Annotated in this window: 95 protein-coding genes, 2 tRNA genes, 6 pseudogenes and 1 CRISPR repeat array (1 of these 104 running past the window's edge); of the genes and pseudogenes, 69 read left to right on the top strand and 34 right to left on the bottom strand. The window is 64.4% G+C overall.

The annotated features are described in order from the left end of the window. A protein-coding gene (locus MSIMFI_RS20955; protein ID WP_191499113.1) for an MspA family porin crosses the window boundary here: on the top strand, positions 1–491 show its 3' portion. Its footprint begins 208 nt before the window's first position; the window shows 491 of its 699 coding nt (coding positions 209–699); its start codon lies off the left edge, out of view; the stop codon is at positions 489–491. Between the two features lie 19 nt (positions 492–510). On the opposite strand, the gene MSIMFI_RS20950 is transcribed toward MSIMFI_RS20955, so the two are convergent. Next, positions 511–2778 (bottom strand): carbon starvation CstA family protein, encoded by a 2268-nt coding sequence (locus tag MSIMFI_RS20950; protein WP_191499112.1) that lies wholly within the window; start codon positions 2776–2778, stop codon positions 511–513. Between the two features lie 53 nt (positions 2779–2831). Next, positions 2832–4361: an ATP-dependent DNA ligase gene (locus MSIMFI_RS20945; protein WP_191498953.1), complete on the bottom strand. Its 1530-nt coding sequence runs from the start codon at positions 4359–4361 to the stop codon at positions 2832–2834. Between the two features lie 98 nt (positions 4362–4459). Between MSIMFI_RS20945 and MSIMFI_RS20940 the strand changes: the two genes are divergently transcribed. Together MSIMFI_RS20940 and MSIMFI_RS20935 are read left to right on the top strand one after the other, a co-directional pair. Continuing rightward, positions 4460–5230: an SDR family NAD(P)-dependent oxidoreductase gene (locus tag MSIMFI_RS20940; RefSeq protein ID WP_186242163.1), complete on the top strand. Its 771-nt coding sequence runs from the start codon at positions 4460–4462 to the stop codon at positions 5228–5230. Between the two features lie 67 nt (positions 5231–5297). Continuing rightward, positions 5298–7475 (top strand): acyl-CoA dehydrogenase, encoded by a 2178-nt coding sequence (locus tag MSIMFI_RS20935; protein ID WP_191498952.1) that lies wholly within the window; start codon positions 5298–5300, stop codon positions 7473–7475. A 72-nt stretch (positions 7476–7547) separates the two neighbouring features. On the opposite strand, the gene MSIMFI_RS20930 is transcribed toward MSIMFI_RS20935, so the two are convergent. After that, entirely contained in the window at positions 7548–7892 is a 345-nt protein-coding gene (locus MSIMFI_RS20930; protein ID WP_191498951.1) for a Zn-ribbon domain-containing OB-fold protein, read from the bottom strand. Positions 7893–7950: 58 nt separating this feature from the next. Here MSIMFI_RS20930 and MSIMFI_RS20925 point away from each other — a divergent pair, with 58 nt between their 5' ends. From MSIMFI_RS20925 to MSIMFI_RS20915, 3 genes are all read left to right on the top strand, one after another. Next, positions 7951–9144 (top strand): thiolase family protein, encoded by a 1194-nt coding sequence (locus tag MSIMFI_RS20925; protein WP_191498950.1) that lies wholly within the window; start codon positions 7951–7953, stop codon positions 9142–9144. Positions 9145–9151: 7 nt separating this feature from the next. Then, positions 9152–10630 (top strand): FadR/GntR family transcriptional regulator, encoded by a 1479-nt coding sequence (locus MSIMFI_RS20920; protein WP_191498949.1) that lies wholly within the window; start codon positions 9152–9154, stop codon positions 10628–10630. Between the two features lie 120 nt (positions 10631–10750). Next, positions 10751–11722 carry a sensor histidine kinase gene (locus MSIMFI_RS20915; RefSeq protein WP_191498948.1) on the top strand — a complete coding sequence of 324 codons (972 nt, stop codon included), beginning with the start codon at positions 10751–10753 and terminating at the stop codon, positions 11720–11722. A gap of 212 nt (positions 11723–11934) precedes the next feature. Here MSIMFI_RS20915 and MSIMFI_RS29025 read toward each other — a convergent pair whose 3' ends face one another. The 3 genes from MSIMFI_RS29025 to MSIMFI_RS20910 form a co-directional block, all read right to left on the bottom strand. After that, on the bottom strand, positions 11935–12069 hold the full coding sequence (locus MSIMFI_RS29025) for a hypothetical protein (RefSeq protein WP_260860991.1): 135 nt from the start codon (positions 12067–12069) through the stop codon (positions 11935–11937). Positions 12070–12493: 424 nt separating this feature from the next. Further along, positions 12494–12619: a hypothetical protein gene (locus MSIMFI_RS29020; protein ID WP_260860992.1), complete on the bottom strand. Its 126-nt coding sequence runs from the start codon at positions 12617–12619 to the stop codon at positions 12494–12496. A gap of 303 nt (positions 12620–12922) precedes the next feature. Continuing rightward, positions 12923–13072 carry a hypothetical protein gene (locus tag MSIMFI_RS20910; RefSeq protein WP_186242168.1) on the bottom strand — a complete coding sequence of 50 codons (150 nt, stop codon included), beginning with the start codon at positions 13070–13072 and terminating at the stop codon, positions 12923–12925. A gap of 295 nt (positions 13073–13367) precedes the next feature. Here MSIMFI_RS20910 and MSIMFI_RS20905 point away from each other — a divergent pair, with 295 nt between their 5' ends. Continuing rightward, positions 13368–13883, top strand: coding sequence for a 2-isopropylmalate synthase (locus MSIMFI_RS20905; RefSeq protein WP_191498947.1), 516 nt, complete (start codon positions 13368–13370; stop codon positions 13881–13883). A 78-nt stretch (positions 13884–13961) separates the two neighbouring features. Here MSIMFI_RS20905 and MSIMFI_RS20900 read toward each other — a convergent pair whose 3' ends face one another. Beyond that, entirely contained in the window at positions 13962–15440 is a 1479-nt protein-coding gene (locus MSIMFI_RS20900; RefSeq protein WP_191498946.1) for a cytochrome P450, read from the bottom strand. 183 nt (positions 15441–15623) lie between these two features. Between MSIMFI_RS20900 and MSIMFI_RS20895 the strand changes: the two genes are divergently transcribed. After that, positions 15624–16193, top strand: a complete 570-nt coding sequence (locus tag MSIMFI_RS20895; RefSeq protein ID WP_191499111.1) for a TetR/AcrR family transcriptional regulator — start codon at positions 15624–15626, stop codon at positions 16191–16193. A gap of 32 nt (positions 16194–16225) precedes the next feature. On the opposite strand, the gene MSIMFI_RS20890 is transcribed toward MSIMFI_RS20895, so the two are convergent. Further along, entirely contained in the window at positions 16226–16378 is a 153-nt protein-coding gene (locus MSIMFI_RS20890; protein ID WP_191498945.1) for a hypothetical protein, read from the bottom strand. A 425-nt stretch (positions 16379–16803) separates the two neighbouring features. Between MSIMFI_RS20890 and MSIMFI_RS20885 the strand changes: the two genes are divergently transcribed. Next, a complete protein-coding gene (locus tag MSIMFI_RS20885) occupies positions 16804–17685 on the top strand; it encodes an SDR family oxidoreductase (RefSeq protein WP_191498944.1) in 882 nt (293 codons plus the stop codon). 146 nt (positions 17686–17831) lie between these two features. Here the strand turns inward: MSIMFI_RS20885 and MSIMFI_RS20880 are convergent, their stop codons facing one another. Together MSIMFI_RS20880 and MSIMFI_RS20875 are read right to left on the bottom strand one after the other, a co-directional pair. Continuing rightward, positions 17832–18914 (bottom strand): DNA polymerase IV, encoded by a 1083-nt coding sequence (locus MSIMFI_RS20880; protein WP_191499110.1) that lies wholly within the window; start codon positions 18912–18914, stop codon positions 17832–17834. Beyond that, complete coding sequence (locus MSIMFI_RS20875; protein WP_186242173.1) at positions 18902–19516, bottom strand: TetR/AcrR family transcriptional regulator; 615 nt, start codon at positions 19514–19516, stop codon at positions 18902–18904. The genes MSIMFI_RS20880 and MSIMFI_RS20875 overlap by 13 nt, the downstream gene beginning before the upstream one ends. A 90-nt stretch (positions 19517–19606) precedes the next feature. Between MSIMFI_RS20875 and MSIMFI_RS20870 the strand changes: the two genes are divergently transcribed. Beyond that, positions 19607–20164 (top strand): NAD(P)H-dependent oxidoreductase, encoded by a 558-nt coding sequence (locus MSIMFI_RS20870; protein ID WP_191498943.1) that lies wholly within the window; start codon positions 19607–19609, stop codon positions 20162–20164. Here the strand turns inward: MSIMFI_RS20870 and MSIMFI_RS20865 are convergent. Further along, positions 20157–20726 carry a diacylglycerol-binding protein gene (locus tag MSIMFI_RS20865; protein WP_191498942.1) on the bottom strand — a complete coding sequence of 190 codons (570 nt, stop codon included), beginning with the start codon at positions 20724–20726 and terminating at the stop codon, positions 20157–20159. The two genes, MSIMFI_RS20870 and MSIMFI_RS20865, sit on opposite strands and share 8 nt — an antisense overlap. 454 nt (positions 20727–21180) lie before the next feature. Between MSIMFI_RS20865 and MSIMFI_RS20860 the strand changes: the two genes are divergently transcribed. From MSIMFI_RS20860 to MSIMFI_RS20840, 7 genes and pseudogenes are all read left to right on the top strand, one after another. Next, on the top strand, positions 21181–21420 hold the full coding sequence (locus tag MSIMFI_RS20860) for a redoxin NrdH (RefSeq protein WP_191498941.1): 240 nt from the start codon (positions 21181–21183) through the stop codon (positions 21418–21420). 74 nt (positions 21421–21494) lie between these two features. Further along, a complete protein-coding gene (nrdI, locus tag MSIMFI_RS20855) occupies positions 21495–21989 on the top strand; it encodes a class Ib ribonucleoside-diphosphate reductase assembly flavoprotein NrdI (RefSeq protein ID WP_191498940.1) in 495 nt (164 codons plus the stop codon). Next, positions 21956–22516 (top strand): annotated as a pseudogene (locus tag MSIMFI_RS29370) (ribonucleotide reductase N-terminal alpha domain-containing protein); the annotation flags it as partial. The gene nrdI and the pseudogene MSIMFI_RS29370, both read left to right, overlap by 34 nt. Before the next feature lie 357 nt (positions 22517–22873). Next, positions 22874–23710 (top strand): annotated as a pseudogene (locus MSIMFI_RS29365) (LAGLIDADG family homing endonuclease); the annotation flags it as partial. A gap of 24 nt (positions 23711–23734) precedes the next feature. Then, positions 23735–25351, top strand: a pseudogene (gene nrdE, locus MSIMFI_RS29360) (class 1b ribonucleoside-diphosphate reductase subunit alpha); the annotation flags it as partial. Positions 25352–25794: 443 nt separating this feature from the next. Then, a complete protein-coding gene (locus tag MSIMFI_RS20845) occupies positions 25795–26535 on the top strand; it encodes a TetR/AcrR family transcriptional regulator (RefSeq protein ID WP_390632473.1) in 741 nt (246 codons plus the stop codon). Between the two features lie 235 nt (positions 26536–26770). Further along, entirely contained in the window at positions 26771–28360 is a 1590-nt protein-coding gene (locus MSIMFI_RS20840) for a flavin-containing monooxygenase (RefSeq protein WP_191498938.1), read from the top strand. Here the strand turns inward: MSIMFI_RS20840 and MSIMFI_RS20835 are convergent. Continuing rightward, positions 28328–28888, bottom strand: a complete 561-nt coding sequence (locus MSIMFI_RS20835) for a helix-turn-helix domain-containing protein (RefSeq protein ID WP_191498937.1) — start codon at positions 28886–28888, stop codon at positions 28328–28330. The two genes, MSIMFI_RS20840 and MSIMFI_RS20835, sit on opposite strands and share 33 nt — an antisense overlap. Further along, positions 28872–29318 (bottom strand): SRPBCC family protein, encoded by a 447-nt coding sequence (locus MSIMFI_RS20830; RefSeq protein WP_186242182.1) that lies wholly within the window; start codon positions 29316–29318, stop codon positions 28872–28874. The genes MSIMFI_RS20835 and MSIMFI_RS20830 overlap by 17 nt, the downstream gene beginning before the upstream one ends. A 48-nt stretch (positions 29319–29366) precedes the next feature. On the opposite strand from MSIMFI_RS20830, the gene MSIMFI_RS20825 reads away from it, so the two are divergent. The 3 genes from MSIMFI_RS20825 to MSIMFI_RS20815 all read left to right on the top strand — a co-directional run bounded on the left by MSIMFI_RS20825 (position 29367) and on the right by MSIMFI_RS20815 (position 31599). Beyond that, a complete protein-coding gene (locus MSIMFI_RS20825) occupies positions 29367–30011 on the top strand; it encodes a TIGR03085 family metal-binding protein (RefSeq protein WP_191498936.1) in 645 nt (214 codons plus the stop codon). Positions 30012–30122: 111 nt separating this feature from the next. Beyond that, positions 30123–31097, top strand: coding sequence for a class 1b ribonucleoside-diphosphate reductase subunit beta (gene nrdF / locus MSIMFI_RS20820; protein ID WP_191498935.1), 975 nt, complete (start codon positions 30123–30125; stop codon positions 31095–31097). A gap of 109 nt (positions 31098–31206) precedes the next feature. Next, a complete protein-coding gene (locus MSIMFI_RS20815) occupies positions 31207–31599 on the top strand; it encodes a DUF3349 domain-containing protein (protein ID WP_191499109.1) in 393 nt (130 codons plus the stop codon). Here the strand turns inward: MSIMFI_RS20815 and MSIMFI_RS20810 are convergent. Together MSIMFI_RS20810 and MSIMFI_RS20805 are read right to left on the bottom strand one after the other, a co-directional pair. Continuing rightward, complete coding sequence (locus tag MSIMFI_RS20810; RefSeq protein ID WP_191498934.1) at positions 31588–32628, bottom strand: NAD(P)-dependent alcohol dehydrogenase; 1041 nt, start codon at positions 32626–32628, stop codon at positions 31588–31590. The two genes, MSIMFI_RS20815 and MSIMFI_RS20810, sit on opposite strands and share 12 nt — an antisense overlap. A 27-nt stretch (positions 32629–32655) precedes the next feature. Further along, on the bottom strand, positions 32656–33735 hold the full coding sequence (locus MSIMFI_RS20805) for an iron-siderophore ABC transporter substrate-binding protein (RefSeq protein ID WP_191499108.1): 1080 nt from the start codon (positions 33733–33735) through the stop codon (positions 32656–32658). A gap of 309 nt (positions 33736–34044) precedes the next feature. On the opposite strand from MSIMFI_RS20805, the gene ctaD reads away from it, so the two are divergent. The 8 genes from ctaD to MSIMFI_RS20765 all read left to right on the top strand — a co-directional run bounded on the left by ctaD (position 34045) and on the right by MSIMFI_RS20765 (position 42570). Then, positions 34045–35790 carry an aa3-type cytochrome oxidase subunit I gene (gene ctaD, locus MSIMFI_RS20800; RefSeq protein ID WP_191498933.1) on the top strand — a complete coding sequence of 582 codons (1746 nt, stop codon included), beginning with the start codon at positions 34045–34047 and terminating at the stop codon, positions 35788–35790. 25 nt (positions 35791–35815) lie between these two features. Further along, positions 35816–37051 carry a phosphoserine phosphatase SerB gene (gene serB, locus MSIMFI_RS20795; RefSeq protein WP_186242186.1) on the top strand — a complete coding sequence of 412 codons (1236 nt, stop codon included), beginning with the start codon at positions 35816–35818 and terminating at the stop codon, positions 37049–37051. A gap of 82 nt (positions 37052–37133) precedes the next feature. Continuing rightward, the gene (locus MSIMFI_RS20790) at positions 37134–37994 is read left to right on the top strand and encodes an ABC transporter ATP-binding protein (RefSeq protein WP_191499107.1); all 861 of its coding nucleotides are present in this window, start codon (positions 37134–37136) and stop codon (positions 37992–37994) included. Further along, complete coding sequence (locus tag MSIMFI_RS20785) at positions 37991–38845, top strand: NUDIX hydrolase (RefSeq protein ID WP_186242187.1); 855 nt, start codon at positions 37991–37993, stop codon at positions 38843–38845. Before MSIMFI_RS20790 ends, MSIMFI_RS20785 begins: the two co-directional genes overlap by 4 nt. Positions 38846–38853: 8 nt before the next feature. Then, positions 38854–39606 (top strand): enoyl-CoA hydratase, encoded by a 753-nt coding sequence (locus MSIMFI_RS20780; protein WP_191498932.1) that lies wholly within the window; start codon positions 38854–38856, stop codon positions 39604–39606. Positions 39607–39616: 10 nt separating this feature from the next. Then, a complete protein-coding gene (locus tag MSIMFI_RS20775; RefSeq protein WP_191498931.1) occupies positions 39617–40600 on the top strand; it encodes a class I SAM-dependent methyltransferase in 984 nt (327 codons plus the stop codon). 8 nt (positions 40601–40608) lie between these two features. Next, entirely contained in the window at positions 40609–41832 is a 1224-nt protein-coding gene (locus MSIMFI_RS20770) for a class I SAM-dependent methyltransferase (RefSeq protein ID WP_191499106.1), read from the top strand. 54 nt (positions 41833–41886) lie between these two features. Beyond that, entirely contained in the window at positions 41887–42570 is a 684-nt protein-coding gene (locus MSIMFI_RS20765) for an esterase (RefSeq protein ID WP_191498930.1), read from the top strand. Between the two features lie 239 nt (positions 42571–42809). Here MSIMFI_RS20765 and MSIMFI_RS20760 read toward each other — a convergent pair whose 3' ends face one another. Next, complete coding sequence (locus MSIMFI_RS20760) at positions 42810–44150, bottom strand: outer membrane protein assembly factor BamB family protein (protein ID WP_191498929.1); 1341 nt, start codon at positions 44148–44150, stop codon at positions 42810–42812. A 75-nt stretch (positions 44151–44225) separates the two neighbouring features. On the opposite strand from MSIMFI_RS20760, the gene MSIMFI_RS20755 reads away from it, so the two are divergent. Beyond that, positions 44226–44963: an acyltransferase gene (locus tag MSIMFI_RS20755; RefSeq protein WP_191498928.1), complete on the top strand. Its 738-nt coding sequence runs from the start codon at positions 44226–44228 to the stop codon at positions 44961–44963. Between the two features lie 485 nt (positions 44964–45448). Here MSIMFI_RS20755 and MSIMFI_RS20750 read toward each other — a convergent pair. After that, positions 45449–46144: pseudogene (locus MSIMFI_RS20750) on the bottom strand (DUF899 domain-containing protein); the annotation flags it as partial. A 123-nt stretch (positions 46145–46267) separates the two neighbouring features. Here MSIMFI_RS20750 and MSIMFI_RS20745 point away from each other — a divergent pair. Together MSIMFI_RS20745 and MSIMFI_RS20740 are read left to right on the top strand one after the other, a co-directional pair. After that, the gene (locus tag MSIMFI_RS20745) at positions 46268–47056 is read left to right on the top strand and encodes a TetR/AcrR family transcriptional regulator (RefSeq protein WP_191498927.1); all 789 of its coding nucleotides are present in this window, start codon (positions 46268–46270) and stop codon (positions 47054–47056) included. 4 nt (positions 47057–47060) lie between these two features. Beyond that, positions 47061–47912 carry an SDR family NAD(P)-dependent oxidoreductase gene (locus MSIMFI_RS20740; protein WP_191498926.1) on the top strand — a complete coding sequence of 284 codons (852 nt, stop codon included), beginning with the start codon at positions 47061–47063 and terminating at the stop codon, positions 47910–47912. Between the two features lie 7 nt (positions 47913–47919). Here MSIMFI_RS20740 and MSIMFI_RS20735 read toward each other — a convergent pair whose 3' ends face one another. Beyond that, positions 47920–48468, bottom strand: a complete 549-nt coding sequence (locus MSIMFI_RS20735; RefSeq protein ID WP_191498925.1) for an anti-apoptotic protein — start codon at positions 48466–48468, stop codon at positions 47920–47922. A 142-nt stretch (positions 48469–48610) separates the two neighbouring features. Beyond that, positions 48611–48856, bottom strand: a pseudogene (locus MSIMFI_RS20730) (hypothetical protein); the annotation flags it as partial. A 126-nt stretch (positions 48857–48982) separates the two neighbouring features. Between MSIMFI_RS20730 and MSIMFI_RS20725 the strand changes: the two are divergent. Then, positions 48983–50893: a serine/threonine-protein kinase PknD gene (locus tag MSIMFI_RS20725; protein WP_191498924.1), complete on the top strand. Its 1911-nt coding sequence runs from the start codon at positions 48983–48985 to the stop codon at positions 50891–50893. A gap of 290 nt (positions 50894–51183) precedes the next feature. Here MSIMFI_RS20725 and MSIMFI_RS20720 read toward each other — a convergent pair whose 3' ends face one another. The 4 genes from MSIMFI_RS20720 to MSIMFI_RS20705 form a co-directional block, all read right to left on the bottom strand. Then, on the bottom strand, positions 51184–51582 hold the full coding sequence (locus MSIMFI_RS20720) for a hypothetical protein (RefSeq protein ID WP_191498923.1): 399 nt from the start codon (positions 51580–51582) through the stop codon (positions 51184–51186). Between the two features lie 16 nt (positions 51583–51598). Then, entirely contained in the window at positions 51599–52846 is a 1248-nt protein-coding gene (locus tag MSIMFI_RS20715) for a glycosyltransferase family 4 protein (RefSeq protein ID WP_186242200.1), read from the bottom strand. A 94-nt stretch (positions 52847–52940) separates the two neighbouring features. Beyond that, complete coding sequence (locus MSIMFI_RS20710; protein WP_191499105.1) at positions 52941–54494, bottom strand: 1,4-alpha-glucan branching protein domain-containing protein; 1554 nt, start codon at positions 54492–54494, stop codon at positions 52941–52943. A 38-nt stretch (positions 54495–54532) separates the two neighbouring features. Continuing rightward, positions 54533–55342 carry a class I SAM-dependent methyltransferase gene (locus MSIMFI_RS20705; RefSeq protein ID WP_191498922.1) on the bottom strand — a complete coding sequence of 270 codons (810 nt, stop codon included), beginning with the start codon at positions 55340–55342 and terminating at the stop codon, positions 54533–54535. Positions 55343–55605: 263 nt separating this feature from the next. Between MSIMFI_RS20705 and MSIMFI_RS20700 the strand changes: the two genes are divergently transcribed. The 6 genes from MSIMFI_RS20700 to mnmA all read left to right on the top strand — a co-directional run bounded on the left by MSIMFI_RS20700 (position 55606) and on the right by mnmA (position 61554). Further along, on the top strand, positions 55606–56406 hold the full coding sequence (locus MSIMFI_RS20700; protein WP_186242202.1) for an electron transfer flavoprotein subunit beta/FixA family protein: 801 nt from the start codon (positions 55606–55608) through the stop codon (positions 56404–56406). A 42-nt stretch (positions 56407–56448) separates the two neighbouring features. Then, a complete protein-coding gene (locus tag MSIMFI_RS20695; protein WP_191498921.1) occupies positions 56449–57405 on the top strand; it encodes an electron transfer flavoprotein subunit alpha/FixB family protein in 957 nt (318 codons plus the stop codon). A gap of 148 nt (positions 57406–57553) precedes the next feature. Further along, entirely contained in the window at positions 57554–58402 is an 849-nt protein-coding gene (locus tag MSIMFI_RS20690) for a GNAT family N-acetyltransferase (protein WP_191498920.1), read from the top strand. After that, the gene (locus MSIMFI_RS20685; RefSeq protein WP_191498919.1) at positions 58402–59253 is read left to right on the top strand and encodes a lysophospholipid acyltransferase family protein; all 852 of its coding nucleotides are present in this window, start codon (positions 58402–58404) and stop codon (positions 59251–59253) included. Before MSIMFI_RS20690 ends, MSIMFI_RS20685 begins: the two co-directional genes overlap by 1 nt. A gap of 33 nt (positions 59254–59286) precedes the next feature. Further along, the gene (locus MSIMFI_RS20680) at positions 59287–60465 is read left to right on the top strand and encodes a cysteine desulfurase family protein (protein WP_191498918.1); all 1179 of its coding nucleotides are present in this window, start codon (positions 59287–59289) and stop codon (positions 60463–60465) included. Further along, positions 60466–61554: a tRNA 2-thiouridine(34) synthase MnmA gene (gene mnmA / locus MSIMFI_RS20675; RefSeq protein ID WP_191498917.1), complete on the top strand. Its 1089-nt coding sequence runs from the start codon at positions 60466–60468 to the stop codon at positions 61552–61554. Here the strand turns inward: mnmA and MSIMFI_RS20670 are convergent. Then, positions 61551–62183, bottom strand: a complete 633-nt coding sequence (locus tag MSIMFI_RS20670; RefSeq protein ID WP_191498916.1) for a sensor domain-containing protein — start codon at positions 62181–62183, stop codon at positions 61551–61553. The two genes, mnmA and MSIMFI_RS20670, sit on opposite strands and share 4 nt — an antisense overlap. A 49-nt stretch (positions 62184–62232) precedes the next feature. Between MSIMFI_RS20670 and MSIMFI_RS20665 the strand changes: the two genes are divergently transcribed. From MSIMFI_RS20665 to MSIMFI_RS20600, 14 genes are all read left to right on the top strand, one after another. Next, positions 62233–63246: a uroporphyrinogen decarboxylase/cobalamine-independent methonine synthase family protein gene (locus MSIMFI_RS20665; RefSeq protein ID WP_191498915.1), complete on the top strand. Its 1014-nt coding sequence runs from the start codon at positions 62233–62235 to the stop codon at positions 63244–63246. A gap of 155 nt (positions 63247–63401) precedes the next feature. Next, positions 63402–66251 carry a CRISPR-associated helicase Cas3' gene (gene cas3, locus MSIMFI_RS20660; protein ID WP_224770346.1) on the top strand — a complete coding sequence of 950 codons (2850 nt, stop codon included), beginning with the start codon at positions 63402–63404 and terminating at the stop codon, positions 66249–66251. Next, a complete protein-coding gene (gene casA, locus MSIMFI_RS20655) occupies positions 66248–67897 on the top strand; it encodes a type I-E CRISPR-associated protein Cse1/CasA (RefSeq protein WP_191498914.1) in 1650 nt (549 codons plus the stop codon). Before cas3 ends, casA begins: the two co-directional genes overlap by 4 nt. Then, complete coding sequence (gene casB, locus MSIMFI_RS20650; RefSeq protein WP_191498913.1) at positions 67813–68553, top strand: type I-E CRISPR-associated protein Cse2/CasB; 741 nt, start codon at positions 67813–67815, stop codon at positions 68551–68553. Before casA ends, casB begins: the two co-directional genes overlap by 85 nt. Positions 68554–68559: 6 nt before the next feature. Continuing rightward, positions 68560–69687, top strand: coding sequence for a type I-E CRISPR-associated protein Cas7/Cse4/CasC (cas7e, locus tag MSIMFI_RS20645; RefSeq protein ID WP_191498912.1), 1128 nt, complete (start codon positions 68560–68562; stop codon positions 69685–69687). After that, entirely contained in the window at positions 69684–70409 is a 726-nt protein-coding gene (gene cas5e / locus MSIMFI_RS20640; RefSeq protein ID WP_191498911.1) for a type I-E CRISPR-associated protein Cas5/CasD, read from the top strand. Before cas7e ends, cas5e begins: the two co-directional genes overlap by 4 nt. A 3-nt stretch (positions 70410–70412) precedes the next feature. Next, a complete protein-coding gene (gene cas6e, locus MSIMFI_RS20635) occupies positions 70413–71096 on the top strand; it encodes a type I-E CRISPR-associated protein Cas6/Cse3/CasE (RefSeq protein ID WP_191498910.1) in 684 nt (227 codons plus the stop codon). Next, complete coding sequence (gene cas1e / locus MSIMFI_RS20630) at positions 71093–72043, top strand: type I-E CRISPR-associated endonuclease Cas1e (protein ID WP_191498909.1); 951 nt, start codon at positions 71093–71095, stop codon at positions 72041–72043. Before cas6e ends, cas1e begins: the two co-directional genes overlap by 4 nt. Further along, positions 72040–72459 carry a type I-E CRISPR-associated endoribonuclease Cas2e gene (cas2e, locus tag MSIMFI_RS20625; RefSeq protein WP_191498908.1) on the top strand — a complete coding sequence of 140 codons (420 nt, stop codon included), beginning with the start codon at positions 72040–72042 and terminating at the stop codon, positions 72457–72459. The genes cas1e and cas2e overlap by 4 nt, the downstream gene beginning before the upstream one ends. Before the next feature lie 78 nt (positions 72460–72537). Then, positions 72538–79719: a CRISPR direct-repeat array (repeat unit 29 nt; unit sequence GTTTTCCCCGCGAATGCGGGGATGATCCG). 519 nt (positions 79720–80238) lie between these two features. After that, on the top strand, positions 80239–82308 hold the full coding sequence (ligA, locus tag MSIMFI_RS20620) for an NAD-dependent DNA ligase LigA (RefSeq protein ID WP_191498907.1): 2070 nt from the start codon (positions 80239–80241) through the stop codon (positions 82306–82308). Positions 82309–82314: 6 nt separating this feature from the next. After that, entirely contained in the window at positions 82315–82743 is a 429-nt protein-coding gene (locus MSIMFI_RS20615) for a tautomerase family protein (RefSeq protein WP_191498906.1), read from the top strand. Between the two features lie 19 nt (positions 82744–82762). Then, on the top strand, positions 82763–83371 hold the full coding sequence (locus tag MSIMFI_RS20610) for a TetR/AcrR family transcriptional regulator (protein WP_191499103.1): 609 nt from the start codon (positions 82763–82765) through the stop codon (positions 83369–83371). Positions 83372–83545: 174 nt separating this feature from the next. Further along, on the top strand, positions 83546–83950 hold the full coding sequence (locus MSIMFI_RS20605) for an MmpS family transport accessory protein (RefSeq protein ID WP_191498905.1): 405 nt from the start codon (positions 83546–83548) through the stop codon (positions 83948–83950). Then, positions 83947–86844 (top strand): MMPL/RND family transporter, encoded by a 2898-nt coding sequence (locus MSIMFI_RS20600; protein ID WP_191498904.1) that lies wholly within the window; start codon positions 83947–83949, stop codon positions 86842–86844. Before MSIMFI_RS20605 ends, MSIMFI_RS20600 begins: the two co-directional genes overlap by 4 nt. Here the strand turns inward: MSIMFI_RS20600 and MSIMFI_RS20595 are convergent. Continuing rightward, on the bottom strand, positions 86841–87497 hold the full coding sequence (locus tag MSIMFI_RS20595; RefSeq protein ID WP_186242216.1) for an ACT domain-containing protein: 657 nt from the start codon (positions 87495–87497) through the stop codon (positions 86841–86843). The two genes, MSIMFI_RS20600 and MSIMFI_RS20595, sit on opposite strands and share 4 nt — an antisense overlap. A gap of 154 nt (positions 87498–87651) precedes the next feature. Here MSIMFI_RS20595 and gatC point away from each other — a divergent pair, with 154 nt between their 5' ends. The 3 genes from gatC to MSIMFI_RS20580 all read left to right on the top strand — a co-directional run bounded on the left by gatC (position 87652) and on the right by MSIMFI_RS20580 (position 90567). Continuing rightward, on the top strand, positions 87652–87951 hold the full coding sequence (gatC, locus tag MSIMFI_RS20590; protein ID WP_186245651.1) for an Asp-tRNA(Asn)/Glu-tRNA(Gln) amidotransferase subunit GatC: 300 nt from the start codon (positions 87652–87654) through the stop codon (positions 87949–87951). An 8-nt stretch (positions 87952–87959) separates the two neighbouring features. Next, positions 87960–89441, top strand: a complete 1482-nt coding sequence (gene gatA / locus MSIMFI_RS20585; RefSeq protein WP_191499102.1) for an Asp-tRNA(Asn)/Glu-tRNA(Gln) amidotransferase subunit GatA — start codon at positions 87960–87962, stop codon at positions 89439–89441. Between the two features lie 94 nt (positions 89442–89535). Beyond that, the gene (locus MSIMFI_RS20580; RefSeq protein WP_186242217.1) at positions 89536–90567 is read left to right on the top strand and encodes an ATP-dependent 6-phosphofructokinase; all 1032 of its coding nucleotides are present in this window, start codon (positions 89536–89538) and stop codon (positions 90565–90567) included. Positions 90568–90641: 74 nt separating this feature from the next. On the opposite strand, the gene MSIMFI_RS20575 is transcribed toward MSIMFI_RS20580, so the two are convergent. Genes MSIMFI_RS20575 through MSIMFI_RS20565 form a run of 3 tightly spaced genes read right to left on the bottom strand, consistent with a single transcriptional unit; the run spans position 90642 to position 94615 of the window. Further along, positions 90642–93473 carry an MMPL/RND family transporter gene (locus MSIMFI_RS20575; protein WP_191498903.1) on the bottom strand — a complete coding sequence of 944 codons (2832 nt, stop codon included), beginning with the start codon at positions 93471–93473 and terminating at the stop codon, positions 90642–90644. Then, positions 93470–93904, bottom strand: coding sequence for an MmpS family transport accessory protein (locus tag MSIMFI_RS20570; protein WP_186242219.1), 435 nt, complete (start codon positions 93902–93904; stop codon positions 93470–93472). The genes MSIMFI_RS20575 and MSIMFI_RS20570 overlap by 4 nt, the downstream gene beginning before the upstream one ends. An 18-nt stretch (positions 93905–93922) precedes the next feature. Continuing rightward, positions 93923–94615 carry a TetR/AcrR family transcriptional regulator gene (locus MSIMFI_RS20565; protein ID WP_186242220.1) on the bottom strand — a complete coding sequence of 231 codons (693 nt, stop codon included), beginning with the start codon at positions 94613–94615 and terminating at the stop codon, positions 93923–93925. A gap of 688 nt (positions 94616–95303) precedes the next feature. Here MSIMFI_RS20565 and MSIMFI_RS20560 point away from each other — a divergent pair. From MSIMFI_RS20560 to MSIMFI_RS20545, 4 genes are all read left to right on the top strand, one after another. Beyond that, positions 95304–96098, top strand: coding sequence for a MinD/ParA family ATP-binding protein (locus MSIMFI_RS20560; protein ID WP_224770345.1), 795 nt, complete (start codon positions 95304–95306; stop codon positions 96096–96098). A gap of 324 nt (positions 96099–96422) precedes the next feature. Then, positions 96423–97298 carry a MinD/ParA family ATP-binding protein gene (locus MSIMFI_RS20555; protein WP_224770344.1) on the top strand — a complete coding sequence of 292 codons (876 nt, stop codon included), beginning with the start codon at positions 96423–96425 and terminating at the stop codon, positions 97296–97298. Between the two features lie 82 nt (positions 97299–97380). After that, entirely contained in the window at positions 97381–98892 is a 1512-nt protein-coding gene (gene gatB, locus MSIMFI_RS20550; protein WP_191498902.1) for an Asp-tRNA(Asn)/Glu-tRNA(Gln) amidotransferase subunit GatB, read from the top strand. Between the two features lie 72 nt (positions 98893–98964). After that, positions 98965–99549: a flavin reductase family protein gene (locus MSIMFI_RS20545; protein ID WP_396820486.1), complete on the top strand. Its 585-nt coding sequence runs from the start codon at positions 98965–98967 to the stop codon at positions 99547–99549. Positions 99550–99558: 9 nt separating this feature from the next. Here the strand turns inward: MSIMFI_RS20545 and MSIMFI_RS20540 are convergent, their stop codons facing one another. Continuing rightward, positions 99559–100680 (bottom strand): PQQ-dependent sugar dehydrogenase, encoded by a 1122-nt coding sequence (locus tag MSIMFI_RS20540; RefSeq protein WP_191498900.1) that lies wholly within the window; start codon positions 100678–100680, stop codon positions 99559–99561. 206 nt (positions 100681–100886) lie between these two features. Here MSIMFI_RS20540 and MSIMFI_RS20535 point away from each other — a divergent pair, with 206 nt between their 5' ends. Continuing rightward, positions 100887–101741, top strand: coding sequence for a DoxX family protein (locus MSIMFI_RS20535; protein WP_186242226.1), 855 nt, complete (start codon positions 100887–100889; stop codon positions 101739–101741). 219 nt (positions 101742–101960) lie between these two features. Here MSIMFI_RS20535 and MSIMFI_RS20525 read toward each other — a convergent pair whose 3' ends face one another. Further along, positions 101961–102338: a PH domain-containing protein gene (locus MSIMFI_RS20525; RefSeq protein ID WP_191498899.1), complete on the bottom strand. Its 378-nt coding sequence runs from the start codon at positions 102336–102338 to the stop codon at positions 101961–101963. 334 nt (positions 102339–102672) lie between these two features. On the opposite strand from MSIMFI_RS20525, the gene MSIMFI_RS20520 reads away from it, so the two are divergent. Genes MSIMFI_RS20520 through ilvC form a run of 3 tightly spaced genes read left to right on the top strand, consistent with a single transcriptional unit; the run spans position 102673 to position 106093 of the window. Further along, positions 102673–104529 carry an acetolactate synthase large subunit gene (locus MSIMFI_RS20520; protein WP_191498898.1) on the top strand — a complete coding sequence of 619 codons (1857 nt, stop codon included), beginning with the start codon at positions 102673–102675 and terminating at the stop codon, positions 104527–104529. After that, positions 104529–105047, top strand: a complete 519-nt coding sequence (ilvN, locus tag MSIMFI_RS20515; RefSeq protein WP_191498897.1) for an acetolactate synthase small subunit — start codon at positions 104529–104531, stop codon at positions 105045–105047. The genes MSIMFI_RS20520 and ilvN overlap by 1 nt, the downstream gene beginning before the upstream one ends. 44 nt (positions 105048–105091) lie before the next feature. Further along, positions 105092–106093, top strand: a complete 1002-nt coding sequence (gene ilvC, locus MSIMFI_RS20510) for a ketol-acid reductoisomerase (protein ID WP_191499101.1) — start codon at positions 105092–105094, stop codon at positions 106091–106093. Positions 106094–106159: 66 nt separating this feature from the next. On the opposite strand, the gene wrbA is transcribed toward ilvC, so the two are convergent. Further along, a complete protein-coding gene (gene wrbA, locus MSIMFI_RS20505; protein ID WP_191498896.1) occupies positions 106160–106762 on the bottom strand; it encodes an NAD(P)H:quinone oxidoreductase in 603 nt (200 codons plus the stop codon). Next, a complete protein-coding gene (locus MSIMFI_RS20500; RefSeq protein ID WP_191498895.1) occupies positions 106759–108189 on the bottom strand; it encodes a phytoene desaturase family protein in 1431 nt (476 codons plus the stop codon). The genes wrbA and MSIMFI_RS20500 overlap by 4 nt, the downstream gene beginning before the upstream one ends. Before the next feature lie 111 nt (positions 108190–108300). Between MSIMFI_RS20500 and serA the strand changes: the two genes are divergently transcribed. Both serA and MSIMFI_RS20490 read left to right on the top strand, forming a co-directional pair. Next, on the top strand, positions 108301–109887 hold the full coding sequence (gene serA / locus MSIMFI_RS20495; protein WP_191498894.1) for a phosphoglycerate dehydrogenase: 1587 nt from the start codon (positions 108301–108303) through the stop codon (positions 109885–109887). Between the two features lie 2 nt (positions 109888–109889). Next, positions 109890–110900: a 3-isopropylmalate dehydrogenase gene (locus tag MSIMFI_RS20490; RefSeq protein ID WP_191499100.1), complete on the top strand. Its 1011-nt coding sequence runs from the start codon at positions 109890–109892 to the stop codon at positions 110898–110900. On the opposite strand, the gene MSIMFI_RS20485 is transcribed toward MSIMFI_RS20490, so the two are convergent. Further along, a complete protein-coding gene (locus tag MSIMFI_RS20485; protein WP_224770343.1) occupies positions 110897–112147 on the bottom strand; it encodes an MFS transporter in 1251 nt (416 codons plus the stop codon). The genes MSIMFI_RS20490 and MSIMFI_RS20485 overlap by 4 nt on opposite strands. Before the next feature lie 235 nt (positions 112148–112382). On the opposite strand from MSIMFI_RS20485, the gene MSIMFI_RS20480 reads away from it, so the two are divergent. The 4 genes from MSIMFI_RS20480 (at position 112383) to MSIMFI_RS20465 (ending at position 114933) form a co-directional block, all read left to right on the top strand. Further along, positions 112383–113180, top strand: a complete 798-nt coding sequence (locus tag MSIMFI_RS20480) for a fumarylacetoacetate hydrolase family protein (RefSeq protein WP_191498893.1) — start codon at positions 112383–112385, stop codon at positions 113178–113180. Further along, a complete protein-coding gene (gene gltX, locus MSIMFI_RS20475) occupies positions 113177–114640 on the top strand; it encodes a glutamate--tRNA ligase (protein WP_191498892.1) in 1464 nt (487 codons plus the stop codon). Before MSIMFI_RS20480 ends, gltX begins: the two co-directional genes overlap by 4 nt. Before the next feature lie 75 nt (positions 114641–114715). Continuing rightward, positions 114716–114787: transfer RNA gene (locus MSIMFI_RS20470), tRNA-Gln, on the top strand. Between the two features lie 73 nt (positions 114788–114860). Then, positions 114861–114933, top strand: a tRNA-Glu gene (locus MSIMFI_RS20465). An 88-nt stretch (positions 114934–115021) separates the two neighbouring features. Here the strand turns inward: MSIMFI_RS20465 and MSIMFI_RS20460 are convergent. Then, positions 115022–115343, bottom strand: a pseudogene (locus tag MSIMFI_RS20460) (IS481 family transposase); the annotation flags it as partial.

Raw genomic sequence — 115343 nt, 5'->3', positions numbered from 1 at the left:
GACACGTTGCCGTGCCGCCGCTGACCACCGCGACGTCGTCTCGTGAATACCTCTCCAGCGGAATATTCGGCGCTTCGTTAACCGGGCCGGAATCCCCTCGAGGCTACCTCGAGGCCGGCTATGAGATCGGCTGTGGGATCGACATGAGCACGTCCAACGGCTTCGTCATGGCGAATGGCAGCGGGGTCGCGCCTTCTCTTGGCTCGGAGCTACCGCTAGGACCTGGTCAGCCACCTATTCTCATACCGCTGATCACTGGGTCGTACAACAACGTGATCAGCGTGGGGCTCAAGCCCGGGTTCGTCGTCATCGTGCCGGTGGTCAGGAAAGAGTTCCACAGTCCAAATCCTTGGATCATGATCCACGACTTCCACGTCAAAATCGACGGATGCGTCGGCCAGTCGTTCATTCGCTCTTATTCGACCCTGACCCGCATTACTGATGAATCCGACGTGGTGCTGTCGTATGTCGGCACCACGAAGGCCCTCTGATCGCGGCTGGCTCGGGACGCTACGGCCCGCTCTGCTCGGCGTGCCGAGTCCACTGTCTTTGCAACTGTCGCTCCGCGGCTGTAGAAATCAGGCTCGACGGCGCGAATTTCCTGGACGGCACCGGGCGGTCCTCGGTAAGCGGCCGGCCGTTGCCCCGAATTGCCTTGAGCGCCACGACGACTCCGGCAACGAACACAATGACGACCACCATCGCGAAGACGATCGACAACGTGCCCTGGATGAACGTGTTCCGGATGACGGCGTTGAGCTCGTCGAGGTTCGTCGCCGACCCGAACGCAGTCTTGCCCGCCTGCTTGGCCGCCGCGTACTGGGAATGCTGAGTCCAGTAGCTGACGGCGGGATCGGCGGAGAAGATCTTCTGCCACGATGCGCTCAGCGTGACGGCCAGGTCCCACAGCAGCGGAATCCCTGGTATCCAAGCCCATTTGAGGCGACCCAGCTTGATGACGACGACGGTGATGATCGTCAGCGCGATCGCCGCCAGCAATTGGTTGGCGATGCCGAACAGCGGAAACAGGGTGTTGATACCGCCCAGCGGATCGGTGACACCGAGTAACAGGATGCTGCCCCACGCAACGACCACCACCAGGCTGCAAAGCCACACGCCGGGACGCCAGCTCGGGTTTTGCAGCTTGCGCATCGGACCGCCCAGGTTGCCCAGCGCGTCGGAGATCATGAATCGCGCTGCCCTGGTGCCCGCGTCGACGGTGGTCAAGATGAACAGCGCCTCGAACATGATCGCGAAGTGGTACCAAAACGCCTTGAGCGCCTCGCCACCGAACACTTTGTGCAGCATCTCCGACATGCCGAACGCCAGTGTCGGTGCTCCGCCGGTACGCGACACGATTGACTTTTCGCCCACGCTGGCGGCAGCCCGGTTGAGCTGGTCAGCGGTCACCGGGTTACCCGGCAAGCCGAGCCCGTTGACATAGCGCGCTGCGCCGGCTGCAGTGTCATGGGTCTGGGCGGCGGGTGCGTTCAGGGTGAAATACAGGTGCTGGTCGAGGATCGACGCGGTGATCAGCGCCATGATCGCAACGAACGACTCGGTGATCATGCCGCCATAGCCGATCAGCCGCATCTGGCCTTCCTTCTCCAGCATTTTCGGCGTGGTTCCCGACGAGATCAGTGCATGGAATCCGGAGAGGGCGCCGCACGCGACGGTGATGAACAGGAACGGAAACAGGGAGCCGGCGAACGCGGGTCCGTTGCCTCTGACGGCGAACTGCGAGATCGCCGGCGCCGCGAGCGCCGGGTGGGCCAGACACACGCCGACGGCGAGCAGCGTGATGGTACCGACCTTCATGAAGGTCGACAGGTAGTCGCGCGGCGCGAGCAGCAGCCAAACCGGCAGCACCGATGCAGCGAAGCCGTAACCGATGAGCAGCCAGGACAGCGTGACCGGCGAAAGGCCGAACCACGTTGCGCCCCAAGATGTATTGGCGACCCAGTCGCCGGAGACGACGGCGAGCAGCAGCAGTCCCACGCCGATCACCGATACTTCGGTCACCCGCCCGGGCCGCAGGAACCGCAGGTAGTAGCCCATGAACAGGGCGATGGGGATGGTCATGGCTATCGAGAACACGCCCCACGGGCTCTTTGCCAGTGCCCGCACCACCACCAGCGCCAGCACCGCGATCACGATGGTGATGATGACGGGGATCCCGATCAGTGCCGCCACCCCGGCGCTGTCGCCGAGTTCGTCGCGAACCATCTGGCCCAGCGAACGACCCCGCCGCCGGGTGGAAATCCACAACACCAAGTAATCCTGTACACAGCCGGCGAGCACCGCGCCGATGACGATCCAGATGGCGCTCGGCAAGTAACCCATCTGGGTGGCCAGCACCGGACCGACCAGCGGCCCAGCTCCGGCGATGGCGGCGAAGTGGTGGCCGAACACCACGCGCCGGTCGGTCGGCACGTAGTCGGTGCCATTGTCGAAGACCTCGGCAGGCGTGGCGTGATCGTCGCGGGGGCGCACAATCTTCATCTCGATCAGCCGCGCATAGAACCGAAAGGCGATGACGTAGGTGCAGCTCGCGGCGACCACCAGCCAAACCGCGTTCACCGGCTCGCCGCGGACGAACGCGATGATCGCCCAGGCGAGGGCCCCGAGCGCGGCGATCACGCCGAAGAAGATCCTGTGCCTGACGGTGATCGGGGAGTGGTCGACGATCGCCACAGGCGGCAGGGCGGCGTCGGTGCGGATATAGGTGACATCGCGCTCCACCCGAGCTCCCTCCCAGTGTTGGCAGCGAGTGTGAATCTACCGACGCCTGATCAGCGTGTCGCGTCGTGAGGTTCACGGTCGAGGTGCGTCTAGTACAGCGCGCGCACGGTTTCGATGGTGTCGGCTTCGGCCGGGCCTTTGTCGTCTCGGTAGCGCACCACCCGGGCGAACCGCAGCGCCAGTCCGCCGGGGTAGCGCGAGGACCCTTGGACACCATCGAACGCGATCTCGACGACCTGCTCGGGGCGCACCTTCACCACGTACTCGTCGGTCGCGCCGACGGCCAGTTCGGTGAACCGAGCGGTCTGCCAGTCCAGCATGGCGTCGGTCATGCCCTTGAATGTCTTGCCCAGCATCACAAATCCACCGGTGGCCGGGTCGCGCGCGCCCAGGTGAATATTGGAGAGCTTGCCGCGACGGCGCCCCGAACCCCACTCCACGGCGAGCACCACCAGGTCGAGGGTGTGCACCGGCTTGACCTTCAGCCAGCCCGCTCCGCGACGGCCGGCAAGGTAGGACGCGGTCGGTGACTTGGCCATTACCCCCTCGTGGCCGGCGTCGAGCGTCGCTTGCAGGAAGTCGGCGGCTGCTGCCGCGTCGGAGGTGACCAGCCGGTCGACCCGGTGTTGGGCGGGCACCAAAGCGTCCAGTTCGGCTAGCCGATCGGTGGTTGGCGCGTCGAGCAGGTCGACGCCGTCTCGATGCAGCAGGTCGAAGAAGAACACCGAAAGTGGTTGTGTTGCGTGGGCTGCTGCGACATCGACCGACCGGCCGAACCTCGACGCGGTGACCTGGAAACGGTGGGGGCGGTTGTCCGCGCGCAGCGCGATCGCCTCGCCGTCGGCGATGAAGTCGCGCACCGGTAGTGCCAGCGTCGCCTCCACGACCTCCGGAAGTCGCGCGGTGACATCGTCGAGGCTTCGGGTGTAGACCGTGACCTCGTCGCCGGCCCGGTGGATCTGCACTCGGGCTCCGTCCAGCTTTGCTTCGAAAATGGTTGTGCCGCCATGGCGTTCGAGCGCGTCGCCTACACCGGTCGAGGTCTGTGCGAGCATGGGGCCGACCGGCCGGCCCACCCGTAGCGTGAATGCGTCCAGAGCTGGGGCGCCACCGGATAAACCCGCTGCCGCCACTGCCGGCAGATCCCCGCCAAGCATCGCCGCACGCTGCACCGCGGTGGCGGGGATGCCGGCGGCCTTGGCGACGGCGTCGGCCATGATTCCGGCGAGCGCGCCCTGGCGCAGCTCACCGCCCAGCAGCCGGAGCAGAAAGGTCTGCTCGGATTCGGTTGCCGCGGAAAACAATTGCGCGATCAGCGCCGCGCGCCGTGCCTGTGACCCCTTTCCGGATACCGCGCCGATTTCGGAGAAGGTGGCATCGACACCCGCGACGGTCAGCACCGGATCCGACGCCGGCGGAGGTAGCGACCGCAAGGCCGCCCAGCCAACACCGATCTGGCGTTGCCGTAGTTCCCCGGACAGCCACGACACGATGATCGCGACCACCTCGGCATCGGTTGCGGCGCGCTGCAGCAGCTCGGCGATGCGCGCGACCTTGGTCAGACGCGACGAGGTGCCGCCCACGTTAAGCGATGTGCTTGCTACGTCGACTAGGAGCACTGTGAAAGCTTGGCATGGCTCGCCGACAAACCCGCAGAGCGGACACGCTAGCGTTACAGATTGCATGGATTCTGACAAGCCGCAAAAGGGAGGTCCGGATGGAGATCAACGGGAAGAAGGTCGTCGTCATCGGCGGCGCGTCGGGGATGGGACGTGCCAGCGCCGAACTGTTGGCCGAGCGTGGGGCGCAGGTTGCCGTGCTCGATCGTGAGGGATCCGACGGCAAGGCCGTTGCCGACGGGCTCGGCGGCAAGTTCTATCCGGTCGACGTCACCGACTTCACCGGAACCGAGCAGACGCTACACAATGCGGTCGACGACCTGGGCGGCCTGCACGTCACGGTGACCACCGCGGGCGGCGGCATCGCCAAGCGCACCATGACCAAGTCCGGCCCCCACGATCTCGAATCCTTCCGCGCCGTGGTGGATCTCAACCTCATCGCAACCTTCAACATCAACCGGCTTGCCGCGGCACACATGAGCAAGAACGAACCAGAGGACCCCGAAACAACCGGTGAGCGGGGCGTCATCATCAACACCGCTTCGATCGCTGCGTTCGAAGGGCAGATCGGGCAGGTCGCCTACTCCGCCGCCAAGGCGGGTATTGCGGGCATGTGCCTGACGATGGCGCGAGACCTGGGGTCATTGGGCATCCGCGTGCTGGCCATCGCTCCGAGCTTGTTCTTGACGGGTCTGACCGCGATGGTTCCCGAGGACATGGCGGCCGCCCTGGTCCGCGATGCGGCGTTTCCGAAGCGCATGGGTCGGCCCGAGGAGTACGCCAAGTTGGTGGCGGCCATTGTGGACAACCCGATGCTCAACGGTCAGTGCCTGCGACTGGACGCGGGCCAGCGGTTCGCGCCCAAGTAACCGCGAGAGCCCTCGTCGCATTAAGTACACTCTTTAGCGTGTAGCTCGGCGACGAGGAGGGCCCCTGATGGGTATCGCACTGACCGACGACCATCGCGAACTCGCCGAGGTAGCCCGCGCGTTCTTGACCTCGCAGAAGGCGCGCTGGGCGGCGCGCTCCCTGCTCGATGCGCCCGACGAGGCCCGACCGCCGTTTTGGCCGAACCTGGTCGAGCTCGGCTGGCTTGGTCTGCACATCGACGAGGAGCACGGCGGCTCAGGCTACGGACTTCCCGAACTCGTGGTGGTGATCGAAGAACTCGGCCGCGCGATAGCGCCCGGGCCGTTCGTGCCGACGGTGATCGCATCGGCCGTGATCGCGAAAGAGGGTACGGCCGAGCAAAAAGCTCGGCTGCTGCCAGGACTGATCGACGGAACCGTCACCGCGGGCGTTGGGCTGCGCGGCGGGGTGCAGCTGAAGGACGGTGTTGCCGACGGGGAGGCCGGGGTCGTGCTCGGTGCCGGGTTGGCTGAACTGCTGCTGATTGCCGCCGGTGATGACGTGCTGGTATTGGACCGTGGGCGCGACGGCGTGTCCGTGGATGTTCCGGAGAATTTCGATCCGACCCGGCGTTCCGGACGTGTCCGGCTGCAGAACGTGAGCGTGGTCGCCGCTGACATCCTGCCGGGTGCGCGGGAGTCGGCGCTGGCGCGCGCCCGGACATTGCTGGCCGCCGAGGCGGTCGGCGGCGCGGCTGACTGCGTCGACGCCGCCGTCGACTACGCCAAGGTGCGTCAGCAGTTTGGCCGCACCATTGCGACTTTCCAAGCGGTGAAACATCATTGCGCGAATATGTTGGTTGCCGCCGAGTCGGCGATCGCCGCGGTATGGGACGCCGCGCGCGCGGCAGAAGACGACCCATCAGAGGGCGAGGCACAGTTCCGTCTGATCGCAGCGGTGGCGGCGGCGTTGGCGTTCCCTGCCTACGCGCGCAATGCCGAACTCAACATCCAGGTGCACGGCGGCATCGGCTTCACCTGGGAGCACGATGCGCATCTGCATCTGCGACGCGCGCTGGTGATCGCTGCGTTGTTCGGCGGAGACGCGCCCGCCGCAGACGTTTTCAACGGCACCGCGGCTGGAGTCACCCGCGCCAACAGCCTTGACCTGCCGCCCGAGGCTGAAGAATTGCGCACCCAGATCCGCGCCGACGCGGCCGAGATTGCGGCCTTGGACAAGGAGGCGCAGCTGGACAAGCTGATCGAGACGGGCTATGTGATGCCGCACTGGCCCAAGCCGTGGGGATTGGCGGCCGACGCCGTCAAGCAGTTGGTGATCGAGGAAGAATTTCGCGCGGCGGGCATCAAGCGCCCGGACTACTCGATCACTGGATGGGTGATCCTGACCTTGATCCAACACGGAACCCCTTGGCAAATAGAACGATTCGTTGAGAAGGCGCTGCGTCAGGACGAGGTCTGGTGCCAACTGTTCTCCGAGCCCGAAGCCGGGTCGGATGCCGCCTCGGTCAAGACCCGCGCCACTCGGGTGGACGGCGGTTGGAAGATCAACGGGCAGAAGGTGTGGACCAGTGGGGCGCAGTACTGCGCACGTGGCTTGGCCACCGTGCGCACCGACCCCGATGCGCCCAAGCACGCCGGCATTACAACGGTGATCGTCGACATGAAGGGCGCGGGCGTCGAGGTGCGCCCGCTGCGGCAGATCACCGGCGGCTCGGAATTCAACGAAGTGTTCTTCAACGACCTTTTTGTTCCCGACGAGGACGTCGTCGGCGCGCCCAATTCGGGGTGGACGGTCGCGCGGGCCACGCTGGGCAACGAGCGGGTCAGCATCGGCGGCAGTGGGGGATACTACGAGGGTCTAGGGGCGAAACTGGTGAAGCGGGTACTACAGCGGCCAGATGCCTTGGCGGGTGGGCGAATACGGGTCGGTTCGTTCCTCGCCGATGATCACGCGCTGCGACTGTTGAACCTGCGCCGCGCGGCCCGCAGCGTCGAAGGTGCGGGCCCGGGGCCGGAAGGCAACGTCACCAAGCTCAAGCTGGCCGAGCACATGATCGAGGGCGCGGCGATCTCGGCAGCGCTGCTGGGTCCCGACATCGCGCTGCTCGACGGGCCGGGTGCGCTAGGCGGCCGGATGGTCATGGGTGCCCGCGGCATGGCGATCGCCGGTGGCACCTCGGAGGTCGCCCGCAACCAGATCGCCGAGCGGATCCTCGGCATGCCCCGCGACCCGCTGATCAGCTGAGTTCGCTGGCGAGCAGACGCAGAATCGCCTCAAAATCAAAGATTTTGGGCGATTCTGCGTCTGCTCGCGCCACTAGGCCGGGGCGAACAACGGTGCGCCGCCGGGACCCTTCTCCGGTCGCATCTCGACGGGCATTCCGCACGTCACCGAATCTGGCTGGCAATCAACAATATTGGCTGCTACGCGAAGCCCACTCTGCTCGCTGAGCTCGACGATGGCGATCACATAAGGCGTTGGCACATCCGGGTTATACGGGTGGTAATTGACCGTGTAGGTGAACACCGTGCCATGCCCGGACACCGGGCGCGCGACTAGCGGGCCACCGCAATCCGGGCATTCGCCCGCGGCAGGATGCACCCAGCGGGCGCATCCGTCGCAGTGCTCGATGAGCAGCTGGGAAGTCGGCTCGGCTGGCACGACCAATACAGTACACTCTATTGGTCCGGTGTCCGCCGCACGCCTACGGACGGTGCAGATGAGCTACTTCGAGAAAGACGCGATCTTGTCCGGCATCGGCATTTCGCGAGTCGGTCGTCGTACCGGCATCCCGGGGCTGGAGCTGACCATGGAGGCGGTGCGGGCCGCCATCGATGACGCCGGCCTAGCCGCCGCCGATATCGACGGCATTGCGACCTTGGGCGACACTCCGGCTGGCGAGGTCAACGCCGAACTGCGGGTCGAGGCTGCGGACTGTGGAACCGGATTCGGCACCGGCGGCCTGCTGAGTCCGGTCATGTCGGCGTGCCGCGCGGTCTCGGAACGCCGCGCGCGGCATGTGGTCGTCTACCGGACCATTCAAATGCTCGGCGGTACCGTGCCCGTCAAACCGCAAGAGGACGCGCCCCCGCCGCCGCTTGCGCGGATGCTCGATGTGCCCGAAGGTGCTCCACGGCCGGCTGTGGGTCCGATGGACGACATCACCGATCTGGTTGCGGCCCAGGCTTACTCCGCTGCGAATTGGCTGGCCCTGAACTGCCGACGCCACATGGAATTGTATGGAACCACCAAGGAGCAATTGGGCTGGCTGGCTCTCAACGGCCGGCGCAACGCGGCGCTGAATCCCCTCGCGGTCTATCGCGACCCGATGACGATGGCCGACTATCTGGGCGCCCGATTGGTGTCGACACCGTTCGGGTTGCTGGATTGCGATGTGCCCGTTGACGGCTCCATCGCGGTGGTGGTCTCTGGCGCGGACTACGCCCGCGACTGCCCGCACCGAGTCGTTGCGGTCGAGGCGATCGGCGGGTCCGACGGTGCCGGCGGCTGGTTCCACCGCCATGATTACCCCAAGATGGCGATGTCCGATGCCGCGGCGCAGATGTGGTCGCGGACGGAATTGAGGCCCACCGACCTTGACGTCGCCCAGTTATACGACGGTTTCACGTTTCTCACGATCGCATGGTTGGAAGCCCTTGGAATATGTGCCGACGGCGAGGCCGGCCCGTTCGTCGAGGGCGGTGCGCGAATCGCCCGAGAAGGCGAACTACCCCTCAACACCTATGGTGGCCAACTCTCGGCGGGGCGCATGCACGGTTACTGGGCACTGCACGAAGGATGCTTGCAGCTGCGCGGCGAAGCGGGGGAGCGGCAAGTATCGCAACGACCGGAGGTCGGCGTGGTTTCGGTAGGCGGCGGTCCGGTGGCCGGATGCATGTTGCTCACATGTTGAGCCCTCGATGAGTTCCGACGCCGACATCCCGCGGACGGACAGCCGAGCTTCGAAGATCGCCCGCCGCATCGAGGCGGATATCGTACGCCGCGGTTGGCCCGTCGGAGAATCGCTGGGTTCCGAACAAGCTCTGCAACAACGCTTTTGCGTGAGCCGATCGGTCCTACGCGAAGCCGTTCGCCTCGTCGAGCACCATCAGGTTGCCCGGATGCGGCGCGGACCCAGCGGCGGGCTGCTCGTTTGTGAGCCCGATGCCGGCCCGGCGACCCGCGCCGTCGTCATCTATCTCGAATACCTGGGCACCACGCTCGGCGACCTGCTCAACGCGCGGCTGGTGCTCGAGCCGTTGGCGGCCGCTCTCGCCGCAGAGCACATCGACGAAACCGGCATCGAGGCGTTGCGCGCAGTCCTACGCGCCGAGGAACAGTGGCATCCCGGTATGCCCGCACCACGGGAGGAGTTTCACGTCGCACTCGCTGAGCGCTCGAAAAACCCTGTGTTACAGCTATTTATCGATGTCTTGATGAGGCTGACCAAGCGATATGCATTTGAATCGCAGACCGCGTCGGAAAATGAGGCCATCGAAGCGGTCGACCAGATGCACCATGCGCATTCCGACATCGTCGCAGCGGTCACCGCGGGCGATTCAGCACGCGCCAGGACGCTCACCGAGCGACACGTGCAGGCGGTGACCGCCTGGCTGCAGGAGCACCAGGACGGGGCCGATGCCACGGCACGGGTACGCGGGCCGCGCCGAGCACGACTCGAAATCGATGCCCCCCGAGGCAAACTCGCCGAGGTGTTGGCGGTCACGATTAGCGACGATATCGCCGCCAGCGGCTGGCACGTCGGTTCGGTTTTCGGGACAGAGGCCGCGCTGCTGGAGCGCTACCGAGTGAGTCGGTCGGTGCTGCGCGAAGCCGTGCGGCTGCTCGAATATCACACGATCGCGCGGATGCGCCGGGGACCGGGCGGCGGTCTGATCGTCACACAACCCCAGGCGCAGGCGAGCATTGACACGATCGCACTCTACCTGCAGTACCGCAAACCCAGCCGTGAAGATCTGCGCTGCGTCCGCGATGCCATCGAGATCGACAATGTGGCCAGAGTCGTCAGGCGGCGCTCCGAACCTGAGGTCGCGGCCTTCCTTCAACCGAACCTTCAACCGAATCGACCCGCCCCCACTCAAGCAACAGCACGAGCAACAGACGATCTGCGTAAGGCCGCGGTCGAGGAGTTCCGCTTCCACGTCGGGCTGTCCCAGTTGGCCGGCAATTCTTTGCTCGAGCTATTTCTCCGGATAATCGTCGAATTGTTCCGCCGTCACTGGTCCAGCAGCGGCCAGGCACTGCCGACTTGGAGCGACGTGGTCGCCGTGGAACACGCCCACGAGCGGATTCTCGAGGCAATCAGCATTGGCGACGACAGCCTGGCCCGCTACCGCGTCCGTCGCCATTTGGACGCCGCCGCGTCCTGGTGGTTGTAGTTCGACCCGCCCGAGAATCCGGTGGTGCGCATAGCTAACACATGTCTGGGGTATGTAGATAAACATATCGATCGCCGGTCCAATAGAGGGCCGGCATATTTACGCAAGCGGGAGCGCTAGATGGCTTCGATCACCGAGACGAAGCAGCGAGGCTTCGTCCATTGCGCGCTGTTCTACCACTCCCAAAGGGAATATCTGGATTTCGTGGTGCGCTTCGTTGCCAGCGGGTTCGCGGTCGACGAGCCCGTCCTGGTCGCAGTACCGGGCGACCTGCTGGCGCTATTGCGTCCGGAGTTGAATGCCGCCCGCGCGGGATCGACCGCCGAGTTGCGGATGGTCGATATCACCGAGGTGGCCCGCAATCCGAGCCGATTTTTGGCAACGGAGAGTTCCTTTACCGCCAAGTACGTCGATCAACGCGTTCGGATCATCAGTCAACTTGTCTGGCCCGGTCGCACAACCGATGAATGCCTCGCCTGTGTGCAACACGAGGCGTTGAGCAACGGGGCATTAGAAAGCCAGAACGTGATGGGATTATGCCTTTACGACGCAGAGCGGCTAGACGACGATGTTCTGGCTGACGCCCGCAGCACACACCCGTTGTTCTGGAAATGCGGATCGGCCTACCGCAGCACCGAGTACGCGCCGGATGACGCCCTGGCGCGCTGCAACCAGCCGTTACCGCCCAATCCCGGCGCTGTCACCTACACGGTGCGGCAAAGCACGGACCTGCGTCCGGCTCGGTCGTTCGCGGTCGACTATGCCGGTTGGGTCGGCCTCTCGCAGGAGGGCATCAAGGACCTGCAAATGATCGCCACCGAGTTGGCCACCAACAGCTTGCAATACACCGGAGGAGCGTGCCAGCTCGCTTTCTGGCGGCAGAATGACCATCTCGTTTGTGAGGCGCGCGATGGGGGACGGCTCGATGACCCGCTGGTGGGACGCCAGCATCCGGGCACGGGCGGCACTGCCAGTCGCGGTCTATTCCTGGTCAATGCAGTGGCGGATTTGGTGCGTACCCACACCTCGGCAAATGGGACGACCATCCAGGCCTACCTTCGGCTTAACCCGTCGCAGGGATCGACGGGGTAACCGGCTGCGGCGCAACGATGGCGCCGCTGGTCAGAGTTGCGGTTTGACTCGCCTCGGGGTGACTGATGGCGGTCACCCCGAGGCGAGTGGATACTGTGCCAGCGGAACTGGCCAAATTGGCCGCAGCCAGACCGGCCGACGGCTTGAGAAGGGAGGTAAGCCGTGGGTCATCGGGCGATTCCGTTAGCGCAGCTTTGCTTCTAGATGGCGGCTTACGCTGGCGCTACGACCGCGGTGTCGCCCTGCGCTAGGGGGTGGCCACCGCTGGCACAACCCGCCAAAAGCATCGCCGCCACCGCGGCGAGCACCGCGCCGAGCATCCGTATGCCGTTCTTCCTAGCGCTCATTTTTTGTGCCTTTCGTTTGCTGGATCGGAACCGCGCTGTACAACAACCGCGGCATTCGGATGCTAACGGCGGCATAAGCGGCAGTGAATAGCCTCTTTTCGTCGACACACCGCTCTTTGGAGGTCGGTTGTCGGCGAGTGCAGGGGACGAATGGAGCATACGCTCCACAAGTGAATCCGCAATATCGGTGACGCAGGACCAACGCCCAGGTCAAAGCTACGTTGCCGCAAATATGGGTAGCCGAACTAAAAATCGCGCGGTGACTTGAGGCGACGCGTGATCTGTCACAGGATTTTTATCGATCCGCAAATTTCTCGATTTCGGATACTTGTCGTGCTGCGCCGAGTATTATGCGTCGCTTTGCGTCGATACGGCGGTCTGGCGCGGTTCATCGACCGCGCTATCGGTTTCGACGGTATGGGTCCTACGACGACGGCAGTTCCGGCGCGGGCGGCGCGGTTACCTGCTCCGAGCAGCTCGCCGCGAACACCGCAAACGCGGCGAATAACACTGCCGCTACCACTCGGGAGACCTTGCTCTTGGAGCTCATGGTTCGTGCCTTTCTTTGTTCATGCATCAGCGTGGTTGGTTTGCTATGAACACCGCCTGCGATGCTATCCCCGCATTACGCCCTCTGAGCGTCGTTTCGCCGCATTGCGCAACGAATTGGGTTCCCCTTCGCGAACTTTCACCGACAGTGCGCATACCTCATGCCGAGGATCTGGAATACGTCGAGCCGCCGGGGACCAACCGATTATTCGGCCACCCGATGCGCTTGCCGCGGAATCGCCGGCAGCGCAGTGGTCCCCGGCGGATCCCCCGACGTTGTGGGTGAAACGCCAGCGTGTGCCAGCTAGCCGACGGCAGCCGCGGGCACCGGGTTGGCGGGCACCTCGACGTTGGGTGTCCTTTGTGCCGCGCACCCCGCCGCCAGCAGTGCGAGTACGGTGGCCAGTCCCGCGACCACCATCCGAACCGTTTGCCTGGTCTTCTTTGCGCTCATCGGCCGCGCCTTTCCTTGCTAGACCGCACCCGTCGGCGGCGTCCGCCGCCATCAGATGCTATCGCCACGAGCTACTGTGCCGAGGCGTTTTTGCATCTTGGTCCCAGAGCCGGCAGGACGCTGGAAACGAACTTGCGGCGCCGGAACGCGGCGTCTAATGTCACCGCTCGTGCGTCGTCTTGAGCGTGCCGTAGTAGCCAGCACCCACAGCGGGGTCTGATCCAGACCGACCCCCGCTGTGGGTCGGAAGCTACTGCCGTCGGTCGCCCCTGCTAGCCAGAGAAGACCCGGCGCAATGACAATCCGCTCGCTGAATCTCAATCTCCCCGGCGGTTCGTCGCGCCAGTGCGACGCCAACGCTTGGTTCGGCTATCACTTCGGGACTGCGTTACCGCGTGGGCTGCGAGAGCAGGCCGACGCCATGTCGTGGGAAAACTTCGTTGCGACCTACAGCTACAGCGCCGGCCCCCTGCGGCTAGGGCACTGGGCCTGCACCGACGCGGCTCGGCCCGCCGGGCGGCTCGGTCCGCAAGCCCGCAACTATCGGGCGATGATCGCCGACGGCGATCGCATCAGTACGTCAACCGCCGCCGCCAGCGGACCGATCGCGGCGCTCACCGCGATGTTGCACGACCGTGGGATCAAGTTCGAGACACTGCAGTTCCATCAGATGCAATCGGGTGCGTGCACCGCCACTTTTGTCTGCGGCACCAACGGGCTTCGCGTTGAGTGGTCCATGGGCTCGGCCGACGACCCCACTCAATCTGCCCTTCGTGCAGTGATCGCCTGCGCTAACCGGCTGCTGGGCTAAATCCGCCGACCAGACGCAAAATCGCCCTGGACCGAGCGTTCCAGGGCGATTTTGCGTCTCCTCGCGAGGAGAAGGCGGCTAGAGCCGGCGCAGGACTATCGGCATCCCGTCCATCGGAATCGGCATGCCGCCGTAATCCCAGTGCGCCTGGTAGTCGGGCCTGGAGAGTTCCAGCCGGTACCGGCGTAGCAGCCGATGCAGGATCGTCTTGATCTCCAACTGGCCAAACACCATCCCGATGCACTTGTGCGCACCGCCGCCGAACGGCGTGAACGCATAACGATGCCGCTTGTGCTCGTTGCGCGGCTCGGTGAACCGCTCCGGGTCGAACTTCATTGGGTCCGTCCACAACTCCGGCAGGCGATGATTCATCCCGGGATAGGCGACGACGTTTGTGCCTTTCGGTAGGTAGTAGCCCAGCAGGTCGGTGTCGCGCACCGCCTGGCGCATCGCCCATTGCACGGGCGTCACCAGACGGATCGACTCGTTCATCACCAGATCAAGCGACTCCAGCTTCTCCAGCGATTCGATGTCGAGCGGCCCGTCGCCCAGGCGATCCGATTCGTCGCGGCAGCGGTCCTGCCATTCCGGGTGGGCGGCCAGGTGGTACACCATCGTGGTTGCCGTGGATGTCGACGTGTCGTGGGCGGCCATCATCAAGAAGATCATGTGGTTGACGATGTCCTCGTCGGAGAACCGGTTGCCGTCCTCGTCCTCGGTTTGACACAGCACCGTCAGCAGGTCGTTGCCCTCTTCGCCGCGGCGCTCCTTGACTCGTTCTTCGAAGTAGTTCTCCAGCAGCTCACGCGCCTTGATGCCACGCCACCAGGTGAACGGCGGCACGCTGGTGCGGATGATCGCGTTCCCGGCGCGTGTCGTCGTGGTGAAGGCCTTGTTCACCTTCGTCACCAGCTCGCGGTCGGTACCCGGCTCGTGGCCCATGAACACCATCGAGGCGATGTCGAGCGTGAGCTCCTTCATAGCCGGATAGAGAAGGAAGCGCGGATCGTTTGTCACCCAGTCATCGACAATGACGTGCGACACCACTTGGTCCATGTGCTCGACGTAGCCGGCTAGCCGCGACCGGACAAACGCTTCCTGCATGATCCGCCGGTGAAACATGTGCTCGTCAAAGTCGAGCAGCATCAGCCCGCGGTGAAAAAACGGCCCGATCACCGGGACCCAGCCCTGTTGCGAGTAGTCCTTGTTGCGGTTGGCGTAGATGGTCTGCGCGGCGTCCGGGCCCAGGGCCGCGACGGCCGGCAGGATTGGGGAATCGGCGAATATCACCGGACCCTTGGTTTGGTACATGAACATCAGGTAGTCAGGTCCGCCGCGCAAGATCTCGATGAGATGCCCAATGATCGGCAACCCCGCGTCACCGAGGACCGGTTTGAGGTCGCTGTCCGGCGGCGGGTCCGCCAGCGTCTTCTCCGGGAATTGAGTCTTCCGCAGCGTGCGTTCCAGCAGACCCATGCCGGGGAAGTTGTTGATTGACGGGGTTAACCGACGTTTGGCTTGGTCAACAAGGTATGTTGGGGTGCTAATTGTCGCCATTGACACTCCTTATCGGTTGCAGCAGCCGCCACTATCAATTATGCTTCGGACGACCTTGACGCATGTCAAGTTCCCTTTTTGCGCGACGTGGTGCAAGGTCAGGGGGTGATTACCGGTGCCGACTGGGGAGAGCGGGGCGTTCAGGCATTTCGACGGCGTGGCGACAAGCATCGCCAAGCGATTATGCAGGCGGTGCGCGAACTCCTCCAGGAGAGGCCGTTCGCCGAGTTGTCGGTCAGCATGATCAGCAACCGAGCCGGTGTGGCCCGGTCGGGTTTCTACTTCTACTTCGAGTCCAAGTACTCGGTGCTTGCCCAAATCCTGGCCGAGGTCGCGAGCGATCTCGAAGAACGCACGGAGCACTTCGGCCCTCGGCAACCGGGCGAGTCGCCGGAGCAGTTCGCCAAGCGGATGGTCGCCAGTGCGGCCGCCGTCTATGCGCACGCCAAACCGCTGATGACGGCTTGCAATACCGCCCGCCACAGCGATGCCGAGATAAGCGAGATCCTCGAGCAGCAGTTTGAGGGTGTGCTGCGCGCGCTTGTCGGGATTGTCAAAACCGAGGTGAAGGCCGGGACAGCGCACCCCATCAGCGAGGATCTCCCCACGCTGATCCGCACCCTGGCGGCCACCACCGCACAAATGCTCACCGGTGATCCATTTTTTGTGGGCCGCAACGACGACGTAGAGCGTCGTGTGCAGGTGCTTGAGCAGATGTGGCTAAACGCGTTGTGGGGTGGTAGGCCGCGGTAGCGGCTAAATCGCGACGGCCGTCGCCGCCGCCCTCATCGATCGACCTGTAGCAGCACCTGATCGCTCGCGATGGGAGCCGACTCTCCGTGCGCGTTGGTTGCGCAGCCTGCGGCCATGACTGCGAACGCCGCAGCCAGCGCGGCGATCAGGGCCCGGCCCATCCGATTGTCGCTTTTTGCGCTCATCGAAGCCTCCGTTCATGGATTACTGAGAAGTTTGGGATGTCAAACGCTAACGTGTTCGGCCGGTGCCGTAAATAGGTTCGCTGATGATATTCATGCAGTCATGTCCGGATGAATAATAAATTGCATCTGGCCGGATCTGGGCGGGGCGCTACAACATCGTGGATACGACTAAAACTGTTGGTGCATAACGCTTTTGGTGAGTAGACCGCTACACTGGCTTCGTTTCACGCATGCCGGCATGTATTTGTTCGATAGCACGCGCAGTGTCAAACTGATTTACACCTAAGGTCAATTATTTTGACAAATCCGAACTTTATTGGACATAGCGTTTAATGCGGCGTTCCCTGCGTCGCTAATCTCATGTGCCAGTCCCCGCTGGCCGGGGCGTGATGGGCCACGCCGTTACCGCCGGTATCGTCACCGCCATGTTGCAGACGGCATCCGGGCGGTATTTCGCGGGTAAGCGGTGTTTTGTCACCGGTGCAGCCAGCGGCATCGGGCGCGCCACCGCGTTGCGGCTTGCCGCGCAGGGCGCCGAGCTGTACTTGACCGACCGTGACTTCGACGGTCTGGCGCAAACCGTGTCCGACGCCCGCGCGCTGGGCGCACAAGTGCCCGCCCATCGGGTTCTCGATATCTCTGACTACGACGAGGTCGCCGCGTTCGCGGCCGACATCCACGCCAGTCATCCCAGCATGGACGTCTTATTGAACATCGCCGGTGTGTCGGCCTGGGGGACCGTTGACCAGCTCACCCACGACCAATGGAGCAAGATGGTCGCGATCAACCTCATGGGTCCGATCCACGTGATCGAGACATTCGTCCCGCCGATGGTGGCGGCCGGTCGGGGCGGACATCTGGTCAATGTGTCCTCGGCGGCCGGTCTCGTTGCGCTGCCCTGGCATGCGGCCTATAGCGCCAGCAAGTTCGGGCTGCGCGGGCTTTCTGAAGTGCTGCGCTTCGACCTGGCCCGGCACCGCATCGGGGTCTCCGTCGTGGTGCCGGGTGCGGTGAAGACCCCACTGGTCAACACCGTCGAGATCGCCGGCGTCGACCGCGATGATCCCAGGGTGAACCGGTGGGTCGGACGCTTCAGTGGTCATGCCGTGTCCCCGGAGAAGGCCGCCGAGAAGATCTTGGCCGGCGTCGCAAGGAACAGATACCTGATCTACACGTCGGGCGACATCCGGGCGTTGTATGCGTTCAAGCGCGTGGCTTGGTGGCCCTACAGCTTGGTGATGCGGCGGGTGAATGTGTTCTTCACGCGTGCGCTGCGGCCCGCCCCCTTACGACCCGATGCCTTGTAGGAACAAGCCGGCGATCCTGCTGCCGACGTTTTGTCCTCGGCGTGTGGTTTGTTGGCCCAGCCGAATGTGCCGGACAGGACTTCTGGAATCTTTCGCAAATCATGAAGTGCGCTGGTCAGAGCCGATTGTGGGGCGGGTGCGGTGCGCTACTTCGGCATCTCAAGTTCCAGGCGCACTCCGAGTAATCGGACCGGCCGATCTAGTTCGAACAAGTCCAGAATGCGCAGGGCGGCGGCGGTGATGACGTCGGGATCGGTGGTGGGCGTCTGCAACTTGCGGATCTTGGTGCGGGTGTAAAACGTCGCGGTGCGCACGGTGACCGCGACCCGGGTGACTATCCGCGCCGACGCCACAACGTCGTTCAGCGCCCGCTGCGCGAGTTCCGTTATCGCCACGTCCATGTCGGCTCGGTCAGTGAGATCGCGGGGAAAGGTGGTGACATGGCTGCGCGACCGCGGGACCCACGGCTCGGTGCTGACCTTGGTATCGCCGCCGCCCTTGGCGAGCAACAGCAGCCAGAGTCCGGTTCGCGGGCCGAATGTGGACACCAGCAACTCGGCGTCGCCATGCGCAAGCTGCCAGACTGTCGTTATCCCAAGGGCTGCAAGCTTTTTCATTGTCTTGGGACCTACGCCCCACAGTGCGTCGACCGTGCGCTCGGCCATCAAATCCATCCAGTTCGCGTCGGTGAGCTGAAATATCCCTCCCGGTTTTGCGAACCCGGTGGCGACCTTCGCGCGCTGCTTGTTGTCGCTGATGCCGACCGAGCATGACAGGCCGGTTTCCGCCATGACGACGGTGCGGATTTGTTCGGCGACTTTGGCGGGGTCGACGGGGTTGTCGGCGTCCAGGGCGGTCACCTCGACGTATGCCTCGTCCCAGCCCCAGACCTCCACGGGGTGGCCCAGGTCGCGCAATAACCCCATCACCTCATCGGACGCCGCGTCATAGGCGGCCGGATCCGACGGCAAGAACGTGGCGTCGGGGCAAGTGCGGGCGGCTGTGCGCAGCGGCATGCCCGCCCGGACCCCGAACTTGCGGGCCTCATACGAGGCGCAGGTGACGACTTTGCGCGGTTCCGCCGGATCGCCGTTGCCACCGACGATGACCGGCAGGCCGGTGAGTTCGGGGTGTCGGCGCAGTTCGACCGCCGCCAGAAACTGATCGAGATCCACATGCAGGATCCACCGCTGTGTTCTTAACCTATCGTGATCGGTCACCGGCCGCATAGCTTGCGCGCCAGGCTTTCCCATGCGTCGCCCAGCGATTGCAGCGTATGGCCGCGATGGCTGAGCTGATGCTCGACATAGTCGACGTCGAGCAGTGCCAATAGGGCATCGGTCTGGGCATCGAGATCACCCGTTGCCCGAGCGGACCGCAGCAGCACCCGCACATGGGTGCGGTTTACCGCGGCGGCGGGCCCGTAGCGGGTCTGCGGATCACGGTTGGCCTCCGACAGCAATTCGCGGTGGGTATGCACGAAGCGGATCCGGTCCCGGCCGAACGCGACCAGTCGATCCAGTGGTGGGCCTTCAGGTCCCAGCGGCGGTGGGCCGAACAGAAAAGCCTGCTGACTGGCCCGCTCGTCCTCATCGAGAAGCACCATCATCAGACCGGCTCGGCTGCCGAACCGGCGGAACACGGTGCCCTTGCCGACGCCGGCGGCGGCGGCGACGTCGTCCATGGTGATCGCGTCGGCGCCGCGGTTGGCGACTAGGCGGCGCGCTGCCTCCAAGATGAGGGTGCGATTGCGCGCGGCGTCACCCCGCTCGCGCGGAGGCCGCTGCGGGGCCGACACTGGCAATTCGCTGAATCGCACCGCGTCGCTCACCCTTGCACTGTAACGCGGGTAGGAATAAACCGGACCACGGTCCGGTTTTGTCGTGCGAAGATGTAGACCAAGAGCTGAAGGGAACGGGAAATGTCCGACATCGAAGTCTTGGCGTTGGTAGGAAGTTTGCGTGCGGAGTCCATCAACCGCCGGATCGCCGAACTCGCGGCCGACGTCGCCCCTGACGGGGTAGCCGTCACCGTGTTCGAAGGGCTGGCGGACTTGCCGTTCTACAACGAAGACATTGACGATGCGGTCAACACTGCGGTTGACCATGCGCCGGACCCGGTAGTTGCGTTACGTGCCGCGGCGGGCGATGCGGATGCCGCGTTGGTGGTCACGCCGGAATACAACGGCAGCGTTCCCGCCGTCATCAAGAACGCGATCGACTGGCTCTCCCGACCGTTCGGCAACGGTGCGTTGAAGGACAAGCCGTTGGCCGTGATCGGTGGATCCCTGGGCCGCTTCGGTGGGGTGTGGGCGCACGACGAGACGCGCAAGTCGTTCGGCATTGCCGGCGCTCGGGTGATCGACGTCAAACTCTCGGTGCCGTTCCAAACCCTGGAGGGCAAGGCTCCTGCAGATCACGCAGAGCTTTCGGCGAACGTGCGTGATGTTGTCGGCAAGCTCGTCGCCGAGGTCAGCTGAGTTGTCGCTGTTTGGCGGTGATCTCGGCAAGCAGTGAGGTCACAACGCCGAATGCGAAGTACAGCGCTGGGAGCCACGGCGCGACGTTAAACAATGCGTTCGAGTCGGCGGCGTACCTGAATACGCCGAACTCGGCGAGGACGGCTTCGAAGACTGGACCGCCTACAGCGGCGAGCAGGCCGCAGACCGCGCCGGGACCGTCGCCCAGGGCGCACCAGGTGAGTATCGCGAGTGCATAAATGAGCACGTTCGTCGGGACCGCGGGCGCCGAGTGCGCTAAGGCGGTGATGACGTAGATGCCGAGCACGGCGGCCACTCCGGCGAGTCCATGGCGTGCGCTGACCGTGGTACGCGGCGTGGGCAGGTGCAACCGCAGTTCGGCCAGCACGACGGTCGCGGATCCGACGAGCAGGGGGAACCAGACGGGGCTGCTCCACACATACGGAATTGGGTTGGTGAGGTACTCGGTGGTGCCGGTGACGACATGAGCGTGATCGCCGATCAGTGACGCCAGCATTCCCAGCGCGAACAGCATGACGGCTTGCGGCACGTGCAGCTTCATGAGGCGCACGCTACATCAACCCAGCCGCTGCTGGTCGGTTTGCTGACGGCCGGTAGACCGTGGGTCCAGCGCCCACGTTGTCGGTGGTCGGTGATAAACCAGGCGCATGGACACCTCCCGCGGATGTTGTGATCTGCGACACGCCGAGGTGAGCCCGAAGGCAGGCCTTACGACCAGGGAATTTCAGAAATGTTATTCAGAACATCTTGTATCTCTTCTTCTTGTCACCCCCTAGGTGTAGTGTTTCGGGCACCGGCAGATCCCAAGTTCAGCCGGTCCCACCAGCTCCAAGGGGCCCATGAACTTCCCGGAATCGGCACCGCCAGATCGCGCGTCCTGGCAGCCGCAGGACGGGAATCTCGGGGCCTGACGGATCGCTGAACGTAGCGCAGATGTACCACACGAATAGTTGCCAGTCTTGTTCCCCTAACTTCCGCAAAGGAGCGGTACGCCCATGAGCATCACCGTTTACAGCAAGCCCGCATGCGTGCAGTGCGTCGCGACCTACAAGGCGCTGGACAAGCAGGGCATTGCCTACCAGAAAGTCGACATCAGCCTGGATTCCGAGGCGCGCGACTATGTGATGGCGCTGGGCTACCTGCAGGCTCCCGTCGTGGTGGCGGGAAACGACCACTGGTCGGGCTTTCGGCCCGATCGCATCAAGGCGCTGACCGGTGCGGCGATGACCGCCTAGCGCGCCCAGGATCAGTCGAGGACAGGTAAGGACGCTGCGGTGCAATGGACATCACGGGACGCAACCTAGGTTGGATGAGTGGCGACCCGCTGCGCCCGGCTCGGGATATTGCTGCCGCGTCCGCGGCATCGCCACTGGTCTATTTCTCCTCCGTGTCGGAGAACACCCACCGCTTCGTGGAGAAGCTGGGTGTTCCCGCCACACGGATACCGCTGCATGGCCGCATAGAGGTCGACAAACCGTATGTGCTGGTGCTGCCCACGTACGGCGGTGGCCGGGCCACACCGGACCTCAACGCCGGCGGCTATGTCCCTAAACAGGTCATCGCTTTTTTGAACAACGAGCACAACCGGTCATTGATCCGCGGTGTGATTGCCGCGGGCAACAACAACTTTGGCGCCGAATTCGCTTATGCGGGCGACGTGGTCTCGCGCAAGTGCGGCGTTCCCTATCTCTACCGCTTCGAACTGATGGGTACCGAGGACGACGTCGTCGCCGTCCGCGCGGGACTTGCCGACTTCTGGAAGGAACAGACGTGCCACCAACCGCCACAGCTGCAGAGCCTGTAACCGCCGGCGCGCACGCGCTGCCGGGGGAGACGGACTACCACGCGCTGAACGCGATGCTGAATCTGTACGACGCGGACGGCAAGATTCAGTTCGACAAGGATACGCTGGCCGCGCGTCAATTCTTCCTGCAGCACGTCAACCAGAACACGGTCTTCTTCCACAATCAGGACGAGAAGCTCGACTACCTGATCCGTGAAAACTATTACGAGCGTGAGGTTCTCGATCAGTACTCACGCAACTTCGTCAAGACGCTGCTGGATCGCGCCTACGCCAAGAAGTTCCGCTTCCCGACATTTCTGGGCGCCTTCAAGTACTACACCTCCTACACGCTGAAGACTTTCGACGGAAAGCGTTACCTGGAGCGCTTCGAGGATCGCGTGGTCATGGTCGCGCTCACGCTGGCGGCCGGCGACAACGCGTTGGCCGAGAAACTGGTGGACGAGATCATCGACGGCAGGTTCCAGCCGGCCACCCCGACGTTTTTGAACTCTGGCAAGAAGCAACGCGGCGAGCCAGTGAGTTGTTTTCCAGCCGGGACTCCAGTGGATACCCTCGAAGGGCCGAAGGCGATCGAGACTCTGCAGGCGGGTGACCGCGTGCTCTCGCACAACGGGGCCTATTCCGTAGTGGAGGCTGTCGTCGAGAACCCCAACGAACGAGCACTCATCTCGATCTCACACTTCGGGCACGGGGAACCAATCCTGTGCACTCCCGAGCATCCGATCCTGGTGTGGACCACGCGCGATGTGCAGACACTTATCGACGGTGACGGTGCGGACCCCTTCAACGGATTCGTATGGTTGGCTGCCGAAGACATTTGTCCCTCGGACTTCATCGTGACGGCTGCACCATTGGAGGGACGGCCGCGGCGGGTCTATGACCTGATGGAATACGCCGGCGCGGGCGAATACGAAGAGGTCGACGGGCTTATCCGTAAGGTCACCTCCGATCGGAAGCACCGCAACAAGCAGCGCCACCACATGCGCTTCATATCAGTGAATCGCTACGTTGAAGAGTCGTACGATCTCGGCCTTATCCTCGGCTGGTACGTCGCCGAAGGGCATGTCTCCAAGCGATCGGGATCCGCGGGTCGCAATCCCAACGGCATCCACTTCACGATCGGCACACACGAACTCGACTATCAGCAGGAGTTGGCGGCGGCATTCAAGCGAGTGTTCGCGGCGGATCTCGCCATACACCAGAGCGTGTCGGATCAGTCGGTGCGCATGATCTGCAACAGCAAAGTCGTTGCGTCGCTGTTCCTCTCCATGGTCGGCACAGGATATGGCTCAAAGCGGTTGTCTCACGACGTCTTAACGGCCGACGAAGAGTTTCAGCGTGGATTGCTGGCCGGGTTGTTCCGCGGGGACGGGTGCAGCACCACCGGCGGCATGGTGCTGGACCTTGTGAATCCGGAGCTGGTCGATCAGGTGCAGCTTCTGCTGCGCCGAATCGGGATCGTGTCCAGGATCCGCCAGTACGTCAACCAAGCGGGCAACGTGACGGGGCAGCTATTCGTGCCCGGTCTGCCCGGCGCCAACGAAGAGTTCATCTTCGACGTCGGCAAGAACCTGCACAACTACGTCGGCCAGAAGGGATCGTCGCGCACGACTTATCAGGTCGTGCATGGCCGGCAGGTGTACGGAATCCGCGAAGTGAGGCGCACGCAGGACATCCCAACGAAGGTCTACAACCTCCACGTCGAGGACACGCATACGTACACGATTCGTGGCACGGTCGTGCACAACTGCTTTCTCCTTCGCATCGAGGACAACATGGAGTCGATCGGTCGATCGATCAACTCCGCGCTGCAGCTGTCCAAGCGTGGCGGGGGAGTTGCGTTGCTGCTGACTAACATTCGTGAGCACGGCGCGCCGATCAAGAACATCGAGAACCAGTCCTCGGGTGTCATTCCGATCATGAAGCTGCTCGAGGATTCGTTCTCCTACGCCAACCAACTGGGTGCGCGCCAGGGCGCGGGTGCGGTGTACCTCAACGCCCATCACCCCGACATCTATCGGTTCCTGGACACCAAGCGGGAGAACGCCGACGAGAAGATCCGGATCAAGACCCTGAGCCTGGGGGTGGTGATCCCCGACATCACCTTCGAGTTGGCCAAGCGCAACGACGACATGTACCTGTTCTCGCCCTACGACGTTGAACGGGTGTATGGAGTGGCGTTCGCCGACATTTCGGTGACCGAGAAGTACTACGAGATGGTCGACGACGCGCGGATCCGCAAGACCAAGATCAAGGCCCGGGAGTTCTTCCAGACGCTGGCCGAGCTGCAGTTCGAGTCCGGCTACCCGTACATCATGTTCGAGGACACCGTCAATCGGGCTAATCCTATTGAGGGCAAGATCACGCACTCGAATCTGTGCTCGGAGATCCTGCAGGTGTCCACGCCGTCGTTGTTCAACGAGGACTTGTCGTATGCCAAAGTGGGCAAAGACATTTCGTGCAACCTGGGGTCGCTGAACATCGCCAAGACGATGGACTCCCCGGATTTCGCCCAGACGATCGAGGTGGCGATCCGCGCGCTGACCGCGGTCAGCGACCAGACGCATATCAGGTCGGTGCCTTCAATTGAGCAGGGCAACAACGACTCCCACGCGATCGGGCTGGGGCAGATGAACCTGCACGGCTATCTGGCCCGCGAGCGCATCTTCTACGGTTCCGAAGAGGGCATCGATTTCACCAACATCTACTTCTATACGGTGCTCTATCATGCGCTGCGGGCCTCCAACCGCATCGCGATCGAACGCGGCACGCACTTCAAGGGTTTCGAACGGTCCAAGTACGCGTCGGGGGAGTTCTTCGACAAGTACACCGAGCAGGTTTGGGAGCCGAAGACCGATAAGGTGCGTCAGCTTTTCGCCGATGCAGGGATCCGCATACCGACGCAAGAGGATTGGCAGCGGCTCAAGGAATCGGTGCAGGCGCACGGCATCTACAACCAGAACCTGCAGGCGGTGCCGCCGACCGGATCGATCTCCTACATCAACCACTCGACGTCGTCGATTCACCCGATCGTGTCGAAGGTCGAGATCCGCAAGGAAGGCAAGATCGGTCGGGTCTACTACCCGGCGCCCTACATGACCAACGACAACCTGGAGTACTACCAAGACGCCTACGAGATCGGTTACGAGAAGATCATCGACACCTACGCGGCGGCCACTCAGCATGTGGATCAAGGGCTTTCGCTGACGCTGTTCTTCAAGGACACGGCCACTACGCGTGAGGTCAACAGGGCGCAGATCTATGCCTGGCGCAAGGGGATCAAGACCTTGTACTACATCCGGCTGCGCCAGATGGCGCTAGAAGGAACCGAGGTCGAGGGCTGCGTGTCCTGCATGCTGTAGGAGCCCAGACAGAAATAGAGATATAGGAAGAGTTAGCTCGGTTGCAAGAGGCTGGCTTCAAAGGGGATGTACGACCGCTCAATGCCGTGGGTGCGAACGCACATCGGGATCTCTTGTGAGAGTCTCTACCCTAACGGGGATGCCTCCACAGGAATTGCCACCAGAAATGCTGTCTACCGCGCGGGTATCCCGTCAGATCGGTGGGCACCGGGGCCCGGGCGCAAGACTAGCTAGCGGCGTAGGTCGGCGACAGGGCGTGTCTGACCGATTGAAAGTCCCAACCGACCGTCGTCCGGATTGAGGCGCAAACCACCACGCCGAGTGCGAATCCGGCGACGGCTCCACGGCGTGTCGCGCCGTGAGATGCACACTCGGCACGGCATGGGATAACCAGTTCGCCCAGGTCAGCGGCCGCACGCGGTAAGGTGCTTGACGTGGTGAGAATGCCCCGACCCTCTCGACCCCATCCGAGCGTGAAGCCCGGCGTGAAGGTCGACGCGCGCAGCGAGCGTTGGCGCGAACACCGCAAGAAGGTGCGCAACGACATCGTCGATGCGGCTTTTCGCGCGATCGACCGCCTGGGGCCCGAGCTGAGTGTGCGGGAAATCGCCGAAGAGGCCGGCACGGCTAAGCCGAAGATCTACCGGCATTTCGCTGACAAGTCCGATCTGTTTCAGGCCATCGGCGAACGCTTGCGCGACATGTTGTGGGCGGCCATCTTCCCGTCCGTCGACCTCAAGACCGACTCCGCCCGCGAAGTCATCCGGCGCAGTGTCGACGAGTACGTCACCCTGGTCGACATGCATCCCAACGTGCTGAGGGTCTTCATTCAGGGCCGCACCGGGGCCACTCCCCAGGCGACCGTCCGGATCCTCGACGAAGGTCGCGGGATCACCTTGGCCATGGCCGACATGTTCGACAACGAGCTGCGGGAGATGGAACTGGACCACGCGGCCTTCGAACTCGCCGCACACGCGGCCTTCGGATCGGCGGCGTCGGCCACCGAGTGGTGGTTGGGGCCCCAACCCGACAGCCCACGACGCATGTCGCGTGAGCAGTTCGTCGCGCACCTGACGACGATCATGATGGGAGTCATCGTCGGCACGGCCGAGGCGTTGGGTATCGCGATGGACCCTGACCAGCCGATACACAACGTGGTCCCCAGCAATCCCGCTGTGAGCTGAGCCCGGCGACCATGGAGCCGGCGAAGCCGGGTGAGGTGGGGGTACATCCCGCTTGCGGGGGCGAGCTGGGCATTCCAGCTCTAGACCCGGCGCCGTTGACATCACCGCGGCTATCGGTAACACTCACTCATATCCGATACCCTGGGTACTGGGTATTTACTGGGTATATGCCTAGGCGCCTACCTCCTCAGCGGCGCCGACTCATACAGACCTCAATAGGAAAGACCTACCTACCATGACCAATGTCGTGACCCCGGCTACCGAAGCGGTCGACGAGTCCAAGCCGGACCGGCCGCCGATACATACTCGCGCCGTCATCATTGGGACGGGATTCTCCGGTCTGGGCATGGCCATCGCGCTTCAGCAGCAGGGCTTCTCCGGCCAAGACTTCGTGATCCTGGAGAAGGCCGACGACGTCGGCGGCACCTGGCGCGACAACAGCTATCCCGGCTGCGCCTGCGACATCCCGTCGCACCTCTACTCGTTCTCGTTCGAGCCCAAGCCGGACTGGAAGAACCCGTTCTCCTACCAGCCCGAGATCTGGGACTACCTCAAGGGCGTCACCGAGAAGTACGGGCTGCGCCGCTACATCGAGTTCAACTCCCTGGTCGATCGCGCCTACTGGGACGACGACGAATACCGCTGGCATGTGTTCACCGCCGACGGGCGTGAATACGTCGCGCAGTTCCTGGTGTCGGGGGCCGGCGCGTTGCACATTCCGTCCTTCCCCGACATCGAGGGCCGCAACGAATTCGCGGATGCCGGGGGTCGCGCTTTCCATTCCGCGGAGTGGGACCACAGCGTCGACCTCACCGGCAAGCGCGTGGCGATCATCGGTACCGGCGCCAGCGCGATCCAGATCGTGCCCGAGATCGTCGGGAAAGTCGCCGAACTTCAGCTCTACCAACGCACTCCGCCGTGGGTCGTGCCGCGCTCCAACCCCGAGATCCCGCGGCCGCTGCGGGCGGCGATGGAAACCATCCCCGGGCTGCGCGCGCTGGTGCGCCTGGTGATCTACTGGGCGCAGGAGGCGCTGGCGTTCGGCATGACCAAGCGCCCCAATGCGCTGAAATTTATTGAGGCGTACTGCAAGTGGAACATCTGGCGGTCGGTGCGAGACCGTGAGCTGCGCCGCAAACTAACCCCGAAGTACCGCATTGGTTGCAAGCGAATCTTGAACTCCTCCACCTACTACGGTGCGGTTGCCGACCCCAAGACCGAGCTGATCACGGACGGCATCGCCCGAATCACGCGCGACGGCATCGTCACCGCCGACGGCCAGGGCCGGGAGGCCCAAAGAAAAGTAGACGTCATCGTGTACGCCACCGGCTTCCACGTCACCGATTCCTACACCTACGTCCAGGTCAAGGGGCAGCACGGCGAGGACCTGGTGGACCGGTGGAACCGCGAGGGCATCGCTGCGCATCGCGGGATCACCGTCGCCGATGTGCCCAACCTGTTCTTCCTGCTAGGCCCCAACACCGGGCTGGGCCACAACTCCGTGGTGTTCATGATCGAATCGCAGATCCGCTACGTCGTCGACGCGATCGCGAAATGCGACAAGATGGGCGCGCAGGCACTGGCGCCGACCCGGGAGGCCCAGGACCGGTTCAACGATGAGCTGCAACGCAAGCTTGCCGACTCGGTGTGGAACACCGGCGGCTGCAGCAGCTGGTATCTCGACGAGCACGGCAAGAACACCGTGCTGTGGGGCGGTTACACCTGGCAGTACTGGCGGGAAACCCGCTCGGTCAAGCCGGCGGAGTACCAGTTCTTTGGCCTGGGTAAGAGCTCACGCGCCAAGCGTCGGGCGGTGTCGGCCTAGCAGCTCTGCGAAGGCGTTGGCGGCCGCATCAACGCCGGCCTCGTCGTCGGTGGCGACAAGATCCAGCAACAGGCCGCGGATGACAGCCAGCCCGAGCCTCGCCATGGCGAGGTCGACTGGACCGCCGGCGACGGTCTGGACCTCCGCAAGCCAGCCGTTGACGGCGCCGGGAACCATTGCGACGAAAGGCTTTTCGCCCTGGGCGGCGCGGGCGTAACACTCGAAGAAGAGCCGTTCCAGCTGGCGCAGCTCCCGTCGGCGAACGTCGGCCCACATGACGGAGAAGCTCTCGGCCGGACTCGTGGGCAAATGGGGCAGCAGGGTCATCTGGCGACGCTCGACTTCCGCCACGATCGCCACTAGCAGATCCTCTCGAGACCCGCAGTGGTGCAGCAGCATTCGATGACTGGTGCCGACCGCGGCGGCCACGTCGCGTAGCGACCGGTCACCGACGCCGCCCGCCGCGAACTCGTCGACGAGCGCGTCGAGTAGCTGCCGGCGCCGTTCGGTGTCAGGGGTGCGAGCCATTGGCGCGGCTGAGCTGCTCAGACCGGGCCTTGAGGCCTTGGGCCTCGAGTTTGAGGTAGCGCTTGGTCATCGATCCCATGAGCCGCCCGACAAGCGCGCCAAGTACGCCGTTCTGGTCGAGCCGCTGGCGCACCAAGGTGCGACCGCCCGGTTGGGCGATCACATCGTGGCGAGCGCTCGTCGTTGCGCCGGGAGCGCGCTGCACCCACGTCCAGGACGAGCCCGGGTCGATCTCGGTGACCTGCCACACCAGCTTCGACATGCGGGGCTGCTTGATGGCAAACCGTTTGCCGACCGCGAGGCCGGGTCCGTCCACCGCCGCCAGGGACGTCACCGAGGCCGTCCACTCGGGCCAGCGCTCGACGTCGCTGAAGACCTCCCATACCAGTTGCGGTGGCGCATCGATCTCGACACTGTCCTCGGTAATCATGTACCAAATGGTACATGATTGGTTCGGGCATGGATAGACTCCGGTGGCATGGCCGATGTTTGGCTAGACGCACAAGAGCGCCTTGAGTTTTGTGACCTGCTCGACGAACTCGGCCCGTCCGCTCCCACGCTCCTGGAGGGTTGGACCGCTCACGATCTCGCTGCTCACCTCGTGTTGCGAGAACACGATCCGGTTGCCGGCCCGTGCATCGTGCTGCCCGGCCCCTTCCAACGTTTCGCCGAACGGCGTAGAGCCAGATTGGCCCGGAGCGAGGACTTTTCGTGGCTCGTCGGGCGGATCCGGTCCGGTCCGCCCATCGGGTTCTTCCGGATCGGGTGGGTGCGTGCGCTGGCAAATCTCAACGAGTTCTTTGTTCATCACGAGGACGTTCGTAGGGCCAACGGACGCGAACCCCGCAACCTGACACCAGCAATGGACGGCGCCTTGTGGCGAAACGTTCGTCGCGGCTGTCGCTTCCTGAGTAGGCGGCTGGACGGTTGTGGGCTCGAGATTGAGTGGACCGGAACAGGTGAGCGGGTCACGGCTAAACCGAGCGATCCGACGGCTCGACTCAGCGGCCTTCCGGGCGAACTCCTGCTATACCTCTTCGGACGCCAGTCGGCAGCGCAGGTCGACGTGAGCGGACCACCGGAGGCCGTCGCGGCGGTGCATAGGACGCACTTCGGTATGTAAGGTCGCGACACGCTAAACACAACTTCTTGTGTTGCGTCGGCGTGTCGGCCCCCAGGAGTAGTGTTTGAGGCCTAATACGGCAACTTATCGTCCTGGTGAAGTGGGGCCCTGGTGACTGGAAACGCAAAGCTGATCGATCGAGTCTCGGCGATCAACTGGAACCGGCTGCAAGACGAGAAAGATGCTGAAGTCTGGGACCGGCTGACGGGCAATTTCTGGCTGCCCGAGAAGGTGCCGGTGTCCAACGACATCCCCTCGTGGGGCACGCTGACCGCCGGCGAGAAGCAGCTGACGATGCGGGTCTTCACCGGCCTGACCATGCTGGACACCATCCAGGGCACCGTTGGCGCGGTAAGCCTGATCCCTGATGCGCTGACCCCGCATGAGGAGGCGGTGTACACAAACATCGCGTTCATGGAGTCGGTGCACGCGAAGAGCTACAGCCAGATCTTTTCCCCCCTGTGCTCGACCGCCGAGATCGACGACGCGTTCCGCTGGTCGGAGGAGAACCCCAACCTGCAGCGCAAGGCCGAGATCGTGCTCGAGTACTACCGGGGCGACGAACCGCTCAAGCGCAAGGTGGCCTCCACGCTGCTGGAAAGCTTCCTGTTCTACTCGGGCTTCTACCTGCCGATGTACTGGTCGAGCCGGGCCAAGCTGACCAACACCGCCGACATGATCCGGCTGATCATCCGCGACGAGGCCGTTCACGGTTACTACATCGGCTACAAGTTCCAGCGCGGCCTGGCGCTGGTCGACGAGGTCAAGCGCGCCGAGCTCAAGGACTACACCTACGAGCTGCTTTTCGAGCTGTACGACAACGAGGTTGAGTACACCCAGGACCTCTACGACGAGGTCGGGCTGACCGAGGACGTCAAGAAGTTCTTGCGCTACAACGCAAACAAGGCGTTGATGAATCTCGGCTACGAGGCGCTGTTCCCCCGGGACGAGACCGACGTGAACCCGGCGATCCTTTCGGCGCTGTCACCCAACGCCGACGAGAACCACGACTTCTTCTCCGGCTCCGGCTCGTCGTACGTCATCGGCAAGGCCGTCGTCACCGAGGACGAGGACTGGGACTTCTAGAAACGCGTGCACATGTTCGGGCCATGAACGGCTCATGAATTGTCCGTTTTGCGTGCTCCCGCGGTGGCGTAGGTGACGCGACTGCAATGACACTGGTGGCGTGGCGAAACTGGCGAAACCGACGTTCTCTCCGACCGCTTTTCTCCGTGCAGTGGTGCGCTGGCTGCAGATCGGTTACCCCGAAGGCGTTCCGGGGCCCGACCGAGTCGCGCTGCTGGCCCTGCTGCGCAGCACCCCGTTAACGGAGGACCAAATCAGGGAGGTCGTTCACAACATCACCGCGAACGGTTCACCGGCCACCGCCGATGGTGTGATCGACCGCGATGAGATTGCCGAATTCATCTCGGAGGTAACGCATTACAACGCCGGACCGGAGAACATCACCCGAGTGGCCAGCACCCTGGCGGCTGCCGGCTGGCCGCTGGCCGGTGTTGATGTCAGTGAGGTTGAGCCCGGCGATGAGCATGGGGAAGCGGCCGAGGCCGCTGCCTCACAAGCTTGAGGTGTCGATCACGAAGCGGTAGCGCACGTCGCTGGCAAGCACGCGCTCGTAGGCTTCGTTGATGTAATCCGCTGTGATGACTTCGATTTCGGGCATCACGCCGTGTTCGGCGCAGAAATTCAGCATCTCCTGCGTCTCGGCGATCCCACCGATGTTGGAGCCGGATAGGCTGCGGCGCATCAACGCCAGCGCGAACGCCGGAACCGGCATGGGATGCTCGGGAATGCCCAGTTCGACCAGTGTGCCGTCGACATCAAGCAGGTTCAGGTACTGGCCGAGATCGAGGTTCGCTGAGACCGTGTTCAGGATCAGGTCGAAGCTGCCGCGCAACTTGCGGAAGGTCTCGGGGTCGGCGGTCGCATAGTACTTGCTGGCCCCCAGGCGCAGGCCGTCTTCCATCTTCTTCAGCGACTGCGACAGCACCGTCACGTCGGCGCCCAGCGCCGCGCCGAGCTTGACGCCCATGTGCCCGAGTCCGCCCAAGCCAATGATCGCCACGCGGGTGTCCTGCCCGGCGTTCCAGTGGCGCAGTGGCGAATACAACGTGATGCCCGCACACAGCAGCGGCGCCGCGGCGTCCAGCGGCAGCGAGTCTGGTATGCGCAGTACGTAGTTCTCGTCGACGACAATCGCTTCGCTGTAGCCACCCTGGGTCGGCTGGCCGTCTTTGCCAATCGAGTTGTAGGTGAAGTTCGCGCCCGGTTTGCAGTACTGCTCGATCCCACGAAGACAGCTGCTGCATTCACGGCAGGAGTCCACGAAGCAGCCCACGCCGACATGATCGCCCACCTTGTACTTGCTCACCTCGGAACCCACGGCGCTCACCACGCCGGCGATCTCATGGCCGGGCACCACTGGGTAAATCGGTTGGCCCCACTCGGCTTTCACGGTATGGATGTCGGAGTGGCAGATTCCGGCGAACTTGATGTCGATCGCGACATCGGGCGGTCCTGGGTCGCGGCGGGTGATCGTGATCCTGGTTAACGGCTCGGTTGCTGAGGTGGCGGCGTATGCGGAAACCGTACTCATGGCAAAAAGCCTAGCTCGCCGTCGGAATCAGTTGATGGGGGCGTTGATCCAGCGCAGGTCGTCGACGATGCCACGCGCGGCGACCAGGCCCTCACCGGTCTGCCAGATCTCGTCGTTTACCACGAAGACCCTGTTATCGCGGTTGGCCGACAACTTGCGCCAGGGGTCGCTATCGAGGACGGCTGCCGCGCGCTCGGCGGCTGCGGCGGACGCGCAGGACACGTAGACAATGTCGGCGTCGGCTGCCGAGAAATCGGGTGTGTTCGCGAGATCGGCGTCCGTGGTGCCGAATTCGATGTAGGGCTTGTCGGTGAATCGCTGCGACGCGGGCCGGTCCACCCCGACCGCCGAGACCACGCTGGCTGGAAAGTTGTTGGCGCCGTAGACACGCAGGGTGTTCGTGGTCAGTTGCACAATCGATGCCTGGAAGTGGGCCGCGTCATGCTTGGCTCCGACGTCGCTGGCCCGTTGAGCGAATCCCTTGAGCAATGCCTCCACAGCGCCGCCACGGGCTGTTGCGGCCCCGACACCACGCAGGTTGTCCTCCCACGCCGCACCCGGCGCCGCCGTGAACACCGTGGGGGCGATCGCCGCCAGCTGCGGGTACAGCTTCGGCGTAAACGCCACCGAGCCCAGGATCAGGTCCGGGTGAGCCGCCGCGATGGCCTTCAGGTCGGGATTGCTGCGGATGCCGACGCCGGGCACGTCGTGCAGGCTTTTGCCCAGGTAGGAGGGTTGGGTCGAGGCGCCGTCCGGCATCGCGGCGGCCACAACCCGAGATTGCAGGCCAAGCGCGCACAACGCGTCGAGCTGATCACTGGAGAGCACCACGATGCGCTGCGGGTCGGCCGGCACTTGGGCGACATCCGGGTTGACTCCCGCCGCGTTATGCGCCGTCCTGGTGGGCGGTCCGGGATCGGCGGCGGCCGCGTCGCGCGCACACGACTGATCCGGCTTGCGGTCGTTTCCCAGCACGCCTGCGCCCGCGATCTGGGTGGTGGGGGTGATCACCGACAGCGACGCCTTGCTGGGCGCGTGATCGGAGCCGCAACCGCTGCACATCGCGATTGCCGCTACTAGCGAGGCGGCCGTAACGATGGGTCGCATCGCGCCGAATTGCACGCGTCCGACGGTAGCATCCGGCCAGTTCACGCCCGGCGACACGGGATGACGCCCGTCGCTGCGCATCGAGTATGTTCAGGCGGCTTTGAGGGTGTATGTGGGGTGGCAAATTTCGCGATTGGCCCGCCCTGGCCGCACAGTCAACGCCCAGTGCGCACAGTCGACGCCATCAGGGCGTCAAGCCAATTACGACAGTTTGTAGGACCAGGCCTGCCGCCAACCTGATCGCGGGCTAAGATCCTCATCATTAATGGGTAGTGCCGCCCGGTCCGGGATGGATGTTTGGAGGAGCTGTTGACAGCCGAAGCGCCCCCGTTGGGACAACTCGAGGCCGTTCGTCCGTACCCGGCCCGCACTGGTCCCAAAGGCAACCTCGTCTACAAGCTGATCACGACCACCGATCACAAGTTGATCGGCATCATGTACTGCGTCGCCTGCTTCATCTTCTTCTTCATCGGCGGGCTGCTGGCGTTACTGATGCGTACCGAGTTGGCCTCGCCTGGCTTGCAGTTCTTGTCCAATGAGCAGTTCAACCAGCTGTTCACCATGCATGGCACGATCATGCTGCTGTTCTATGCCACTCCGATCGTGTTCGGCTTCGCCAACCTGGTGCTGCCGCTGCAGATCGGCGCGCCCGACGTGGCCTTCCCGCGACTGAACGCCTTCTCGTTCTGGTTGTTCGTGTTCGGCGCCACGATGGGGATGGCGGGTTTCATAACCCCGGGCGGGGCCGCCGACTTCGGCTGGACCGCCTACACGCCGTTGACCGACGCCATCCATTCCCCGGGTGCGGGCGGCGACCTGTGGATCATGGGCTTGATCGTCGCGGGTTTGGGCACCATCCTCGGCGCGGTCAACATGATCACCACTGTGGTCTGCATGCGCGCACCCGGGATGACAATGTTCCGGATGCCGATCTTCACCTGGAACATCCTGGTGACGTCCATTCTGGTGCTGATCGCGTTCCCGCTGCTGACCGCGGCGCTGTTCGGATTGGCCGCCGACCGCCACCTCGGTGCCCACATCTACGACTCCGCCAACGGCGGAGTGCTGTTGTGGCAGCACCTGTTCTGGTTTTTCGGACACCCCGAGGTCTACATCATCGCCCTGCCGTTCTTCGGGATCGTCTCGGAGATTTTCCCGGTGTTCTCCCGCAAGCCGATCTTCGGCTACACCACGCTGGTCTACGCGACGCTGTCGATCGCCGCGTTGTCGGTAGCGGTGTGGGCGCACCACATGTTCGCCACGGGTGCCGTGCTGCTGCCGTTCTTCTCGTTCATGACGTATTTGATCGCGGTGCCGACCGGGATCAAGTTCTTCAACTGGGTCGGCACTATGTGGAAGGGCCAGTTGACTTTTGAGACGCCGATGCTGTTTTCGGTCGGCTTCGCGGTCACCTTCCTGTTGGGCGGTCTGACCGGTGTCCTGCTGGCCAGCCCGCCGCTGGACTTCCACGTCACCGACAGTTACTTCGTCGTCGCCCATTTCCACTACGTGCTGTTCGGCACCATCGTGTTCTCGACCTTCGCCGGCATTTACTTCTGGTTCCCGAAGATGACCGGCCGGCTGCTCGACGAGCGGCTGGGCAAGCTGCACTTCTGGTTGACGTTCATCGGTTTTCACACCACGTTCTTGGTGCAGCACTGGTTGGGCGACGAAGGCATGCCGCGCCGTTATGCCGACTACTTGCCGACCGACGGCTTCCAGGCGCTGAACGTCGTATCCACGATCGGGGCATTCATCCTGGGCGCGTCGATGTTCCCATTCGTATGGAACGTCTTCAAGAGTTGGCGCTACGGCGAGGTGGTCACCGTCGACGACCCCTGGGGCTACGGCAACTCGCTCGAGTGGGCGACCAGCTGCCCGCCGCCGCGGCACAACTTCACCGAGCTGCCGCGCATCCGCTCGGAGCGTCCGGCGTTCGAGTTGCACTACCCGCACATGGTCGAACGGCTTCGCGCCGAAGCACATGTCGGGCGAGCCCACCCCCCGAAGGACGACGACGTCACCAGAGCAGACGACGTCAGCGTCCGCACCTGATGGCCTTAGTAGGCGGTAGTCCCGGGTGAGCACGTCACCCAAGGTCTCGGTGCTCATCACGGTCACCGGAGTAGACCAGCCAGGTGTCACGTCGGCGCTGTTTGAGGTGCTGTCACGGCACGGAGTCGAGCTTCTCAACGTCGAGCAGGTGGTAATCCGGGGCCGGCTCACGCTCGGTGTGCTGGTGTCCTGCGCGCTGGAGGTCGCCGACGGCACCGCACTGCGCGGCGACGTGGAGGCCGCAATCCACGGTAAGGGGCTCGACGTCACGATCGAGCGGAGCAACGACCTGCCGATCATCCGGGAACCGTCGACGCACACCATTTTCGTGCTGGGCCGGCCGATTACCGCCCGCGCCTTCGGCGCGGTGGCCAGGGAAGTTGCCGAGCTGGGCGTAAACATCGACTTCATCCGCGGGATCTCCGATTATCCGGTCACCGGCCTGGAATTACGGGTCTCGGTGCCACCCGGAGTCGACGGGTTATTACAGACCGCCCTGACCAAGGTGGCCGTCGACGAGCATGTCGACGTGGCAGTCGAGGACTACAGCTTGGCCTGGCGCACCAAGCGGCTCATCGTGTTCGACGTCGATTCCACCCTGGTCCAGGGCGAGGTCATCGAGATGCTCGCCGCCCGGGCGGGTGCCCAGGGAGCCGTCGCGGCGATCACCGAGGCCGCGATGCGTGGTGAGCTGGATTTCGCGGAGTCACTGGAGCGCCGTGTTGCCACCCTGGCGGGGCTGCCCGCCACGGTAATCGACGACGTCGCCGCCCAGCTCGAACTGATGCCCGGTGCTCGGACCACGATACGCACGTTGCGGCGCTTGGGTTTTCGCTGCGGTGTGGTCTCCGGCGGCTTCCGGCGGATCATCGAACCGCTCGCGCGGGAGCTGATGCTGGACTTCGTCGCTGCCAACGAACTGGAGATCGTTGATGGCATATTGACCGGCCGGGTCGTCGGAACGATCGTCGATCGGCCCGGCAAAGCCAAGGCCCTACGCGCTTTCGCCGACCAGTACGGGGTGCCGCTGGAGCAGACCGTCGCCGTCGGCGACGGCGCCAATGACATCGACATGCTGACCGCCGCCGGCCTGGGAATCGCGTTCAACGCCAAGCCGGCGTTGCGTGAGGTGGCCGACGCGTCGTTGAGTCATCCGTACCTGGACACGGTGCTGTTCCTGTTGGGCGTCACACGCGGGGAGATCGAGGCCGCGGACGCGGCCGACGGCGTGCTGCGCCGCGTCGAAATCCCGGCCGACTAGTTGGCTGAGTAGGTTGCGCGAGCAGACGCAAAAGCCCCCAATTTTGACCCAAAATGGGGGCTTTTGCGTCTGCTCGCGGGGCATACGGCACGATGGTCGGGTGCCCGAAACCGGCCCCCCCGAAGCCGAACCCGACCTGCTGATCGACTTCAAAAACGTGTCGCTGCGCCGCAACGGGCGGGTTCTGGTAGGCCCGCTGGATTGGGCCGTCGAACTCGACGAACGGTGGGTCGTCATCGGCCCCAACGGTGCCGGCAAGACCACGCTGCTGCGTATCGCCGCGGCAACCGAGCACCCGTCGACGGGCGTCGCCTTCGTGCTCGGCGAACGGCTGGGCCGAGTCGATGTCTCGGAGCTGCGGGCGCGCATCGGGCTGAGTTCCTCGGCCCTGGCGCAACGAGTGCCCAGCGATGAGGTGGTCCGCGACCTCGTCGTATCGGCCGGCTACGCGGTGCTGGGCCGATGGCGGGAGCGCTACGAGGACGTCGACTACCGCCGGGCGATCGACATGCTGGAAAGCCTTGGCGCCGAGCACCTGGCCGATCGCACCTACGGGACGTTGTCCGAAGGTGAGCGCAAACGGGTGCTGATCGCCCGTGCCTTGATGACCGATCCGGAGCTGCTGCTGCTCGACGAACCCGCCGCGGGACTGGATCTGGGCGGACGAGAGGAATTGGTGGCGCGGCTGGGCGATCTTGCGGCCGACCCCGACGCGCCCGCGCTGGTGCTGGTCACCCACCACGTCGAGGAGGTTCCGCCGGGCTTTAGCCACTGCATGCTGCTGTCGGAGGCGCGGGTGGTTGCGGCGGGTCTGTTGCCCGATGTGCTGACCGCCGAAAATCTGTCCACCGCGTTCGGCCAGTCGATCGCGCTGGATGTCGTCGACGGGCGATATTTCGCCCGGCGGGTTCGCACCCGCGCAGCCCATCGGAGGCAGATATGAGTACACCCCGCGAGCCCCTGGCGCCCCGGCCGGCCGCGACCGTCATGCTGGTCCGCGACGCCGAGGCCGGCTCGGGGGCCGGGCTTTCCGTGTTCCTGATGCGCCGGCACTCGGCCATGGACTTCGCCGCCGGCGTAATGGTCTTTCCCGGTGGCGGTGTCGACGACCGCGACCGCAACGCCGACTTGGGGCGGCTGGGGGCCTGGGCCGGCCCGTCGCCGTTGTGGTGGGCGCAGCGTTTCGGCATCGAACCCGACCTGGCTGAGGCGTTGGTCTGCGCCGCGGCCCGCGAGACCTTCGAGGAGTCGGGGGTGCTGTTTGCCGGCCCGGCCGACCAGGCCCATTCGGCATCGAACAGTATTGTCCGCGACGCCTCGGTATACGGCGACGCCCGCGCCGCGCTCGCGGACCGTTCACTGTCCTTCGCGGACTTCTTGCGACGCGAACGTCTGGTGCTGCGATCCGATCTGCTACGGCCGTGGGCCAACTGGGTCACCCCGGAAGCCGAGCTGACCCGCCGCTACGACACCTACTTCTTTGTGGGAGCACTACCGGAAGGTCAGCGGGCCGACGGCGAGAACACCGAGTCCGACCGTGCCGATTGGATATTGCCGCAGCACGCCATCGACGATTTCGCGGCCGGCCGCAATTTCCTGCTGCCGCCGACCTGGACGCAGCTGGACGCGCTGGCCGGCCACACTGTCGCCGAGGTGCTCGCCGTGGAACGCCAAATCGTTCCGGTGCAGCCACACCTGGCGCAAAAGGGCGAAAACTGGGAAATCGAGTTCTTCGACTCCGACCGCTACAACCAGGCTCGGATATCGGGCGGGTCCACCGGTTGGCCGCTATGACGGCTTCGGTGAGTGAGTTTGTCAGCGTCGTGGTCAGCGACGGCACGCAGGATGCCGGCCTGGCGATGTTGCTGTTGTCGCGGCCGCCCACGAACGTGATGACCCGTCAGGTCTACCGCGAAATCGTCGTCGCGGCTGACGAACTGGGGCGCCGCGACGACGTCGCCGCAGTGATCTTGTTCGGTGGTCGCGAGATCTTTTCCGCCGGCGACGATATGCCCGAACTGCGGACGCTGAATGCAGCGGAGGCAGAGATCGCGGCCCGGGTACGGCAGGAAGCCGTCGACGCCGTCGCGGCGATTCCGAAACCGACCGTGGCCGCCATCACCGGATACGCGCTGGGCGCCGGCCTCACCCTGGCGTTGGCAGCCGACTGGCGGATCAGCGGCGACAACGTGAAATTCGGCGCGACTGAGATCCTGGCGGGCCTCATCCCCGGTGGTGGGGGAATGGCCCGGCTGACGCGCGCGGCGGGCGCGAGCAAGGCCAAGGAACTGGTGTTCAGCGGACGCTTTTTCGATGCCGAGGAGGCCATTGCGCTGGGTCTGATCGACGAGATGGTGGCCCCCGACGACGTATACGACGCCGCAGCGGAGTGGGCGCGGCGTTTCCTGGACGGCCCGTCGTACGCGCTGGCCGCCGCCAAGGCCGGCATCGACGATGTCTTTCAATTGGAACCGGCAGAGCGGCTCGCCACCGAGCGTCGCCGGTATGTCGAGGTGTTCCGAGCTGGCGACAGGGGAGATGCGGACGCCGGTTAGGCTGCCCTGCATGACGAGGAGTACGGAAATCCGCGCTGACGCGGCTCCCAACCCGCATGCCACCGCGGAGCAGGTGGAAGCCGCGCGACACGACAGCAAACTCGCCCAGGTGCTCTACCACGACTGGGAAGCCGAAAGCTACGACGAGAAGTGGTCAATCTCGTACGACCAGCGCTGCGTCGACTACGCCCGCGGCCGTTTTGACGCCATAGTGCCCGACGAGGTCATCCGGGAACTGCCTTATGACCGCGCCCTGGAACTCGGCTGCGGCACCGGTTTCTTCCTGCTCAACCTGATCCAGGCCGGGGTGGCGCGTCGTGGCTCGGTCACTGACCTCTCGCCCGGCATGGTCAAGGTCGCTACCCGAAACGGGCAGTCGCTGGGGCTGGACATCGACGGCCGAGTGGCCGACGCCGAAGGCATCCCATATGACGACAACACCTTCGACCTGGTGGTCGGGCATGCCGTGCTGCATCACATTCCCGACGTGGAGCTATCGCTGCGTGAGGTGATCCGGGTACTGAAGCCGGGCGGCCGGTTCGTGTTTGCAGGCGAACCGACCACCGTCGGCGACGGATATGCCCGCACGTTGTCCACGCTGACCTGGCGGGTCGTCACCAACGCCACCAAATTGCCCGGTCTGGGCGGCTGGCGGCGCCCGCAGGCCGAGCTCGACGAGTCCTCGCGCGCCGCGGCGCTGGAGGCACTCGTCGACCTGCATACATTCACACCTGAGGATCTTGAGCGGATGGCGACCAACGCGGGCGCGGCGCAGGTCGAGACCGTCACCGAGGAGTTCACCGCCGCCATGTTCGGCTGGCCAATGCGCACGTTTGAATGTGCGGTGCCGCCCGAACGACTGGGCTGGGGCTGGGCGCGGTTCGCGTTCACCGGCTGGAAGGCGCTGAGCTGGGTGGACGCCAACGTGTGGCGACACCTCACGCCGAAGGGCTGGTTCTACAACGTGATGGTCACCGGGGTTAAGCCCTCCTGAGCGGTGGTCTGCGCTTCACTCTCGATGACGTCGGTTACCTGCGGTCGGAATCGGGTGCCGCGGCGCTTCAGGAGGTCGCTGAGCTACCTCTGACCGACGCCACCCGGGTCGCCGATACGGCAGCGGTGGGTGCCCGATTCGGCGCGCGGGCGGCGATTCTGGTGGAGACGACCCTGCTGCGGCGCCGCGCCGCGGACAAGCTGGCCGGCCTGGGCAACATCTCGGATTGGCTATTCACCGACGAGGCTCTGCAACAAGCCACCGCGGCGTCGGTGGCCCGGCACAGGGCGAGGCGACTCGCCGGTCTTGTCGTGCATGACGTGACCTGTTCTATCGGCACCGAATTGGCTGCACTGCGCTCGACGGTATCCCGTGCTGTTGGCAGTGACATCGATCCCGTGCGGCTGAAGATGGCGCGGCACAACCTGGGCGCCCCTGATGGAGGGGTCGACCTGTGCCGCGCCGACGCCCTGCATCCGGTCACCCGCGACGCCGCCGTTGTCGTCGATCCGGCGCGTCGCAGCAGTGGGCGGCGACGCTTCAATCCGGCCGACTACCAGCCCGGCCTCGGCTCGCTGCTGGACACCTACCGTGGCCGTGATCTGGTCGTAAAGTGTTCTCCCGGAATAGATTTCGATCATTTAGGTCGGCTCGGTTTCGACGGCGAGATCGAGGTGACGTCATACTGCGGTTCGGTCCGGGAGGCGTGTCTGTGGTCTGCGGGATTGGCCGAGCGGGGTGTGCGCCGACGTGCCAGCGTTCTCGATCGCGGGGGCAAGGTCACTCAGATCACCTCAGCGGAGCCCGACGACTGCCAGGTGCGGCCCGCCGGGCGATGGATCCTCGATCCCGACGGAGCCATCGTCCGCGCCGGCCTGGTACGCCACTACGGTGCCCGGCACGGGCTATGGCAACTGGATCCCGAAATCGCCTACTTATCCGGTGACCGATTACCGCCCGGGGAGCGCGGCTTTGAAGTGGTCGAGCAGCTGGCATTCGACGAGCGGCGGCTGCGTCAGGCCCTGACACGTCTGGACTGCGGAGCGCTGGAGATCCTGGTCCGCGGTGTCGGAGTTGATCCTGACATGCTGCGCCGGAGGCTGCGGTTAAGAGGAAGCCGACCGCTGGCGGTGGTCATTGCCCGCATCGGCTCCGGTGCTGCCAGTCGGGCGACGGCATTCGTCTGCCGATCCCTCGGAGTAACGCCCGGGTACGCTGACGGCGATTACTAATGCAACTGACTTGGTGTCACACGCCTTCTTTGGTTTGCGAGGACAATTCGACATATGCGTTATTTCATAGCGGCCGCAGTGCTGGCTCCTGCGGTCCTGGTGGGTTGTCCGGCAGCCGCCGCGCCGCCGTCATGTGCAAGCTTGGGCGCCACCATCGAGGCGTCTCAGATGTGCCATCTGCACGCCTCCGGCGCCACGTACATGCTGGACATGACATTTCCCGTCGACTACCCCGACCAGCAGGCACTGACCGACTACATCACGCAAAACCGCGACGGGTTCGTCAACGTCGCGCAGGGGTCCGGGCGGCGCGACCAGCCCTATCAGATGGAAGCAACCACGGAACAACACAGCGCTGGGCAGCCACCGCACAACACCCGCAGCGTGGTGCTCAAGTTTTTCCAGGACCTCGGTGGGGCACATCCGTCCACCTGGTACAAGGCCTTCAATTACAACCTCGGCTCCAAGCAGCCCATCACCTTCGACAACCTGTTTGCGCCCGGCGCCGCCCCGCTGGACACCATCTTCCCGATCGTGCAGCGGGAGCTGGGACGTCAGACGGGGCTAGCGCTGGCGATTTCGCCTGGCGCCGGTCGGGACCCGTCCAACTACCAGAACTTTGCCATCACTGATGACCAGCTCATTTTCTACTTTGCTCAGGGTGAGCTGCTGCCATCATTTGTCGGGCCTACCCAGGCTCAGGTGCCGCGCAGCGCGATCCCGCCTCTTGCCATCTGAGTCTTAAGGCTGATGGTGCCGACCCGCTGCGCCCGGCGCTAGCGCCGCGCTTGCGATCGGCACTAAGGCTGATGGTGCCGACCCGCTGCGCCCGGCGCTAGCGCCGCGCTTGCGATCGGCACTAAGGCTGATGGTGCCGACCCGCCGCGCCCGGCGCTAGCGCCGCGCTTCCGATCGGCACTAAGGCTGATGGTGCCGACCCGCCGCGCCCGGCGCTAGCGCCGCGCTTGCGATCGGCACTAAGCCGGCGCGAAACTGTACACCTGGCCGTCGCTGGTGGCGGTCACCACGCGGCCGTCGGTGCTTACCGCCACCCCGACGGGATATCCGGTGGCCGCCGGTAGTGGATAGCTGTTCAGCGTATGGCCATTGGCCGGATCGAAGACCAGTAACGACAAGCCGGGCCCGGCTTCGTGGGGCGGTCCGCCGATCACCGTGTAGCCCACGCCGGTGCCGGCCAGGCTCGACGTGGACAGCGGAGTGACGTCATCGCGGCGCCAGGCCGGTTCGGCGTGGTCACCGGCGTCCCGAAACGCCGTCAGCCTGGTGTCGGGCCCGCCGCCGGAGACGATCAGGCCCTCGTGCGTGACCGTCGGTGGTGTCTGCGCCAGAAAGTTAAGTGGCACAGACCATTTCGCTTTCCCGTCGGCGGCATTGAGCGCCCACAGCCGTTGGTCTCGACCATTGACGTAGACGGTCTTTCCATCCGCGGACAGCACCGGACTGGCAATGACACCGCCGGTGACGGCGTCGCTGGCCCACTCGCGGACCAGCAGTGGACTCTGTCCCGGGTGGTACTTCAATCCCACCAACCCGGCGGCGGCAGCGCCGGGCTGCCAGACGCCGATCACCACGGTCTCGCTGGCCGCCGAGAACGCGGGGGCCGCCGCAACCGGGCAGCCCGGTCGAGCCGGCGCGCAATCGGCTAAACCGCGCGTCGCGTCGGTGGGATTGATGCCCTCCACCAGATCAAGCGCGGTGCCGACCGACATGCCGCGGTGCGCGTCGAAAACCAGCACCTGTCCCAGGTGCGTGGTTACCAGCAGTTGGCCGTGTCCCAGGAACCGCGGCGTTGTGGGCATCCCGATCACCGGTTGCCGCCAGCGGGTCCATTGGGTGACCGGGAAGGCGACGATCGCGCCCGGCTGCCCGACGTAGAGGTTGTCGAAGCCATCGAACAGCGGACCGGCGAAGCCCCCGCCCTGGATCAGCCGAACACACCAGCGCTGCCGGCCGTTGTCGTTGTTCTCCCACTCCATCAGCGAGCATCCGGCCGGGGTCTGCGCGTTGAGTGCGAGATAACCGCGTGGAGTCAGAGCTGGGCCGGCCGCCAGGCTTCCCTTGACCGATCGTGTCCATTGCAGGTTGAGCTTGGTGGCACCGGTGGTCGTGGTGTAGCTGCTGTTGGCGGCGTCGCCGTATTGCGCCGGCCAACCTGGCGCGGGTGCGGCGTCAACCCATGAGTCGGTGTTGCCGCAACCAGCGAGCGCCACCGCGAGCGCAGCTGCAAAAACGGCCGCCAGCAGACGTCGGGCAAGCACCTGATCTTGTCGCAGGGTGCTACGTCCTTTCTGGTCCATCTGCTCCTTTCGGGGATCGAGTACAGCTGAGGGTAACCGGAGGCAGTTGCGGGGCTTACCGTAGGCTTTCGGGCCATGACGAGCATGTGGGGCGCGCCGCTGCATCGGCGCTGGCGTGGCTCGCGGCTGCGGGACCCACGCCAAGCCAAGTTCCTCACACTCGCGTCGTTGAAATGGGTGCTGCGCAACCACGCGTACACCCCGTGGTACCTGGTGCGGTACTACCGGTTGCTGAAGTTCAAGCTCGCCAACCCGCACATCATCACTCGCGGCATGGTGTTCCTCGGCAAGGGCGTGGAGATCCACTGCACGCCCGAACTGGCGCAGTTGGAGATCGGCCGTTGGGTGCACATCGGCGACAAGAACACCATCCGCGCGCACGAGGGCTCGCTGCGGTTTGGCGACAAGGTGGTGTTGGGCCGCGACAACGTCATCAACTGCTACCTCGACATCGAGCTCGGGGACTCGGCGTTGATGGCCGACTGGTGCTACGTCTGCGATTTCGACCACCGGATGGACGACATCACGCTGCCGATCAAGGATCAGGGGATCGTCAAGAGCCCGGTGCGGATCGGACCCGACACCTGGGTGGGAGTGAAGGTGACGGTGCTGCGCGGCACGTCGATCGGGCGGGGCTGCGTGCTGGGCTCACACGCCGTGGTCCGCGGCGTCATCCCGGATTATTCGATCGCGGTCGGCGCCCCGGCCAAGGTGATCAAGAACCGGCAACTGTCCTGGGAAACCTCGGCCGCACAGCGCGCCGAACTGGCCGCCGCCCTGGCCGATATCGAACGCAAGAAGGCCGCCCACTAACCAGTAACGGATTGCTCGAGGGTCGCCAGCGACTCGGCGAGGTAGCCCTTCGGAAAAACGGGCATCCCGCCCACCCGCTCGCGGAAATCCTGCGGCGTTCCGCTCCAGTCGTAGGTGAGGGTGACGTCCGTGCGGTCCCCGTTAGGAGCGAGGTCGTAGCGCCAGAACCAACCACCGGGAGAGTGCTTGCCCGTGTCGTCCAGCGTGCCCGGTGCCCATCCGATGGCACGATCCTCGTCGAACACGTTGACCACGTTGTACATGACGTAGTGACCACCGGCCCGGTCGAGGAACATGTTCATCGCGAACATCTGCCCGGTGCCGGTGATGGGTGCGGTGTCCACCGCGTCGCGGACCCAGTCGGTGGGCTCGGTGTCGCGGTGCCGGGTGGGGTTGGCCAGGACGGCGAAAATCTCATGCGGCGTCGCGGCGATGGTGCGGGTGGCCGCGTAGCTCTCGGTGGCTGTGGTCATGCGTTGCTGTCCTTCCTCGTTCCCGGGCCCGTAGGCCGCGGCGATGTCGGGAGAGTCCAGCCATCCCGAGTAGGTAGGCCGCGAGGGCCACCCTTCAGGCGAATCGAGCCATTCCTCCTGGCGGCCCCAGGGCAATATGTCGATTAGGCCGAACGAGTGGCTGAGCTGCTCGGTACCCCGTCCATTCGTGTGCCACGTGCGGTACACGGTGTCACCGTCGCGCAGAAAGACGTTGACCCCGAAGCCCCCGCCGGGCGGCGCGTCCATGTCGGCGCCGAACGAACTCTGCGATGACGAGTACCAATCCATCCGGTTGCCGACCTTGCGCTTGTAGGCCAGGGCCTCGTCGATCGGTCCGTTGGTGACGATGACGAAGCGAGCGTCGTAGTTGTCGAGAAAGTCCAGCCGGGTGAACTGTGACGTGAAGCCGGTGCACCCGCCGCACTGCCACTCCGCGCCGTCGGTCCACATGTGGTGGTAGACGATGAGCTGCGAGCGGCCGTTAAGCACGTCGACGAGGCGAATGGGGCCGTCGGCGCCGATCAGGGTGTAGTCGGGCAACTTGACCATCGGCAGCTGGCGGCGCTGGGCGGCGATCGCGTCCAGCTCGCGGGTGGCGGCTTTTTCGCGCTTGCGTAGGTCTTCAAGCGCTGCGCGCCAGGTTTGGTTATCGACGATTGGCGGCAAGGCCGTGTTGTTGGGGGACATGCGATCCACCTTTACGATCGATTTTCCGTTCTCAACGGTATGACCGGTTGCGCCTGCAGAACTCATCGTTAGAAATCCGCTGACACTTGACGCAAGGCAACATAGTCCATAGTGTCATGAAGTATGGACAGCGCGATCGTCCATGCGGCAATGGCCGAGGCCGAGGAGACCGGGACACCGGTCGCGGAACTGTCGCTGGATCGGATCGCTCGCCGTGCCGGCGTTTCCCGCTCGACGATCTATCGCCGGGTCCGCAGCCGCGACGCCCTGAACGACGCGGTGCGCGCTGCCGGTGGCGATCCGGGCAGCCGCGTCGGCGTCCGTGAGCGGGCAATCGCCGCAGCGACGGAGGTGATCGTCGCCGACGGCGTTGGGGCGCTCACTGTGGAGGGCGTGGCACGCCGGGTGGGCTGTGCGGTGACGTCTTTGTACACGGCATTCGGCGGGCGTGAAGGGATGCTCGATGCGGTTTTCCAGCGGCACGCGCCGCTGCCCGTCGTCGAGCGGTTGCTGTCGACTCAGCCGCAGCGGTTCGCCGACTTGGACACCGGAGTGCGCGCGATCTATACGGCGATCTTCGACGTGGTAGCCGACGATACCGCCGTACTTGAGGCGCTGTTCTCCGAAATCCTCGCCAGGCCCAACGGGATTGGCAGTCACTTCTTTCGCGATCGTGTGTTGCCGCGGATCACCGCGACGGTCGGCGGTTGGCTACAAGAGCAGATCAAGGTCGGCCACTGTGTCGACTTGCCCCTGTCGCTGTTGGTGCCGCTACTGATCGGGCCGATCAGCGTCCACTTGTTGGCGCGGAGCCGGCTTGCCGCCGCGGGTGCGTCGGTGCCGGCGAGGGAGACGGTGATCGATGCGATGGCCTCGGCATTCTGCAACGCCACCAGCACTTCAAGGGAGTGAACAAATGAAGGCAGTCGTCATCACCGGCGCTTCGAGGGGAATCGGGCGCGCCAGCGCACTTGCGCTTGACCGCAACGGGTTTCGGGTCTTTGCAGGGGTTCGTAAGAAAGACGATGGCGAAGTGCTGCGAGCCTCCGCGTCTGAGAATCTGACACCGGTGTTCCTCGATGTGACGGAAGAGAGCTCCATCGGTGCGGCGGCGAAGCTCGTCGCCGATGCGGTCGGTGACGCCGGATTCGCGGGCCTGGTCAATAACGCTGGAACCACGTTGCCGTGTCCGGTGGAGTACCTCGCGTTGGACGCGTTCCGCCGTCAGCTCGAGGTGAATCTTGTTGGGCCGCTCGCTGTTACGAAGGCATTTCTGCCGCTGCTGGTTCGTGGCGGGGGCAGGGTAGTCAACGTCACATCAGGGGCAGGCAAGGCCGGGGTGCCGCTGATGGCCCCGTATGTCGCGGCCAAGCACGGATTGGAAGGTCTGAGCGATGTGCTGCGCCTCGAGTTCGGCCAGCTCGGAGTTGGGGTATCGGTGATCGAACCCGGTTTCGTCGCCACCGATATGCGCGGAAAGCTGGAACGGGATACCGACGACGTGATCCGGTCACTGCCCCAGGAGGGCCGGTCCCGTTACGGTGGGCAGCTCGCCGCGACCGCCGAGGCGATCAGCACGCACGCGGCGCAAGGATCCAAGCCCGATGTCGTGGCCGACGCCGTGCTGCACGCGCTAACGAGCAAGAAACCGCGCACCCGGTACCCCGTTGGGGCCGGTGCGAAGCGAATGCTGTTGCTGCGCCGCGTGTTATCGGATCGGCAATTCGACCGCATCATCCATCGCATGAGCGGCTTGGGCGACGTCTAGTGCCCGTTTATTCGGGATGGTCATCGACCTTGAAGTCGAAGTTGACATCGCCGGCATCGACGCTGGTGACGGTTACATTGATGCCGTACTTCTTGCTGCCGTCGGTGAGCTGGCAGCGCAGGGTCGCACCCTCGACGCCTTTCAAATTGTCGGGGCAGGTCACCGCATCGGGCCGCTGGCCCACCTGCTGGGTCAGCTTGTCGCTGATGATGCTGGCGACCTGGTTCTTGTCGACGGTCTCGACCATGTCGAACTTGACGTCGTTGCCGTTGACGCTGGTCACGGTGACGTTGACGTTATAGGTGGCGTCCTTGACCTTCATCTCGCAGTTCAGCTGTGCGCCGACCTTAGCCGGAAGGTCGCCCGGACACGTCACCGAATCGGGCTTGTTGCCGGCGGCGTCGGTCATCTTGGCGGTGATCTGGCTGGCGACATCGCTCTTGCTTACCGAGTGCGACGACGAGGTTCCGATCGAACATGAGCAGGCGCCGGCGCTGGCCATCAGGCCGACAGCGGCACCTGCGACGACTAACGTCCGAACGATCGAGTGAGCCATATCGCCTCCTGCGCTTCTGACAGCTGTGAATCGGCTGATAATGACACGCCAACCAGCTTGTTCGAAGCCGAATCCGCTAAACGCCAGCGGGTTGGCGGTTCGGAGGCGTGCGACAGGATTGTCCGGCACGCCGGAGCAAGGTCGAAGCTAGGTCGCACCCGTGCGCGCGGCCATCGACCATCGACAATCGAGGGCCTACCGCCGTCCACCATCGGTATTGGCCAGTGATACGTGCGTCGCGCACATGAGACAGTGGGGCCTCGGCGCGAAAGGGCCCATAGCGGGCAACGAAACGGCCGTCGTCGGTCAGCGTCACGCCCTGGCTGGCCGGCCACCGAAACGGCAACCGGAGTGGGACCAGCCGAGGATCGCGGGACACACACCGCACGTGCCGGACCCTCCTACTATCGTCGCTGCTTGGCAGATACCGGGCTTGCCGTCCCGTGGGCCGACCTAAGCTTCTAGGGTTCGAGTTCCGGGCAAATGTCCTCACTCGACCGGGCGGAGGGGCGAAATGGATAGCGACGGCGAGGGAACGCCGTTCGGGCGTTACCGCCTGGTCGAGTTGTTGGGCCGTGGCGGCATGGGTGAGGTCTGGCGGGCCTATGACACATTGATCGGACGGACCGTGGCGCTGAAGGTCCTGCCTGCCAACTATGCGGACGATCCGGAATACCGGGAGCGGTTCCGGCGTGAAGCGCACAAGGCTGCGAGCCTCAACCAACGCCACGTGGTGGCGATATTCGAGATTGGTGAAGTCGACGGGCGGTTGTTCGTGACCATGCCGGTGATCAAGGGACAGGACCTGCAGACTGTGCTGGGCGCCGGGCCGCTACGGCCCCAGCGGGCGGTCGGGATCGTCGAGCAGGTCGCTGAAGCGCTGGCTGCCGCCCATGCGGAAGGATTGGTGCACCGCGACGTCAAACCATCCAACATCTTGCTCACCGAGGACGACTTCACCTACCTGATCGACTTCGGTATCGCGCGGGCTGCCGGGGAGACGGGTCTGACGTCCACCGGCGTTACCGTCGGCACCTGGGCCTACATGGCCCCCGAACGATTCCGCGAGGGCCAAATCGAACCCAGTTCGGATATCTACGCCCTGACCTGCGTGCTGTATCAGTGCCTCACCGGCCAGCCGCCTTTCCCCGGTGAAACTCTCGAACAGGTCGCTCTGGCCCACATGGTGGACGCACCCCCGAAACCTTCCGCGCACGATCCGGCGGGTATACCCGCTGAGATGGACGAGGTCATCGCCATGGGGATGGCAAAAGATCCCTCCGTGCGCTACCACAGCACCGTCGACCTCGCCGCCGCAGCGCGCGCCGCCCTCACCACCGTGCCGCCAGCGGCCCCACCACCGACACTGGCGGGGGCTACCGCTACGGCTCTCGAGCCGCAGCCCACGTTGACGCCCTCACATGGCATCCAGGCCCGCTCCAGCAGCCTGGTGCCCGCCCGGAGTCAGCGCCCGCCGGGCGGCCGGGCCGCCTGGGTGTGGTCTGCACACCGCCGGCACCGCACTGCCGTGGTCCTGACCGCCCTGGCTGTGACGTTGTTTGTGGTGATCGCCATGGTCACCGTCGTCCTGAGCACCCGGCGCCAGCAACCGTCGGCGTCCGGGTCGGTGTCGCAGCCATCGGCTTCCGTGTTGCAGACGGTGCTGCCATTTGTTGGCCTCAGCATCCCCGAGGGTGTCGCGGTCGACGGGACGGGTGCCGTCTATGTCGCGGACTCCGGCAATGATCGGGTGGTCATGCTGACGCCCGGATCCACCCACCAGACGGTATTGCCGTTCTCCGGCTTAAACGGTCCTGGGGATGTCGCGGTCGATGGTCAAGGTGCCGTCTATGTCTCTGACTACGCCGCCATCGGCAGCATCGGCAAGTCTCGGATACTCAAGCTGGCTGCCGGCTCCGGTGAGCAGACGGTGTTGCCGTTCTCCGGCCTGAACGCCCCTGGGGGTGTCGCAGTCGACGATCGGGGGGACGCCTATGTCGCCGACGTCGTGGAGAGGAAGTCTCGGGTGGTTAGGCTGGCTGCCGGATCCAGTGAGCAGACGGTGTTGCCATTCACCGGTCTCAACACTCCTGAAGGTGTCGCGGTCGACCGCGCGGGTGCCGTCTACGCCGCCGACACCGACAACAATCGGATCGTGAAGCTCGACGCCGGATCCACCCAGCAGACCGTGCTGCCGTTCACAGGCCTCGACAGTCCCGAAGGTGTCGCTGTCGACAGCGCGGGTGCGGTCTATGTCGCCGACACCGCCAACAATCGGATCGTGAAGTTCGACGTCAGGTCCAGCCAGCAGACCGTGTTGCCGTTCACCGGGCTCTACAACCCTACCGGTGTCGCCGTCGACAACACGCATGCGGTCTACGTCGCCGACTTCCACAACAACCGGGTCGTCAAACTGCAACAGTGACCGGGTCAACATCCGGGGGGCCGGACCCGGCCGCCAACCGCCGCGAGGCACCACCGTCGGTCCCGCCCAGAACACTATCTGCCGTCGACTCGATGCAGCGACGACGATCGTGATCTGCTGCGGCAGGACTGCGCAGGTGCGATCCGCATCGCCTGACCCGAAGTTGCGCACGGCCAGCGCATTAGGAGGTTGTGGTCCAGCGATCACAGCGCCTATCGAAGCGCGGATGACGCTATTGGCGCCGTCGCAACCCAACGACGTAGGTAGCGTCGACGACGTGTCGTAGCGCGCTACGTCGCACCCTTGAGCGCGGCGACCAGTCCCTCAGTATCTGCGACGGTTACGGTCAGTGCGGAGTGATCCCGCAGGCCGATCACGCGGTGGATACGGGGCTCGAAGTGGACGCAAACCCCCGTGCGTGCATTGGTTCCGAAGGTGAGGCCGTCGTCGACGAACGACAATCGGGGGCCTACCGCCGTCCACCATCGATATGGGCCGGTGATGTGTGCATCGCGTACCTGAGACAGCGGGGCTTCGAGGCGAAAGGGGCCGTAGCGAGCGACGAAACGGCCGTCGTCGGTCAGTGTCACGCCTTGGCTGCCTGGCCACCGAAACGGTAGCCAGAGCGGGGCCAGCCGAGGGTCGTACCGGTACGGGAAGTGGCGGCCATTGCCGTTCTGCGGGTTCATCTCACGGCTCCGATCGTTAACGGTCCGGCAGTGCGTGCTCGACGATGGGCAGTCGTGGCTGCGGTTGCCGTTCGCCGCGCTTGGCGGCCAGGTACACCTGCGCGGTCTCCTCGGCGACCGTCTGCCAAGCGAAGTCGGAAGTGAGGCGCTGCCGGGCGGCGCGGGCGCGTCGCTGCGCGGCCCCCGGATCGTCGAGCACGGTGCGCACCGCCGCGGCCAGGCCCGCCACGTCGCGCGGTGGACACGACGCCCCGGTGACGCCGTTGATCACCGCTTCGCCCAGACCGCCGATGTTCGACGTCACCAGCGGGGTACCGGCCGCGGCGGCTTCCAATGCCACTAGCCCGAACGGTTCGTAGTGGCTGGGCAGTACCGCGGCGTCGGCGCGGTGCAGCGCGGCGAGCAGCTCGTCATGATGCAGGTGCCCGACGAACCGGGTTGCCTTGAGCACCTTGTGTTTACGGGCCTGCTCGATAAGCCACTCCTGCTGGGTACCGTCGCCGGCGATGGTCAGCGTGGTACCGGGGTGGTGGCGTCTGATCCGGGGCAGTGCGGCGATAGCGTCGTGCACGCCCTTCTCGTACTCCAGTCGTCCGACGTAGAGCAGCTCAGGCGGCCCGCTGCGAGGTTGGCGGCGGGCGGCGAATGGCCAGCGCGCCGCGTCAATGCCGTTACGGATCACCGTAATCTCGGCCAGGCCGGGTCCGAACAGTTCGGTGATCTCGTCGCTCATCGACGCCGAACATGTTATGAGCGAATCGGATTCACGCACCAGCCACGACTCGACCGCGTGCACCTGACGGCTGAGCGCCCCCGAGACCCAGCCGGAATGCCGCCCCGCCTCCGTCGCGTGAATCGTGGAAACCATTGGTACGTCGTAGAATTGGGCTAGTGCAATGGCCGGATGGGCAACCAGCCAATCGTGTGCGTGCACTACATCGGGACGCCAGGGGCGGTCGGAGCCGTGTCGCTTGAGGCACAGACCGGCGCGGATCATCGCGTGGCCCATCGCCAGAGTCCAGGCCATCATGTCGGCGCCGAAGGTGAACTCATGCGGGTCCTGTGCCGCCGCGATCACCCGCACACCCTCGCTGACCTCATCAGACGACGGGTGTGTGCGGGGGTCGGTGCCGGTGGGGCGGCGAGACAGCACCACGACGTCGTGGCCCGCCGCCGCGAGCGCGGTCGACAGGTGATGCACATGCCGGCCCAGCCCGCCGATCACCACCGGTGGGTACTCCCACGACACCATCAGGATCTTCATGCGCGTGTCCCTCTCCGGCGCGAGCGTGCACAAAATGCCACGTACACCGGCGTGTCGCCGGGCAGACACGCACGCTCGCGGGACGACAGCGGGCTCACCGGGGCAGCCTACGCGCATCCAAGGCGCCGAACAGGCCGTCGGCGCGGTTCCATCCGTCGGCCAGCCGCTGTGCGCTGTCGCGCCGGCCGGAGGCCAGCGCGCCGGCGATCTCCCGGGTGGCATGTGCGTGCAGGTGAGCACGGTAGCGGGCGTAGTCGGCCGCGGAATCCTTACTCACCATGAACGGCCAGTCACTGGAAACGGTGAGCAGCGTCTCGCGCAGGATCTGATCGGCCACGTGATCGCGGGGCAGTGGTCCGTCCAGCGATGCCGTTTGCGCCCCCAGAGCCTTGTCGACGGTGGAGAGCGCGGTGTCGACCACTTCGGCGTTGAGCTGGACCAAATCGGCCACCTTCTCGCCGTTCCATACCTGCCAGTCCTTGCCGGAACCCCAAGAGCTGGGCGGTAATTCGACGGGCTCGCCGACGAACCCGTCGATAAGGGCATCGCGTAAGGTCCCCACCCGCACGCCGGCGGCGGGCAACGCCCGCAGCACCCGCTGCAGCCACGTCGGTCCCTCGTACCACCAGTGACCGAACAACTCGGTATCGAAGGCCGCCACCACGTGGGCGGGTCGCCCGACGCGCTGGGACTCCGATAGCAGCCGGTTGCGTACCACGTCGACAAAGTCGGCGACGTGGACGTCAACCGCCCGGTCGGCGCGCTCGGGGTCGTAGGGCGCCTTGGCGTCCGACGAAACATTGCGGCCGGTGACCCGGGCCGGCTTGAGACCGGTGAGGTGGTCGTAGGTGTGGAAATCGCGGTAGGCGGCGTGTCCCGGGTAGCCGGATTTTGGCGACCACACCCGGTAGCTGACCTGCAGGTCACGCCCGAACGCGACCACGCCGCTGTCGCAGACCGGCCGGCCTAATGCGGTGTCGCCGTGCAGTGACGGGCCGTCGACCATGAAGTGGGAGACGCCGGCAGCCGTGTACTCGGTTTCCAGGCCCGGGGCATAAGCGCATTCGGGCGCCCAGATCCCGGTTGGGGTGTGGGCCAGCCGGTGTTGGGCGTCGGCCAAGCCTTCGCGCAGCGCGAACTCGCGCAACCGTGGCGCTAGCAGCGGCTGGAATGGGTGGGCCAACGGGCCGCCGAGCAGTTCGACAGTCCCGGCGTCGATCAGGCCGCGCAGCAACGGGCTGCCGCCGTGTCGCCATCGGGTGGCGAAGTCGTTGAGGGCCAGATCGGCTTCCGCGCACTCGCGAATGCCAAAGGCCCGCAATGCCTTCGGTGTGCAGGACAGATAACCGGCCGATTTCGAGCGAGGAGCAGAGCGCACGCTGGCGGCCTCCTCGGCTCGCAGCCGCCAGTTGGCCAGCCAGTGGTGCATCCCGTCGAGGCAGTACGGGTCGTCGAGCTGAGCGTTGACTACCGGCGTCATGCCGAGCGTGATCAGCCCGCGGCGACCCTCGTCGGCCAGCGTCTGCAAAACCCGGAGCAGTGGCAGGTACGCGGCCGCCCACGACTGGTAGAGCCACTCCTCCCCGACCGGCCAGCGGCCGTGATGGGCCAGCCAGGGCAGGTGGGTGTGCAGCACCAGGGTGAACATGCCGGGTACCCGGTCACCGGAAGTCGTCCCGAAATTGGTCACGCCCGCACCGCGATCGCAATGAGGTCCAAGCTGTCAGCGATTTCACGGTCGCCGCGGCCGATCAGGTCGAAGTCGGCGGTGGTGACCGCCGCGACGTCGGCGGCCAGCTCGGGCGGCCAGGGTGCTCCTTCGTCGCAGGCCAGCGCTTGCGCGATCTGGGCGTCGATGATCGAGCCGCCATGACGGGCGTCCATCTCCTGCAGCCGTGGTCCATGAAACAACCCGCACATCTCCACCTCAGCGAAGCCCCCATGGACCAGCAGTTCGGTGAGCTCATCGGCATTCAGCTCGCGGGTGTGAAACGGGTTGATCGGGGTCTCGCGGCCGGGGGAGAAGGTGATCCGATTGGGGGTGGACACCATCAGCAGCCCCGCGGGGCGCAACACCCGGGCGCACTCGCGAACGAACTGGCCCTGGTCCCACAGATGCTCGATGACCTGGAAGTTGACCACCACGTCCACCGACGCGTCGGGCAGCGGCAACTCGGCCAGGTTGGCCTGCATGACTTCCACCCGGGGATAGCGGCGACGGACATGGGCAACGGCCGCCTCGTCGTAATCCACCGCGACCACGCGGCGCGCGACGCCGGCGATCAGGTCGGCGCCGTAACCTTCGCCACATCCGGCCTCGAGCACGTCGCGGCCCGCGCAGCGGGTAGCCAGCCGCTCGTACACCACCTCGTGGCGGCGAAACCAGTAGTTCTCGATGTCCAGATCGGGAATGGTCCGCTCGCCCGTCAGGGTCAACACCGCATCGACCGCCGGGGGCTGGTCGGCGGGGGGCACGCCGGGGACGAATGCGCTCATTGCTAAGGCAGGCTAACCCCTAGCCTCCGATTCGCGAACCGGGCACCGGATGCGGGCGCGGGAACGTGCTGCCCGGCGACGATGCGGTCCGTGTTAGCGGACCGAGGAGGAGCGGGCAATTGGGCAACCGCGACCAGTTATGGTGTGAGGGCAGACCGCGCGAAGTTACCGCCTAGTAACATGCCGGTGCGGTTGCGAATCGCGTGACCAAAGTCCTGCAGTCGACCGCTGTGGGACGCCTTCGAGGAGGACGAGCCACACTCATGACGAACATCGTGGTCCTGATCAAGCAGGTCCCAGACACCTGGTCGGAGCGCAAGCTGACCGACGGCGATTTCACGCTGGACCGCGAGGCCGCCGACGCGGTGCTGGACGAGATCAACGAGCGCGCAGTGGAAGAGGCACTGCAGATCCGGGAGCGGGAGGCCGCCGACGGCATCGAAGGGTCAGTCACCGTGCTGACTGCAGGCCCCGAGCGAGCCACCGAGGCGATCCGCAAGGCTCTGTCGATGGGCGCTGACAAGGCCGTCCACCTCAAGGACGACGGCTTGCACGGTTCGGATGTCATTCAGACCGGGTGGGCGCTGGCGCGTGCGCTGGGCACCATTGAGGGCACCGAGCTGGTCATCGCCGGCAACGAGGCCACCGACGGCGTCGGCGGCGCGGTGCCGGCCATCATCGCTGAGTACCTGGGCCTGCCGCAGCTCACCCACCTGCGCAAATTGTCCATAGATGGCGGCAAGGTCACCGGCGAGCGCGAGACCGACGAGGGCGTGTTCACGCTCGAGGCCACATTGCCCGCGGTGGTCAGCGTCAACGAGAAGATCAACGAGCCACGCTTCCCGTCGTTCAAGGGCATCATGGCCGCCAAGAAGAAAGAAGTTGCCGTCCTGACTTTGGCCGAGATCGGAGTCGAGGGCGACGAGGTCGGGCTGGCCAATGCCGGGTCGACGGTGTTGTCCTCAACACCTAAGCCGCCGAAAACGGCCGGTGAAAAGGTCACCGACGAGGGCGAAGGTGGCAACCAGATTATCCAGTACCTGGTTAGCCAGAAGATCATCTAAGCGGCCCGGAAATTCCCACAGACGAGAAGAGCGATATAACCCATGGCTGAAGTACTGGTGCTCGTCGAGCACGCTGAAGGTGCGTTAAAGAAGGTCAGCGCCGAATTGATCACCGCCGCGCGGGCGCTGGGCGAGCCGGCCGCCGTCGTCGTCGGCGCGCCGGGCACGGCCGCGCCGCTGGTTGACGGGCTGAAGGCGGCTGGGGCCGCCAAGATCTACGTCGCCGAGTCCGAGGTCGTCGACAGCTATCTGATTACGCCCGTCGTCGACGTGCTCGCCTCGCTGGCCGAATCGAACGCTCCGGCCGCAGTGTTGCTGGCCGCCACCGCCGACGGCAAGGAGATCGCCGGCCGGCTTGCGGCCCGCATCGGTTCGGGCCTGCTGGTCGACGTGGTCGAGGTGAAGGAAGGTGGCAAGGCGACCCACTCCATCTTTGGTGGGGCGTTCACCGTCGAGGCGCAGGCCAATGGCGACACCCCGGTGATCACCGTGCGGGCCGGCGCTATCGAAGCCGCGCCGGCCGACGGCGCGGGCGAGCAAGTCAGCGTGGAAGTGCCGGCTCCCGCCGAAAACGCGACCAAGATCACCTCTCGCGAGCCCGCGGTTGCCGGTGACCGGCCGGAGCTGACGGAAGCCACCGTGGTGGTTTCCGGTGGCCGTGGCGTCGGGAGCGCCGAGAACTTCAAGGTGGTCGAGGAGCTGGCCGACTCGCTGGGCGCCGCGGTCGGAGCGTCGCGTGCCGCGGTGGACTCAGGCTATTACCCGGGCCAGTTCCAGGTGGGCCAGACCGGTAAGACGGTGTCGCCGCAGCTCTATATCGCGCTGGGCATCTCCGGCGCGATTCAGCACCGCGCCGGGATGCAGACCAGCAAGACCATCATTGCGGTCAACAAGGACGAAGAGGCACCGATCTTCGAGATCGCCGACTACGGCGTGGTCGGTGACCTGTTCAAGGTTGCGCCCCAATTGACCGAGGGGATCAAGGCCCGCAAGGGCTAATTTCCCTGCGCGAGCAGACGCAAAATTGCCCTGGAACGAGCGTTCCAGGGCAATTTTGCGTCTGCTCGGCCCATTTCGTCATCTGGCGTGCACCGACATGTCAGCGCCCCGATGCCGATTAGCTGACCGGCTGCGCCACGTTGTTGGCATGAGCATTGCTTCAGTCCTCATACCCAGCGACAAGCCGCGTGGTCTGGCGACACGGTCGTCGTCCGGGCCGCACTACTCCCTGTTGCTGTCCACCGACCCTTCGCTCATCGAGGCCGCGCAGCGGCTGCGCTACGACGTCTTTAGCAGCACACCCGGCTTCGCCCTGCCCGCGGCCAGTGACGGCCGAGACGCCGACCGGTTCGACGAGTACTGCGACCACCTCTTGGTACGCGACGACGACACCGGCGAGTTGGTGGGTTGCTACCGAATGTTGCCGCCGTCGGGTGCCATTGCCGCCGGAGGCCTCTATACGGCCACGGAATTCGACGTGCGAGCGCTCGACCCGCTGCGGCCGTCACTGGTGGAGATGGGCCGAGCGGTGGTACGGGAAGGTCACCGCAACGGTGGGGTGGTGCTGCTGATGTGGGCGGGCATCCTGGCTTACCTGGACCGATGCGACTACGACTACGTGACCGGCTGCGTGTCGGTACCGATCGGTGGCGACGACGGTCCGCCGGGGAGCCGGATCCGCGGCGTGCGCGACTTCGTGCTGACCCGTCACGCAGCCCCGTACCAGGTGCACCCCTACCGACCGGTGTGCGTCGATGGCCGTCGCCTCGACGACATTGCGCCGCCAAGACGGCCGGCCCTTCCGCCGCTAATGCGCGGCTACCTGCGCCTGGGCGCCCAGGTCTGCGGCGAGCCGGCGCACGACCCGGACTTCGGGGTGGGCGACTTCTGCGTGCTGCTGGCCAAACAGCACGCCGATACCCGCTATCTACGACGGCTGAGGTCGGTCTCCGCGGCCTCCGAGGTGGCTGGTGCGCTGGCGGGCGGAACGGCCTAATGAACGGTCCGCCCGGACACTCCTGGCTACCCCGCGCATCCTGCGATGTCGGCTGTGTGGGCCTTGATGACGAGGCCCGGGCGCGCCCCGTGCTCGTCGCACTGCGGGTAGCGCTGCGCGTTACCGTGGCGCTGCTGCTGGCGCCGGGGGTGCCGCTGTTGGGCGTGCCACTGCCCGGCCGTACGCACGTGCAGCGCGCATACTGCCGGTTGGTATTGCGCTGTTTCGGCGTGCGAATCACGGTGTCGGGCAGTCCGATTCGCAACTTGCGTGGTGTCCTGGTGGTTAGCAGCCACATTTCCTGGTTGGACGCCTTCGCCATTGGTGCGGTGTTGCCGGGGTCGTTCGTTGCCCGTGCCGACATGTTTACCGGGCGGGCGACCGGGATCGTGGCCCGCATTCTCAAGGTCATCCCGATCGAACGGTCCAGCCTGCGCACGCTGCCCGGGGTGGTCGAGACCGTCGCCCGCCGGTTGCGGGCCGGTCATACGGTAGTTGCCTTTCCGGAAGGCACCACCTGGTGCGGTGTGGCGTCCGGGCCGTTCTACCCGGCGATGTTTCAGGCCGCGATCGATGCCGGTCGCCCCGTGCAGCCGCTTCGGCTGACGTATCACCACGTCAACGGCAGTGTGTCGACCGCTCCGGCCTTCGTCGGTGACGACACCTTGTTGCGGTCGGTGCGACGGATGCTGCGGGTGCGCCGCACCGTCGCATGGGTGCGCGTCGAATCTCTGCAGCTGCCGGCCAACGATCGGCGGGACCTGGCTCGACGCTGCCAGGCCGCGGTGCACCTGAGCCCCCCGCGGGCCTCGATGCGGCACCTTGGCCACCGGCATGCGCTGGTGGCCTGAACCCTCGGGAGGGCCGGTATCCTGGGGCGCGTCATGGTCTACCTGGATCACGCCGCTACCACCCCGATGCACCCCGCCGCCATCGAGGCGATGACGGCTGCTCTCGGCACCGTCGGCAACGCGTCGTCGCTGCACACCACCGGACGTGCGGCCCGTCGGCGGATCGAGGAATCGCGTGAATTGATCGCGGACAAGCTCGGCGCGCGGCCGTCCGAGGTGATCTTCACCGCAGGGGGCACCGAGAGTGACAATCTGGCGGTCAAGGGTATCTACTGGGCACGCCGTGACGCGGAGCCAAGTCGCCGGCGAATCGTCACCACCGAGGTGGAACACCATGCCGTATTGGACTCGGTGAACTGGCTCGTCAAACACGAAGGCGCCCAGGTGACTTGGCTGCCCACCGCTGCTGATGGCTCGGTGTCAGCGGGCGCGCTTCGCGAGGCGCTGCAGAGTCACGACGATGTCTCGCTGGTGTCGGTCATGTGGGCCAACAACGAGGTGGGCACCATCATGCCCACCGCCGAATTAGCAGCCGTCACAGCAGAATTCGGCGTCCCCATGCACAGTGACGCCGTTCAGGCGGTCGGACAGCTTCCGGTCGACTTCGGCGCCAGCGGCCTTTCTGCGATGAGCGTGGCGGCCCACAAGTTCGGGGGGCCGCCGGGGGTAGGTGCGTTGCTGTTGCGACGCGATGTGTCGTGTGTATCGCTATTGCACGGCGGCGGGCAAGAGCGCGATATCCGCTCTGGCACACCAGATGTCGCCAGTGCTGTGGGAATGGCGGCGGCTGCCCAGATCGCGGTGGACGGGTTGGAAGCCAACAGCGCTCGGCTGCGCGTGTTGCGGGACCGCCTGGTCGAGGGTGTGCTCGCCGAGATCGACGATGTTCGCCTCAATGGCGCCATCGACCCGCTGCGGCTTCCGGGTAACGCGCACTTCACCTTCCGCGGCTGCGAAGGTGATGCGTTGTTGATGCTGTTGGACGCCAACGGAATCGAATGCTCCACGGGATCGGCCTGCACCGCGGGTGTAACGCAGCCGTCGCACGTGTTGATCGCGATGGGTGCCGACGCTGCGAGCGCTCGCGGGTCGCTGCGGCTTTCGCTGGGCCACACCAGTGTTGACGCTGATGTCGACGCTGCTCTGCAGGTGTTACCCGGGGCGGTAGCGCGCGCAAGGCGCGCCGCCCTGGCCGCTGCGGGGGCTTCCTAGATGAAGGTTCTCGCCGCAATGAGCGGCGGCGTCGACTCGTCGGTTGCCGCCGCCCGTATGGTCGATGCCGGGCACGATGTGGTCGGTGTGCACCTGGCATTGTCATCAGCGCCCGGTGCACTGCGCACCGGCTCGCGCGGCTGCTGCTCCAAAGAAGACGCAGCGGATGCCCGTCGCGTCGCCGATGTGCTGGGAATCCCGTTCTACGTTTGGGATTTCGCGGAGAAGTTCAAGCAAGATGTGATCGACGATTTCGTGTCGTCCTATGCCCGCGGGGAGACCCCGAATCCCTGCGTGCGGTGCAATCAGCAAATCAAGTTCTCGGCGCTGTCGGCAAGAGCGTTGGCGTTGGGATTCGACACCGTGGCGACCGGCCACTATGCCCGGCTGTCCGATGGGCGGCTGCGCCGCGCCGTTGACCGGGACAAGGATCAGTCCTACGTGCTGGCCGTTTTGACCGCCGAGCAACTGCGCCATGCCGCGTTTCCGATTGGGGACACCCCCAAGCCGGAGATCCGGGCGGAGGCGGCCCGTCGCGGCCTGGCGGTCGCCGACAAGCCGGATAGTCACGACATCTGCTTCATTCCGTCCGGGAACACCAGGGCGTTTCTCGGTGAGCGCATCGGTATTCGCCGAGGGACCGTGGTCAATTCCGACGGTGCCGTGGTTGCCGAACATGATGGTGTGCATGGTTTCACCATCGGTCAGCGCAAAGGCCTGGGCATCGCCGGGCCAGGGCCGGACGGTCGCCCGCGCTACGTGACGGCAATCGACGCCGACACCGCGACCGTCCACGTGGGCGACGTGGCCGACCTCGATGTGCACGCGTTGACCGGACGGGCGCCCGTCTTCACCGCCGGTTGTGCGCCGCGGGGTCCGTTCGAGTGTGCGGTTCAGGTGCGTGCGCATGGTGAAATCGCCAGTGCGGTAGCCGAATTGATCGGCGACGAGCTTTGCCTGCGGTTAGGCGCTCCGCTGCGCGGTGTCGCGCGCGGGCAGACGCTGGTGCTTTACCGGCCCGACCCCGACGGTGACGAGGTGTTGGGCAGCGCCACCATCGCCGGCACTTCGCGACTGGCCCGGGCCTAACTTCCCGGCACGTTAGCGGCGATGTTCGTCATCACGATGTCGGACACCGATTCCGGGAAGCCGCAGTAGGTGACTTCCAGCAGGGCCACCGATAGCAGCCGATAGTCGCGGCCGCAGCCGCCCGGCCGCATGCGCAGCGAGTCACCGTCGGCCTTCCACTTGCTAACCAGCAGCCATCCGCTCGAACTGTCGGCACAATCGCCGACGGTGGCCACCAATGCGTCGAACGCATGCCGGGCGGTGCCGGCGTCGCGGTAGGCGGCAGCGCCTTCGGAGATCAGACTGCCGTCCGGCGGGTCCTGAAAGGTCGTCTTGTGAAACGCCGCAACATCGGGTCCGAAGGTTGCGGTCTCGGCGAAAATGAACCGGCATTCCCGCGGCGCGGTCTCGGCGAGGGACTCGATGTCCACCGGTTGCGTGCCGTCCATCGAGGGGATGATCGTCAGGTCGTCACCGGCGCCGGTGATCGCACGCATTCGCGATTGGTCCAACAGCAGCGCGCCGACATCGAGCACGCCCAACGGCGGAGCGCCGAACGCCGGTAGCGCGGAGCCACCCACCACCCGTGTGCACGCCGCTGTCAGTAACACTGCGGAAAACAACAGCAGCGGCCGCATCAACCTCGCCATCTGCCACCCTTCTCGGTCGAACCTACCCGATGTCGAATACGGTTGCCCGGTGAGTGTTTTCGCAGCGGCCACCGGTATCGGATCGTGGCCCGGTATCGCCGCGCGACCGGCAGCCGAGGTTGTCGTCGGTGAATTGGCCGTTGCGTTGGCTCATCTTGTGGAACTGCCCGGCAGGGGAGTGGGCGCCGACATGCTGGGGCGAGCCGGCGCACTGCTGATCGACGTGGCCATCGACACGGTGCCACGCGGCTACCGCATCGTCGCCCGGCCCGGGGCGGTCACCCGCAAAGCCGTCAGCATGCTCGACGAGGACATGGATGCCCTGGAAGAGGCCTGGGAGACGGCCGGCCTGCGCGGGGGCGGCCGGGTGGTCAAGGTGCAGGCGCCCGGGCCCGTCACGCTGGCCGCGGGATTGGAAATGGCCAACGGCCACCGGGCCATCACCGATCCCGGTGCCGTGCGTGACCTGGCGGCGTCGTTGGCCGAAGGGGTAGCCGCGCACCGCGCGGCGCTGGCCCGCCGGCTCGACACGCCGGTGGTAGTGCAGTTCGACGAGCCGTCGCTGCCGGTGGCATTGGGCGGACGGCTGAGCGGGGTGACCGCGCTGAGCCCGGTGGCCCCGCTGGACGAGTCGGTGGCCGGCGCGCTGCTCGACACCTGCGTCGAAGCGGTGGGTGCGGACGTAATGGTGCATAGCTGCGCAGCCGAATTGCCATGGAACCTGTTGCAGCGCAGCGGCATTAGTGCCATATCGGTGGATGCCGGCACGCTGCGGGCCGCGGATTTGGACGACATCGCGGCATTCGTCGAGTCGGGTCGCAGCATCGTGCTGGGAGTGGTCGCCGGCACCGCGCCGGAGCGGCGGCCATCGGTGGAGGAGGTGGCCGCCGCGGTGGTCGCGGTGACCGATCGGCTCGGCTTTGGTCGCTCGGTGCTGCGCGATCGCGTCGGCGTCGCCCCGGTGTGCGGCCTGGCCGGTGCAACCCAAGAGTGGGCGCGCACCGCGATCGAGCTGGCCCGCAAGACCGCCGAGGCGTTTGCAGACGATCCGGACGCCATTTAGGGGCGCACCCTAGCGCGCCACGGCTTGCCGTGGGGTGACCCGGTCGAGCCGCCTGTTACATCGGGGTATGCCGCTACCCGCGTCCATCGCGGTAGTTGAACCTCATGTGGTTTGTCGGTCCCCTATGCGATGCTGCTCGCGACGGTGTGAGGACCGTGAGGAAGAAGTCAGTGATGGAGCTAAGCAAGGCCGCTCGCTCTGTATGGGCCAAATCGTTGAACGACGAGGGAGCCTGGCTTCCGCTGTGGCAGCACATGGACGATTCTGCCGATGTTGCGGGCGGCCTATTCGACCAGTGGTTATCGCCGCCGGTGATCAACATTCTCGCGGGTTCGTTCAACGGTGACGTAGTTGCCGCACGCACCGCGGTGACCTTCTTGGCAGGTCTGCACGACTTGGGTAAAGCCACACCGGCGTTTGCTGTCCAGAGCGATGCGCTTGCCCAGCGCATGCGTGAGCATGGGCTCTATATGCCGCCGAGAAAGTTTGATCTCGTTGACCGACAAAAAGTCCATCATTCGCTGGCCAGTCATCATTTGTTGCGCTTGTGGCTGCTTGACCGCGGCTGGTCGCCACGGTTGGTAGCGGCATGGGCGGTGGTCTTGGGCGGTCATCACGGCGTCCCGCCTGATTCGGTCAGCCTCGAGGCTAGGCCCGCCGAGTATCCGACCCTGTACGGCCAGGGCCGTTGGTCAGACGTCCAGCGGGAACTGGCCGAGCATGTAGCCGCCAGGACCGGTGCGCAACAGTATCTCGACGATTGGCGCGCCGTGGAATTGTCGGCTTCATTCCAAGTTGTCACTACCGCACTGGTCATCCTGGCCGACTGGATCGCGAGCAATGAATCGCTCTTGCCGTTCTACTCTGCAGTGCTTCCGGATGTCGTCGAAAGCCCGGCTCGCGGAAAACGGGCTCTGCGCAGACTCGCGTTGCCCGCACCCTGGCGGGCGACGGGTCGTCTTAGCACAGTTGACGAACTCTTCGCGTCCCGATTCCGCTTGCCTCACCACGCAAAACCGCGACCGATTCAAACCACAGTGTGCGAAGTGGCCGAGGCCATGAAGGCGCCCGGTTTAGTGGTGATCGAGGCGCCCATGGGCGAAGGGAAGACCGAGGCCGCACTTGCAGCGGCTGAGATCATGGCGCGTCGGTGGAGTGCCGGCGGAGTACATGTCGCACTGCCGACACAAGCGACGACCGACGCGATGTTCGATCGGGTCATCGCGTGGCTCGACGCGGTCGGCGCACACGACCAATCGGTGGGGTCCATAACGCTCAGTCATGGGAAGGCGCGGTTCAACCGGCTTTTCCGGGGGATCGTCGAGGGCCAATTGACTCAGATCGGAAGCGACGAGGGTTGCCGATCCGATTCGCGCGCAGGCGAGCACGCAGTCGTGGCGCACGCGTGGCTGTCCGGCCGGAAGAAGTCACAACTTGCCAACTTTGTCGTGGGAACGATCGATCAGTTGCTCTTTGCCGGCCTCAAGTCGCGTCATTTGATGCTCCGGCATCTGGCGTTGGCCGGCAAGGTCGTCGTCTTGGACGAAGTTCACGCCTACGACGTTTTCATGAACTCCTACTTGACCAAGGTCTTAACGTGGTTGGCCGCATACCGTGTCCCCGTTCTCGCATTGTCGGCGACCCTACCGCCAGAACGTCGAAACGATCTGATGGCGGCCTATCGAAGTGGGCTAGCCGACGGCGAGGATTCACGGGCTTCGTCCAATTGTGCTGACGTGGCGGAAGATCGCGCGTATCCCCTGATTTCATGGACGGAGTCGGGCCAGGTTTATGCTCGCGCGGTACCGCCTTCTGGCCGGCGAACCACGGTGCACATCGACGCACTGGGTGGTGGTGCTGACGACGACCTGACCGCGTTGACGGCCCTGCTTCGGGAGCTGCTGTCGGATGGCGGTTGCGCACTGGTGGTCCGCAACACCGTCCGTCGTGTCCTGCGGTCAGCAGACGCGCTCCAGACCGAGTTCCCCGGTGAGGTAACTGTTGCGCATTCCCGTTTCATCGCAGTGGATAGGCTGCGAAAGGACGCTGGTCTGCTGAGCCGGTTCGGACCGCCGGGAATGGCTGTGACTCGCCCGTACCGACACATCGTCGTGGCTTCGCAGGTCGTTGAACAGTCGCTCGACGTCGATTTCGACGTGCTGATTACCGATCTCGCACCGGTGGATTTGGTGCTCCAACGAATGGGGCGGCTACATCGGCATAGTCGCGGTGATGGGCAGGTTGGCCGACCGCCCAAACTGCGCTCTGCCCATGCTTATGTCGCGGGTATCGATTTCGCACAGGATCCACCTGAGCTGGAATCTGGTGCAGCGAAACACGTTTACCACAGCTATCCGCTGCTACGCGCGGCAGCGACGCTGCGTCCTCGCCTCGGCGGTACCGTCGAACTTCCCGACGATATCGCGCCGCTGGTTCGGACCGCATATGGGCCCGAACCCATCGAGCCGGCGTCGTGGCAGGACGAGATCACGGGTGCACGCGCGAAATGGCTGCACCAGATCGATATGCGGACTGCGCGGGCAAGAGAATTCCAAGTCGCCGATCCATCGTCGCCAGGTACAGCCATCCTCGGCTGGGTTTCGGGCAGCGTGGGTGAAACGGACGACGAGGCTCAGGGCCAAGGTCAGGTGCGTGACGGTGCGCCAACACTTGAGGCAATCGTCATGCAACAGTCCGAGTCCGGCGAATGGCTCACTCCTGCTTGGCTTCCCGATGAGCAGGCTGGCTTGGTGGTGCCACGCGACCAGACGCCTTCTGATGAGCTGGCATTGATTATGGCGTCGTGCTCGCTTCGGCTGCCGCTCGAATTCAGCAATGCGGAGTCAGAAGAAGCCTTGTGGGCGGCAACGCCCGAATCCTGGGAACTTTCCCAACTCATCTACCGTCTGCCGGTTGTCGTCATTGACCGAGACGGGCTGGGAGCCATTACCGGTCGCACCATCAAATACACGCCCGATCGGGGCATGGAGGTACTCGAATCATGACAGACAACGGCAGCTTCAACCTGATCGACGAGCCGTGGATCATCGTGTTGGACAACGCCGGGCGCGAGGCGCTGGTGTCCATCCTCCAACTTTTCCAGTGCGCAAGTGATTTCGCGTCCGTCGGTGGCGAACTGCCGACTCAAGCCTTCGCGATCACTCGTATGCTGTTGGCCTTCCTGCACCGAGCGCTCGAAGGGCCGCGTAGCCGCGAACAGTGGCACGAGTTGTGGACCGCGGACGGACTTCCAATCGAGAAGATCGAGCGCTATGCGGACCGGGTCCGACACCGGTTTGATTTGTTCGATTCTGTCGCACCGTTTTTCCAAGTCGCCGAGCTGCACACTTCAAAAGACGAGGTTTCCGGCCTGGAGAAGATGGTCGGTGATGTGCCCAATGGCGCACCGTTTTTCACCACTCGATCAGCTGCGAGCCTGGAGCGCATCAGTGCGGCTGAGGCCGCGCGCTGGCTCGTGCACACCCACGCTTTCGACCCGTCAGGGATCAAGTCAGGCGCGGTCGGTGATCCGACCGTGAAGGGTGGCAAAGGCTATCCGATCGGGACCGGATGGTCCGGCCAGGTCGGCGCGGTCTTGGCCACAGGTCGCAATCTTCGGGAGACCCTTGTGCTCAACCTGATAGCGCGAGACGTCGAAACCTATGTCCGCGTCGGAACTCCTGACGACCTTCCGCCCTGGGAAAGGGAACCGGACGGGCCTTCATGGGAGGAACGGTCGCCGCATGGTGCGATCGAGCTCTACACCTGGCAGACCCGCCGGGTTCGGCTCACCCGCGATGGAGGCGACGTTGTGGGGGTGGTCTTGGCCAACGGCGACAAGATCGCTTCACAGAATCGCCATGGGCTAGAGCCACACACCGCATGGCGTTATAGCGAGCCGCAGACGAAGAAACTCAAGACCACCGTCTACATGCCGCTGCTGCATGACCCGAACCGATCGGTGTGGCGTGGGATCGCTGCGTTGCTCCCATCTGTCAATGGGCGTCGAGGGAGCACCAGCTCTGAGCCCCAACGTTTCCTGGCGCCGGGAGTGCTGCAATGGATCAGCGACCTTGTCGCGCAAGGCTATCTACCGGACAATTACCGGCCCGCCATCCACGTGTGCGGTGCGCAGTATGGTGATCAGAACGCGACCATCGGTGACGTCATCGACGATGAGTTGCCGCTAGCGATCATGATCTTGCGTGAAGATCAGCCGGCAGCTGGCCGAACAGCCGTCGAAGCCGTAGCGGACGCAGAGCATGCCGCGTCGGAAGTCTGGAAGCTAGCCGAGAACATCGCCCAAGCGGCCGGGGCAGAACCCAAATCGGGTGCTGGTGACTCGGCTCGCGAACTCCTGTACGTCGCGCTTGAAGAACCATATCGACGGTGGGTAGCGGCGTTGATGCCCGGCGTTGACCTTGATGGGGCACGGCGCAGATGGCGTGAGGTTGTCGTCGAGTCGGTGCGTTTGATTGCCGACGACGTCGTATCCGCCGCACCGCCGTCGGCGTGGGTCGGTCGGGAGATACGCAATCGAGCGGTCAACGTCGCGGTCGCCGAGACATGGTTCCATGCCGCGCTTCGCCGTCTACTCCCGACGGTGCACGATCACCCATCGAATCCAAAATTGGAGGAAGCAGCATCGTGACGACGACACCTACCGCGAGTTCTTCACCGGCGGAACCACTTTCCAGGCGGCTTGGTCAGCTCGGAAAGGCGCTAGACTGGAGACTGGATCGGCTGCAATCCGAGTATCTAGCAGGAACACCTCGTGCCCGCGCGGATCTGGCGAAGCTACGCCGCGCTCTGGGCAAAACCGCTGGCAGCGTTCCCGAGATCTGGGAATACACGATCGCAGCGGTTCCTGAGGCATTGCAATCGGTTGGTGACGAACCGAGCCGTGCGGAGCAAGCCGCGCATGCCACGCTCACATTGTTCGCCGTACATCAGCAATCCATGTCGGGCCCGGCGCACGTGCACGGGGTGCCACTCGGTCGTGCGGTCGGTTGTCTAGCTCGCGGAGGAGAGCGGAGTGAGAAGGCGGTGACGCGGCGATTCATGGCAGTCGCGACCGCCTCGTCCATCGACGAGATCCTGGTGCATGTTCGCGGACTAGTGGCGCAATTGCGTGCCGCAAGGCATGGGTTCGACTACGCCCGGTTCGCTGACGATCTGCTGGGGTTGCTGAATCCTCAACGGTCCGAGAGCGTGAGACGCGCGTGGGGCCGCGAGTTCTACCGATTCAAGGCGGTTGAGGGTGATACCACTGCACATTCAGAAACCATCCAACCAACGGAGGAGTGAAATCTCATGAGTCGCACTATTATTGACATCCACATTTTGCAGACCGTCCCGCCGAGCAATCTCAACAGGGACGACACCGGGAGCCCCAAGACCGCGATCTATGGCGGGGTTCGCCGAGCGCGGGTATCCAGCCAGTCTTGGAAGCGCGCGGCTCGCACCGACTTCGAAGCAACATTGGATGGCAACGAGCTCGGAGTCCGGACTCGGCGGGTGATCGGACTGCTGGCTGCTGAGATCGTATCGCTTGCGTCGGAACTCGAAGACCGCGCCGAGGAGTTGGCTACCGCTGTGTTCAAGGAAGTCGGCATCGTCACGAAGGCGGCGAAGAAAGACGAGCCGGCCGAAGCGGGTTATCTCGTATTCCTCGGTCGACATCAGATCCAAGCGTTGGCCAGAGCGGCCGTGGATGCGGCAGCCGCCGGAGATGTGCCAAAGGCGCTCAAGGAAGCAAACGTCAAGAGCCTGGCCGATCGCGACCATTCGGTGGATATCGCGCTTTTCGGGCGAATGGTAGCCGACCAGACCGATTTGAACGTCGATGCCGCTGCTCAGGTTGCACACGCGATCAGCGTTCACCCGGTTGAGACGGAGTTCGACTACTTCACCGCCGTCGACGACGTCATCGAGGTCAAAGGAGAAGAAACCGGTGCCGGCATGATCGGCACGGTCGAGTTCAACTCATCGACTCTGTATCGGTATGCGACTGTCGACGTCAACCGCCTCGCAGACAATCTGGGCGATTCCGCTGCTACACAGCGCGCTGTCGAAGCCTTCATCCGATCGTTTGTCAGGTCGATGCCCAGCGGCAAACAGAACACTTTCGCCAACCGGACCCTACCCGAAGCAGTTGTCGTGCTGGTCCGCGGTACTCAGCCGATCAATCTTGTTGGTGCTTTCGAGACCCCGGTGCGCGAGTCGGAGCGGTTCGGCCGAGTCAAACGGGCTTGCGAGGCACTGCGGAACGAAGCGGTTGAGATCGAGCGCGCCTACGACGAAACGCCGGTTGTTGGCTGGGTGACACGGGTGGGTGAGGACACCGCCAGCCTCGACGACATCGGAACAAACGTCTCGTTTGACGAACTTGTCTCGGCCCTTGGGGGCCTTGTAGCCACAAGGCTTCAGGAACAGCTGTGAGTGTCGTTGCGCTGCGGCTCACGGGCCCGTTGCAATCCTGGGGCTCCCGTAGCCGATTCGTTCGTCGGGGTACCGACACGGCACCTACCAAGAGCGGAGTGTTGGGACTTGTCGCTGCCGCCAAGGGGATCCGACGTTCGGATCCGCTTGAGTCGCTCCTTGGGCTTCGGTGCGGCGTCCGCGTTGATCAGCCGGGCTATCTTATCCGTGATTTCCAAACGGCTCGAAGGCAAGTAAAGGAGCGTGACGGCAGCGTCGGATGGCGGTCCTTGCCCCTCTCGGATCGCTACTACATGTCGGATGCTGTTTATCTTGCGGTGCTCGAAGGCGAACGTGAACTCGTCGCCGGGATCGACGAAGCGATCCGTAGCCCGCAGTTCCCTCTTTACCTTGGGCGGCGCTCGTGCCCACCGGCGGGGCCAATAGCGTTGGGAGTCTTCGATACTGACTTGCTGGGTGCACTGGCCACGTTGCCCTGGCTCGCACATCGCGAGCACCAAACGCGGAAGCGAACCACAGTTGTGCGGCTTGCCACTATCCGTGACGCCGACTCGCCGTCGGAGGGATCGGAGCTGGTCCGTGATGTTCCGCTTAGCTTCGACCCGAACCACAGGCAGTACACGTGGCGGCGAATCGTCCGCGACCAAGTCGAGGTCGCAAACCCACGCGGTGTGAACGAGCCTCGGCCACAGCACGACCCGATCTCTGCGTTAGAGGGGTAAGGAATGTTTCTGACAAAGATGACGATCAACACACGCCGCCGCGGTGCACGACGAATGATGTCGTCGCCACAAGCGATGCACGCCGCCGTCATGGCAGGGTTTGCCGACGCTCGACCTACCGAAGAAGGTCGAGTGCTGTGGCGACTGGACGTCTATGACACACATCGGGTGGTGCTTTACGCCGTGAGCCCGGATCGACCGGACTTCACTCACCTTGTTGAACAAGCGGGTTGGCCAACTACCGAAACCTGGGAAACTCGTTGCTACGATTCGCTGCTGGCGTCGTTACAGCGCGGGCAACGCTGGCAATTTCGGCTTGCCGCTAATCCGGTGCGGCACGGCCGTAGGCAGGGCTGGGAAGACACCAAGCCCTTAGGGCATGTGACCATCAAACAGCAGGAGCGATGGCTCATTGAGCGTGCGAAAGATGCGGGCTTCAATCTCGTGCCACGCGACATCTCCGCGGATGCCGACGGAGACGTCGACCTCGCCGTGGTCCACCGATCGATTCGGCGTTTTCGCAGGAAAGACCAACAGGTTACCATCGCGACTGCGACATTCGAAGGCCATCTAGAGATCTGCGACGTTGCTGCTCTGCGTCGATCATTGACTCGAGGTATCGGGCGGGCCAAGTCGTATGGGTGTGGTCTGTTGACCCTTGCTCGCCCAAGCAGCAGCCTGCGATGAACTCGATCGCACGTCGGCCCACTGAGTCCAAAGAGCTTGTCCGGATATCGGATCGGATCTCGTTTCTATACCTGGAGCGGTGTGTGGTTAATCGCGATAGCAACGCCATCACCGCCACCGACGAGCGTGGCACGGTTCATGTCCCGGCAGCATCGGTGGGTGTACTGCTTCTCGGTCCTGGCACAACCATCACGCATCAGGCGATACTTCTGATGTCTGACAGCGGTTCGACGGTGGTGTGGGTCGGCGAAAGAGGCGTGCGCTACTACGGCCACGGCCAAACTCTCTCGCGTTCTTCACGATTGCTGGATGCGCAAGCTGCGGCAGTGTCGAACACGCGCTCGCGTTTGCAAGTTGCCAGGGCGATGTATCAGATGCGCTTTCCCGACGAAGATGTCTCCGGCCTGACCATGCAACAGCTACGTGGGCGCGAAGGTGCTCGGGTGCGCAGTGTTTACCGCGAACATTCGCGAAGGACGGGCGTGGAATGGACGCGTCGAACATATGACATCGAAGCCTGGGAAGATGATGATGCCGTCAATCAGGCGTTGTCGGCGGCGAATGCGGCGTTGTACGGGATCGTCCACTCCGTCATCGTGGCGCTTGGCTGCTCGCCGGCACTTGGATTCATTCACACCGGCCATCACCGTTCGTTCGTCTACGACATCGCGGATCTGTACAAGGCAGAGTTGAGTATTCCGGTGGCCTTCGACGTCGCCGCCGAGATTGCCGCCGACATTGGCGCCGAGACGCGTCGACGGATGCGAGATCGCTTGCACGACCTAAAACTTCTGGGTCGGTGTGCGGGAGACATTCAGCGGCTGCTGGTGGGGAATTCGGATGATGGTCCGGCGGACTATCTCGACTTCGAGGTCCTCGCGCTCTGGGATGAGCGCGCGGAGACTGTGGCAGGGAGAACGTCGTACGGTTATGGAGACGAGTTTTGACCGTTGTCGTTCTCACCGCCGTTCCCACCGGCTTGCGCGGCCACCTGACCCGGTGGCTCCTCGAGATCAGTCCGGGCGTCTTTGTGGGCCACATATCGGCTCGAGTTAGAGAGCTGATGTGGCAGCGCGTTGTCGAATATGTGAACGACGGTCGCGCCTTGATGGTGTACACCGCGCGCAACGAACAACGGCTCGCGTTCGCGGTTCACGGCCACGACTGGGAACCCGTAGACCACGAAGGTGTTTCCTTGATGCGAAGAAAGACCGTGCCGGACTACGTGCCGGTCGCGCGACCCAGACAAAAAGACACCCGACCGTCCTCGGGTCACGCGAGGAGCCAAGCCGGCGGAGTAGGTTCGGAGACGATTTGGAAGCGACGGGAGGCGAGAAGGAGGTTCAAGAAACCAAAGCAATGAAGGCAACTTCATCACCCCGCAACGCAAGAACCGATTGAAATTTGGGGGCTGGGCACGCGACTAGCCTGGTCAGCAAGGGTTTTCCCCGCGAATGCGGGGATGATCCGGGCGGGAAATCGAGCAAGGAAATCAGTAGCGCGTTTTCCCCGCGAATGCGGGGATGATCCGCCAGGGACTTGCTCATCAAGGCGATCGATGAGGTTTTCCCCGCGAATGCGGGGATGATCCGTTGGGCGAGGCCTTGGCCGCGCACAATATCGGGTTTTCCCCGCGAATGCGGGGATGATCCGCACTTCCGGGAAAAATACCCGCATGTTGACCCGTTTTCCCCGCGAATGCGGGGATGATCCGAAGCGAGAGGCGCCGCCGGTGTCGCCGTATAGGTTTTCCCCGCGAATGCGGGGATGATCCGCACATCACTGAAAACCCCGCCGCCGGCATGGTGTTTTCCCCGCGAATGCGGGGATGATCCGCTTGGCTTTCATCGATGGCCTCTCTTGTGGTGGTTTTCCCCGCGAATGCGGGGATGATCCGTCGGGCGAACTCGCGGGCGATTCGCAGGCGGTGTTTTCCCCGCGAATGCGGGGATGATCCGCCATGACCGCAGCCGCGGTCGGCGAGCTGGTCGTTTTCCCCGCGAATGCGGGGATGATCCGCCACGTCGATCTGGCATGCCGGGGACGCCGAGGTTTTCCCCGCGAATGCGGGGATGATCCAGCGGCTCACCAGCGTTCCGTACCGCATCCAGGGTTTTCCCCGCGAATGCGGGGATGATCCGCCCAGGCGGCCGAGTTACAGGATGCCGCACGCGTTTTCCCCGCGAATGCGGGGATGATCCGGTGATGGCGAACAGAGTCGGGCAGATCCACCTGTTTTCCCCGCGAATGCGGGGATGATCCGTTCCTGAGCGAGCTCATACCGGAGCTTCTCGGGTTTTCCCCGCGAATGCGGGGATGATCCGGCGATCATGCTGCCGCGCAGTAGTGGTGTGACGTTTTCCCCGCGAATGCGGGGATGATCCGGTGGTATTTCGGTCGGCAGACGGTGGTTTCGCGTTTTCCCCGCGAATGCGGGGATGATCCGCGTCCGGCAAGCACTGGACACTACTACTCGGCGTTTTCCCCGCGAATGCGGGGATGATCCGGCGCAGACCCGGCGACGTGCGCACCGGAGTACGTTTTCCCCGCGAATGCGGGGATGATCCCGGAATACCCTTAGCGGTCAGGCGTTTCGTCGTGTTTTCCCCGCGAATGCGGGGATGATCCGGTGATCTCGGGGTCTCGGTAGATGGTGATGCGTTTTCCCCGCGAATGCGGGGATGATCCGGCCAGTCTCAAGTACTGTCATGCACGGGTTGCGTTTTCCCCGCGAATGCGGGGATGATCCGACGAACCGCAGCCGCAGCAACCACAGCAGCCAGTTTTCCCCGCGAATGCGGGGATGATCCGTGCAATGCGTGCGGGAGCTACGACGTGGCCGCGTTTTCCCCGCGAATGCGGGGATGATCCGCCGGATCCCCTGACCCATCTCAGGGTCCGTTGGTTTTCCCCGCGAATGCGGGGATGATCCGCGATTGGAGAGCCAAATCTCATCCTGCCGGGAGTTTTCCCCGCGAATGCGGGGATGATCCGTCTTGCAGAAATCCATCAACATAAGAATGTATGTTTTCCCCGCGAATGCGGGGATGATCCGACGGAGACTAATACTGATTTAACTCACCTTGAGTTTTCCCCGCGAATGCGGGGATGATCCGGATTGCCAATGAAGGCAGGGGATTTCCCGACGGTTTTCCCCGCGAATGCGGGGATGATCCGGTTGCGGGCGCGGGCGACGACATGGGGATCGGGTTTTCCCCGCGAATGCGGGGATGATCCGATGTCGCCGGCGTCGGCGAAGGTGTTTATCCGGTTTTCCCCGCGAATGCGGGGATGATCCGACCAGATCGGCGGTGGAGTCGATGAAGTCGTCGTTTTCCCCGCGAATGCGGGGATGATCCGGGAACGGGGCGAGCAGATTCGACGATTTCGTCGTTTTCCCCGCGAATGCGGGGATGATCCGTTGAGCAACAACCCACGAGAGGCCATGGTGCCGTTTTCCCCGCGAATGCGGGGATGATCCGTCGTCACTATTGAGAAGAGCGCGCATCCGGGCGTTTTCCCCGCGAATGCGGGGATGATCCGTTCAACGTGCTACCCTGCTGATGAACCGCTTTGTTTTCCCCGCGAATGCGGGGATGATCCGTCCACGCCGTTGACCAAATATTGCCGGGCCATGTTTTCCCCGCGAATGCGGGGATGATCCGGTCATGCAAATCCCCGCAACAGCCTGTATCCGGTTTTCCCCGCGAATGCGGGGATGATCCGCGCGGGTAACCGCTGGTATGACACAAGAGGAGGTTTTCCCCGCGAATGCGGGGATGATCCGAGCGACGAAATTCGGGCCACGCGCCTCAAGCCGTTTTCCCCGCGAATGCGGGGATGATCCAGTCGTCAGCGTGGATAGGCACGAAACCTTCCGCGTTTTCCCCGCGAATGCGGGGATGATCCCGCCTCAACAGGGTCTGTGGCGTGCCGTAGCCTGTTTTCCCCGCGAATGCGGGGATGATCCGCACCGTCGCGGTCACGGGCGTGGCCCGGTGTCGTTTTCCCCGCGAATGCGGGGATGATCCGCTGTCGCGGCAGGTGCTCGACGAGTTCGTGGGGTTTTCCCCGCGAATGCGGGGATGATCCGTGAGATTGATCGGCAGCATTACCGCCGCATGGGTTTTCCCCGCGAATGCGGGGATGATCCGCCGCGCAACACCAACAGATACTCGACGAAAACGTTTTCCCCGCGAATGCGGGGATGATCCGGGTGTCTACGGGTTCAGCCGCGATGTCACTGAGTTTTCCCCGCGAATGCGGGGATGATCCGGATGGCACCGTCGCCGATAAGCCCAGCGCGACGTTTTCCCCGCGAATGCGGGGATGATCCGCACTGCACATCTAGCACCGACACCTGCTCCCGGTTTTCCCCGCGAATGCGGGGATGATCCGCCGGTGAGGTACCGCCGGCCCAATGGGCGACGGTTTTCCCCGCGAATGCGGGGATGATCCGCTCGAAGTGACGCTTGAGGCCAGGGACTTGCTGTTTTCCCCGCGAATGCGGGGATGATCCGAGTGGGTGGCCCGCGCCCGAGGTGTGAGCCCGGTTTTCCCCGCGAATGCGGGGATGATCCGCATTTGGTGGAACGCATCATGCCAGTTCGTCCGTTTTCCCCGCGAATGCGGGGATGATCCGTTTGGATTTCGGCCATGTACTTCAGTCCGGCCGTTTTCCCCGCGAATGCGGGGATGATCCGATGGCCATGGTTGTTCACGAGCACCCCGACGCGTTTTCCCCGCGAATGCGGGGATGATCCGTCGCCCGACCCGAACTCGCCGACGTGGGGAGGGTTTTCCCCGCGAATGCGGGGATGATCCGGATGCGATCCGTGAGGGGATGATCACCCGCAAGTTTTCCCCGCGAATGCGGGGATGATCCGTCGCCCGACCCGAACTCGCCGACGTGGGGAGGGTTTTCCCCGCGAATGCGGGGATGATCCGGATGCGATCCGTGAGGGGATGATCACCCGCAAGTTTTCCCCGCGAATGCGGGGATGATCCGTCGCCCGACCCGAACTCGCCGACGTGGGGAGGGTTTTCCCCGCGAATGCGGGGATGATCCGGATGCGATCCGTGAGGGGATGATCACCCGCAAGTTTTCCCCGCGAATGCGGGGATGATCCGCAGGTCACCGTGGCCAGGCCCAGCTGCGTCCAGTTTTCCCCGCGAATGCGGGGATGATCCGTGATCAGGACGCTGCCCCCGACGATCTCAGCCGTTTTCCCCGCGAATGCGGGGATGATCCGTTCGCCCCCTGGCGCACCCGCAACCAGCCACCGTTTTCCCCGCGAATGCGGGGATGATCCGGTGTCCATGGTGGTGCTGGTCTGGGTCACAGCGTTTTCCCCGCGAATGCGGGGATGATCCCGGGTAAGTCAAGGGCCAGGGCCAGGCAATCTCGTTTTCCCCGCGAATGCGGGGATGATCCGGATCAAGCCCAAGGCTTGTGCTGCTCAGTTGCGTTTTCCCCGCGAATGCGGGGATGATCCGTGCTACAGAGCGTCGTTCAGATGATGGAGAAGGTTTTCCCCGCGAATGCGGGGATGATCCGCGTTTCTGTGGATGCTGGTCGCGCTGCCCTACGTTTTCCCCGCGAATGCGGGGATGATCCGCTCGTATATCCAATCGGTTTCGACGCTCACGCGTTTTCCCCGCGAATGCGGGGATGATCCGGCCTTCCCTGCCAGCAAGAAGTTCAACCTGAGGTTTTCCCCGCGAATGCGGGGATGATCCGAGGTCGTCGTAAAGCATCGCCAGCAGATCCTCGTTTTCCCCGCGAATGCGGGGATGATCCGTCAAATCAATCTCGATTGCGGAGACCTGAGACGTTTTCCCCGCGAATGCGGGGATGATCCGGCTTGCGGGTCGCCCTCGAATCCTGTCCATGCGTTTTCCCCGCGAATGCGGGGATGATCCGCCGGGATGGTCGCGCAGGTATCGGATGACGAAGTTTTCCCCGCGAATGCGGGGATGATCCGCTAGTGCTTCTAGTCAACCTTGGCACTGGACCGTTTTCCCCGCGAATGCGGGGATGATCCGCGAGCTACTGGGCCTGGAATGGGACCGTGTACGTTTTCCCCGCGAATGCGGGGATGATCCGTCGCCCAGCCGGGCCGCTGCCTCGACGTACACGTTTTCCCCGCGAATGCGGGGATGATCCGAACCCACTCGTATCTGGCGATGGCGTTGTCGAGTTTTCCCCGCGAATGCGGGGATGATCCGTACCGCCGACACTGGTGATCACCCCGTCTTCGGTTTTCCCCGCGAATGCGGGGATGATCCGCTTCGCCCAGTCAATGTCGTTGCCCTCTTGATGTTTTCCCCGCGAATGCGGGGATGATCCGTTGTCGATCAGCCCGGCTATCGGCGTGAACGTGTTTTCCCCGCGAATGCGGGGATGATCCGTAATTGGGCAGGACTCGACAGCCATCCGGCTAGTTTTCCCCGCGAATGCGGGGATGATCCGGTCATGGGTATCTCACGCACGCAACGCAATGCGTTTTCCCCGCGAATGCGGGGATGATCCGTGGTTACGTCTCACCCGTTGGCGGTGCGCATGGTTTTCCCCGCGAATGCGGGGATGATCCGACATGACCACCCGCAAAGACGAGTACGCCGAGGTTTTCCCCGCGAATGCGGGGATGATCCTGAACAGATCATCAAGCTCAGCCGCCAGCATGTGTTTTCCCCGCGAATGCGGGGATGATCCGCTCTCCAACATCCTGGACACGATGGCCGATGGGTTTTCCCCGCGAATGCGGGGATGATCCGTCATTCGTTACCTCGACGATAGGGCGCCCGTGGTTTTCCCCGCGAATGCGGGGATGATCCGACACCCGCAACGCCGAGCGGTCACGGCCAGCAGTTTTCCCCGCGAATGCGGGGATGATCCGACGACGCCAAAAGCGTGGTCCTGTACTTCCTTGTTTTCCCCGCGAATGCGGGGATGATCCGTAAAGTTCGGTGGCTTGAGTTTCCACAAGTGCGTTTTCCCCGCGAATGCGGGGATGATCCGGAGCACGTGTGGGTGTGGAGAAGGTAGCCGAGGTTTTCCCCGCGAATGCGGGGATGATCCGGGGTGGGAAGCCTTAGAGCGCGTGACTATGGCGTTTTCCCCGCGAATGCGGGGATGATCCGATGTTCGTAGCGATTTCGACTACGTAACCGAAGTTTTCCCCGCGAATGCGGGGATGATCCGGAAATCACGCAATGACGGCAATCACCGAGCGCGTTTTCCCCGCGAATGCGGGGATGATCCGAGCCTCGCGCGTTCGCGGTGAATTTCGAGAGGGTTTTCCCCGCGAATGCGGGGATGATCCGTATCAGCGCTAACCCGCGATGGCATACCGGTGGTTTTCCCCGCGAATGCGGGGATGATCCGCTTTATTGGGTCGAGCCGACCTGGATGGACGAGTTTTCCCCGCGAATGCGGGGATGATCCGCGTGGTGGCGAGGTTGTCGTGTCCCGCCATGGGTTTTCCCCGCGAATGCGGGGATGATCCGCGCCCGTCGTTGAAGACGACCGTGGTGATTGAGTTTTCCCCGCGAATGCGGGGATGATCCTGCCGTTGAGGAATTCCGGGCAATGTCGTTGACCGTTTTCCCCGCGAATGCGGGGATGATCCGTTCGCGGAGAAGGTCGCCGCGCGCACGCCCGAGTTTTCCCCGCGAATGCGGGGATGATCCGGCCATCGTCCAGCTCGCGACACCGCACCCGGCGTTTTCCCCGCGAATGCGGGGATGATCCGTCGTAGGGAGGGGCTTTCTCTTGCGCAATGAGGTTTTCCCCGCGAATGCGGGGATGATCCTGCTGGAACACTCTCCTAAGAAGGTACGAAATGGTTTTCCCCGCGAATGCGGGGATGATCCGTTCACCAAAAAGGTTCCCGAATTCTTCGGCGGGTTTTCCCCGCGAATGCGGGGATGATCCGCGGTCCATCATTTCGGCGCGGTTCTCGAGCGCGTTTTCCCCGCGAATGCGGGGATGATCCTGGTGGGAAGACGTCAAGGACAACTCGTTGACGGTTTTCCCCGCGAATGCGGGGATGATCCGCAACCTGCAAGGCGCATGCAAAAACTGCAACGGTTTTCCCCGCGAATGCGGGGATGATCCGGTCCCGTACCGCGGGCGCCAATCCCCGAGTCCGTTTTCCCCGCGAATGCGGGGATGATCCGATGTCCCGGGACCGGGCGGAGGAATTGCGTGCGTTTTCCCCGCGAATGCGGGGATGATCCGTGTTCGTCGAGCCCGTAGACCCATGGGTGTAGGTTTTCCCCGCGAATGCGGGGATGATCCGCTCATCGAGTAACTGCCGGCCGTAGCGAGAAAGTTTTCCCCGCGAATGCGGGGATGATCCGTTGATTGAATTGTTCCATTCCCGTTATATTTAGTTTTCCCCGCGAATGCGGGGATGATCCCGCCCGGATGATCGGGCGCCGGCTGTTCGTTCGTTTTCAATGGACACGTGTTCCCCGCGAACGCGGGGATGATCCGGCCCAACCCGTGGTGTTGATATCCCACCGGTAGTGTTCCCCGCGAATGCGGGGGTGATCGGTACTTCGAGAAGATCGAGTGGATCCCCCTCGGAGCGTTCCCCGCGGATGCGGGGATGATCTGATCAGGTGGCCGTTGTGCACAAGGATCATGGTGTGGTCCTCCGCGGAAGGCGGGAGGTGATCCCAAGGTCCGCGCCGCTGGGCCTAATGGCACGTCGTGTTACTCGGCGAACGCGGGATTGATCTAGGTGTCGGCTCCGGTCGAAAAGTGAGCAGGTGATTCCGCCCTAGAAACCACCTTGCCGCGCCGGGGTCAGTTTTCAGGTGCCGCCGACATAGAGTAGGCAGACGCCTCGCGGATGCAACATCAGTCTTTGTCGATCCGCCCATTACTATCAACTCAGCAGCAAAGATTCTCCCCGCGCAAGAGGGGATGATCCTGGCCCGTCGAAACGGACGCTGAAACAGCGGCCATGTTCCCCGCGAATGCGGGGGTGACCAGGCGTCCTGTCTTTATTGTGTGCGACCGAAAGTGTGCCTCTTGCTGAGCGCGGCAAGAATTCGTGATGACAAATCTGGTTCCAAGCAACGCGGCCGCGGCACTCGCTGACCTGTCCGGCGACTCCGATAACCTGCCAAGGTGAGCTCACCCGACGTGTTGCGCGAGTGGCAGGAGCTGGCCGAGGAGGTCCGCGAACACCAATTCCGTTACTACGTGCGCGACGCGCCGATCATCACCGACGCGGAATTCGACCAGCTGTTGCGCAGGCTCGAAGCGCTCGAGGAGCAGCATCCTGAGCTACGCACACCCGATTCACCCACCCAGCTGGTCGGCGGGGCCGGCTTCGCGACCGACTTCGAGTCGGTCGAGCACCTCGAACGGATGCTCAGCCTCGACAACGCGTTCAGCGCCGAGGAACTCGGCGCCTGGGCCACCCGCATCCACGCCGAGGTCGGTGACGCCGCACATTTTCTGTGCGAACTCAAAATCGACGGCGTCGCACTGTCATTGGTCTACCGCGGTGGCCGCCTGACCCGGGCAGCGACTCGAGGCGACGGCCGCACGGGCGAGGACGTCACGCTGAACGCCCGCACCATCGATGACATCCCCGAGCGCCTCACCGCCAGTGACGAGTACCCGGTGCCCGAAGTTCTCGAGGTCCGCGGCGAGGTCTTCTTTCAGCTCGAAGACTTCCAGGCGCTCAATGCGAGTCTCGTCGAGGCGGGGAAGGCGCCGTTCGCCAACCCGCGTAACAGCGCGGCGGGATCGCTACGCCAGAAGGACCCCGCGGTCACGGCTCGGCGCAAACTGCGGATGATCTGTCACGGGCTCGGCCACACCGAAGGCTTTCGCCCGGTTACCCAGCACGACGCGTACCTGGCGCTGCGGGACTGGGGGCTCCCGGTTTCCGAGCACACCACCGTGGCGGATGACATGGCCGGCGTGCAGGAGCGCATCGACTACTGGGGCGAGCAACGTCATGAGGTGGCCCACGAAATCGACGGTGTCGTCGTCAAGATTGACGAGGTGGCGCTGCAGCGCCGGCTGGGTTCGACCTCGCGGGCCCCTCGCTGGGCAATTGCCTACAAGTACCCGCCGGAGGAAGCGCAGACCAAGCTGCTCGATATCCGGGTGAACGTCGGCCGCACCGGACGGGTCACGCCGTTCGCGTTCATGACGCCGGTGAAGGTCGCGGGCTCGACGGTGGGTCAGGCCACGTTGCACAACGCCTCGGAGGTCAAGCGCAAAGGCGTGCTGATCGGTGACACGGTGGTTATCCGCAAGGCGGGCGACGTGATCCCCGAGGTCCTTGGGCCCGTGGTCGATCTGCGCGACGGGTCCGAACGCGAATTCGTAATGCCCACAACATGTCCCGAATGCGGAACCACGTTGGCGCCGGAGAAGGAAGGCGACGCCGACATCCGCTGTCCCAATGCCCGCGGTTGCCCGGCGCAATTGCGGGAGCGGGTATTTCACGTCGCCAGCCGAAACGCCTTGGACATCGAAGTGCTGGGCTACGAGGCTGGTGTGGCGCTGCTGCAAGCGCAGGTGATTACCAGCGAAGGCGACCTGTTCGCCCTCACCGAAGATGATCTGTTGCGCACCGAGCTATTCCGGACCAAGGCCGGGGGACTGTCGGCCAACGGCAAACGGCTGCTGGCCAACCTCGACAAAGCCAAGGCCGCCCCGTTGTGGCGGGTGCTGGTGGCGCTGTCGATCCGCCACGTCGGGCCGACGGCTGCGCGGGCGCTGGCCACCGAGTTCGGCTCCCTCGAAGCGATCGTTGCTGCGTCCACCGAGCAGCTGGCGGCGGTCGAGGGTGTGGGCGCGACCATCGCCGCGGCGGTCACCGAATGGTTCACCGTCGACTGGCACCGCGAGATCGTCGACAAGTGGCGGGCGGCCGGGGTGCGGATGGCCGACGAGCGCGACGAGAGTGTGCCGCGCACGCTGGCCGGGTTGACCGTCGTGGTCACCGGCTCGCTGACCGGCTTTTCGCGCGACGACGCCAAGGAGGCGATCGTGGCGCGCGGCGGCAAGGCCGCGGGTTCGGTGTCGAAGAAGACCTCTTTCGTCGTCGCCGGGGACTCGCCGGGATCCAAGTACGACAAGGCGGTTGAGCTCGGCGTGCCCATTCTCGACGAGGATGGGTTCCGCAAACTATTGGCGGAAGGACCCCCTGACACCGAGGCGGCAGAAGTGCCATAGTGGTTGATGCCGTTCTATCAATGCCTCGTCCCAGCGGGATCGCTTAGCGCGGAGAGCCGCTCCGCGTTGGCAGAAGCCATCACCGAAATTCATTGCAACGTAACGGGTGCGCCGCGCGGATTCGTCAACGTCCTGTTCGTGCAATACGACCCGGCCTGCTACTTCACCGCCGGCCGACCCAACACGTGTTCGGTGATCAACGGCAACATTCGCGCCGGCAGAGATCGCGAGACGCGGGCGCGACTGCTCACCGAGCTGTCGCAGGCGTGGGTGTCGATCACCGGCCAGGATGCCCGCTCCCTGTTGATCGGCCTGAACGACGTGGACCCCACCTCGATCATGGAGGCAGGCCTGATCATGCCCGCCCCTGGCGAAGAGGCGGAATGGCTGGAACGCAACCAAGCAGTGCTTGGCGAACTCCTCGCCAGCCAGTAGCGATCACCGGGGTGGATCTATCGTGGGCGCTATGACCCAGATCGCCGACCGGTCCGCGGACGCATCGCCGTGGTCGCCCCGCGAGGCGGAGTTGCTTGCGGTGACTTTGCAGCTGCTGCAGGAGCACGGCTATGACGGGTTGACGGTGGACGCCGTGGCCAACACCGCGCGTGCCAGCAAAGCCACGGTGTACCGACGCTGGCACTCGAAGGCCGAATTGGTGTTGGCCGCATTCACCGAGGGAGTCCGTCAAGTCGCGGTCCCGCCGAACACCGGCACACTACGGGGCGATCTGCTCCAAATCGGTGAGATCATCTGCCAGCAGACCCACCAACAGGCCAGCACGATCCGCGCGGTGCTCGTCGAAGTGTCGCGCCACCCCGCGCTCAACGAGGCCATGCAGCGTCAATTCATCGATCAGCGCAAAGCTCTGATCCAGCACGTGCTTCGACAAGCCTTCGATCGCGGTGAGATCGCCGAGGCCGCCATTACCGACGATCTATGGGACCTGTTGCCCGGATATCTCATCTTCCGGTCGATCGTCCCCAACCGTCCGCCCACCCGCCGCACGGTGCAAGCACTCGTCGACGAGTTCATCATCCCTGGGCTCACCCGATCCGCCGGGTAATGAGCCCCGAAAGTGTACGCTCGCGTCTCTTGTGTAGTACGGTTCAGTACCGTACTGTCATAGGCATCGATCATGCTCGCAGCGCCGCCGTCCGAGGCGTAGGCGTATCGCCCGATCATCGAAAGGTCAACGGGTGAAGGAGATTTCGATTTGAGGTGGGTAAGGCGGGGTTGGATGGCGTTGGTCGCGGTGATCGTCGTGGCAACCGCAGGATTTGCGATCTATCGCATTCACGGAATCTTCGGTTCGCACACCAACGTGTCGGCCAATAGTGGCATCTCCAATGAGATCGTCCCTTTCAACCCGAAGCACGTGGTTCTCGAGGTCTTTGGCGCACCGGGTGCCGTGGCAACCATCAACTACTTGGATGTCAACGCGCAGCCACAGCAAGTCCGGGATGCGCCCCTGCCCTGGTCGTTCACCATCACCACGACCGAGCCGGCGGTGGTCGGCAACGTTGTGGCACAGGGCAATGGCGACACCATCGGCTGCCGCATCACCGTCAACGGTGAAGTCAAAGACGAACGCACCGTCAACACGCCGACCGCCTACACCTTCTGCCTGGACAAGTCCGGATGAGCGACCAGCGACCGCCCCGCATACCGCACACCATCCGCCGGCTCTCGGTGCCGATCCTGTTGTTCTGGATTGCGTTGGCCGCCGTCACCAACGCCGTGGTGCCCCAACTGGAGGAGATTGGCAAGACCCACAACGTGGCGTTGATCATGTCCGATGCGCCGTCGCTGCAGGCGACCAAACGGATCGGTCAGGGGTTCCACGAGTTCGACACCGACAGCACGGCCATGGTTGTCCTGGAAGGTGATCAGCCGCTGGGCGCGGACGCGCACCGTTATTACGACGAGTTGGTCCGCAAGCTCGAACGGGACCGCAAGCATGTCCAGCACGTTCAGGACTTTTGGGGCGACACCCTGACCGCGGCGGGATCACAGAGCGCGGACGGCAAGGCGGCGTACGTGCAGCTGAACCTCACGGGTAATCAAGGGTCGGCGTTGGCCAACGAGTCCGTCGGAGCCGTCCGCGACATTATTGACCACACGCAACCGCCGGCGGGTGTCAAGGTCTACGTCACGGGCGCCGCGCCGCTCATCTCGGATCAGTTTGACGTGGGCAGCAAGGGGACCGCAAAGGTCACCGCGATAACCATCGGCGTGATCGCGGTGATGCTGTTTTTCGTTTACCGCTCCTTCCTCACCACACTTCTGGTGCTCGTCACGGTCCTCATCGAGATGGCCGCCGCCCGCGGACTCGTCGCGGTCCTTGGGCACGCCGGGATCATCGGGCTGTCGACGTACTCGACGAATCTGCTCACATTGCTGGTTATTGCCGCCGGGACGGACTATGCGATATTCCTCGTCGGCCGTTACCAGGAAGCCCGTGGTGCCGGCGAGGATCGAGAAACCGCTTACCACACCATGTTTCGCGGCACGGCCCACATCGTCTTGGGTTCGGGCCTGACCGTCGCCGGCGCCGTATTCTGTCTTAGCTTCACGCGGCTGCCCTATTTCCAAAGCCTGGGAGTTCCTGCCGCACTGGGGATTCTCGTTGCGCTTGCCGCCGCACTCACCTTGGCCCCAGCCGTGATAACCCTTGGCGCTCTGGTGGGCATCTTCGAACCCAAACGCATGATGCGAACACGCGAATGGCGCCGGATCGGCACGGCCATTGTCCGCTGGCCCGGACCTGTGCTGGCGGTGGCGTGCGCGCTGGCCTTCGTGGGCCTGCTCGCCCTGCCCGGATACAAGACGAGTTACGACACGCGTCCCTACATGCCCGCCAGCGCTCCGGCCAATGTCGGATATGCGGCCGCCGAGCGGCACTTTTCCCGGGCCCGGTTGGAACCTGAATTGCTAATGATCGAGACGGATCACGACATGCGGAACCCGGCCGACATGCTCATCCTGGACAAGGTCGCCAAGGCGGTGTTCCACGTACCCGGCATCGCCCAGGTGCAGTCGATTACCCGGCCGTTGGGCACCCCGCTCGACCACAGCTCGCTCGCGTTTCAGATCAGTGCGCAAAGCGCCAACCAGATCGAAAACCTGACCTACCAAAGGGATCGCGCGAACGACGTGCTGAGGCAGGCCGCGGAGCTGTCGAAAACGATCGACATTCTCAAACAGCAGTACGCCCTGCAGCAGGAGCTGGCGGCCACCACGCACAGCGAGGCCGAAAGCTTCCACGACACGATCGCCACCATTAATGACCTGCGAGACAAGATCGCGAATTTCGACGACTTCTTCCGACCGATTCGTAGCTACTTCTATTGGGAAAAGCATTGCTACGACATTCCGGTATGTTTTGCGATCAGGTCGGTGCTAGACGCGCTCGACGGGATCGATCAGCTCGCCGAAAAATTCGAGGACCTTACGGCCACCTTGGACCGACTCGATGCGCTGCAGCCCAAACTGGTCGAGCTGATCCCACCCCAAATCGCCAGCCAGCAGACCAATCACGACTTGACGCTGGCCAACTACGCCACCCTGTCCGGCATCTATGCCCAGACGGCCGCGGCGATCGAAAACGCGACGGCACTCGGTCGCGCTTTCGACGTGGCAAAAAACGACGACACCTTCTACCTGCCACCCGAGGTTTTCACCAACCCCGATTTCAAGCGCGGCCTAAAATTGTTCCTTTCGCCCGACGGCAAGGCCGCTCGCATGATCATCACCCATGACGGCGATCCCGCGACCCCCGAGGGCATCTCGCATATCGAGCCGATCAGAAAGGCCGCGCACGAAGCCGTCAAGGGCACCCCGATGGCCGGCGCCCAGGTCTATCTCGGCGGCACCGCGGCCACCTACAAGGACATCCAGGACGGCGCCAAATACGACCTGATGATCGCCGGAATCGCCGCGCTGGCCCTGATTCTGCTGATCATGATGATCATCACCCGAAGTTTGGTCGCCGCGCTGGTCATCGTGGGGACGGTGGCCCTTTCGCTCGGCGCCTCGTTTGGGCTCTCCTTATTGGTCTGGCAATACATTTTCGGCATCCAGCTGTACTGGGTCGTGCTTGCGCTGGCCGTGATCCTGCTGCTGGCCGTCGGATCCGATTACAACCTGTTGTTGATTTCCCGGTTCAAAGAGGAAATCGGTGCCGGACTCAAGACCGGCATCATCCGTGCGATGGCCGGTTCCGGCTCGGTCGTCACGTCCGCCGGCCTGGTTTTTGCCGTCACGATGTGTGCGTTCGTGTTCAGCGGCTTTCAGGTTCTCGGTCAGATAGGCACCACTATCGGCCTCGGGCTGTTGTTCGACACGCTGATCGTGCGGTCCTTCATGACGCCGTCAATCGCGACCGTGCTCGGTCGCTGGTTCTGGTGGCCCCAGCGGGTACGTCCGCGTCCGGCCAGCACAATGCTGCGCCCGTACGGGCCGCGTCCGGCCGTTCGCCAACTGTTGCTGTGGGAAGACGACGACCCGGCGGTCACTGACGCTGCCCGCGGTAGCTAGCGCAGCATCGTCGCCACGATGCCGGCCAGATAGCCCAACCGAGCCACCTCCGAAGGTCGAAATTCCGGGCCGGGCCGCCCCAGCACCACCGCGGTGTGGGGGTCGCCCAACGGGGCCGCGACCATGGTGGTGTCCATGTCGCGCCAGGCCTGCGGCACCCATTCGGCACCCCCATCCAGCGGCGCCGCATGCTCAATGGGTAGCCAGGGCGCAGAATCCGCCCGGGTCTCCGGCGCGCCCGGGCTGCCGGCGAGGCGCAGCAGCTCTCCGTTAGAACTGCGCAACACCGTGCACCAGCTCACCCGCAGGATTCTCGGTGCTTGGTCGACCAGAACCTGCAGCCTGGATGCATTGTCGCGGGCCGCGGCGACATGGTCGAGGAGCTCAAGCTCGCGGTGTGCCTCCAGCAGCCCGGTATGCGGACGGACGCTGTCCACCTGGACACCGGGCAGCGCCTCGGCGGCGGTGATCAAGGCGTCGGGCATCGCTCCCGGGGGCAACTCGACCACCAGATCGTCGATCGCGTATCCACCGCTGCGCTCGACCACGTCCAGCGACAGGATGTCGGCGCCCACCGAACCGAGCGCGACCGCCAGCGACCCTAGACTGCCTGGTCGGTCGATTAGCTCGATGCGTAACAGATACGACGGCACGACCAACACTGTTGCACAGGGATGTATCCGTGGCATTTCGGCAGGGAACTGGCCGACGAACGTGAAGCCAGCGTCACACTCGGCGACGAACGTGAAGCCAGCGTCACGCTCAGGGCTCGGGTGCGGCGGGGTAGGCTTTTCGCTCGTGTCCCAGATCTCCCGCATCTCCCGTGATGAGGTTGCGCACCTGGCCCGGTTGGCCCGACTGGCATTGACCGATACCGAGCTGGACAGCTTCGCCGGCCAACTCGACGCCATCCTGACGCACGTCAGCCAGATCCAGGCCGTCGACGTCACCGGCGTCGAAGCCACCGACAACCCGCTTAAGGACGTGAACGTCACGCGCCCGGACGAGACCGCGCCGTGCCTGACCCAGCAGGAGGCGCTAGACCAGGCGCCCGTAGCCGTCGATGGACGCTTCGCAGTTCCGCAGATCCTGGGGGAAGTCGAGTGACGGCGCCATTGAATGACATCCTGCGAGCTGACGCCGCTACGCTGGCCGCCAAGGTCGCCGTCAAGGAGCTGTCGTCGGTCGAGCTCACCCAGGCCTGTTTGGACCAGATCGAGGCGACCGATGACCGGTATCACGCCTTCCTGCATGTGGCGGCCGACCAGGCATTGAGCGCGGCGGCCGCAATCGACGCCAAGGTGGCCGCCGGCGAGCAGCTGCCATCGCCGCTGGCGGGGGTGCCGCTGGCGCTCAAGGACGTGTTCACCACCATCGACATGCCGACCACTTGCGGGTCCAGGATCCTCGAGGGCTGGCAGTCTCCTTACGACGCGACCCTCACCATGCGGCTGCGCGCCGCCGGGATCCCAATTCTGGGCAAGACCAACATGGACGAATTCGCGATGGGCTCGTCGACGGAAAACTCGGCCTACGGCCCGACGCGCAACCCGTGGAATGTCGAACGGGTGCCCGGTGGCTCCGGTGGTGGCAGTGCGGCGGCGCTGGCCGCGTTCCAGGCGCCGCTGGCCATCGGGTCCGACACCGGGGGCTCTATCCGCCAGCCAGCGGCGTTGACCGCGACCGTCGGTGTCAAACCCACCTATGGAACGGTGTCGCGCTACGGGCTCGTGGCGTGTGCGTCGTCGCTGGACCAGGGCGGTCCCTGCGCGCGTACCGTGCTGGACACCGCGCTGCTGCATCAGGTGATCGCCGGCCACGACCCCCGCGACTCCACATCTATCGACGTCGAGGTGCCCGACGTCGTGGGCGCCGCGAAGGCAGGTGCGGCTGGTGACTTGCGCGGTGTGCGGATCGGCGTGGTGAAACAACTGCGCGGTGAGGGCTACCAGCCCGGCGTGCACGAGTCCTTCGAGGCCGCGGTTGAGCAACTGACCACACTGGGCGCGGAAGTGAGCGAAGTCGACTGCCCGCATTTCGAATACGCGCTGGCCGCCTATTACCTGATCTTGCCGTCGGAGGTGTCGAGCAATCTGGCGCGCTTCGACGCCATGCGCTACGGGCTGCGGATCGGGGACGACGGCACCCACAGCGCAGAGGAAGTGATGGCGCTGACCCGAGCCGCGGGCTTCGGTCCAGAGGTCAAGCGACGCATCATGATCGGCGCCTACGCATTGTCGGCCGGCTACTACGACGCCTACTACAACCAGGCTCAGAAGGTGCGCACGCTGATCGCCCGCGATCTCGACAAGGCCTACCGGTCCGTGGATGTGTTGGTGTCGCCGGCGACGCCGACGACCGCGTTCGCGCTGGGGGAGAAGGTCGACGATCCGCTGGCGATGTACCTGTTCGACCTGTGCACCTTGCCGCTCAACCTCGCCGGCCACTGCGGTATGTCGGTGCCGTCGGGATTGTCCCCGGACGCCGGGCTGCCGGTGGGCCTGCAGATCATGGCACCCGCCTTGGCAGACGATCGGCTGTACCGGGTGGGGGCGGCCTACGAGGCCGCCCGCGGCCCACTGCCGAGCGCCATCTAACGGCGAGCAGACGCAGAATCGCACTAAAACGTGCCGTTTTAGGCGATTCTGCGTCTGCTCGCGCCACCTAGCGGCCGCGAGGCAAGATGAAGGCATGCGGATCGGAGTTCTCACGGGGGGCGGCGACTGTCCCGGCCTCAACGCCGTCATCCGGGCGGTGGTGCGCACCTGCGACGCGCGGTACGGCTCGTCGGTGGTCGGATTCCAGGACGGGTGGCGCGGGTTGCTGGAGAACCGGCGCATGCAGCTACGCAACGACGACCGCAATGACCGGCTACTGGCCAAGGGCGGAACGATGCTGGGCACCGCCCGGGTGCACCCCGACAAGCTGCGTGCCGGGCTGGACCAGATCAAGCAGACTCTGGATGACAACGGCATCGACGTACTCATCCCGATCGGCGGCGAAGGCACGCTGACCGCCGCGCACTGGCTGTCGGAGGAGAATGTTCCCGTGGTCGGCGTGCCGAAGACCATCGATAACGACATCGATTGCACCGACGTGACTTTCGGCCACGACACCGCGTTGACGGTAGCCACCGAGGCCATAGACCGGTTGCACAGCACCGCCGAATCCCACCAGCGGGTGATGCTGGTGGAGGTGATGGGCAGGCACGCCGGCTGGATCGCGTTGAACGCCGGGCTGGCTTCCGGATCTCATATGACGCTGATCCCCGAACAGCCCTTCGACGTCGAAGAGGTGTGCCGGCTGGTCAAACGGCGTTTCCAGCGTGGCGACTCCCACTTCATATGCGTCGTGGCCGAAGGGGCAAAGCCCATTGCGGGGTCGATGCAGTTGCGCGAGGGCGGAATTGACGAGTTCGGCCATGAGCGATTCACCGGCGTCGCCGCCCAGCTGGGCGTTGAGGTGGAGAAGCGCATCAACAAGGACGTCCGGGTGACCGTGCTGGGCCACGTCCAGCGCGGCGGCACCCCGACGGCCTACGACCGGGTGCTGGCCACGCGGTTCGGGGTCAACGCCGCCGACGCCGCGCATGCCGGGGAATACGGCCAGATGGTGTCGCTGCGCGGGCAGGACATCGGCCGGGTGCCGCTGGCGGACGCGGTGCGCCGGCTCAAACTGGTGCCGGAAAGCCGGTACGACGACGCTGCGGCCTTCTTCGGGTAACGCACGCTGGGGCCTAAGAGGGTGAGCGCAAGCTCGGCGCTGTTTGCCGAGCGCTGCGGGTCGCCCTCATTCAGTCACGAGCCCACCAGTTCTGAGATGTGACGCGGCTGTGCCGGAGTCGGCACCGGCTTGGGTCTCGTGCGTACGTGTTGAGGCCACCAGAACCAGCGACCCAGGAGCGCTGCGATCGACGGTGTCATGAACGAACGCACGACAAGCGTGTCGAACAGCAGGCCCATACCGATGGTGCTGCCCACCTGCGCGAGGATGAGCAGCGCGCTGGCTCCCATGGAGATCATGGTGAACGCGAATACCAGGCCGGCCGAGGTGACGACCGCGCCGGTGCCCGCCATGGATCGGATGATGCCGGTTTTGATGCCTGCGTGGATTTCCTCTTTGAACCGCGATACCAGCAGCAGGTTGTAATCGGATCCCACCGCCAGCAGGATGATCACCGACATGGCAAGGATCATCCAGTGCAGATCGAAGCCCAGGATGTATTGCCAGATGAGCACCGACAGCCCGAACGATGTCCCGAGGGAGAGCACCACCGTCCCGACGATGACCGCTGCGGCGATCACGGCGCGGGTCAAGATCAGCATCACAATGAAGATCAGGATCAGCGCTCCCACTCCGGCGATCAGCAGGTCGTAGGTGGATCCCTCTTTCATGTCTTTGGCGGTGGCCGCGGTGCCGGCGATATAGATGCGGGCGTTCTCCAGCGGGGTGCCCTTGATGGCCTCAAAGGCCGCGTTGCGGATGGAATCGACGTGGGCGATGCCTTCAGGGGTGGCGGGGTCGCCGAGGTGAGAAATGATGAACCGCACCGCTTTACCGTCCGGCGAGATGAACATGTCCATGCCCCGTTTGAAGTCGGGATTGTCGAACACCTCCGGAGGCAGGTAGAACGAGTCGTCATTCTTGGAGGTATCGAAGGCCTGACCCATCGCGTTGCCCTTGCCCTGCATCGCGGCACCCTGGTCCTGTATTCCGGCCATCGTGCTGTGCATCGACAGCATCATCGTGTGCATCGATTTCATCATCGAGACCATCGGGGTCAGCAGTTTCAGCATCTGCGGCATGATCGCGTCCAGTCTGTCCATCTGCGATACCAGTTCTCCGATGGAGTCGCTGAGCGTGTCGATGGTATCCAGGGTGTCGAACACCGACCGCAGTGCCCAGCACACCGGGATGTCGAAACAGTGCTTCTCCCAATAGAAATAGCTGCGGATGGGCCGGAAGAAATCGTCGAACTCCGAAATGCGGTCCCGAACATCGTTGACCTCGGCCACCATGGTTTTCGTTTGCTCAACGAGGTTATGGGTAATGCCGGTGAGCTCTTTCATGATCCCGATCATGGTTTCCATCGTGGTGATCATGGTCTCCATCTGGTTGGCCATGACCAGCATGCCGTCCATCTGGCGCTGCATGTAGTCACGCGTCAATTCCTGCCCGACGGCCTGCATGCCCATCTGATAGGGAATTGACGTGTGGTCGATCGGGGTGCCCAACGGTCGGGTGATGCCCTGCACCCGCGCGATGCCGGGAGTGTGAAATACGTTGCGGGCAATGCGTTCGATGATCAGCATGTTCGCGGAATTACGCAGATCCTGGTCGGCTTGCACCATCAAGACTTCCGGATTCATCCGGGCCTGCGAGAAATGCCGGTCGGCGGCGTCGAATCCTTCCATCGCACTCATGTTTTTCGGCATGAACTTCCGGTCGTTGAAACTCGTCTTGTAGCCGGGAAGCGCGATCAGCCCGACTAGTGCGAGGGCACACGCCGCGGCCAGGATCGGCCCCGGCCAACGGACCACGGCCGTCCCCACTCGTCGCCAACCACGGGTGCGCGCAGCCCGTTTCGGCTCGAAGAGTCTGAACCGGCTGCCGACTACCAACATTGCCGGTGCCATGGTCAGCGATGCCAGCACCGCCACCATGATGCCGATCGCGAGTGGAACACCCAGCGTCTGAAAATAGGGCAGCCGCGTGAAGTGCAGGCAGTACGTCGCGCCGGCGATCGTTAGGCCCGAACCGAGGATGACGGGTGCGGTACCGCGATACATGGTGTAGAACGCGGTTTCGCGATCCTCGCCGGCGTTGCGTGCCTCGTGGTAGCGGCCCAAAACGAAGATCGCGTAGTCGGTGCCCGCCGCGATGCCCAACATGGTCAGGAGGTTCACCGAGAACGTCGACAACCCGATGAGGTCGTAGTGCCCAAGCGCGGCCACAACGCCGCGGGCCGCCGCGATTTCCAGGAACACCATCACCAGGACCAGCACCACCGTGGTAACCGAGCGATACACGATGAACAAGCTGACCAAAATGACCAGCACCGTGATCGCGGTGACCAGTCGCAGGCTGGTATCCCCGACGTGGTGCTGATCGGCTATCAGCGCGGCCCCGCCGGTGACATAGACGTGGAGGCCGGCCGGTAGCGGTGTGCTGTCGACGATTTCGCGGACCGAAGCGATGGACTCGTTGGCCAGCGACTCACCTTGGTTGCCAGCGAGGTTGAGCTGGACATAAGTGGCTTTGCCATCGCTGCTTTGGGCTCCCGCGGCGGTCAGCGGGTCTCCCCAGAAATCCTGAACGTGCTGGACGTGAGCTTTCTCGGCCTTGAGCTTTCTGACCAGATCGGCGTAGTAGCGGTGGGCTTCATCGCCAAGTGGCTGGTCGCTCTCGAGCACGATCATCGCCGAGGCGTCGGAATCGGACTCCTTGAACACTCGTCCGATGTGCTTCATGGCTTGCATCGAGGGAGCATCCGCGGGACTTAGTGACACCGAGTGTTCCTGGCCCACATCTTCCAAGGGCGGTACGGCAACGTTGAGCAGCACGGCCAGTGCTATCCAACCCAATAGGAGTGGCACCGCGAACGTGTGAATGAACCGGGGAATGCTCATGCCGACTTGACCTGGCAGAAGGTGAAAGCGTCGACGCCGTGACTGGACTTCTCGTCTTTGACTTTGCCGTCGACGGTGATGCGGCAGCCGATCGTGTGGGTGTTGCCCTGAGCCAGCAGGATCGGACTGGTTGCCGGGGCCGTCGTCGTCAACGTGAGCGTCCAGGGTAGCGGGGCCTGTTTGATGCTCTGCGGATTCGCCGACAGATCAAGATAGTTGATCGTCGCGAGGGTGCCGGGTGGTCCGAAGACCTCATAGGTCACCTGCTTTGGATTAAACGGCTTCGGGTCTCTTGCGATCCCGGAGCCTTCGCGGGTGATCTCGTTGTCTGAGCCGAAAACCCCGTGCATCCGGTGAATCACGAAACCCCCTAGCGTGAGTGCCACCAAAACCAACAGCGGGAGCCAGTACCGCCGCACCCTCTTCACCATGAGAGCCCTTGCCTTGAGTCATGTTTCGGTCGATGTCTGTCCGAATTGCGTTGCAGCAGAAGGGTGTTTTCGCTTGGCAGTCAGATGCGCCGTGACCATGTCGGTCATTTCGCGGGCCCACTGTTGCCAGGTAAGGCCGTCTGGCAACCAAGGTGATATCGCGGCGCGGTGCGTCCCGGCCGCAATCACGGTGCGAAACGCAATGTTGAGCGCGGTCACGGGATCCGGGTGGCGGATCTGCTGTTGGTGAGCCGCCGCAGCATCGACGAACCGCTGCTGCAATCCGGTGACAGTGCGCAGTCCTTGCTCTGGCGGATCAGCGCTGCGTGCACTGGCCAGAAGCGCGGGAATGAGCCGGCCATTTTGGTTCAGGGTTTCGGCCAGTGCCGTGGTAAAGGCGTCGATGACACCACCCAGTGACGGCTCGGCCGTGTCGAATGCCGCGGCGACGGCCTCTTCGAGTCGCTCCGCGAGCGCCAGTTTTACCGCCTCGATCAACTGCTCTTTGCTCGCGAATCGTCGGTAGACGCCACCAACGGAGACTCCGGCGTGGTTGGCGACGCGGGCGATCGTGAGCTCTTCCAGCCCCTCATTGATCAAGACGTGTTCGGCGGAGGCGAGTAACCGTCGGAGTGCTGCTCGGCTGCGTGCTTGCTGGGGCGGATGGAACCCCGATTGAGCCGACCTGTCAGCGATTGGCGGTGCCGACATTGCCGGGTGTCACGAGGCCGGATCCTTTTGCGAATGCATCACGAAAAGTGTTTTGGTGCATACACCCACCTCTTAACAAGAATGCGAATTACTGTTCGCATATTACGAGCTTGGCCGTTCATGCTCAATACCCCACCTGGGTTGCTGCGCGTTTCTATCTGTACGGCTCACAACAAATCGGCGACAGCCATCGAACCTTAGGGTTTCCAATGAGGAAACACCACGAGGTTTCCGACAAGACAAACCGGGTAACGGACGATTCATGACTAACCGCGGTCAATATCGCGGTGCGGCTCGGCAGCGTCTTCCGGCGCCGGAGCCCCAGGGCCCACCACCACCGCCGCCTCCACGCCCGCCCGCGCGGCGCGATGGCCCTCGATTGGACGTCGCCACCGTGCCACGGCGGGTCCCGCAGCCGGGTAATCCCGGCTACCAACAGCCGCTTGAATGGGGGCGCGTGCCGGCGCCCACGGCTCCGGTCAAACGGGCTCCGGTAAGACGCGTGCGTTCGCGGGCGCTCGCTGCACGGCAGCATGGCTGGGCGCTCGACCTCGACGCAGGGGAAACCGGCAGGACCGGCAGGTTCAATTGGCGCGGTTTGCTATATCGCCTCATTCGGGTCACTCGGCGCCCCGGTAAAAGGGAGATATATCTGCGCTGGCTGCGGGATCGGGCAGCCGGAAGACCAGTGGGGTGCGGCTTTCCCATCGCTGTCCTCAACCTCAAGGGTGGCGTGGGCAAGACCACGGTCGTGGAAGCGCTCGGGTCGACTTTCGCCGACGTCCGCAACGGCAGGGTTATCGCCGTGGACCTCGATTCCGGGGATCTTGCTGAGCGGCACGGTCGCCGATGTCGAGTGAATATGGTCGACATCCTTGCTGACGGATCGATCACCCGGTATCTGGATGAGCGGGCGACCGCATACAAGAACGGTTCAGGGCTCGATGTGTTGGGGCTGCCCGACTATGCGCCCAGTGAGTGGCGAATCGAACATGACGACTTCGTCAAGGCGTTGTCGGCGCTCAAAAAGCACTACTCGGTCATGTTGGTGGATTGCGTCAAGTCGATGAAGTCCACCGTCATGAAGGCAGTCCTTTTGGAGTCCCGAGCCCTGGTAATCGTCAGTGACGCCTCAGTCGACGCCCTGAAAAAGACGAGAGTCACGCTGAATTGGTTGCGCGACAACGGATATCAGAGACTTCTTGAATCGACAGTGCTGGCGGTAAACCATACCGATAGACGCAGGACCAACGCGTCGGTGAGCACGGAACTTGGCCAGCTGGTTGGCCGGGTGCCGTTCGTCGTGATGTTGCCTTTCGATCGGCACTTGCGTGAAGGCACCCAGGTTACCCTCGAGCAGATGAGCCGGAAGAGCAGGCTCCGTTACCTCGAATTAGCCGCTGTGCTGGGCGACATGTCTTCCGGAGCTGCCCTGGAACCAGATCGCCCGGCAGAAATCGGCCCCAATCCGCTGTCAGTCTGACTTTTGCCGGTTTCTGACCGACCCAAACTGGCTATTCCGTCCGGTATGAACGACCGCGGTCGTTTTCATGGAGACCTTCCCAAGAGGCGGCCGTCGTCCAGCTGGCGTGTTCGAGCCAATTGGACGTCGACTACGGTGCCGCAGTTCTATCGCGCGAATGGGGCGGGGTACCGGCTGCCGCCCGAGTCGCGGTCGGTGGCAACGAACCCGTCGGGAATAAGAGCGCCCGAACCAGTTCCGCGCGAACGGATTTCGGGTGGGACGGCGCTTGACGGCCTCGACTCGCGGGACACTCGGGACTCGGCCAGGTCAACCTGGCGCGACGTGATCTATCGCATTACCCGGATCGATCTCGGTCGGGATAAAGGCTCGGCCTACGAACTCGCACTGCGCGACCAGATCCGCGCACCGCTTGGCGGCGCGTTTCCCATCGCAGTGCTCAACCTCAAGGGTGGGGTTGGCAAGACCGCGGTGGTCGAGGCCTTGGGTTCAACATTCGCCGATGTTCGTGACGACCGGGTGATCGCCGTCGATTTCGACGGCGGGGACTTGTCCGATCGGCACGGCCGGCGGAGCCGTCTTACTATGGTCGATCTCGTCAAGGACTATTCGGTCACTCGGTATCCGGATGTGCGGGCGCATACATTCATGAACAGCTCGGGGCTGGAAGTGCTCGGGCTGCCCGAGTATGCGAACACTCATTGGCGATTGGAGCGTCCCGACGTCGTCAAGGTGTTTTCGATGCTGCGGAAGCATTACTCGGTGGTCCTGGTGGACTGCGTGAAGGCACTCAAGTCCAGCGTGATGGAGGCCGTTTTGCCGGAGGCGCAGGCGCTTGTGGTGGTCAGCAGCACCCCGATCGACGCTGTTCGAAAGACCAGAACCACGCTGGAGTGGTTGTGTAACAGCGGATATCAGAAATTGGTCGGGTCGACGGTATTGGCGATAAACCACACCGAACCCGCCCAACTCAGCGTCTTGTCGTGTAAGGAACTTGAGCGACTGTCCGCTCTGGTGGCCGCCACGGTGGTGCTGCCGTTCGATCGGCATGTACACGAGGGCAAAGAGATCGGCCTGGACCGGCTGAGCAGGAAAAGTCGCCGCTGTTACTTGGAGATGGCGGCCGCCCTGGCGGAGATGTTCCCCAGCGGCGGTAGAGAGCGCCTCCAAGCCCCCAGCGCCCATTCACCCTCCCTCTGACCGTCCAGGCGCGGCACCCGGCTTCCCCCGGCTCCGCTCCGCCCCGCTTCGAGCCACCGGCCAAGTCGTTAGGATCGAGCGCATGAGTGTTGCTACAGGCGCTGACCTGCTGGATTACGACGACGTCGTCGCGCGCTTTGATCCGGTGCTCGGCCTTGAGGTCCATGTCGAGCTCTCCACCGTGACCAAGATGTTCTGCGGCTGCGCCACCACATTCGGCGCCGAACCCAACACCCAGGTGTGCCCCGTGTGTCTGGGTCTGCCCGGCTCGCTGCCGGTACTCAACCAGGCGGCGGTGGAGTCAGCGATCCGGATCGGGCTGGCGCTGAACTGCGAGATCGTGCCCTGGTGCCGCTTCGCGCGCAAGAACTACTTCTACCCAGACATGCCGAAGAACTACCAGATATCGCAATACGACGAGCCGATCGCCATCAATGGCTACCTCGATGCGCCTCTGGAGGACGGCACCACCTGGCGGGTGGAGATCGAGCGTGCGCACATGGAGGAAGACACCGGCAAGCTCACCCACATCGGCAGTGAGACGGGCCGGATCGAAGGCGCTACTGGCTCGCTGATCGACTACAACCGCGCCGGCGTGCCACTGATCGAAATCGTCACCAAACCTATCGTGGGAGCCGGAGCCCGAGCGCCGCAGATCGCCCGCGCCTATGTGACGGCGCTGCGAGACCTGTTGCGCGCGTTGGACGTATCCGATGTGCGGATGGACCAGGGTTCCATGCGGTGCGACGCCAATGTGTCGCTAAAGCCTACGGGGGCAACCGAGTTCGGTATCCGTACCGAGACGAAAAACGTCAACTCGCTGAAGAGTGTCGAAGTCGCGGTGCGTTACGAAATGCAACGCCAAGGCGCCGTCTTGGTTGCCGGCGGTCGGATCACTCAGGAGACCAGGCACTTTCACGAGGCCGGGTACACCAGCCCGGGCCGCGCAAAGGAGACCGCCCAGGACTATCGGTATTTCCCGGAGCCGGACCTCGAGCCCGTCGCGCCCAGCCGCGAACTGGTCGAGCGACTGCGCCAGACCATCCCCGAGTTGCCGTGGTTGAGTCGCAAGCGGATTCAGCAGGAGTGGGGTATTTCCGACGAGGTAATGCGCGATCTCGTCAACGCCGGTGCGGTCGAGTTGGTCACCGCCACCATCGAACACGGCGCGCCCAGCAAGGAAGCCCGCTCCTGGTGGGGGAACTTCCTGGTGCAGAAGGCCAACGAGGCCGGCGTGCAACTCGACGAACTGGCGATCACTGCTGCCCAGGTTGCCGCGGTGATCGCACTGGTCGACGAAGGCAGGCTGTCCAACAAGCTGGCCCGCGTAGTCGTGGAAGGTGTGCTAGCCGGCGAAGGCGAACCCGAGCAGGTGATGACCGCTCGCGGCTTGGCGCTGGTGCGCGACGATTCACTCACCCAGGCCGCGGTCGACGACGCCCTGGCAGCCAATCCTGATGTGGCGGAAAAGATCCGCGGCGGCAAGGTGGCCGCTGCCGGTGCGATCGTCGGTGCGGTGATGAAGGCCACCCGCGGGCAGGCCGATGCGGCCCGGGTTCGCGAACTCGTCCTGGCGGCCTGCGGTCAGGGCTGAATACCTAAGAGCTCGCCCAGCGATCGCTGCAAAGGAGTGTGCGAAAACGTCGTGGCGGTTCATGATGGTCGTATGGTCGGTGAAGCGTTCGATGACTTGATGGCGATGCTGGACGGCCCGGGGTTTGTGGTGACCACCCAGGCAGACGGTCACCCTTCGGGTTGTCTCGTCGACTTTGCCACTCAAACGAGCGTGCAGCCCCCGAGTTTCATGGTCGGTCTGCCAAGGAGCGCCGGCACCGCCGAGGTGGCGAGCCGATCCGAGCACCTCGCGGTGCACGTACTTGCGCAGCGCCAGCAGCTGCTGGCCGGACTGTTTGCCAACCAAACCGACGAAGAGATCGACCCATTCGTGCGGTGCAAGTGGCGCGCCGGTCCCTATGGGATGCCGATTCTCGACGATGCGGTCGCCTGGTTCGTGGCTAGGACGGCCAGTCGCAGCGATGTCGGGGATTATGTGGCCTACCTGTTGGAGCCGGTGAGCGTGTCGGCTCCCGAGTCCGAGGAAGATCTGCTCTACCTCTCTGACCTCGACTTCGATGTCGATGACACCGACGACCCCGGCCAGGAGGCCGCACAGCAGCGGTTCTACAACCGCGAGAGGGGCGAAGAGACACGCCGATACGGCGGCGTGAGGTTCACACTCGACGTACCGTGACCGGGCGCGTTAGGTCTTGTCGTCGTTGTTCCGCGGGAAGCCGCCACCCTGCGGGAACAGCGGGAACACCACATCGTCGAGCTTCTCGGCGTCACCGGCGGTCTTGTTGATGGTCGCACCCCAGACGTTGCCGTCCGGTGACATCCGCAAGGCCCAGGCGTGCGCATGCGTGTCCTTGCGAACGACGTCGGGTTCACCCGTAACCGCACCCGTCGAGGGCGCTAACCGGACCGCCACCGTCAGCTTGGTATTGATCAGGTTGACTAGCACGGTGCCGTCCATGGCCGCACACCCGGCGACGCCGGGCTTGTCCGGCCAGGTCCACACCGTGGAAACCTCCGACTTCTTGGTGATGCGCTGCAAGCGGTCCGCGGTCGGGGTGCGGTCGGCGACATACAGCGAGCCGTCGATCGGATCGATGCACAGGCCGCCGCCCGAGCCGACGCCAGACAGCGCCGTCGTCGGCGGCGCCTGGCCAATGGTGGTGGGCTGTTCGATCCGCAGCACCTTGCCGGCCAATGATTTGGGGTCGGCGGCCATCGCCGGGTTGCCCGCATCCCCGGTCAGGACGACCAGCGTGGTGGGGCTGGTGAAAATCAATGCCCCGGTATTTCCGGACGCGCCCTTAGGAATTCCGGTCAGGATGTCCTTAGGGATATCGCCGTCGGCGATCCGGATGACCCGGTTGTCGGTGGGAGTGCTGACGTAGGCGTACATCAGCCGGTCTTGCGAGTAGGTGGGCGACAACACAATGTCCATCAGGCCGCCATCACCGGACGGGTCGACCGGGATGACCATCTTCACCTTCGGCTCGGCGCTGATGGAAATCTCCTTGACCGCACCGGTAGTGCGCTCGGCGACCAGTGCGGTCTTGCTGTCGACACCCATGATCAGTCCGCTGGTGCTTTCCAGGCAGCCCTGCATGACACCTGGCGCCGGACATTCCTTGGGAAAGGGTGTCGGGGGCAGCGGCGGCGGCGGTGGCGGCGTGGAACTAGGCGGGGGCCGCAGGTCCGGATTGGTTGTGAACGGCTGCGACTGGGAGTCGTTGAACCGTGCGCAGCCGCTCGATACCAGGATCGCCGCACACAGCGCAGCGATCCCGCATCGAACCGACCGCGTTATCCGCATGATCGACAGGCTACGGACATTGCGGGCATCGCCGCCACACGACCCATCCGCACGAGCGCGGAGGCCCCCGTTGGGGCTGGGGCAGGCTCATCCGGAGGGCTTTTTGGGCCTCTTGGTGTGCATTTCCCGGATAAAGCGCGGATTTGTCGGGTGAAAGCGCCGCTCAAATCCCCAATTCAGGTCTAAATGCCCTTACCCTGACACGCGTGACCAGTTCGCATGACTCACATTGGCAGCGGCCCGGCGATTCATCCGAGCCATCACCGGGGCGGCCCGTCTCGGCAAGCCTGGTCGACCCCGAAGACGACTTAACCCCCGCCAGGTTCTCCGGCGACTTTGGAACCAGCGGGACCGGAACCACCACCGTCATCCCGCCGTACGACCCGGTTAACTCCACCGCCGCCAGCTCGGTATACAACCTGCTCGACGCGCAGGAGCCGTTGCCATACGTCCAGCCATCGGCGGCTGGTCGGCAGATTCAGGCGGCACCTGCCGCCATCGACATCGATGAGGAGGACGAGCGGGTTCGAGCGGCCTCTCGGCGCGGCACCCAGAATCTCGGTCTGCTGATCCTGCGGCTCGGGCTGGGCGCGGTGCTGATTGCCCACGGGCTGCAGAAGCTGTTCGGCTGGTGGAACGGTCAGGGGTTGACCGGATTCAAAAACTCGCTGTCCGACGTGGGCTACCAGCACGCCGACATCCTGGCCTATGTGAGCGCCGGCGGTGAGATCGTCGCGGGAGTGCTGCTGGTGCTGGGACTGTTCACCCCGCTGGCCGCAGCGGGCGCGCTGGCCTTCTTCATCAACGGCCTACTCGCCAGCATGTCGGCACAGCATTCGCACCCCTTCACCTACTTCCTGCCGAACGGGCACGAGTACCAGATCACCCTGGTCGTGATGGCCGTCGCCGTCATCCTGACCGGTCCCGGCCGCTACGGCTTCGATGGCCGTCGGGGCTGGGCGCACCGGCCGTTTATCGGCTCATTCGTAGCGCTGCTAACCGGCATTGCCGCCGGCATCGCCGTATGGGTATTTCTGAACGGCGTGAATCCGCTCGCCTGACGAGCTGGTGGCGACCCGCTGCGCCCGGCTGCGCCGCGCTTGCGATCGCCACTAGACCAGATGGTGGCGACCCGCTGCGCCCGGCTGCGCCGCGCTTGCGATCGCCACTAGACCAGATGGTGGCGACCCGCTGCGCCCGGCTGCGCCGCGCTTGCGATCGCCACTAGACCAGATGGTGGCGACCCGCTGCGCCCGGCTGCGCCGCGCTTGCGATCGCCACTACCGGTAAGGGTTGGGAACTCGCCCGGAGCTGGCTTCGGTCAACTGCGGCAGGGTTGAGAACGTCACAGCGGGCAATCGCAGTTCCGCACCGCTCTTGAGTTGGGCGCGCGCCCAGGAACCCCGGTGGAACCGCAGCCCATCGATGTCATCCCAACGCACCGTTTGGCTACCGAGTAGCGTCCGTGCCGTCACGCCGTGCTCGTCCGCAACCGTGCGTAGCCGGACGATCAACGCCGACAAGACCAGCGGAATGACCAGCAGCGGCGCGCTCGCCGGCCAGGTCAGCACCGGAACCAGCAGGCCCAGGGTCAGGAATCCGACGGCGAAGTGCGCGATCGGCGACACCTTGATCACTAACGGCGATCTGGTAACCACTCACGCATCATCGCACCGCTGGCCAATCCGGCCGTCGCCGTGTTGAGCGCGACCTCATGGAGCCCGTCCGCGGCGTGTTACCACCCTGGAAGCACACTGAAAGCCCTGAGCGCACTTTCAACGCCGTGCCGTCCGGCGCCGGATTTGACGGCTGAGCTGTGCGAAGGCTACCGTCGGACGCTATGAATACCGCCGGAAACCCCGGAATCGTAGTACTTGGTCGGCGCGTTGGTGCGTGACTAGCCGGTCGAGTACCAACGCGCAACCCTCGTGCAGCAGCTGAGCTGACGGGGGTTTTTTCTTGCCCAACAGGACTAAGAGGACTGGAAGAACAGTGAGCGCACCTACAAAGCCACCCACCGAGCCTGCGGCCAATGGCGCGCCGAACGCGGTGAAGCCCGCCGCCTCGCCCGCGGTTCAACCGAAACGTGTTGCACCGCAGCAACTTACCGGTGCGCAGTCGGTCATCCGGTCGCTGGAGGAACTCGACGTCGACGTCATCTTCGGGATCCCCGGCGGCGCCGTTTTGCCGGTGTATGACCCGCTGTTCGACTCGCAAAAGCTGCGTCACGTGCTGGTCCGCCACGAGCAGGGCGCCGGCCACGCGGCCAGTGGCTACGCGCATGCCACCGGCAGGGTCGGTGTGTGCATGGCGACCTCCGGTCCCGGGGCAACGAACCTGGTGACGCCGCTGGCCGACGCGCAGATGGACTCGATCCCCGTTGTGGCCATCACCGGTCAGGTTGGGCGTGGGCTGATCGGGACCGATGCCTTCCAGGAAGCCGACATCTCGGGCATCACCATGCCGATCACCAAGCACAACTTCCTGGTGCGCTCCGGCGACGAGATTCCGCGGGTGCTGGCCGAAGCCTTCCACATCGCGGCCTCCGGACGCCCGGGCGCCGTGCTCGTCGACATCCCCAAGGACGTGCTGCAGGGCCAATGCACCTTCAGCTGGCCGCCGCGGATGGACCTGCCCGGCTACAAGCCGAACACCAAACCACACAACCGGCAGGTCCGGGAGGCCGCCAAGCTGATCGCGACCGCGCGCAAGCCGGTGCTCTACGTCGGCGGCGGCGTCATCCGCGGGGAGGCGACCGAGCAGCTGCGGAACCTGGCCGAGCTGACCGGCATTCCGGTGGTCACTACGCTGATGGCGCGCGGCGCGTTTCCGGACAGCCACCGTCAGAACCTGGGCATGCCCGGCATGCACGGCACGGTTGCCGCGGTCGCAGCGCTGCAGCGCAGCGATTTGTTGATCGCACTGGGAACCCGGTTCGACGACCGGGTCACTGGAAAGCTCGACTCGTTCGCACCCGAGGCCAAGGTCATCCACGCCGACATCGACCCCGCCGAGATCGGCAAGAACCGGCACGCCGACGTCCCGATCGTGGGCGACGTCAAGGCCGTCATCACCGACCTCATCGCGATGCTGCGCCATTACGAGATTCCGGACAAGCTCGAGATGACCGACTGGTGGTCATATTTGGACGGCGTCCGGGCGACGTATCCGCTGAGCTACGGACCGCAGAGCGACGGCAGCCTGGGCCCGGAGTACGTCATCGAGCAGCTGGGCAAGATCGCCGGCCCGGACGCCATCTACGTCGCCGGCGTTGGCCAGCACCAGATGTGGGCGGCGCAGTTCATCCGGTACGAGAAGCCGCGCACCTGGCTGAACTCTGGCGGGCTGGGCACGATGGGGTTCGCGATCCCGGCGGCCATGGGCGCCAAGATCGCCCTCCCCGACACCGAGGTCTGGGCAATCGACGGCGACGGTTGCTTCCAAATGACGAACCAGGAACTGGCCACCTGCGCGATCGAGGGCATACCGATCAAGGTGGCGCTGATCAACAACGGCAACCTTGGCATGGTGCGGCAGTGGCAGAGCCTGTTCTACGAGGAGCGGTATTCGCAGACCGATCTGGCCACGCACTCACACCGCATCCCCGACTTTGTGAAACTGGCGGAGGCCCTGGGTTGCGTCGGATTGCGTTGCGAGCGTGAAGAAGACGTCATCGACGTCATCAACCAGGCGCGCGCGATCAACGACCAACCGGTGGTGATCGACTTCATCGTCGGCGCCGACGCGCAAGTGTGGCCGATGGTGGCCGCGGGCACCAGCAATGACGAAATTCAGGCCGCGCGCGGCATCCGCCCCCTGTTTGACGACGAGAGTGAAGGGCACGCCTGATGGCCACCGGTTCTGCGCCGAAGTCGCACACGTTGTCGGTGTTGGTCGAGGACAAGCCCGGCGTGCTGGCTCGGGTCGCGGCGCTGTTCTCGCGACGCGGTTTCAACATCGAGTCGTTGGCCGTCGGTGCCACCGAGCAGAAGGACATGTCGCGGATGACGATCGTGGTCTCCTGCGAGGAAACCCCGCTCGAGCAGGTCACCAAGCAGCTCAACAAGTTGATCAACGTGATCAAGATCGTCGAGCAGGATGACGACAACTCGGTGGCCCGGGAATTGGCCCTGATCAAGGTACGAGCCGACGCGGGCACCCGTAGCCAAGTAATCGAAGCGGTGAACCTGTTCCGTGCCAAGGTGATTGACGTATCCGCGGAGTCGCTGACCATTGAGGCCACCGGTAATCACGGCAAGCTGGAGGCGCTGCTGCGAGTACTGGAGCCGTTCGGTATCCGCGAAATCGCCCAATCCGGAATGGTGTCGTTGTCCCGCGGACCCCGCGGTTTCGGCACCGCCAGATAACAGACCCGAAATCAAGAAGGAGTAGTGCAGCAGTGGCATTAGAGATGTTCTACGACGACGATGCTGACCTGTCGATCATCCAGGGCCGCAAGGTCGGCGTCATCGGATACGGCAGCCAGGGGCACGCGCACTCGCTGAGCCTGCGCGATTCCGGTGTGGAAGTGCGCGTCGGTCTGAAGGAGGGCTCGAAGTCCCGGGCGAAGGTCTCCGAGCAAGGCTTGGATGTCGACACCCCCGCCGAGGTCGCGAAGTGGGCCGACGTGATCATGGTGCTCGCTCCTGACACCGCCCAGGCCGAGATCTTCGCCAATGACATTGAGCCCCATCTCAAGTCCGGCGATGCGCTGTTCTTCGGTCACGGCCTCAACGTCCACTTCGACCTGATCAAGCCGCCTGCCGACGTCACCGTCGCGATGGTCGCCCCCAAGGGGCCCGGCCACCTGGTGCGCCGCCAGTTCGTCGACGGCAAGGGCGTGCCGTGCCTGATCGCCGTCGACCAAGATCCGACCGGCAAGGGTGAATCGCTGGCACTGTCCTACGCCAAGGCCATCGGCGGGACTCGCGCCGGTGTCATCAAGACCACCTTCAAGGACGAGACTGAAACCGACCTGTTCGGCGAGCAGGCCGTGTTGTGCGGTGGCACAGAGGAATTGGTGAAGGCTGGATTCGACGTCATGGTCGAGGCTGGCTACCCGCCGGAGATGGCCTACTTTGAGGTGCTGCACGAGCTCAAGCTGATTGTCGACCTGATGTACGAAGGCGGCATCGCTCGGATGAACTACTCCGTCTCCGACACCGCCGAATTCGGCGGCTACCTTTCTGGTCCCCGCGTCATCGATGCGGACACCAAGGAGCGGATGCGCGGCATCCTGCGCGAAATCCAAGACGGCACGTTCGTCAAGAAGCTGGTCGCCAACGTCGAGGGCGGCAATAAGCAACTCGAGCAGCTGCGCAAGGAAAACGCCGAGCATCCCATCGAGGTCACCGGCAAGAAGCTGCGCGACCTGATGAGCTGGGTGGACCGTCCCATCACCGAAACGGCGTAGGGGCCCAACTGGGTTCGTCGAGACGCAAACCACGCACACACTTTTCGGCGTGTCGTGTGCGTCGGTTTAGTGTCGCGTTAGCCGGTCGGCCGTTGACACCACCCGACGCGCCAGGTGGTCCAGCGCAGCCGCCGTGGCGTCGTCGAGATCGTTGATGTTCTCTCGGGTGGCGACCCGGCTCACCCCGTAGGGGTTGCCGTCGACGAACTTCAGCGGATCGGTGTAGCCCGGCGGCACGATGATGCCCCCGAAATGCATCAGCGAGACATATAGGCCCATCAGGGTGGTCTCCTGACCGCCGTGCGGCGATTCTGTCGAGGTCCAGGCCGCGTAGACCTTGTCAGCCAGCTTGCCTTCGGCCCATAGGCGGCCAAGTGAGTCCATGAACGTCTGGAATTGCGATGTGGTGGAACCGAATCGAGTCGGTGAGCCGAAGATCACCGCGTCCGCCCACACGATGTCATCGCCGGTGGCAACGGGCAGATCCCTGGTTGCCTCGTAGTTCGCCGTCCAGGCTGGATTCTGCGCGAACGACTCTGGGTCGCGCGTTTCGGCGATGTGGCGTACCCGGACTTCGGCCCCCGCGGCCTCGGCCGCCGCGGCGACGCGCCTGGCCATCGTGGTGCCGTGACCGGTGGCCGAGTAGTAAATGATCGCGAGTTTCGTCATGGCGCCAGCTTAGGCACTTCGGTGATGCCGAACTCCCGTCGCAACAGGGTGCGCGCCGCGTAGAAACCGGCCATGCCATGCACGCCGGCGCCGGGCGGGGTGGCTGCCGAGCACAGGTACACCTTGGGAAGCGGTGTGCACCAAGGGTATAGCCGCGGGGTGGGCCCGGCCAGCGCGCGCCAGGTCGAGTTGCCGCCCACCCCGATATCGCCGCCGACGTAGTTGGCGTTGTGGTCCGACATCCGTGCGGCGGGCACGCTGCGCGCCGCGACGATGATGTCGCGGAATCCCGGGGCGAAGCGCTCGACGACGGCGGTCACGGCCTCGGTCGCGTCGAGACTGGATCCCGACGGCACGTGGGCGTAGGTCCACAGCGGGCGGTTGCCGCCCGCGTCGATACGACCGGGGTCGGCGATATGCGGCGAGGAGGCAAGCACCATCGGCCAGTCAGCGTGACGCCCGGCGGCAATGTCTGCCTCGGCGCGTGCCATCTGCTCGCGGGTGCCACCGAGGTGCAGGGTGGGCGCCCGCTGCAACCGCGGGTCCGACCACGGAATGTCGTCGCTGAGCACGAAGTCCACCTTCGCGACTCCAGGTCCAAAACGATAGCGGCGCAATGCTTTTGCGTACTTTGACGGAAGTGCGTCACCGTAGATGCTCAGCAGCGCGGTCGGTGCCGTGTCATAGGCGACGACACCGCCCGGCGGTTCGGTGACTTCGGTGCCTGCTGTTAGTTCACCACCGTGCGCCCGCAGATCGGCGATCAGGGCATCGGTAATGGTTTGGGTTCCGCCCAGCGGAACCGGCCAGCCAACCGTGTGGCCGAGCGTCGCCAACAACAACCCGGCGCCCGCTGACGACAATGACGGCAAACGCGAAATCACGTGGGCGGCAACGCCAGTGAACAACGCACGAGCGTCTTCGCCAACCAGCGACCGCCACGCCGGGGTGCCCTGGGCCACTATCCGCAGCCCGAGGCGGATGACAGGCAGCAACGCATCGGGCATCGACCGTTTATTGCCGAGCAGGAATGCGACGACGGCATCGGAGTTCATCACCAACGTCCCGATCAGGCGCCGCCACGACACACCGTCGTCCAACTCGGCGCAGGTGCGGTCGATATCGCGATAGGCAATCGCCGCCGGCCGTCCCGGCAACGGGTTGGCGTAAGAGATCTCCGGTACCTCCAGCGTCACGCCGCGGGCGGCCAGGTCGAACTCGGCGAAAAACGGTGACGCCAATGCCAGCGGGTGCACCGCCGAACACACGTCGTGTAAGACTCCGTCAAATTCGATGTCGGCCGCGCTGCGGGCGCCGCCACCAAAGGTAGGTTGGGCCTCGACGACCTGGACTTTCAGACCTGCTCGGGCACAAATTACGGCCAGGGCCAGCCCGTTGGGCCCGCTGCCGACGACGGTGACGTCCACACTCCGATTACAGCCGACTCTGCCGACGGCGGCATCCCCGACTGAGCTCGATGGCGGCGACCCGCTGCGCCCGGCTCTGCCGCGCTTGCGATCTCCGACTACGCTGGCCGCGTGAACTTGCCTGTTGTCTTAATCGCCGACAAACTCGCCCAATCAACGGTCGCTGCCCTGGGAGACCAGGTTGAGGTGCGCTGGGTAGACGGTCCGGACCGGGAAAAGCTGCTGGCCGCAGTGCCCGAGGCCGACGCGCTGCTGGTGCGATCGGCGACCACCGTGGACGCCGAAGTGCTCGCCGCGGCCTCGAAGCTGAAGATCGTCGCCCGCGCCGGCGTCGGGCTGGACAACGTCGATGTGGACGCGGCCACGGCCCGCGGCGTGCTCGTGGTCAATGCCCCGACATCGAACATTCACAGCGCCGCCGAACACGCTATTGCGCTGCTGCTGGCCGCATCCCGCCAGATCGCGGCGGCGGACGCTTCGCTGCGTGAGCGCGCCTGGAAGCGGTCGTCGTTTTCGGGCACTGAGATCTTCGGCAAGACCGTCGGCGTGGTGGGTCTGGGCCGGATCGGGCAGCTAGTCGCCCAGCGGATCGCAGCCTTCGGCGCGCACATCGTCGCCTACGACCCGTATGTGTCGCCCGCACGGGCGGCGCAGCTGGGCATCGAGCTGATGTCGTTGGACGAGCTACTCACCCAAGCCGACTTCATCTCGGTGCACCTGCCCAAGACGCCCGAGACCGCAGGCCTGATCGACAAGGATGCCCTTGCCAAAACCAAGCCGGGTGTCATCATCGTCAACGCCGCGCGCGGCGGCCTGGTGGACGAGGCCGCGCTGGCCGACGCGATCATCAGCAGACATGTGCGGGCCGCTGGCCTCGATGTCTTCGCCACCGAACCCTGCACCGACAGTCCGCTTTTCGAGCTGCCGCAGGTGGTAGTCACGCCGCACCTCGGGGCCTCCACCGCTGAGGCCCAGGACCGCGCCGGCACCGATGTCGCCGAGAGCGTGCGACTGGCTCTGGCCGGAGAGTTCGTTCCGGACGCGGTCAACGTCGGCGGCGGAGTGGTCAACGAGGAGGTCGCGCCGTGGCTGGATCTGGCGCGCAAACTCGGGGTGCTGGTTGCCGCGTTGTCCGACGAACTGCCGGTGTCGTTGTCGGTGCAGGTGCGCGGTGAGCTGGCCGCTGAAGAGGTCGAGGTACTCAAGCTTTCGGCGCTGCGCGGCCTGTTCTCGGCTGTCATCGAAGATCCGGTGACGTTCGTCAACGCGCCGGCCCTGGCGGCCGAACGTGGCGTAACCGCCGAGATCACCAAGGCCAGCGAAAGCCCCAACCACCGCAGCATGGTCGATGTTCGCGGCGTCGCCGCCGACGGCTCGGTCGTCAATGTCGCAGGCACGCTGTCGGGGCCGCAACTGACGGAAAAGATCGTGCAAATCAACGGCCGCAACTTCGACCTTCGCGCCCAGGGGACGAACCTGGTGATCAACTACATCGATCAGCCTGGCGCACTTGGCAAGATCGGCACCTTGCTCGGCGCGGCCGGGGTGAACATCCAAGCCGCGCAGCTGTCCGAGGACGCCGAGGGCCCCGGCGCGACGATTCTGCTGCGGCTGGATCAGGACGTGCCCGACGATGTGCGGTCGGCGATCAGCGAGGCCGTGGGCGCTAACCGGCTTGAGGTGGTTGATCTTTCGTGAAGCTGAAGCTGGCCGTCATCGCCGGCGACGGCATCGGTCCGGAGGTAATCGCCGAAGCCGTTAAGGTTCTCGACGCCGTCCTGCCTGGCGTGGAGAAAACCAGCTACGACCTCGGTGCGCGACGCTTCCATGCCACCGGCGAAGTGCTACCGGACTCGGTGGTGCCGGAACTGCGCGAACACGACGCCATTCTGCTCGGGGCGATCGGTGACCCGTCGGTCCCCAGCGGCGTGCTGGAGCGCGGGCTGTTGCTGCGGCTGCGCTTCGAGCTGGATCACCACATCAATCTGCGACCCGCCCGGCTGTACCCCGGGGTGCGCAGCCCACTGGCGGGCGACCCCAGCATCGACTTCGTCGTGGTGCGCGAGGGGACCGAGGGGCCGTACACGGGTACCGGGGGCGCGATTCGGGTTGGCACGGCGAACGAAGTGGCCACCGAGGTCAGCGTCAACACCGCGTTCGGCGTGCGTCGCGTGGTACAAGACGCGTTCGAGCGGGCCCACCAGCGTCGCAAGCACCTGACACTGGTGCACAAGAACAATGTGCTGACGTTCGCCGGGGCGCTGTGGTGGCGAACCGTGCAGGAGGTCGGCGAGAAGTACCCCGACGTCGAGATCGCGTATCAACACGTGGACGCGGCCACCATCCACATGATCACCGACCCCAGTCGTTTTGACGTGATTGTCACCGACAACCTGTTCGGCGACATCATCACCGACCTGGCCGCGGCGGTGTGCGGTGGTATCGGCTTGGCCGCCAGTGGAAATATCGACGCCACCCGGACCAATCCGTCGATGTTCGAGCCGGTGCATGGCAGCGCGCCAGATATCGCCGGTCAGGGCATCGCCGATCCGACCGCGGCGATCATGTCGGTGGCGCTGCTGCTTGCCCACCTCGGCGAGGACGACGCCGCTGCCCGGGTGGACCGAGCGGTCGAGACCTACCTGGCAAGTCGCGGGAACGAACGGCTTGCCACCAGCGATGTCGGCGAACGGATTGCCGCCGCGCTTTAGCCCGGCGACGATGCAGACGGCGGAGCCGTCTGCGGGGGAGCCGGGCCATCAGCTGTAGTCTCCAGCCCCGGCGGCAGCAATCGGGTCGGCACCAGCGGCACCGCTGCCAGCGGGAACAAACCGCATAGCGCCCACGCCAGCGGATAGGCGGACGTGCTGATCAGCGCACCGAAGAGGGGTGGCCCGGCAGCGGCCGCCAGCCGCTGCGTGGTGTTCTGGGCGCCCAGCGCGCGACCGCTCCAGAATTGTCCGGCGTACTCGGTGATCGCGGTGGCCTCCAGTCCGTTGTCCAACACCGCGAGAACAGAGATCGTGATCATGAGCAATACGTCGTAACGCGATCCGATGTTGTCGGTGAGGGCCAACGAGAACAGCGCCAACGCGGCGGCAATGGCGATGACGCGGACCGGGCGCATCCGGGAGCCGACGCGATCTGACCAGCGGCCGACGGCGACGCGGCCCACCGCTCCGAGCAGCTGCGAGATGGTCACCAAGCCGCCGGCCGCCGCGGTCGACCAGCCATGGTGATTCATCAGCCACACCAGCATGAATGTGACGGTCGCCGTCTGCGGCATCATCAGCAGCGCTGATACCACGTGAATTCGCCACAACACCGACGACCCGCGATACGGATTGGCCAATTCCGCTTGGGTGGCCGCCTTGCGGGATTTCCGTGGCGGATCGACGACGCCGATGAGGCTGGCCACCGCCGCCACCGTGCATGCCGCTGCGGGAAACATCAAGCCCGTGTGTGGACTTCGTTCGGCCAGTTCGGGAATAACCAACGCACCCACAGCGATTCCCAGCGGCTGAGCGGTCTGTCGGATACCCATGGCCAGTCCGCGCTGCTGTGGCGGGAACCAGCCGGAAACCAGCCGGCCACCGGCGCTGTTACAACTGGCGGCGGCCATGCCGCCGAGGAACAAAAAGAACCCCATCAGCACCAACGAATCGACCGAAGCCGCGGCATAGGCCGCAATCGCGGGGAGCGCCGAGCCCACGGTCATCACAATCCGCTCGCCCACACGGTCCAGTACGTAGCCCCAGCCGACCAGCGTGATTACCATGCCCCAGCTCGGCATCGACGACAACAGACCGGCTTCGGTCAGCGAGGCATCGCGCGTGGCTTTGAGCGCGGGGATCAGGAATGCGACGCCGTTGATGAACACGAAAGAACTCGCCGTCACTCCCAGCGAGATGATGACGATCGACCAACGTGCGCCGGCGCTGGCCGGGACGTTCGACATCCACCCATGCTCGCACAGGCGGGTGGGACCTGATGGCATGCGGAGTTTGCGCATCGCTGCTGGGGGTGCGGTCAGCCATTTTGCAGCCTCGACGTTGATAGCGCATGTGCTATCGAGTTTGAGGTCGAGCCGTCTCACCCGGCTAAGCCGGGCTCGCGACCGCCGCAGTGCTGGATTGCCGGCCTGCTCCTCGGGCCCTGCGGGCCCGCATCGTCACCCGGCTAGGCTCATCCGAATGCGCCTTGGTCGAATCGCCAGCCCTGACGGGGTCGCTTTCGCCAGCATCGACGGCGAGTTGGACGACCCAGGCACGATGACCGCTCGCGAGATCGCCGAGCACCCGTTTGGCGCACCGACCTTCACCGGCCGCTCGTGGCCGCTGGCCGACGTCCGGTTGCTGGCCCCGATATTGGCCAGCAAGGTGGTCTGTGTCGGCAAAAACTATGCCGATCACATCGCCGAGATGGGCGGCCTCACTGGCCCGGCACCGGCGGACCCGGTGATATTCCTCAAGCCCAACACCGCAATTATCGGACCCAATGTGCCGATTCGGTTGCCCGCCAACGCATCACCGGTGCACTTCGAGGGTGAGCTCGCGATTGTGATTGGCCGGCCGTGCAAGGACGTCCCAGCGGCACAAGCCGCCGACAACATCCTCGGCTACACCATCGGCAACGACGTGTCGGCCCGCGATCAGCAGAAATCCGACGGCCAATGGACGCGGGCGAAGGGACACGACACCTTCTGCCCGGTCGGGCCGTGGATCATCACCGATGTCGACCCGGCCGATCTCGAGCTGCGCACCGAGGTCAATGGCGCAGTAAAGCAGCACAGCCGGACCTCGCTGATGATCCACGACGTCGGCGCCATCGTGGAATGGATCTCAGCCGTAATGACGTTGCTGCCAGGTGATCTCATTCTTACCGGTACGCCCGCAGGAGTCGGTCCCATCGAGGACGGTGACACCGTTTCGGTCACCGTCGAGGGAATCGGCACCCTAACCAATCCCGTGGTCCGCAAAGGAAAGTCGTGACAGTACGTGTTCGGTTCTGCCCGTCGCCCACCGGCATTCCCCATGTCGGGATGGTCCGCACCGCGTTGTTCAATTGGGCCTATGCCCGACACACGGGCGGCACCTTCGTCTTTCGCATTGAGGACACCGATGCCGAGCGCGACAGCGAGGAAAGCTATTTGGCGCTGCTCGACGCGCTGCGCTGGCTCGGCCTGAACTGGGATGAGGGCCCCGAGGTGGGCGGACCATACGGCCCGTATCGGCAATCGCAGCGCGGCGATCTCTACCGCGACGTAGTGGATCGGCTGCTCGCGGCGGGAGAGGCCTACTACGCCTTTTCGACACCCGAGGAGGTCGAGGCCCGCCATGTCGCCGCCGGCCGCAACCCCAAGCTGGGCTACGACAATTTCGACCGACACCTGACCCACTCGCAGCGAGCCGCGTACCTGGCGGAGGGGCGTAAGCCGGTGGTGCGGCTGCGGATGCCTGACGAAGATCTCAGCTGGAACGATCTGGTGCGCGGGCCCACCACGTTCGCGGCCGGCTCGGTGCCCGATTTCGCGTTGACCCGAGCCAACGGAGATCCGTTGTACACCTTGGTCAACCCGTGTGACGACGCGCTGATGAAGATCACCCATGTGCTGCGTGGCGAGGACCTGCTGCCGTCGACTCCGCGGCAGCTGGCGTTGTATCAGGCGTTGATCCGCATCGGGGTCGCCGATCGGGTTCCGGAATTCGCCCACCTGCCGACGGTATTGGGGGAGGGGACCAAGAAACTCTCCAAGCGCGACCCGCAGTCGAATCTATTCGCCCATCGCGACCGGGGCTTCATCCCCGAGGGGCTGCTGAATTACCTTGCTTTGCTTGGCTGGGCGATCGCCGACGATCGCGACCTGTTCAGCCTCGACGAGATGGTGGCGGCGTTCGACGTCGTAGACGTCAACTCAAACCCCGCCCGGTTCGACCAGAAGAAGGCCGACGCGCTCAACGCCGAGCACATTCGGATGCTCGACATTGCCGACTTCACCGTCAGGCTGCGCGACTACTTGGACACACATGGCCATCACATCGAGCTGAGCGACCCGGAATTCGCCGCGGCTGCTGAACTGGTGCAGACCCGCATCGTCGTGCTCGGTGACGCGTGGAATCTGCTGAAGTTTCTCAACGACGACCAGTACGCCATCGACCCCAAGGCCGCCGCTAAGGAGTTGGGTCCGGACGCGGGTCCGGTGCTCGATGCCGCGCTTGCCGCGCTGGAGGGCGTGACGGACTGGACCACGGCGCGCATTGAGGCCGCCCTCAAGGTCGCACTGATCGAAGGCCTCGGTCTCAAACCCCGTAAGGCGTTCGGCCCGATCCGCGTCGCCGCTACCGGAACCACGGTGAGCCCGCCGCTGTTCGAATCGCTGGAGCTACTCGGGCGCGACCGCAGCCTGCAGCGGCTACGGGCCGCACGTGAGCGCTGCGACCCAAATCTTTGATAGTGTGCACGTCGGCCTACAACGGCTGGCAGCAGCATCGGTAGAACGCTCTGACCAGCTGTTTTAGGCAGCCAATGGGGTATGGTGTAATTGGCAACACAGCTGATTCTGGTTCAGCCATTCTAGGTTCGAGTCCTGGTACCCCAGCAAAGTCTCACCGCGGCAAAGCGATTAGGTGCGCTTACCGGGGTGAGCTATGCTGACAGCTCGGATCGGTTACGGCCCCGTCGTCTAGCGGCCTAGGACGCCGCCCTCTCACGGCGGTAGCGTGGGTTCGAATCCCATCGGGGCTACAGTTGTGATGTCTCAAGACATCGGAATAGTGGATCTTCGGATTCCAGCGGGGCCCGCACCGGACCCCGCTGGAATCCGAAGATCCGTTTAGGGTTCGGGTTTCTTTTTTGGGCGGTTGCCGGGGACGCCGCGGGGTTGGTAGTCCCTGGTGGGGTCCAGTGTTAGCTGGCGGAGGAGTTCGCCGGTGGTGGCGTTGATGATTCTGATGTTGAGGTCTTGAACGAGGACGAGGACGAGGACGAGGACGCGGGTGCGGGCGTGGGTTCGGCCGATGCCGATGTGGTGCAGGCGCCCGGCGTGGCGCAGGGTGAGTTTTCCGTATTGGTCGATGCGGTCGTTGCGGACGCGGTTGTGTGTGTCGAGGCGTTGCCCGGGGGTGGCTTTGGGGCGTGCGGTGTAGGCGGTGGCT

Source organism: Mycobacterium simulans (assembly GCF_900232995.1).
Classification (GTDB): Bacteria; Actinomycetota; Actinomycetes; order Mycobacteriales; family Mycobacteriaceae; genus Mycobacterium; species Mycobacterium simulans.
Note: the sequence above shows the minus strand (reverse complement) of the source record. Positions and strands in the feature narration are given on the sequence as shown.

Coding starts and splice junctions, on each gene's coding strand:
- MSIMFI_RS29020 (WP_260860992.1), bottom strand. CDS start 12,619: ATGAGCTCCAAGAGCAAGGTCTCCCGAGTGGTAGCGGCAGTGTTATTC.
- MSIMFI_RS20690 (WP_191498920.1), top strand. CDS start 57,554: ATGAGCATTGCTTCAGTCCTCATACCCAGCGACAAGCCGCGTGGTCTG.
- MSIMFI_RS20670 (WP_191498916.1), bottom strand. CDS start 62,183: ATGGCGAGGTTGATGCGGCCGCTGCTGTTGTTTTCCGCAGTGTTACTG.
- MSIMFI_RS20695 (WP_191498921.1), top strand. CDS start 56,449: ATGGCTGAAGTACTGGTGCTCGTCGAGCACGCTGAAGGTGCGTTAAAG.
- gatB (WP_191498902.1), top strand. CDS start 97,381: ATGAGTGTTGCTACAGGCGCTGACCTGCTGGATTACGACGACGTCGTC.
- MSIMFI_RS20580 (WP_186242217.1), top strand. CDS start 89,536: ATGCGGATCGGAGTTCTCACGGGGGGCGGCGACTGTCCCGGCCTCAAC.
- MSIMFI_RS20685 (WP_191498919.1), top strand. CDS start 58,402: ATGAACGGTCCGCCCGGACACTCCTGGCTACCCCGCGCATCCTGCGAT.
- MSIMFI_RS20810 (WP_191498934.1), bottom strand. CDS start 32,628: ATGAGTACGGTTTCCGCATACGCCGCCACCTCAGCAACCGAGCCGTTA.
- MSIMFI_RS20935 (WP_191498952.1), top strand. CDS start 5,298: ATGGGTATCGCACTGACCGACGACCATCGCGAACTCGCCGAGGTAGCC.
- MSIMFI_RS20785 (WP_186242187.1), top strand. CDS start 37,991: ATGAGTACACCCCGCGAGCCCCTGGCGCCCCGGCCGGCCGCGACCGTC.
- MSIMFI_RS20705 (WP_191498922.1), bottom strand. CDS start 55,342: ATGAGCGCATTCGTCCCCGGCGTGCCCCCCGCCGACCAGCCCCCGGCG.
- MSIMFI_RS20865 (WP_191498942.1), bottom strand. CDS start 20,726: ATGAAGCTGCACGTGCCGCAAGCCGTCATGCTGTTCGCGCTGGGAATG.
- MSIMFI_RS20740 (WP_191498926.1), top strand. CDS start 47,061: ATGAAGGCAGTCGTCATCACCGGCGCTTCGAGGGGAATCGGGCGCGCC.
- MSIMFI_RS20775 (WP_191498931.1), top strand. CDS start 39,617: ATGACGAGGAGTACGGAAATCCGCGCTGACGCGGCTCCCAACCCGCAT.
- MSIMFI_RS20745 (WP_191498927.1), top strand. CDS start 46,268: ATGGACAGCGCGATCGTCCATGCGGCAATGGCCGAGGCCGAGGAGACC.
- MSIMFI_RS20485 (WP_224770343.1), bottom strand. CDS start 112,147: ATGTCGAACGTCCCGGCCAGCGCCGGCGCACGTTGGTCGATCGTCATC.
- MSIMFI_RS20845 (WP_390632473.1), top strand. CDS start 25,795: ATGCCCCGACCCTCTCGACCCCATCCGAGCGTGAAGCCCGGCGTGAAG.
- MSIMFI_RS20940 (WP_186242163.1), top strand. CDS start 4,460: ATGGAGATCAACGGGAAGAAGGTCGTCGTCATCGGCGGCGCGTCGGGG.
- MSIMFI_RS20760 (WP_191498929.1), bottom strand. CDS start 44,150: ATGGACCAGAAAGGACGTAGCACCCTGCGACAAGATCAGGTGCTTGCC.
- MSIMFI_RS20700 (WP_186242202.1), top strand. CDS start 55,606: ATGACGAACATCGTGGTCCTGATCAAGCAGGTCCCAGACACCTGGTCG.
- MSIMFI_RS20920 (WP_191498949.1), top strand. CDS start 9,152: ATGAGTTCCGACGCCGACATCCCGCGGACGGACAGCCGAGCTTCGAAG.
- MSIMFI_RS20735 (WP_191498925.1), bottom strand. CDS start 48,468: ATGGCTCACTCGATCGTTCGGACGTTAGTCGTCGCAGGTGCCGCTGTC.
- MSIMFI_RS29025 (WP_260860991.1), bottom strand. CDS start 12,069: ATGAGCGCTAGGAAGAACGGCATACGGATGCTCGGCGCGGTGCTCGCC.
- MSIMFI_RS20870 (WP_191498943.1), top strand. CDS start 19,607: ATGTCCGACATCGAAGTCTTGGCGTTGGTAGGAAGTTTGCGTGCGGAG.
- MSIMFI_RS20725 (WP_191498924.1), top strand. CDS start 48,983: ATGGATAGCGACGGCGAGGGAACGCCGTTCGGGCGTTACCGCCTGGTC.
- MSIMFI_RS20575 (WP_191498903.1), bottom strand. CDS start 93,473: ATGAGCATTCCCCGGTTCATTCACACGTTCGCGGTGCCACTCCTATTG.
- MSIMFI_RS20480 (WP_191498893.1), top strand. CDS start 112,383: ATGCGCCTTGGTCGAATCGCCAGCCCTGACGGGGTCGCTTTCGCCAGC.
- MSIMFI_RS20910 (WP_186242168.1), bottom strand. CDS start 13,072: ATGAGCGCAAAGAAGACCAGGCAAACGGTTCGGATGGTGGTCGCGGGA.
- MSIMFI_RS20860 (WP_191498941.1), top strand. CDS start 21,181: ATGAGCATCACCGTTTACAGCAAGCCCGCATGCGTGCAGTGCGTCGCG.
- MSIMFI_RS20825 (WP_191498936.1), top strand. CDS start 29,367: ATGGCCGATGTTTGGCTAGACGCACAAGAGCGCCTTGAGTTTTGTGAC.
- MSIMFI_RS20615 (WP_191498906.1), top strand. CDS start 82,315: ATGCCGTTCTATCAATGCCTCGTCCCAGCGGGATCGCTTAGCGCGGAG.
- MSIMFI_RS20885 (WP_191498944.1), top strand. CDS start 16,804: ATGTTGCAGACGGCATCCGGGCGGTATTTCGCGGGTAAGCGGTGTTTT.
- MSIMFI_RS20600 (WP_191498904.1), top strand. CDS start 83,947: ATGAGCGACCAGCGACCGCCCCGCATACCGCACACCATCCGCCGGCTC.
- mnmA (WP_191498917.1), top strand. CDS start 60,466: ATGAAGGTTCTCGCCGCAATGAGCGGCGGCGTCGACTCGTCGGTTGCC.
- MSIMFI_RS20880 (WP_191499110.1), bottom strand. CDS start 18,914: ATGCGGCCGGTGACCGATCACGATAGGTTAAGAACACAGCGGTGGATC.
- MSIMFI_RS20565 (WP_186242220.1), bottom strand. CDS start 94,615: ATGTCGGCACCGCCAATCGCTGACAGGTCGGCTCAATCGGGGTTCCAT.
- casB (WP_191498913.1), top strand. CDS start 67,813: ATGGTTCCATGCCGCGCTTCGCCGTCTACTCCCGACGGTGCACGATCA.
- MSIMFI_RS20545 (WP_396820486.1), top strand. CDS start 98,965: ATGGTCGGTGAAGCGTTCGATGACTTGATGGCGATGCTGGACGGCCCG.
- MSIMFI_RS20605 (WP_191498905.1), top strand. CDS start 83,546: ATGGCGTTGGTCGCGGTGATCGTCGTGGCAACCGCAGGATTTGCGATC.
- MSIMFI_RS20540 (WP_191498900.1), bottom strand. CDS start 100,680: ATGCGGATAACGCGGTCGGTTCGATGCGGGATCGCTGCGCTGTGTGCG.
- cas1e (WP_191498909.1), top strand. CDS start 71,093: ATGAACTCGATCGCACGTCGGCCCACTGAGTCCAAAGAGCTTGTCCGG.
- cas7e (WP_191498912.1), top strand. CDS start 68,560: ATGAGTCGCACTATTATTGACATCCACATTTTGCAGACCGTCCCGCCG.
- MSIMFI_RS20835 (WP_191498937.1), bottom strand. CDS start 28,888: ATGGCTCGCACCCCTGACACCGAACGGCGCCGGCAGCTACTCGACGCG.
- MSIMFI_RS20570 (WP_186242219.1), bottom strand. CDS start 93,904: ATGGTGAAGAGGGTGCGGCGGTACTGGCTCCCGCTGTTGGTTTTGGTG.
- MSIMFI_RS20905 (WP_191498947.1), top strand. CDS start 13,368: ATGACAATCCGCTCGCTGAATCTCAATCTCCCCGGCGGTTCGTCGCGC.
- casA (WP_191498914.1), top strand. CDS start 66,248: ATGACAGACAACGGCAGCTTCAACCTGATCGACGAGCCGTGGATCATC.
- MSIMFI_RS20765 (WP_191498930.1), top strand. CDS start 41,887: ATGCGTTATTTCATAGCGGCCGCAGTGCTGGCTCCTGCGGTCCTGGTG.
- MSIMFI_RS20710 (WP_191499105.1), bottom strand. CDS start 54,494: ATGTTCACCCTGGTGCTGCACACCCACCTGCCCTGGCTGGCCCATCAC.
- MSIMFI_RS20715 (WP_186242200.1), bottom strand. CDS start 52,846: ATGAAGATCCTGATGGTGTCGTGGGAGTACCCACCGGTGGTGATCGGC.
- MSIMFI_RS20925 (WP_191498950.1), top strand. CDS start 7,951: ATGAGCTACTTCGAGAAAGACGCGATCTTGTCCGGCATCGGCATTTCG.
- MSIMFI_RS20680 (WP_191498918.1), top strand. CDS start 59,287: ATGGTCTACCTGGATCACGCCGCTACCACCCCGATGCACCCCGCCGCC.
- MSIMFI_RS20840 (WP_191498938.1), top strand. CDS start 26,771: ATGACCAATGTCGTGACCCCGGCTACCGAAGCGGTCGACGAGTCCAAG.
- nrdI (WP_191498940.1), top strand. CDS start 21,495: ATGAGTGGCGACCCGCTGCGCCCGGCTCGGGATATTGCTGCCGCGTCC.
- wrbA (WP_191498896.1), bottom strand. CDS start 106,762: ATGACGAAACTCGCGATCATTTACTACTCGGCCACCGGTCACGGCACC.
- MSIMFI_RS20915 (WP_191498948.1), top strand. CDS start 10,751: ATGGCTTCGATCACCGAGACGAAGCAGCGAGGCTTCGTCCATTGCGCG.
- MSIMFI_RS20900 (WP_191498946.1), bottom strand. CDS start 15,440: ATGGCGACAATTAGCACCCCAACATACCTTGTTGACCAAGCCAAACGT.
- MSIMFI_RS20830 (WP_186242182.1), bottom strand. CDS start 29,318: ATGATTACCGAGGACAGTGTCGAGATCGATGCGCCACCGCAACTGGTA.
- MSIMFI_RS20755 (WP_191498928.1), top strand. CDS start 44,226: ATGACGAGCATGTGGGGCGCGCCGCTGCATCGGCGCTGGCGTGGCTCG.
- ilvN (WP_191498897.1), top strand. CDS start 104,529: ATGGCCACCGGTTCTGCGCCGAAGTCGCACACGTTGTCGGTGTTGGTC.
- MSIMFI_RS20895 (WP_191499111.1), top strand. CDS start 15,624: ATGCAGGCGGTGCGCGAACTCCTCCAGGAGAGGCCGTTCGCCGAGTTG.
- MSIMFI_RS20720 (WP_191498923.1), bottom strand. CDS start 51,582: ATGAACCCGCAGAACGGCAATGGCCGCCACTTCCCGTACCGGTACGAC.
- MSIMFI_RS20805 (WP_191499108.1), bottom strand. CDS start 33,735: ATGCGACCCATCGTTACGGCCGCCTCGCTAGTAGCGGCAATCGCGATG.
- cas6e (WP_191498910.1), top strand. CDS start 70,413: ATGTTTCTGACAAAGATGACGATCAACACACGCCGCCGCGGTGCACGA.
- ilvC (WP_191499101.1), top strand. CDS start 105,092: ATGTTCTACGACGACGATGCTGACCTGTCGATCATCCAGGGCCGCAAG.
- MSIMFI_RS20890 (WP_191498945.1), bottom strand. CDS start 16,378: ATGAGCGCAAAAAGCGACAATCGGATGGGCCGGGCCCTGATCGCCGCG.